This is a genomic window from Streptomyces sp. NPDC052114 (assembly GCF_040680155.1).
Lineage (GTDB): Bacteria > Actinomycetota > Actinomycetes > Streptomycetales > Streptomycetaceae > Streptomyces.
Window position 1 is genome coordinate 1 of the sequence record NZ_JBFAWC010000012.1, and the last position, 112,078, is coordinate 112,078.

General features: G+C 72.6%; 108 protein-coding genes (1 of these 108 cut by a window edge). 74 read left to right on the top strand and 34 right to left on the bottom strand.

Annotated features, from left to right (window positions below):
- Positions 1-118 precede the first annotated feature (118 nt).
- The gene (locus AB0L89_RS25715) at positions 119-1,141 is read right to left on the bottom strand and encodes a LacI family DNA-binding transcriptional regulator (RefSeq protein WP_365145238.1); all 1,023 of its coding nucleotides are present in this window, start codon (positions 1,139-1,141) and stop codon (positions 119-121) included.
- Between the two features lie 129 nt (positions 1,142-1,270).
- Between AB0L89_RS25715 and AB0L89_RS25720 the strand changes: the two genes are divergently transcribed.
- The 12 genes from AB0L89_RS25720 (at position 1,271) to AB0L89_RS25775 (ending at position 13,328) form a co-directional block, all read left to right on the top strand.
- The gene (locus AB0L89_RS25720; protein WP_365145241.1) at positions 1,271-2,530 is read left to right on the top strand and encodes an MFS transporter; all 1,260 of its coding nucleotides are present in this window, start codon (positions 1,271-1,273) and stop codon (positions 2,528-2,530) included.
- Positions 2,531-2,539: 9 nt separating this feature from the next.
- A complete protein-coding gene (gene pafA, locus AB0L89_RS25725) occupies positions 2,540-3,901 on the top strand; it encodes a Pup--protein ligase (protein ID WP_365145244.1) in 1,362 nt (453 codons plus the stop codon).
- A 129-nt stretch (positions 3,902-4,030) separates the two neighbouring features.
- Entirely contained in the window at positions 4,031-5,029 is a 999-nt protein-coding gene (locus tag AB0L89_RS25730; protein ID WP_365145247.1) for an FKBP-type peptidyl-prolyl cis-trans isomerase, read from the top strand.
- A 58-nt stretch (positions 5,030-5,087) separates the two neighbouring features.
- A complete protein-coding gene (locus tag AB0L89_RS25735) occupies positions 5,088-5,462 on the top strand; it encodes an FKBP-type peptidyl-prolyl cis-trans isomerase (RefSeq protein ID WP_365145250.1) in 375 nt (124 codons plus the stop codon).
- 165 nt (positions 5,463-5,627) lie between these two features.
- Positions 5,628-6,605: a WYL domain-containing protein gene (locus tag AB0L89_RS25740; RefSeq protein ID WP_365145253.1), complete on the top strand. Its 978-nt coding sequence runs from the start codon at positions 5,628-5,630 to the stop codon at positions 6,603-6,605.
- 18 nt (positions 6,606-6,623) lie between these two features.
- Entirely contained in the window at positions 6,624-7,601 is a 978-nt protein-coding gene (locus AB0L89_RS25745) for a WYL domain-containing protein (RefSeq protein WP_365145256.1), read from the top strand.
- 11 nt (positions 7,602-7,612) lie between these two features.
- Positions 7,613-7,870: a hypothetical protein gene (locus AB0L89_RS25750; protein WP_055697174.1), complete on the top strand. Its 258-nt coding sequence runs from the start codon at positions 7,613-7,615 to the stop codon at positions 7,868-7,870.
- Positions 7,871-7,879: 9 nt separating this feature from the next.
- Positions 7,880-8,077, top strand: a complete 198-nt coding sequence (locus AB0L89_RS25755; protein ID WP_365145259.1) for a hypothetical protein — start codon at positions 7,880-7,882, stop codon at positions 8,075-8,077.
- Positions 8,078-8,284: 207 nt separating this feature from the next.
- Positions 8,285-8,569 carry a Sec-independent protein translocase subunit TatA gene (tatA, locus tag AB0L89_RS25760; protein WP_365145262.1) on the top strand — a complete coding sequence of 95 codons (285 nt, stop codon included), beginning with the start codon at positions 8,285-8,287 and terminating at the stop codon, positions 8,567-8,569.
- Between the two features lie 89 nt (positions 8,570-8,658).
- Positions 8,659-9,555, top strand: coding sequence for a twin-arginine translocase subunit TatC (gene tatC / locus AB0L89_RS25765; RefSeq protein WP_365145889.1), 897 nt, complete (start codon positions 8,659-8,661; stop codon positions 9,553-9,555).
- A gap of 17 nt (positions 9,556-9,572) precedes the next feature.
- Positions 9,573-10,463: a diacylglycerol kinase gene (locus tag AB0L89_RS25770; protein ID WP_365145265.1), complete on the top strand. Its 891-nt coding sequence runs from the start codon at positions 9,573-9,575 to the stop codon at positions 10,461-10,463.
- A 9-nt stretch (positions 10,464-10,472) separates the two neighbouring features.
- The gene (locus AB0L89_RS25775) at positions 10,473-13,328 is read left to right on the top strand and encodes a DEAD/DEAH box helicase (protein ID WP_365145892.1); all 2,856 of its coding nucleotides are present in this window, start codon (positions 10,473-10,475) and stop codon (positions 13,326-13,328) included.
- A gap of 151 nt (positions 13,329-13,479) precedes the next feature.
- Here AB0L89_RS25775 and AB0L89_RS25780 read toward each other — a convergent pair whose 3' ends face one another.
- On the bottom strand, positions 13,480-14,604 hold the full coding sequence (locus AB0L89_RS25780; protein ID WP_365145268.1) for an LLM class flavin-dependent oxidoreductase: 1,125 nt from the start codon (positions 14,602-14,604) through the stop codon (positions 13,480-13,482).
- A gap of 491 nt (positions 14,605-15,095) precedes the next feature.
- Here AB0L89_RS25780 and AB0L89_RS25785 point away from each other — a divergent pair, with 491 nt between their 5' ends.
- Genes AB0L89_RS25785 through AB0L89_RS25805 form a run of 5 tightly spaced genes read left to right on the top strand, consistent with a single transcriptional unit; the run spans position 15,096 to position 19,688 of the window.
- A complete protein-coding gene (locus tag AB0L89_RS25785; protein ID WP_365145271.1) occupies positions 15,096-16,730 on the top strand; it encodes an ATP-binding protein in 1,635 nt (544 codons plus the stop codon).
- Positions 16,727-17,134 (top strand): roadblock/LC7 domain-containing protein, encoded by a 408-nt coding sequence (locus tag AB0L89_RS25790; protein WP_055556816.1) that lies wholly within the window; start codon positions 16,727-16,729, stop codon positions 17,132-17,134. Before AB0L89_RS25785 ends, AB0L89_RS25790 begins: the two co-directional genes overlap by 4 nt.
- Positions 17,131-17,547: a DUF742 domain-containing protein gene (locus AB0L89_RS25795; RefSeq protein WP_365145275.1), complete on the top strand. Its 417-nt coding sequence runs from the start codon at positions 17,131-17,133 to the stop codon at positions 17,545-17,547. Before AB0L89_RS25790 ends, AB0L89_RS25795 begins: the two co-directional genes overlap by 4 nt.
- Positions 17,528-18,151: an ATP/GTP-binding protein gene (locus AB0L89_RS25800; protein WP_365145278.1), complete on the top strand. Its 624-nt coding sequence runs from the start codon at positions 17,528-17,530 to the stop codon at positions 18,149-18,151. Before AB0L89_RS25795 ends, AB0L89_RS25800 begins: the two co-directional genes overlap by 20 nt.
- A 49-nt stretch (positions 18,152-18,200) precedes the next feature.
- A complete protein-coding gene (locus tag AB0L89_RS25805; protein ID WP_365145895.1) occupies positions 18,201-19,688 on the top strand; it encodes a cytochrome P450 in 1,488 nt (495 codons plus the stop codon).
- A 10-nt stretch (positions 19,689-19,698) separates the two neighbouring features.
- On the opposite strand, the gene AB0L89_RS25810 is transcribed toward AB0L89_RS25805, so the two are convergent.
- Positions 19,699-20,643 (bottom strand): RluA family pseudouridine synthase, encoded by a 945-nt coding sequence (locus tag AB0L89_RS25810; protein WP_365145281.1) that lies wholly within the window; start codon positions 20,641-20,643, stop codon positions 19,699-19,701.
- A gap of 144 nt (positions 20,644-20,787) precedes the next feature.
- Here AB0L89_RS25810 and AB0L89_RS25815 point away from each other — a divergent pair, with 144 nt between their 5' ends.
- Both AB0L89_RS25815 and AB0L89_RS25820 read left to right on the top strand, forming a co-directional pair.
- A complete protein-coding gene (locus AB0L89_RS25815; protein ID WP_365145284.1) occupies positions 20,788-21,387 on the top strand; it encodes a GNAT family N-acetyltransferase in 600 nt (199 codons plus the stop codon).
- A gap of 142 nt (positions 21,388-21,529) precedes the next feature.
- Positions 21,530-21,997, top strand: coding sequence for a hypothetical protein (locus tag AB0L89_RS25820; RefSeq protein WP_365145287.1), 468 nt, complete (start codon positions 21,530-21,532; stop codon positions 21,995-21,997).
- A gap of 73 nt (positions 21,998-22,070) precedes the next feature.
- Here AB0L89_RS25820 and AB0L89_RS25825 read toward each other — a convergent pair whose 3' ends face one another.
- Positions 22,071-22,907 carry a siderophore-interacting protein gene (locus tag AB0L89_RS25825; RefSeq protein WP_365145290.1) on the bottom strand — a complete coding sequence of 279 codons (837 nt, stop codon included), beginning with the start codon at positions 22,905-22,907 and terminating at the stop codon, positions 22,071-22,073.
- 76 nt (positions 22,908-22,983) lie between these two features.
- Positions 22,984-23,889 carry a 5'-3' exonuclease gene (locus AB0L89_RS25830; RefSeq protein WP_365145292.1) on the bottom strand — a complete coding sequence of 302 codons (906 nt, stop codon included), beginning with the start codon at positions 23,887-23,889 and terminating at the stop codon, positions 22,984-22,986.
- A 298-nt stretch (positions 23,890-24,187) separates the two neighbouring features.
- Between AB0L89_RS25830 and AB0L89_RS25835 the strand changes: the two genes are divergently transcribed.
- The 5 genes from AB0L89_RS25835 (at position 24,188) to AB0L89_RS25855 (ending at position 30,538) form a co-directional block, all read left to right on the top strand.
- A complete protein-coding gene (locus tag AB0L89_RS25835) occupies positions 24,188-25,354 on the top strand; it encodes a glycine betaine/L-proline ABC transporter ATP-binding protein (protein ID WP_365145295.1) in 1,167 nt (388 codons plus the stop codon).
- The gene (locus tag AB0L89_RS25840; protein ID WP_365145300.1) at positions 25,347-27,956 is read left to right on the top strand and encodes an ABC transporter permease/substrate binding protein; all 2,610 of its coding nucleotides are present in this window, start codon (positions 25,347-25,349) and stop codon (positions 27,954-27,956) included. Before AB0L89_RS25835 ends, AB0L89_RS25840 begins: the two co-directional genes overlap by 8 nt.
- A 169-nt stretch (positions 27,957-28,125) precedes the next feature.
- On the top strand, positions 28,126-29,115 hold the full coding sequence (locus AB0L89_RS25845) for a hypothetical protein (RefSeq protein WP_365145302.1): 990 nt from the start codon (positions 28,126-28,128) through the stop codon (positions 29,113-29,115).
- A gap of 105 nt (positions 29,116-29,220) precedes the next feature.
- Entirely contained in the window at positions 29,221-29,796 is a 576-nt protein-coding gene (locus tag AB0L89_RS25850; protein WP_365145305.1) for a cupin domain-containing protein, read from the top strand.
- Positions 29,797-29,818: 22 nt separating this feature from the next.
- Positions 29,819-30,538 carry a helical backbone metal receptor gene (locus AB0L89_RS25855; RefSeq protein WP_365145898.1) on the top strand — a complete coding sequence of 240 codons (720 nt, stop codon included), beginning with the start codon at positions 29,819-29,821 and terminating at the stop codon, positions 30,536-30,538.
- On the opposite strand, the gene AB0L89_RS25860 is transcribed toward AB0L89_RS25855, so the two are convergent.
- On the bottom strand, positions 30,507-31,634 hold the full coding sequence (locus AB0L89_RS25860) for a TDT family transporter (protein ID WP_365145308.1): 1,128 nt from the start codon (positions 31,632-31,634) through the stop codon (positions 30,507-30,509). The two genes, AB0L89_RS25855 and AB0L89_RS25860, sit on opposite strands and share 32 nt — an antisense overlap.
- A gap of 70 nt (positions 31,635-31,704) precedes the next feature.
- Here AB0L89_RS25860 and AB0L89_RS25865 point away from each other — a divergent pair, with 70 nt between their 5' ends.
- The 3 genes from AB0L89_RS25865 (at position 31,705) to AB0L89_RS25875 (ending at position 34,281) form a co-directional block, all read left to right on the top strand.
- Entirely contained in the window at positions 31,705-32,646 is a 942-nt protein-coding gene (locus AB0L89_RS25865; protein ID WP_365145311.1) for a LysR family transcriptional regulator, read from the top strand.
- Positions 32,647-32,760: 114 nt separating this feature from the next.
- Positions 32,761-33,225, top strand: coding sequence for a DNA-binding protein (locus AB0L89_RS25870; RefSeq protein WP_365145314.1), 465 nt, complete (start codon positions 32,761-32,763; stop codon positions 33,223-33,225).
- A 90-nt stretch (positions 33,226-33,315) separates the two neighbouring features.
- Entirely contained in the window at positions 33,316-34,281 is a 966-nt protein-coding gene (locus tag AB0L89_RS25875; protein WP_365145317.1) for an aminoglycoside phosphotransferase family protein, read from the top strand.
- On the opposite strand, the gene AB0L89_RS25880 is transcribed toward AB0L89_RS25875, so the two are convergent.
- The 3 genes from AB0L89_RS25880 to AB0L89_RS25890 all read right to left on the bottom strand — a co-directional run bounded on the left by AB0L89_RS25880 (position 34,250) and on the right by AB0L89_RS25890 (position 37,347).
- A complete protein-coding gene (locus tag AB0L89_RS25880; RefSeq protein WP_365145320.1) occupies positions 34,250-34,936 on the bottom strand; it encodes a gamma-glutamyl-gamma-aminobutyrate hydrolase family protein in 687 nt (228 codons plus the stop codon). The two genes, AB0L89_RS25875 and AB0L89_RS25880, sit on opposite strands and share 32 nt — an antisense overlap.
- Positions 34,937-34,959: 23 nt before the next feature.
- Complete coding sequence (gene eat / locus AB0L89_RS25885; RefSeq protein ID WP_365145323.1) at positions 34,960-36,405, bottom strand: ethanolamine permease; 1,446 nt, start codon at positions 36,403-36,405, stop codon at positions 34,960-34,962.
- Positions 36,406-36,597: 192 nt separating this feature from the next.
- Positions 36,598-37,347 carry an FCD domain-containing protein gene (locus AB0L89_RS25890; RefSeq protein WP_365145326.1) on the bottom strand — a complete coding sequence of 250 codons (750 nt, stop codon included), beginning with the start codon at positions 37,345-37,347 and terminating at the stop codon, positions 36,598-36,600.
- A gap of 75 nt (positions 37,348-37,422) precedes the next feature.
- Between AB0L89_RS25890 and AB0L89_RS25895 the strand changes: the two genes are divergently transcribed.
- The 6 genes from AB0L89_RS25895 to AB0L89_RS25920 all read left to right on the top strand — a co-directional run bounded on the left by AB0L89_RS25895 (position 37,423) and on the right by AB0L89_RS25920 (position 44,715).
- Complete coding sequence (locus AB0L89_RS25895) at positions 37,423-38,793, top strand: glutamine synthetase family protein (RefSeq protein ID WP_365145329.1); 1,371 nt, start codon at positions 37,423-37,425, stop codon at positions 38,791-38,793.
- 8 nt (positions 38,794-38,801) lie between these two features.
- Positions 38,802-40,190 carry an aldehyde dehydrogenase family protein gene (locus AB0L89_RS25900; protein WP_365145332.1) on the top strand — a complete coding sequence of 463 codons (1,389 nt, stop codon included), beginning with the start codon at positions 38,802-38,804 and terminating at the stop codon, positions 40,188-40,190.
- 6 nt (positions 40,191-40,196) lie between these two features.
- Complete coding sequence (locus AB0L89_RS25905; RefSeq protein ID WP_365145335.1) at positions 40,197-40,979, top strand: 3-oxoacyl-ACP reductase; 783 nt, start codon at positions 40,197-40,199, stop codon at positions 40,977-40,979.
- 86 nt (positions 40,980-41,065) lie between these two features.
- Entirely contained in the window at positions 41,066-42,388 is a 1,323-nt protein-coding gene (locus tag AB0L89_RS25910; protein ID WP_365145338.1) for a haloacid dehalogenase-like hydrolase, read from the top strand.
- Positions 42,389-42,410: 22 nt separating this feature from the next.
- Positions 42,411-43,733, top strand: a complete 1,323-nt coding sequence (locus AB0L89_RS25915) for a haloacid dehalogenase-like hydrolase (RefSeq protein WP_365145341.1) — start codon at positions 42,411-42,413, stop codon at positions 43,731-43,733.
- Between the two features lie 28 nt (positions 43,734-43,761).
- Positions 43,762-44,715, top strand: a complete 954-nt coding sequence (locus AB0L89_RS25920; protein WP_365145344.1) for a DUF2510 domain-containing protein — start codon at positions 43,762-43,764, stop codon at positions 44,713-44,715.
- 21 nt (positions 44,716-44,736) lie between these two features.
- On the opposite strand, the gene AB0L89_RS25925 is transcribed toward AB0L89_RS25920, so the two are convergent.
- Positions 44,737-45,939 (bottom strand): amino acid deaminase/aldolase, encoded by a 1,203-nt coding sequence (locus tag AB0L89_RS25925; RefSeq protein ID WP_365145347.1) that lies wholly within the window; start codon positions 45,937-45,939, stop codon positions 44,737-44,739.
- Between the two features lie 195 nt (positions 45,940-46,134).
- Here AB0L89_RS25925 and AB0L89_RS25930 point away from each other — a divergent pair, with 195 nt between their 5' ends.
- The 3 genes from AB0L89_RS25930 (at position 46,135) to AB0L89_RS25940 (ending at position 49,859) form a co-directional block, all read left to right on the top strand.
- On the top strand, positions 46,135-47,823 hold the full coding sequence (locus AB0L89_RS25930; protein WP_365145350.1) for a hypothetical protein: 1,689 nt from the start codon (positions 46,135-46,137) through the stop codon (positions 47,821-47,823).
- A 55-nt stretch (positions 47,824-47,878) separates the two neighbouring features.
- On the top strand, positions 47,879-49,054 hold the full coding sequence (gene mycP / locus AB0L89_RS25935) for a type VII secretion-associated serine protease mycosin (RefSeq protein WP_365145352.1): 1,176 nt from the start codon (positions 47,879-47,881) through the stop codon (positions 49,052-49,054).
- A gap of 70 nt (positions 49,055-49,124) precedes the next feature.
- Positions 49,125-49,859, top strand: a complete 735-nt coding sequence (locus AB0L89_RS25940) for an SseB family protein (RefSeq protein ID WP_365145901.1) — start codon at positions 49,125-49,127, stop codon at positions 49,857-49,859.
- Positions 49,860-49,875: 16 nt separating this feature from the next.
- On the opposite strand, the gene AB0L89_RS25945 is transcribed toward AB0L89_RS25940, so the two are convergent.
- A complete protein-coding gene (locus AB0L89_RS25945; RefSeq protein WP_069886161.1) occupies positions 49,876-50,253 on the bottom strand; it encodes a DUF1844 domain-containing protein in 378 nt (125 codons plus the stop codon).
- A gap of 393 nt (positions 50,254-50,646) precedes the next feature.
- Here AB0L89_RS25945 and infC point away from each other — a divergent pair, with 393 nt between their 5' ends.
- The 10 genes from infC (at position 50,647) to AB0L89_RS25995 (ending at position 61,988) form a co-directional block, all read left to right on the top strand.
- A complete protein-coding gene (gene infC, locus AB0L89_RS25950; RefSeq protein ID WP_365145904.1) occupies positions 50,647-51,297 on the top strand; it encodes a translation initiation factor IF-3 in 651 nt (216 codons plus the stop codon).
- A 122-nt stretch (positions 51,298-51,419) separates the two neighbouring features.
- Entirely contained in the window at positions 51,420-51,614 is a 195-nt protein-coding gene (gene rpmI, locus AB0L89_RS25955) for a 50S ribosomal protein L35 (RefSeq protein WP_007829094.1), read from the top strand.
- Between the two features lie 97 nt (positions 51,615-51,711).
- Positions 51,712-52,098 carry a 50S ribosomal protein L20 gene (rplT, locus tag AB0L89_RS25960; protein WP_055699044.1) on the top strand — a complete coding sequence of 129 codons (387 nt, stop codon included), beginning with the start codon at positions 51,712-51,714 and terminating at the stop codon, positions 52,096-52,098.
- Positions 52,099-52,269: 171 nt separating this feature from the next.
- The gene (locus tag AB0L89_RS25965; RefSeq protein WP_365145357.1) at positions 52,270-53,115 is read left to right on the top strand and encodes an RNA methyltransferase; all 846 of its coding nucleotides are present in this window, start codon (positions 52,270-52,272) and stop codon (positions 53,113-53,115) included.
- A gap of 117 nt (positions 53,116-53,232) precedes the next feature.
- Entirely contained in the window at positions 53,233-54,375 is a 1,143-nt protein-coding gene (locus AB0L89_RS25970; RefSeq protein WP_365145360.1) for an ATP-binding protein, read from the top strand.
- Positions 54,376-54,525: 150 nt separating this feature from the next.
- Positions 54,526-55,665 carry a phenylalanine--tRNA ligase subunit alpha gene (gene pheS, locus AB0L89_RS25975; RefSeq protein WP_365145363.1) on the top strand — a complete coding sequence of 380 codons (1,140 nt, stop codon included), beginning with the start codon at positions 54,526-54,528 and terminating at the stop codon, positions 55,663-55,665.
- The gene (pheT, locus tag AB0L89_RS25980; protein ID WP_365145366.1) at positions 55,665-58,193 is read left to right on the top strand and encodes a phenylalanine--tRNA ligase subunit beta; all 2,529 of its coding nucleotides are present in this window, start codon (positions 55,665-55,667) and stop codon (positions 58,191-58,193) included. Before pheS ends, pheT begins: the two co-directional genes overlap by 1 nt.
- Positions 58,194-58,610: 417 nt before the next feature.
- The gene (locus AB0L89_RS25985; RefSeq protein ID WP_365145907.1) at positions 58,611-59,600 is read left to right on the top strand and encodes a PP2C family protein-serine/threonine phosphatase; all 990 of its coding nucleotides are present in this window, start codon (positions 58,611-58,613) and stop codon (positions 59,598-59,600) included.
- Between the two features lie 329 nt (positions 59,601-59,929).
- Complete coding sequence (locus AB0L89_RS25990) at positions 59,930-61,279, top strand: transcriptional regulator (protein ID WP_365145369.1); 1,350 nt, start codon at positions 59,930-59,932, stop codon at positions 61,277-61,279.
- 166 nt (positions 61,280-61,445) lie between these two features.
- A complete protein-coding gene (locus AB0L89_RS25995) occupies positions 61,446-61,988 on the top strand; it encodes an NUDIX hydrolase (protein ID WP_365145372.1) in 543 nt (180 codons plus the stop codon).
- Here AB0L89_RS25995 and AB0L89_RS26000 read toward each other — a convergent pair whose 3' ends face one another.
- Complete coding sequence (locus AB0L89_RS26000) at positions 61,989-62,246, bottom strand: hypothetical protein (protein ID WP_055699052.1); 258 nt, start codon at positions 62,244-62,246, stop codon at positions 61,989-61,991.
- Between the two features lie 182 nt (positions 62,247-62,428).
- Positions 62,429-63,289 carry a 3-hydroxybutyryl-CoA dehydrogenase gene (locus AB0L89_RS26005; protein WP_362327677.1) on the bottom strand — a complete coding sequence of 287 codons (861 nt, stop codon included), beginning with the start codon at positions 63,287-63,289 and terminating at the stop codon, positions 62,429-62,431.
- A gap of 180 nt (positions 63,290-63,469) precedes the next feature.
- Between AB0L89_RS26005 and AB0L89_RS26010 the strand changes: the two genes are divergently transcribed.
- Positions 63,470-64,702 carry a family 10 glycosylhydrolase gene (locus tag AB0L89_RS26010; RefSeq protein ID WP_365145377.1) on the top strand — a complete coding sequence of 411 codons (1,233 nt, stop codon included), beginning with the start codon at positions 63,470-63,472 and terminating at the stop codon, positions 64,700-64,702.
- A gap of 10 nt (positions 64,703-64,712) precedes the next feature.
- Here the strand turns inward: AB0L89_RS26010 and AB0L89_RS26015 are convergent, their stop codons facing one another.
- Positions 64,713-64,916, bottom strand: a complete 204-nt coding sequence (locus tag AB0L89_RS26015) for a DUF1918 domain-containing protein (protein WP_365145380.1) — start codon at positions 64,914-64,916, stop codon at positions 64,713-64,715.
- A gap of 95 nt (positions 64,917-65,011) precedes the next feature.
- The gene (locus tag AB0L89_RS26020) at positions 65,012-65,965 is read right to left on the bottom strand and encodes a DMT family transporter (RefSeq protein WP_365145383.1); all 954 of its coding nucleotides are present in this window, start codon (positions 65,963-65,965) and stop codon (positions 65,012-65,014) included.
- On the opposite strand from AB0L89_RS26020, the gene AB0L89_RS26025 reads away from it, so the two are divergent.
- Positions 65,964-67,400, top strand: coding sequence for a PLP-dependent aminotransferase family protein (locus AB0L89_RS26025; RefSeq protein WP_365145386.1), 1,437 nt, complete (start codon positions 65,964-65,966; stop codon positions 67,398-67,400). The two genes, AB0L89_RS26020 and AB0L89_RS26025, sit on opposite strands and share 2 nt — an antisense overlap.
- Before the next feature lie 50 nt (positions 67,401-67,450).
- Positions 67,451-68,035 carry a histidine phosphatase family protein gene (locus AB0L89_RS26030; RefSeq protein ID WP_365145389.1) on the top strand — a complete coding sequence of 195 codons (585 nt, stop codon included), beginning with the start codon at positions 67,451-67,453 and terminating at the stop codon, positions 68,033-68,035.
- Here AB0L89_RS26030 and AB0L89_RS26035 read toward each other — a convergent pair.
- The 3 genes from AB0L89_RS26035 to AB0L89_RS26045 are packed head-to-tail and all read right to left on the bottom strand — an operon-like array spanning position 68,004 to position 70,113.
- A complete protein-coding gene (locus AB0L89_RS26035; RefSeq protein WP_365145392.1) occupies positions 68,004-68,498 on the bottom strand; it encodes a DUF6314 family protein in 495 nt (164 codons plus the stop codon). The genes AB0L89_RS26030 and AB0L89_RS26035 overlap by 32 nt on opposite strands.
- Positions 68,495-69,064, bottom strand: coding sequence for a GrpB family protein (locus AB0L89_RS26040; protein ID WP_365145395.1), 570 nt, complete (start codon positions 69,062-69,064; stop codon positions 68,495-68,497). Before AB0L89_RS26040 ends, AB0L89_RS26035 begins: the two co-directional genes overlap by 4 nt.
- Positions 69,065-69,123: 59 nt before the next feature.
- Positions 69,124-70,113: an aldo/keto reductase gene (locus tag AB0L89_RS26045; protein ID WP_365145398.1), complete on the bottom strand. Its 990-nt coding sequence runs from the start codon at positions 70,111-70,113 to the stop codon at positions 69,124-69,126.
- A gap of 226 nt (positions 70,114-70,339) precedes the next feature.
- Between AB0L89_RS26045 and AB0L89_RS26050 the strand changes: the two genes are divergently transcribed.
- Together AB0L89_RS26050 and AB0L89_RS26055 are read left to right on the top strand one after the other, a co-directional pair.
- Positions 70,340-71,824: an alpha/beta hydrolase gene (locus AB0L89_RS26050; protein ID WP_365145401.1), complete on the top strand. Its 1,485-nt coding sequence runs from the start codon at positions 70,340-70,342 to the stop codon at positions 71,822-71,824.
- Positions 71,824-73,050, top strand: coding sequence for a serine hydrolase domain-containing protein (locus AB0L89_RS26055; RefSeq protein ID WP_365145404.1), 1,227 nt, complete (start codon positions 71,824-71,826; stop codon positions 73,048-73,050). Before AB0L89_RS26050 ends, AB0L89_RS26055 begins: the two co-directional genes overlap by 1 nt.
- Here AB0L89_RS26055 and AB0L89_RS26060 read toward each other — a convergent pair.
- Positions 72,965-74,422, bottom strand: coding sequence for an MFS transporter (locus AB0L89_RS26060; protein WP_365145909.1), 1,458 nt, complete (start codon positions 74,420-74,422; stop codon positions 72,965-72,967). The genes AB0L89_RS26055 and AB0L89_RS26060 overlap by 86 nt on opposite strands.
- Positions 74,423-74,733: 311 nt before the next feature.
- Positions 74,734-75,342, bottom strand: a complete 609-nt coding sequence (locus AB0L89_RS26065; protein WP_365145407.1) for a TetR/AcrR family transcriptional regulator — start codon at positions 75,340-75,342, stop codon at positions 74,734-74,736.
- A gap of 129 nt (positions 75,343-75,471) precedes the next feature.
- Between AB0L89_RS26065 and AB0L89_RS26070 the strand changes: the two genes are divergently transcribed.
- Positions 75,472-77,691 carry an NADP-dependent isocitrate dehydrogenase gene (locus AB0L89_RS26070; RefSeq protein WP_365145410.1) on the top strand — a complete coding sequence of 740 codons (2,220 nt, stop codon included), beginning with the start codon at positions 75,472-75,474 and terminating at the stop codon, positions 77,689-77,691.
- A gap of 114 nt (positions 77,692-77,805) precedes the next feature.
- Here the strand turns inward: AB0L89_RS26070 and AB0L89_RS26075 are convergent, their stop codons facing one another.
- From AB0L89_RS26075 to AB0L89_RS26085, 3 genes are read right to left on the bottom strand one after another with little or no spacing between them, the layout of a single operon-like run.
- The gene (locus tag AB0L89_RS26075) at positions 77,806-78,621 is read right to left on the bottom strand and encodes an ABC transporter permease (RefSeq protein WP_365145413.1); all 816 of its coding nucleotides are present in this window, start codon (positions 78,619-78,621) and stop codon (positions 77,806-77,808) included.
- Positions 78,618-80,150, bottom strand: a complete 1,533-nt coding sequence (locus AB0L89_RS26080; RefSeq protein ID WP_365145416.1) for an ABC transporter permease subunit — start codon at positions 80,148-80,150, stop codon at positions 78,618-78,620. Before AB0L89_RS26080 ends, AB0L89_RS26075 begins: the two co-directional genes overlap by 4 nt.
- Positions 80,147-81,178, bottom strand: coding sequence for an ATP-binding cassette domain-containing protein (locus AB0L89_RS26085; protein WP_365145419.1), 1,032 nt, complete (start codon positions 81,176-81,178; stop codon positions 80,147-80,149). Before AB0L89_RS26085 ends, AB0L89_RS26080 begins: the two co-directional genes overlap by 4 nt.
- Before the next feature lie 147 nt (positions 81,179-81,325).
- Between AB0L89_RS26085 and AB0L89_RS26090 the strand changes: the two genes are divergently transcribed.
- Together AB0L89_RS26090 and AB0L89_RS26095 are read left to right on the top strand one after the other, a co-directional pair.
- A complete protein-coding gene (locus tag AB0L89_RS26090) occupies positions 81,326-82,549 on the top strand; it encodes a histidine kinase (RefSeq protein WP_365145422.1) in 1,224 nt (407 codons plus the stop codon).
- Positions 82,546-83,250 carry a response regulator transcription factor gene (locus AB0L89_RS26095; RefSeq protein ID WP_365145425.1) on the top strand — a complete coding sequence of 235 codons (705 nt, stop codon included), beginning with the start codon at positions 82,546-82,548 and terminating at the stop codon, positions 83,248-83,250. The genes AB0L89_RS26090 and AB0L89_RS26095 overlap by 4 nt, the downstream gene beginning before the upstream one ends.
- A gap of 28 nt (positions 83,251-83,278) precedes the next feature.
- Here the strand turns inward: AB0L89_RS26095 and AB0L89_RS26100 are convergent, their stop codons facing one another.
- Positions 83,279-83,848, bottom strand: a complete 570-nt coding sequence (locus AB0L89_RS26100; protein ID WP_365145428.1) for a CGNR zinc finger domain-containing protein — start codon at positions 83,846-83,848, stop codon at positions 83,279-83,281.
- Between the two features lie 56 nt (positions 83,849-83,904).
- Here AB0L89_RS26100 and AB0L89_RS26105 point away from each other — a divergent pair, with 56 nt between their 5' ends.
- The 3 genes from AB0L89_RS26105 to AB0L89_RS26115 all read left to right on the top strand — a co-directional run bounded on the left by AB0L89_RS26105 (position 83,905) and on the right by AB0L89_RS26115 (position 86,856).
- Entirely contained in the window at positions 83,905-85,089 is a 1,185-nt protein-coding gene (locus tag AB0L89_RS26105) for an MFS transporter (RefSeq protein ID WP_365145431.1), read from the top strand.
- A 217-nt stretch (positions 85,090-85,306) separates the two neighbouring features.
- Positions 85,307-85,714 (top strand): YciI family protein, encoded by a 408-nt coding sequence (locus tag AB0L89_RS26110; protein WP_365145434.1) that lies wholly within the window; start codon positions 85,307-85,309, stop codon positions 85,712-85,714.
- Positions 85,711-86,856, top strand: coding sequence for a DUF6596 domain-containing protein (locus AB0L89_RS26115; RefSeq protein ID WP_365145437.1), 1,146 nt, complete (start codon positions 85,711-85,713; stop codon positions 86,854-86,856). Before AB0L89_RS26110 ends, AB0L89_RS26115 begins: the two co-directional genes overlap by 4 nt.
- 29 nt (positions 86,857-86,885) lie before the next feature.
- Here the strand turns inward: AB0L89_RS26115 and AB0L89_RS26120 are convergent, their stop codons facing one another.
- Positions 86,886-87,686, bottom strand: coding sequence for a LysR substrate-binding domain-containing protein (locus tag AB0L89_RS26120; protein WP_365145439.1), 801 nt, complete (start codon positions 87,684-87,686; stop codon positions 86,886-86,888).
- 58 nt (positions 87,687-87,744) lie between these two features.
- On the opposite strand from AB0L89_RS26120, the gene AB0L89_RS26125 reads away from it, so the two are divergent.
- Positions 87,745-88,158, top strand: coding sequence for a DUF5997 family protein (locus AB0L89_RS26125; protein WP_365145442.1), 414 nt, complete (start codon positions 87,745-87,747; stop codon positions 88,156-88,158).
- Between the two features lie 93 nt (positions 88,159-88,251).
- Here AB0L89_RS26125 and AB0L89_RS26130 read toward each other — a convergent pair whose 3' ends face one another.
- The 3 genes from AB0L89_RS26130 to AB0L89_RS26140 all read right to left on the bottom strand — a co-directional run bounded on the left by AB0L89_RS26130 (position 88,252) and on the right by AB0L89_RS26140 (position 91,335).
- Complete coding sequence (locus AB0L89_RS26130) at positions 88,252-89,418, bottom strand: SDR family NAD(P)-dependent oxidoreductase (protein WP_365145445.1); 1,167 nt, start codon at positions 89,416-89,418, stop codon at positions 88,252-88,254.
- 160 nt (positions 89,419-89,578) lie between these two features.
- Positions 89,579-90,844, bottom strand: coding sequence for an MFS transporter (locus tag AB0L89_RS26135; RefSeq protein WP_365145448.1), 1,266 nt, complete (start codon positions 90,842-90,844; stop codon positions 89,579-89,581).
- Positions 90,835-91,335: a MarR family transcriptional regulator gene (locus AB0L89_RS26140; protein ID WP_365145451.1), complete on the bottom strand. Its 501-nt coding sequence runs from the start codon at positions 91,333-91,335 to the stop codon at positions 90,835-90,837. The genes AB0L89_RS26135 and AB0L89_RS26140 overlap by 10 nt, the downstream gene beginning before the upstream one ends.
- A 114-nt stretch (positions 91,336-91,449) precedes the next feature.
- On the opposite strand from AB0L89_RS26140, the gene argC reads away from it, so the two are divergent.
- The 5 genes from argC to AB0L89_RS26165 are packed head-to-tail and all read left to right on the top strand — an operon-like array spanning position 91,450 to position 96,316.
- Entirely contained in the window at positions 91,450-92,478 is a 1,029-nt protein-coding gene (gene argC, locus AB0L89_RS26145) for an N-acetyl-gamma-glutamyl-phosphate reductase (protein WP_365145454.1), read from the top strand.
- On the top strand, positions 92,475-93,626 hold the full coding sequence (gene argJ, locus AB0L89_RS26150) for a bifunctional glutamate N-acetyltransferase/amino-acid acetyltransferase ArgJ (RefSeq protein WP_365145457.1): 1,152 nt from the start codon (positions 92,475-92,477) through the stop codon (positions 93,624-93,626). The genes argC and argJ overlap by 4 nt, the downstream gene beginning before the upstream one ends.
- Complete coding sequence (gene argB, locus AB0L89_RS26155; protein ID WP_365145460.1) at positions 93,623-94,561, top strand: acetylglutamate kinase; 939 nt, start codon at positions 93,623-93,625, stop codon at positions 94,559-94,561. Before argJ ends, argB begins: the two co-directional genes overlap by 4 nt.
- On the top strand, positions 94,558-95,763 hold the full coding sequence (locus AB0L89_RS26160; protein WP_365145463.1) for an acetylornithine transaminase: 1,206 nt from the start codon (positions 94,558-94,560) through the stop codon (positions 95,761-95,763). The genes argB and AB0L89_RS26160 overlap by 4 nt, the downstream gene beginning before the upstream one ends.
- A 7-nt stretch (positions 95,764-95,770) precedes the next feature.
- The gene (locus tag AB0L89_RS26165; RefSeq protein WP_362327786.1) at positions 95,771-96,316 is read left to right on the top strand and encodes an arginine repressor; all 546 of its coding nucleotides are present in this window, start codon (positions 95,771-95,773) and stop codon (positions 96,314-96,316) included.
- A 48-nt stretch (positions 96,317-96,364) separates the two neighbouring features.
- Here the strand turns inward: AB0L89_RS26165 and AB0L89_RS26170 are convergent, their stop codons facing one another.
- Together AB0L89_RS26170 and AB0L89_RS26175 are read right to left on the bottom strand one after the other, a co-directional pair.
- Entirely contained in the window at positions 96,365-97,333 is a 969-nt protein-coding gene (locus AB0L89_RS26170) for a bile acid:sodium symporter family protein (protein WP_365145466.1), read from the bottom strand.
- 95 nt (positions 97,334-97,428) lie between these two features.
- Positions 97,429-98,016 carry a pyridoxamine 5'-phosphate oxidase family protein gene (locus tag AB0L89_RS26175; protein WP_365145469.1) on the bottom strand — a complete coding sequence of 196 codons (588 nt, stop codon included), beginning with the start codon at positions 98,014-98,016 and terminating at the stop codon, positions 97,429-97,431.
- Between the two features lie 150 nt (positions 98,017-98,166).
- On the opposite strand from AB0L89_RS26175, the gene AB0L89_RS26180 reads away from it, so the two are divergent.
- The 5 genes from AB0L89_RS26180 (at position 98,167) to AB0L89_RS26200 (ending at position 104,146) form a co-directional block, all read left to right on the top strand.
- A complete protein-coding gene (locus tag AB0L89_RS26180; RefSeq protein ID WP_365145472.1) occupies positions 98,167-99,423 on the top strand; it encodes an argininosuccinate synthase in 1,257 nt (418 codons plus the stop codon).
- On the top strand, positions 99,420-100,850 hold the full coding sequence (argH, locus tag AB0L89_RS26185) for an argininosuccinate lyase (RefSeq protein ID WP_365145475.1): 1,431 nt from the start codon (positions 99,420-99,422) through the stop codon (positions 100,848-100,850). Before AB0L89_RS26180 ends, argH begins: the two co-directional genes overlap by 4 nt.
- 108 nt (positions 100,851-100,958) lie before the next feature.
- Entirely contained in the window at positions 100,959-101,933 is a 975-nt protein-coding gene (locus tag AB0L89_RS26190; RefSeq protein WP_365145478.1) for an aldo/keto reductase, read from the top strand.
- 117 nt (positions 101,934-102,050) lie between these two features.
- Entirely contained in the window at positions 102,051-102,602 is a 552-nt protein-coding gene (locus AB0L89_RS26195; protein ID WP_365145481.1) for a TetR/AcrR family transcriptional regulator, read from the top strand.
- Positions 102,599-104,146 carry an MFS transporter gene (locus tag AB0L89_RS26200; RefSeq protein WP_365145484.1) on the top strand — a complete coding sequence of 516 codons (1,548 nt, stop codon included), beginning with the start codon at positions 102,599-102,601 and terminating at the stop codon, positions 104,144-104,146. The genes AB0L89_RS26195 and AB0L89_RS26200 overlap by 4 nt, the downstream gene beginning before the upstream one ends.
- Positions 104,147-104,169: 23 nt before the next feature.
- On the opposite strand, the gene AB0L89_RS26205 is transcribed toward AB0L89_RS26200, so the two are convergent.
- A complete protein-coding gene (locus tag AB0L89_RS26205) occupies positions 104,170-105,024 on the bottom strand; it encodes a helix-turn-helix transcriptional regulator (protein ID WP_365145487.1) in 855 nt (284 codons plus the stop codon).
- A gap of 139 nt (positions 105,025-105,163) precedes the next feature.
- Between AB0L89_RS26205 and AB0L89_RS26210 the strand changes: the two genes are divergently transcribed.
- Positions 105,164-105,430 (top strand): Atu4866 domain-containing protein, encoded by a 267-nt coding sequence (locus tag AB0L89_RS26210; RefSeq protein ID WP_365145490.1) that lies wholly within the window; start codon positions 105,164-105,166, stop codon positions 105,428-105,430.
- A 338-nt stretch (positions 105,431-105,768) separates the two neighbouring features.
- Here AB0L89_RS26210 and AB0L89_RS26215 read toward each other — a convergent pair whose 3' ends face one another.
- Complete coding sequence (locus tag AB0L89_RS26215; RefSeq protein WP_365145493.1) at positions 105,769-106,389, bottom strand: lysophospholipid acyltransferase family protein; 621 nt, start codon at positions 106,387-106,389, stop codon at positions 105,769-105,771.
- Positions 106,390-106,825: 436 nt separating this feature from the next.
- On the opposite strand from AB0L89_RS26215, the gene AB0L89_RS26220 reads away from it, so the two are divergent.
- The 3 genes from AB0L89_RS26220 (at position 106,826) to AB0L89_RS26230 (ending at position 109,158) form a co-directional block, all read left to right on the top strand.
- The gene (locus AB0L89_RS26220) at positions 106,826-108,007 is read left to right on the top strand and encodes a glycerophosphodiester phosphodiesterase (RefSeq protein WP_365145496.1); all 1,182 of its coding nucleotides are present in this window, start codon (positions 106,826-106,828) and stop codon (positions 108,005-108,007) included.
- Between the two features lie 74 nt (positions 108,008-108,081).
- Positions 108,082-108,609, top strand: coding sequence for a sigma-70 family RNA polymerase sigma factor (locus AB0L89_RS26225; protein ID WP_365145499.1), 528 nt, complete (start codon positions 108,082-108,084; stop codon positions 108,607-108,609).
- A 36-nt stretch (positions 108,610-108,645) separates the two neighbouring features.
- Positions 108,646-109,158, top strand: a complete 513-nt coding sequence (locus tag AB0L89_RS26230; protein WP_365145502.1) for a GNAT family N-acetyltransferase — start codon at positions 108,646-108,648, stop codon at positions 109,156-109,158.
- A 34-nt stretch (positions 109,159-109,192) separates the two neighbouring features.
- Here the strand turns inward: AB0L89_RS26230 and AB0L89_RS26235 are convergent, their stop codons facing one another.
- Both AB0L89_RS26235 and AB0L89_RS26240 read right to left on the bottom strand, forming a co-directional pair.
- Positions 109,193-109,624: a hypothetical protein gene (locus AB0L89_RS26235; protein ID WP_365145505.1), complete on the bottom strand. Its 432-nt coding sequence runs from the start codon at positions 109,622-109,624 to the stop codon at positions 109,193-109,195.
- A gap of 1 nt (position 109,625) precedes the next feature.
- The gene (locus AB0L89_RS26240) at positions 109,626-109,985 is read right to left on the bottom strand and encodes a hypothetical protein (RefSeq protein WP_365145508.1); all 360 of its coding nucleotides are present in this window, start codon (positions 109,983-109,985) and stop codon (positions 109,626-109,628) included.
- Between the two features lie 71 nt (positions 109,986-110,056).
- Between AB0L89_RS26240 and AB0L89_RS26245 the strand changes: the two genes are divergently transcribed.
- Positions 110,057-110,704 (top strand): HAD-IA family hydrolase, encoded by a 648-nt coding sequence (locus tag AB0L89_RS26245; RefSeq protein WP_365145511.1) that lies wholly within the window; start codon positions 110,057-110,059, stop codon positions 110,702-110,704.
- A gap of 411 nt (positions 110,705-111,115) precedes the next feature.
- Positions 111,116-112,078, top strand: partial view of an ATP-binding cassette domain-containing protein gene (locus tag AB0L89_RS26250; protein WP_365145514.1) — the 5' portion only. 120 nt of this gene lie beyond the right edge of the window; the window shows 963 of its 1,083 coding nt (coding positions 1-963); the start codon lies at positions 111,116-111,118; its stop codon lies off the right edge, out of view.

A 112,078-nucleotide genomic window follows, 5' to 3' on the forward strand; every position in this document is an offset into this window, starting at 1 on the left:
GCAGCACCGGTTCACCGTCGTGGTCGCCGAGGGTGTTCACCGTGGGGCCGGGGGACATCTCCGAGTAGGGCACTTTGATGAGCACTCCGGCACAGCGCCTTCGTGTACCGGGGGAGGTTCAGCGCACGGGGCCCGTGGAGCCGCGGACGACGAGCTCGACGGGGAGCGGGGTGGCGTCGGGCTCGCGGCCTTCGAGGACGGCGACCAGTGACTCCATGCCGCGCTCGCCGAAGCGCTCGGCGGGCAGGCGGACGGTGGTCAGCTCGGGTTCCACGGCGGTGGCCAGGATGAGGTCGTCGAAGCCGGTGACGGAGAGGTCCTCGGGGACGCGCAGGCCCAGGCGGCGGGCGGCCTTGCAGACGCCGGCGGAGAGGAAGTCGTCGTCGCAGACGACGGCGGTGGGGCGGGGGCCCGGGGTGGACAGGGCGGCTTCCGCGACCACGCGGGCGCGCTCGACGTTCAGGGGGGCGGCGACGCGGCGCACGGCGGTGTCGGTGCCGCGCAGCGCCTGGGCGAGTGCTTCGGCGCGCAGGTCGAAGGTCCAGGAGTCGACGTCCGCGGCGAGGTGCAGGAAGTCGCGGTGGCCGAGGGCGAGCAGGTGTTCGGTGACCTGGCGCATGCCGTCGGCGAGGTCGAGGTTGACGGTGGCGGCGCCGAGGCTGCCCGCGGGGTCGCTGTCGAGCATGACGAGGGGGAGGTCGTCGCCGCGGATGGTGGCGAGGGCGTCGGAGGCCATGGACGAGGCGAGGACGCCGTCGAGCGAGGCGCGGGCCGAGGCGAAGGGGTCGCGGGCGGGTCCTGTGCCGTCGGGGGAGGGGTAGATGACGACGCCGAAGCCGTGGCGGGCGGCGACGCGGGCGGCCCCGGTGTAGACGTGCGCGAAGAACTCGTTGGTGAGCTCCGGGACGACGAGCAGGGCGGTGCGGGTGCGGCCGAGGCGGAGGTTGCGGGCGGCGAGGTTGGGGCGGTAGCCGAGCTCGCGGGCGGCGGTGCGCACGCGCTCGGCGGTGGGGGCGGCGACCCGGCCGCGCCACTTGTCGCCGAGCACGAGGGAGACGGTGGCCTGTGAGACGCCCGCGGCGCGTGCGACGTCGCGGCTCGTGGGGCGGGTGCCCCCGGAATCAAGCTGTGGTGCCGCCACGGTCGCCTCCTGGTTCGTGCCCGCGTCATGGCTGTGCGGTGGACCGGCGGACAGCGCTCATGGTACGTATGACGCCGAACGTTATACGTAAAACTTCAGCCTCGGCGGTGTGAGGAAGGGCGGCAGGGCATGGCTGCGGGATACGCGGAGATCCTCCGGACGCGCTACGCGATGCGGCTGCTGGCCGGCACGCTGGTGGGCCGGCTGCCGAACGCCACGGCGGCGATCGCGATCGTGCTGTTCATCCGGGCCGAGGGCGGCACGTACAGCCTCGCGGGCGCGCTCGCCGCGGTGTACGGCGTGGCCAACGCCGTGGGGCAGCCGCTGCTGGGGCGTCTGGTCGATCTCCACGGCCAGCCGCGGGTGCAGCTGCCCGCGGCCCTGCTCTCGGCGCTCGGCATGGCCCTCTTCGCCTTCACGGGCCCCGACCGGCTCGCCCTCGCGTACGTCTCGGTGGCCGTCGCGGGGCTCTTCACGCCGCCGCTGGAGGGCGGCCTGCGGGCGCTGTGGCCCAGCGTGCTCGGCAAGGAGGAGCAGGTCCACACGGCGTACGCCATGGACGCCATCGCCCAGGAAGTCATGTTCACCGCGGGACCGTTGCTCGTGACCGGCTGTGTGGCGCTGTGGTCGGAGCAGGCGGCGCTGCTCGTCGTGAACGCCGTCGGCGTGCTGGGGGCGCTCTCCGTGGTGATGTCGCGGCCCTCGCGCGCGTGGCGCTCGGCGCCGCGCGAGGCGCACTGGCTCGGGGCGCTGCGCTCGCCCGGACTCCTCGCGCTCCTCGGCGCCTTCCTGTTCATCGGCATGGCGCTCGGCTCCATCACCGTCGCCGGAGTGTCGTACGCCGACGGGCACGGCGGCGACGCGGTGTACGGCTGGATGATGGCGGCGCTCGGCTTCGGCGCGCTGGTGGGCGGCGCGGTCTACGGGGCGCGGCAGTGGAGCGGTGCGCCGGAGCGGCGCCTGGGGGTCCTGGTGGGGCTCCTGGCGCTCTGCTACTGGCCGTTGATGCTCACGCCGGGCGCGGTGGCCATGACGGCGCTCACGGCGCTGGCAGGGGTCTTCCTGGCGCCCGCGCTCGCGTGCGCGTTCATCGTCGTGGACCGGCACGCGCCGCGGGGCACGGTCACGGAGGCGTTCTCGTGGCTCGTGACGACGTTCACGGTGGGGGCTTCGCTGGGCACCGCCGCCGCGGGACCGGTCGTCGAGCGGGGCGGCACGGAGTGGGGGTTCGCCGTCCCCGGGCTCGCCGGCGCGGCCGCGTTCGTGGTTCTGCTGGCCACGGTGCGGGTACTGGTACCAGTCGGGGATTCGGAAGTCGTTGCGAGTTCATCGGAAAATGATCGAAACGGTGCTGTCGAACCCGGTTTCAGTGCCGGGCATCAGGCGTAATGTTCAGTCATGGACCGCCGCATTTTCGGGCTGGAGAACGAGTACGGCGTCACGTGCACGTTCAGGGGACAGCGCCGCCTGTCGCCTGACGAGGTGGCGCGCTACCTCTTCCGCCGTGTCGTGTCATGGGGCCGCAGCAGCAACGTCTTTCTGCGGAACGGCGCCCGCCTCTATCTTGACGTGGGATCACATCCGGAATACGCAACGCCCGAATGTGACAACGTGACCGAGCTGGTCACCCACGACAAAGCGGGCGAGCGCATTCTGGAAGGCCTGCTCGTCGACGCCGAACGTCGCCTGCACGAGGAGGGAATCGCCGGCGACGTCTATCTATTCAAGAACAACACCGACTCGGCGGGAAACTCCTACGGTTGCCACGAGAACTATCTGGTGGCCCGTCACGGAGAGTTCTCCCGACTCGCGGACATCCTCATTCCGTTCCTCGTCACCCGGCAGCTGCTGTGCGGCGCCGGCAAGGTGCTGCAGACACCGCGCGGCGCCGTCTACTGCGTGAGCCAGCGCGCCGAGCACATCTGGGAAGGGGTGTCCTCCGCGACCACCCGCTCCCGGCCGATCATCAACACCCGCGACGAGCCGCACGCGGACGCCGAGCGCTACCGCAGGCTCCACGTCATCGTCGGCGACTCGAACATGTCCGAGACGACCATGCTCCTGAAGGTCGGCGCCACCGACCTGGTGCTGCGCATGATCGAGGCCGGCACGGTCATGCGCGACCTCACCCTGGAGAACCCGATCCGGGCCATCCGCGAGGTCAGCCACGACATCACCGGCCGGCGCAAGGTGCGCCTGGCCAGCGGCCGCGAGGCCTCGGCCCTCGAAGTGCAGCGCGAGTACTACGAGAAGGCGGTGGACTTCGTCGACCGCCGAGGCATCCGCAGCGGCACCGTCGAGCAGGTCCTTGAGCTCTGGGGCCGCACGCTGGACTCGATCGAGTCCGAGGACCTCGACCGCATCAGCACCGAGATCGACTGGGTCATGAAGTACCAGCTCATCGAGCGGTACCGCGCCAAGAACAACATGACCATGTCGCATCCGCGGGTCGCGCAGATAGACCTCGCGTACCACGACATCCACCGTCGCCGAGGGCTCTACTACCTCCTGGAGAAGAAGGGGCAAGCCGCCCGTATCTGCAACGACTTGAAGATCTTCGAGGGCAAGTCGGTGCCGCCGCAGACCACGCGCGCGAGGCTGCGCGGCGACTTCATCCGGCGCGCCCAGGAACAGCGCCGTGACTTCACGGTCGACTGGGTGCACCTCAAGCTCAACGACCAGGCACAGCGCACCGTGTTGTGCAAGGACCCCTTCCGGTCCGTCGACGACCGGGTGGAGAAGCTCATCGCCGGCATGTGACCCCGGTGAAGTGTGAGGCGTTGCGGGAACGCAACGCGGGCGCCGTGCGTTCCTCGTGCGGCGCCCTTCTCACGCCGTAGAGTTGCGCGCACGCCAACCCACAAGATCGATCGATACGAGGCCCCCACCGTGCGCCGACGCTCACTCCTCCTTGCCGTCCCGGCCGGCCTGCTGACGCTGGCAGGCTGTGGTGACGACAAGGCCGACAAGGCCAAGTCAAAGCCCAGCGACAGCCCGTCCAACTCGGCGTCGGCCCCGCCGACGGCGAAGATCGTGGACGGCCCGCTGCCCGAGATCACCAAGGGCGACAAGTTCGGTCAGAAGCCGACCGTCGCCAAGGGTCCCGGCAAGCCGTCCTCCGACCTGGCGGTCAAGACCCTGATCGAGGGCAAGGGCAAGGAGGTCGTCAAGGGCGACTATCTGCAGGCCAATTACCTCGGCCAGATCTGGGCGACCGCGAAGGTGTTCGACAACTCCTACGACCGGGGCAACCCCACGGTCTTCCCGATCGGCGTCGGCCAGGTCATCCCCGGCTGGGACCAGGCCCTGGTCGGCAAGAAGATCGACAGCCGCGTGGAGCTCGCCATCCCCCCGAAGATGGGGTACGGCGAGGAGGGCAACAAGCAGGCGGGCATCAAGGGCTCGGACACCCTGGTCTTCGTCGTCGACATCGTCGACACCTTCAACGCCAAGAGCTCGGCGAAGGGCAAGGAGGTCGCGCAGTCCAACAAGGACCTGCCCAAGGTCGGCACGAACACCGACGGCAAGGCCCCCTCCATCGACGTCCCCAAGAGCGACGCCCCCAAGAAGCTCGTCGCGAGCTACATCCTGGAGGGCGACGGCGACGAGGTGAAGGAGACCGACGGCCTCCTGTGCCAGTACAAGGGCGTCCTGTGGGCGGACGGCAAGGAGTTCGACTCCTCGTACAAGAGCGGGCAGCTCGCCTCGTTCCAGCTGGCGCAGGTCGTCAAGGGCTGGGCGCAGGGACTGACCGGCAAGAAGGTCGGCAGCCGTGTGCTGATCGTCATCCCCCCGGAGCTGGGGTACGGCGACCAGCCCCCGCAGGGCAGCTCCATCAAGAAGGACTCCACGCTGGTCTTCTCCGTGGACATCCTCGCGAAGATGTGAGCCCGCGGGGATGCAAGACTGTCCGCGCTGACCTTTCGTATCAAGCAGGAGCATTTTCGTGAACATCGACAAGCCTGAGGTCGACTTCCCCGTCGGCGAGCCGCCGGCCGAGCTGCAGATCAAGGAGATCTGGGAGGGGGACGGGGCGGTCGCCAAGGCGGGCGACTTCGTCAAGGTCCACTACGTGGGCGTCGCGTTCAGCACGGGCGAGGAGTTCGACGCCAGCTGGAACCGCGGCAACCCGCTGGAGTTCCAGCTCGGTGCCGGCCAGGTCATCACCGGCTGGGACAAGGGCATCCAGGGCATGAAGGTCGGTGGCCGGCGCGAGCTGACCATCCCGGCGCACCTGGCGTACGGCGACCGCGGCGCCGGTGGCGGCCGCATCGCCCCGGGCGAGACGCTGATCTTCGTCTGCGACCTGATCGCGGTCTGAGCGCGTCCGCGACCTGATCACGGTCCGCGCACGTCTGTGACCTGATCTGCCCGCCAAGGGTCCATGCCTGTCTGGCATGGACCCTTGGCTTTTGCCACGACACCCCGGGGCGGTACGGTCATCGGTCGGAAGCACTGTATGCAGTAAGGCCGAGAAAGGGCGTCGATGGCCATTGCCAAGGCCGAGCGGCTGATGAATCTGGCGCTGTGTCTGCTCGGGACCCGGCGGCCGCTCAGCAAGCGCGAGCTGCGCGATTCCATCGAGGCGTACGTCGAGGCCTTCGGGCCGGGCGGCCGGGCGGCGGGGTCCGACGACTCCTTCAACCGGATGTTCGAGCGCGACAAGGACGATCTGCGCGAGCTCGGCCTGGTCATCGAGACCGTGGAGAACCTCGACGGCGAGGTCGGCTACCTCGCCCGCCGCGACAGCAACCGGCTGCCGCCCATCACGATCGACGCCGAGGAGGCCGCGGCCCTCGGCCTGGCCGCCAAGGTCTGGCAGCAGGCGCGCCTGGCCGGGGCCGCCAGCGGCGCCCTGCAGAAGCTGCGCGCCGCGGGCCTGCCCGAGGACGTCGACCCGTACGAGACGCACGGCGCCCTGGAGCCCCGCATCCCCGCGCACGAGGCGTCCTTCGAGCCGCTGATGCTGGCCTGCCGCGACCGCCGCCCCGTCGTCTTCGACTACCGCAAGGCCACCGCCGCCCGCCCCGAGCAGCGCCACGTGGAGCCCTGGGCGCTGGAGTGCTGGCGCGGACACTGGTATCTCGCGGGCTGGGACCGCGACCGGCGGGCCGAGCGCGTGTTCCGGCTGTCGCGGATCACCGGCAAGGTCCGCGCCCGCGCGGGCAAGTACACCGCCGACGTCCCGGACGTCGTGACCGTCCGCGAGACCGTGGCGGGCTGGGCGGGCGAGATCGCCGACCGCACCGCTCTGATCAGGCTGCGCGCGGGCGCCGGCTACCCGCTGCGGGCCAAGGCCGCCTCGGTGCGGGAGCTGGGCGACGGGTGGGACGAGTTGGAGATTCCGTACGGCCACGGCCTTGACGCCTGGCTGGTGGAGTTCGGGCCCGACGTGGTGGTCGTGGAGCCCGCCGAGCTGCGGGCCGACGTGGTGGACCGGCTGCGTGCCGTGGCCAAGGGCTGAGGGGGAGCGGACAGACCAATGGCCTCGAACGCCATCGACCAGACGCGACGGATGCTGTCGCTGGTGACCTATCTGCGCGAGCGCCCCGGCGCCCACGTCGAGGACGTCGCCCGTGCCTTCGGGATCACCACGGACGAGCTGATCTCCGACCTCGACGTGCTGCCGCTGTGCGGCACCAGCTTCCGCGGCGGCGACCTGCTCGACATCGACACCGACGGCGACCGCATCTGGTGGCACAACCCGGACGACGTCGCCGCCCCGCTGCGGCTCGCCGCCGACGAGGCCACCGCGCTGCTGGTGGCCGCCCGCGCCGTGGCCACGCTCCCCGGCCTCCGGGAGAGCGACCGTCTCGCGCTGCTGCGCGCCACCGCGAAGCTGGAGACCGCGGCGGGCGAGGCGGCGGGCGCCAGCGCCCGGCTCTCGGTGACCTTCGAGTCCGAGGGCGGCGTCTTCGCCGACGTCGACCGGGCCATCTCCGAGCGCCGCAGGCTCTGGATCCGCTACTACTCGCCCGCGCGCGACGAGGTCACCGAGCGCGAGATCGACCCGATCCGCCTGGTGAGCGTCGGCCACACCTATGTCGAGGCGTGGTGCAGGCGCTCCGAGGCGCGGCGCACCTTCCGGCTCGACCGCGTCGCCGAGATCAAGATCCTGGACGAGCCGTCCGCGCCGCCCGAGGTCGAGCTGCGCGACCTGTCCGAGGGCCTGGTGCAGCCCGCCGCCGAGGACCCCGAGGTCGTCGTCGAGGTGGGCCCCGGCGGGCGCTGGGTCGCCGAGTACTACCCCCACGACAGCGCCGAGGAACTGCCCGACGGCGGTCTGCGGATCACCCTGCGCACCCCCGACCCCGCCTCGCTGCGCCGCCTCGCGCTGCGCCTGGGCGGCGACGGGCGGATCGTCTCCCCGGCCCAGCTGGCGGACAGCGCCCGGCAGGCGGCACGGGAGGCCCTCGCGGCGTACGAGAGGGACTACGACAGGCAGGAGCAGGGGCATTGAGCACACCGACCATGTCCGGATTGCCGGGAGTGCCGGCGCAGCGGCCCGCGCCCGTGCTCTTCACGGCCTCCTGCCCCGACTGCCGCGCCCGCTTCGAGCTGTCGGCGGGGGCGCTGCGGCTCGCGATCGGCGCCAGCGCGCGTACGACCTTCTACTCCTTCACCTGCCCCGAGTGCGAGGCCGCGGTGCGCAAACCCGCGGGCGAGCGCATCGTCGAACTCCTCACCGGCGGTGGGGTGCGGACGCTGCGCCTGCACTCGACCGTCTAGGCTCGGCGCATGTTCTGGGCGATGCTCGCGATCGCGGCGGGCTTCTTGGGTCTCGCCGTCCTCGGCGTACTGGCGATCAAGGTCTTCGTGGAGGCGCAGCGGCTGGGCCGGCAGGTGACCGAGACCACACGGCAGATCAACCGGGCCGCGGAGGACCTCGAGAGAGCCGCGGCGGGAGTGGCCCGTGCGGGCCGCGGGTCTCTTTAGCCTCCGCGACCTGTCAACGGCCCGAGGCGTGCGGGTACGCTGCGAATACGGCCCGGATCGAGGCGGGGGCCGTACCCGGAGTATGCGCGGGGATTGCCGCGCGTTTACCCCGGGGGGTTACGATCGCTGCCAGCGCGGAGGTCGGATGTATGTCCGGTCTGCGAGCAAACCAGACTCCTGTCGCCTCGGTGAAGAAGGTATACAGCTATGGGTAGGCTCGGCCCCACCGAGATCATTCTCATCCTCGTCATCGTCGTCCTGCTGTTCGGCGCGAAGAAGCTGCCCGACATGGCGCGCTCGCTGGGCAAGTCGGCCCGCATCCTCAAGAGCGAGGCCAAGGCCATGAAGTCCGAGAGCAAGGACGACGCCGCCGCCCCGGCCGACCCGCCGAGCGACCCCGCCGTCCAGCAGCGCACGATCCAGGCGGCCCCCGGCGACGTGACCAGCTCGCGCCCGGTCACCGAGCCGACCGACCGTACGACGCAGCGCTGATCCAAGGCCGGCGCAGGCCGGTCTGCCGCACGAGATGAGGACGTGGGTTGCTCAAGTCTGCCCGCAAGGAGAAGGACCCCGAGGGGCGGATGCCCCTCGCGGAGCACCTGCGCGAGCTCCGCAACCGGCTCGCGAAGGGCATGGCGGCGATCACGGTCGTGGCGATCGTGGCTGCCTTCTACAGCGAGAAGCTGATGAAGTTCCTCGCTTCTCCGGTACCCCGCTGCCCTGACGGCGGTCTGGAGAGCAAGGGCGGCGAGTGCGCGGTCGTCGCCTACACCGACCTGCTGTCGCCCTTCACCACCACGGTCAAGGTCAGCGTCATGGCGGGCGTCATCATCGCCAGCCCGATCTGGCTGTACCAGCTGTGGGCGTTCATCGCCCCGGGTCTGCACAAGAGCGAGCGCAAGTACACCTACGCCTTCGTGTCCGCCGCCGTGCCGCTGTTCGCGGGCGGCGCCTGGCTCGCGTGGGTGATCATGCCGATCAGCATGCGCGTGCTCCTCGGGATCACGCCGGACGGCTCGGCGAACATCCTGCCGATGGACAAGATCCTCGACTTCACCGTCCGGATGATCCTGGTCTTCGGCGCGGCCTTCGAGCTGCCGCTGCTGCTGATCATGCTGAACCTCACGGGCATGGTGACCGGCAAGCGCATGGCGGGCTGGTGGCGCGGTGTCGTCATGGGCGTGTTCGTCTTCGGCGCGGTGGCCACCCCGACCACCGACCCGTTCGGGATGATCGCCCTGGCGGGCCCGATCGTCGTCCTGTACTTCATCGCCGTCGGCTTCTCGCTCCTGAACGACAAGCGGCGCAGGCGCAACGACCCCGACGCCGAGCTGGACGACGACGAGGCCTCCGACATCGACCTCACGCCCGAGGACATCGACGACGTCGAGACGGTACGACCGCCCCGGGCACTGCCCGAGCAGGCGGGCAGCACACGCACCGACCAACGCGTCAACGGTTTCGACGACGTGACCTGACCTTGTAGGGTCCCGCCGTGACAAGCGAGATCACCCTCTTCGTCAATCCCACCGCGGGCCGCGGCCGGGGCGCTCACGCAGCGCAACCGGCCGCTTCCGCTTTGCGGTCCCGTGGCTTCTCCGTGCGCACCGTCATCGGTGAGGACGCCCCCGACGCGCTGCGACGGGCCCGCGAGGCCGTCGACGGCGGCACCGGGGCACTGATAGCCGTCGGCGGCGACGGCATGGCCAGCCTGGCGCTGCAGGCCGTCGCCGGGACGCGCACCCCGCTCGGGGTGATCGCGGTGGGCACCGGGAACGACTTCGCGCGGGCGCTCGGGCTGCCGGTGCGCGAGCCGGCCGCGGCCGGGGAGATCGTGGCCGAGGCGCTCAAGGGGGCGCGCACCCGCGACGTCGATCTGGGGCGGGTCGGCGACACGTGGTTCGGGACGGTGCTCGCGTCGGGCTTCGACTCGCGGGTCAACGACCGCGGCAACCGCATGCGGTGGCCCACGGGGCGCTTCAAGTACGACCTGGCGATGGTCGCCGAGCTCGCCGCCTTCAGGCCCGTCCCGTACCGCATCACGCTGGACGGCGGCGCCGTCCACGAGGTCGAGGCCACGCTCGTCGCGGTCGGCAACGGCACCTCGTACGGCGGCGGCATGCGGATCTGCGCGGGCGCCGACATGGCGGACGGGCTCTTCGACATCACCGTGGTGGGGGACTGCAGCCGTACGACGCTCCTGAAGGTCTTCCCGCGCGTCTACAAGGGCACCCACCTCGACCATCCGAAGGTCACCGTCCACCGGGCCGCGACGGTGGAGCTGGCCGCGCCCGGGATCACGGGGTACGCGGACGGGGAGCCGATGGGCGCACTGCCGCTGAGGGCGGAGTGCGTGGCGGGGGCGGTGCGCGTGCTCGCACCGTGAGCCGTCGATATTGATCGTCCGTTGTCAGTGGTGCCCGGTAGTCTCGAAAGCACGATGACAGAGGACCTCTCACCGGCCGAGCGGTACGCGGCGGCGCGCAAGCGCGCTGCCGAGCAGGCCACCGCACTCGCGTCCTTCCGCGAGATGTACGAATTCGGCCTCGACCCCTTCCAGATCGAGGCCTGCCAGGCGTTGGAGGCCGGCAAGGGCGTGCTCGTGGCCGCCCCCACCGGCTCGGGCAAGACGATCGTCGGCGAGTTCGCCGTGCACCTCGCCCTGCTCCAGGGCAAGAAGTGCTTCTACACCACGCCGATCAAGGCGCTCTCCAACCAGAAGTACGCCGACCTCGCCAAGCGGTACGGCTCGGACAAGGTCGGCCTGCTGACCGGCGACAACAGCGTCAACTCCGATGCCCCGGTGGTCGTCATGACCACCGAGGTCCTGCGGAACATGCTGTATTCGGGCTCGCAGTCGCTCCTGAACCTCGGCTATGTGGTCATGGACGAGGTGCACTACCTCTCCGACCGCTTCCGCGGCGCCGTCTGGGAGGAAGTGATCATCCACCTCCAGGAGTCGGTCACGCTGGTCTCCCTGTCGGCGACGGTGTCGAACGCCGAGGAGTTCGGCGACTGGCTCGACACGGTCCGCGGCGACACCGAGGTGATCGTCTCCGAGCACCGCCCCGTGCCGCTGTTCCAGCACGTGCTCGCCGGGCGCCGGATGTACGACCTCTTCGAGGAGGGCGAGGGCCACAAGAAGGCGGTCAACCCCGACCTGACGCGCATGGCGCGCATGGAGGCCAGCCGCTCGTACAACCCGCGCGACCGCCGCAAGGGCAAGATGGTCCGCGAGGCCGACCGCGAGCGCGAGCGCCGGCAGAGATCGCGGATCTGGACACCGGGCCGCCCCGAGGTCATCGAGCGGCTCGACGCCGAAGGGCTGCTGCCCGCCATCACGTTCATCTTCAGCCGCGCGGGCTGCGAGTCCGCCGTGCAGCAGTGCCTGTACGCGGGCCTGAGGCTGAACGACGACGAGGCGCGGATGACGGTCCGCCGGATCGTCGAGGAGCGCACGTCCTCGATCCCGGACGAGGACCTCCATGTCCTCGGCTACTACGAATGGTTGGAGGGGTTGGAGCGCGGCATCGCGGCGCACCACGCGGGCATGCTGCCCACCTTCAAGGAAGTCGTCGAGGAGCTGTTCGTGCGCGGCCTGGTCAAGGCCGTCTTCGCCACCGAGACCCTCGCGCTCGGCATCAACATGCCCGCGCGCAGCGTGGTCCTGGAGAAGCTCGTCAAGTGGAACGGCGAGCAGCACGCCGACATCACCCCCGGTGAGTACACCCAGTTGACCGGCCGCGCGGGCCGCCGCGGCATCGACGTCGAGGGCCACGCGGTGGTGCTGTGGCAGCGTGCCATGAGCCCCGAGCACCTCGCCGGTCTCGCCGGCACGCGCACGTATCCGCTGCGCTCCAGCTTCAAGCCGTCGTACAACATGGCGGTGAACCTGGTCGAGCAGTTCGGGCGGCACCGCTCGCGCGAGCTCCTGGAGACGTCCTTCGCGCAGTTCCAGGCCGACAAGTCGGTCGTCGGCATCTCCCGCCAGGTGCAGAAGAACGAGGAGGGCCTGGAGGGCTACAAGGCCTCCATGACCTGCCACTTGGGCGACTTCGAGGAGTACGCCCGGCTGCGGCGCCGGCTCAAGGACCGCGAGACCGAGCTCGCCAAGCAGGGCGCGGCGCAGCGCAGGGCGGCCGCTGCCGCCGCCCTGGAGAAGCTGAAGCCGGGTGACGTCATCCACGTCCCGACGGGGAAGTTCGCGGGCCTCGCGCTCGTCCTCGACCCGGGCCTGCCCGCGGGCCGGGCCAACGGCCACCGCGGCTTCGACCACGTGGACGGCCCGCGGCCGCTGGTGCTCACCGCCGAGCGGCAGGTCAAGCGGCTCGCCGCGATGGACTTCCCGGTGCCCGTCGAGGCGCTGGAGCGGATGCGCATCCCGAAGTCCTTCAACGCCCGCTCGCCGCAGTCCCGCCGCGATCTGGCGTCCGCGCTGCGCACCAAGGCCGGGCACATCGTGCCCGACCGGCACCGCAAGGGGCGTGCGGCGGCGGCCGACGACCAGGAGATCGCCCGGCTCCGCGCGGAGCTGCGCGCCCATCCCTGCCACGGCTGCGACGAGCGCGAGGACCACGCGCGCTGGGCCGAGCGGTACCACCGCCTCAAGCGCGACACCTCGCAGCTGGAGCGCCGCATCGAGGGGCGGACGAACACCATCGCCCGCACCTTCGACCGCATCGTCGCGCTGCTGACCGAGCTCGACTACCTGCGCGGCGACGAGGTGACCGAGCACGGCAAGCGGCTCGCCCGGTTGTACGGCGAGCTGGACCTGCTGGCCAGTGAATGCCTGCGCGCCCGCGTGTGGGAGGGACTGAGCCCGGCCGAACTGGCCGCGTGCGTCTCGGCGTTGGTCTACGAGGCGCGGGTCGGCGACGACGCGCTGGCGCCGAAGCTGCCCTCCGGCGCGGCGAAGGCGGCGCTCGGCGAGATGGTGCGGATCTGGGGCCGCCTCGACGCCCTGGAGGAAGAGTTCAAGATCAATCAGGCGGAGGGCGTGGGCCAGCGCGAGCCGGACCTCGGCTTCGCCTGGGCGGCGTACATGTGGGCCAACGACAAGGGCCTTGACGAGGTGCTGCGCGAGGCGGAGATGCCGGCCGGTGACTTCGTGCGCTGGTGCAAGCAGGTCATCGACGTCCTCGGCCAGATCTCGGCGGCGGCCCCGCGCGAGGGCAGCACGGTCGCGAAGAACGCCCGCAAGGCGGTCGACCAACTGCTGCGGGGCGTCGTGGCGTACAGCTCGGTGGGCTGAGGCCGTCCGGGTCACGGGGCCCGGTGGCGCGACGGACGGGCCCGGCCGGGAAGGCCGGGCCCGTCCGAACGTGCGGGCGCCACTCGGCCGTCCGGACGTCGAACGCGCCGGTGCGGTCCGCCCCTTTCGCGGTCCGCACCGGCGCCGGGTGTCAAGCGCTCAGCGGGGTCTGCGTCGGCCGGGAGGCGGCCTCCGCGTCCCGCTTCGCCACCTCCTCGCGGACGATCGGGATGACGTGGCGGCCGAAGTCGATCGCGTCGTCGAGGAGGTCGTAGCCGCGCGCGGAGAGGATCTCCACGCCCAGGTCGTAGTAGTCGAGGAGCGCCTGCGCGACGGTCTCCGGGGTGCCCACGAGCGCCGTGGAGTTGCCCGCGCCGCCGGTCTCGGCGGCGGTCGGCGTCCACAGGGCGCGGTCGTGCCGGTCGCCGGACGCGGCCACCGCGAGGAGGCGCTGCGAGCCGGAGTTCTCCGGGTTCTTCAGCGGGTGACGGCGCGAGAGCGGGGATCCGGTCTTGCGGGCCTTGATGCGGTCCAGCGTCGCGTACGCCTTCTCCCAGGCCAGTTCCTCGGTCGGCGCGATGATCGGGCGGAAGGCCACCTGGATCCTGGGGACGTCGGTGCGGCCCGCGGCCTTCGCCGCCGCCTTCACCGACTCGATCTGCTCCGCGGTCTGCGCGAGCGGCTCGCCCCACAGGCAGTAGATGTCGGCCTCGGCGCCCCCGGCGGCGTACGCGGCGGGTGAGGATCCCCCGAACGAGACGCGCGGATGCGGCTGTTGGACGGGGAAGGTGTCGCTGACGAAGTCCTTGAAGCGGTAGTGGGTGCCCTCGTGGTCGAAGGGCTCGTGCGAGGTCCACGCCTTCTTGATGATCCGGATGGCCTCGCGGGTGCGGGCGTACCGCTCGTCCTTGGTGAGGAAGTCGCCCTCGCGCTGCTGCTCGTGGTCGTTGCCGCCGGTGATGAAGTGCACCGCGAGCCGGCCGTCGCTGATCCGGTCGAGGGTCGCGAAGGTCTTCGCGGCGAACGTCGGGTACGACACGTTGGGGCGGTGGGCGACCAGGATCTGGAGCCGGTCCGTGCGGGCCGCGATGTAGGCGGCGGCGGGGGAGGGGTCGGGGGAGCCGGAGCCGTAGGCGAACAGGACCCGGTCCCAGCCGTGGTCCTCATGGGCGCGGGCGAGCCGGAGCGTGTAGTCCTTGTCGAAGGACGCGCCCGAACGGGCGGTGACTTCGGAGCCTTCGTTGGTCGCTGCGATGCCGAGGAACTCGACGGGCATGGCAAAGCCTCATCTCTTGCTGCGGTGACATGGCGTGGTCTTCGGTGCCGTCAAGGACGACACGCCGCCGACCACACGCGACCGAAGTCGATGTGGTCGCGGGTGACCAGCCGCAGCTGAGGTCGCATGCGCACGGGAGAACAGGCGTCCATACGAGGCGTCAACCATGCCCGGGGCCGGGGGATTCCCGTGCGGACGGCCGCAATTCCGCTGCCCGGCAGGGCCGTTCGAGGATGTCACTCCATGTGTTCGAATGATCGCCACACGTGTAAATGGGGCGAGTGTATGCCCCTCGGCAAGGGCCGTGCAGGGGGTTGCCGAATATGACTCGGCGATGATTCCGGCGGACTAAGCTCGCCCGGAGCGCGGCGAGTTGCAGTGAGTTGCGATAACTTCGCGCGCTTGTTCCCAAATCTTTCGATAGTTCGGTTTGTGTTCCCCCGTACCTCCCCCACACCCCCTTCCCCAAGACGAGTGTTCAGAGGGCATACATGGTGAGTGTTCAATCGCCTCCCGGTGGCCGAGAAGTCCCTTATGCGCGCGTACTGTTGCTGCCCGCCATGCTCATGGCCGCGGCGACCGGAGCCGCCGTCGCGGCAGTGACGGAACCGGCCCGGACCGCCGTCGGCTGGTGCGGCGCCGTCGCGACCCTCATGGTCGTCGCGGTCGGTGCCGAAGCCGTGCGGCGCGGCCGGACCATCCGGGGACAGCGCGCGCGCCACGCGCAGCAGCTCGCCTTCCTGGAGCGCCGCATCGCATCCCACGACGAGGAGACGGTCCGCCTGGGCCGGGAGATCCTGCCCGACGCGCTCTGGCGGCTGCGGCAGGGCGAATCGCCCGTCGAAGTGGTCCGCAACGTCGTCGACAAGAACGAGGCGTACTGCGAACTGCCCGACGCCCAGCGCGATCTGCTCCGCTCCGTCCTCGACACCCTGGACCGCGAGGAAGCGATGCGCGAGTCCGCGCAGCGCGCCTTCGTCAACATCGCCCGGCGCGTCCAGTCGATCGTGCACCAGCAGGCCGCGGAACTGCGCGACATGGAGGAGTTCCACGGCCGCAACCCCGAGGTCTTCGACGACCTGCTCCGCATCGACCACGGCACCGCGCTGATCGGCCGGCTCGCCGACTCCATCGCGGTGCTCGGCGGCGCCCGTCCCGGCCGCCAGTGGCCCAAGCCCGTACCGCTGTTCAGCGTGCTGCGCGGCGCCATGTCCCGGATCCTGGACTACCCGCGCGTCGAGCTGCACTCGATCGCCAACGTCGCGATCAAGGGCACGTCCGTCGAGCCGCTCATCCACGCCTGCGCCGAGCTCCTCGACAACGCCACGCGGTACTCGCCCCCGCAGACCAAGGTGCACGTCACCGCCGTCGAGGTGCAGACCGGCATCGCCGTCGAGATCGAGGACGGCGGCGTCAGCCTCAGCGAGGAGGCCCGCGCCCGCGCCGAGCGCATGCTGGAGCAGGCCCAGGCCGGCATCGACCTCAACGACCTCGGCGAGACGCCCCGCCTGGGCATGGCCGTCGTCGGCCGCCTCTCGCAGATGTACAACATGCAGGTCTCCCTGCGGCAGTCCGCCTACGGCGGCGTCCGCGCCGTCCTCATCGTGCCGCGCGAGATGATGACCACCGGGCCCGCGCCCGGCCTCGCCCACGGCATCGGCGCCTCCGCCGTGCCGCGCGTGGACAACAGCGGCCGGACCATCGAGGAACCCGCCCGCAACATCCGGCGCAAGAAGCCCCGCGTCGTCACCGCGGGACCGCCGCTGCGCTCGCCGGCCGCCGCGACCATGGAGGACGACGTTCCCGAGGTCACCGAGTGGACCCCCAACGGCCTGCCGCAGCGCCGCAGCCGCGTGAAGATCCCGCTCAGCCAGCGCTACGCCCAGGAGGCAGAGGCCCAGCGGATCGCCGAGGCGCACGCGGCCGCGACCGCGCCGCCCCCCGCGCCGCCCAAGAAGGACGAGGTCGAACCCGGCCTGTGGATCGAGGCGTTCATGAAGGGCGTCAAGGGTGACGGCGAGGACGAGCGGGGCGGCTCCCCGCACGACCCGCCGGGGGCCATCCCGCCCCAGCACGGAACCACCCAGAACAACAACGGCAGCGCCGACGAGAGGGACTGGCAGTGATCCAGCAACGCGCCAACTTCGACTGGATGCTGAAGGAGCTCGCCGACGGAGTGCCGCAGACCCGGCAGATCGTGGTGCTCTCGGCGGACGGTCTGCGCATCGCGCGCTACGGCGGCGATCCGGACGCGGCCGACCGCATCGCCGCGGCCTGCGCGGGGCTGCAGAGCCTCGCCGCGGCCGTGGCCACCGAGATCCCGCACAGCGACGGCGGCATGAAGATGGTCATCATCGAGATCAACGGAGGCTACTTCTACCTGATGGCCGCGGGCGCGGGCGCCTATCTCGCCGTGCTCGCCGACGAGACGGTCGACGCGGGTCTCATCGGCACCCGCATGCGCGATCTCGTCGTACGCATCGGGGCGCATCTGACAAGCCCGCCCCGACGCGACGGGCAGGCCGTATGACTCCTCCGCAAGACTCCTCCCCCCAAGGCCCCCAGCAGGACGAAGCACCGGCCGAGCAGGGCGCGCCTCCCCAGCGGGAGCGCCGCAGCCCCGAGAACCCGGAGCGGCTGTACATCCTGACCGGCGAGGGCTCCGAGCGGGCACCGCTCGACCTCGTGACCCTGATCGTGGCGCAGGGCAAGGCGTCGCCCACCGCGCAGCCGGAGCACTCCGCGGTGCTGCGGCTGTGCACGACGCCGCTCTCCGTCGCCGAACTCTCGGCCTACATGGGACTCCCGTTCAGCGTCGTGACCGTCGTCCTGACGGAGTTGCTCGCGACCGAGCTCGTTCAGGCGCGCGCCCCCATCGTCCGCTCCGCGCTCCCCGACCGATCCCTCCTCGAAGCGGTGATGCATGGACTCCAGAAGCTTTAAGAACACGGACACGATCACCGGCCCCCGCAGCGAGGACGTCCTGCCGCACACGGCCACCGCCGCCGTGAAGGTCGTGATCGTGGGCGGGTTCGGGGTCGGCAAGACGACGATGGTCGGCTCGGTGAGCGAGATCCGCCCGCTGACCACCGAAGAGACCATGACCCAGGCGGGCATCGGCGTCGACGACAACTACGGCTCCGAGTCCAAGACGGCCACCACCGTGGCCATGGACTTCGGCCGCATCAGCATCTCCGAGGAACTGGTCCTCTACCTCTTCGGCACCCCCGGCCAGGAGCGGTTCTGGTTCCTGTGGAACGGCCTGTTCGAAGGCGCCCTCGGCGCGGTCGTCCTCATCGACACCCGCCGCCTGGAGGTCAGCTTCGACGTCATCGGCCGCCTGGAGGAGCGCGGCGTGCCGTTCGTCGTCGCCGTCAACGACTTCCCCGACGCGCCCCCTCACCCGATCGAGACCCTGCGCAGAGCCCTCGACCTGGAGCCGGACGTGCCGATCATGGCGTGCGACGCCCGCCGCAGGGAGTCCAGCCGGGACGTCCTGATGACGCTGATGCGCTACCTCCACTCCCTGACCGTGGCCCGCGTCTGAGACCCCGCAGCCCCCACCCCGCAATCCCTCCCGCGACCCCGGAGCGACGATCGTGACGACTCCCTCCCCCTCCTGGCCCGGCACCGACGACCGGACCGTGCCACCCCCCGGCTGCCCCGCCCACGGCGTCGGCCCCGGCGGCCTGCGCCGCCTCTACGGCCCCGAGGCGGACACCGACCTGGCGGGCCTGTACGAGAAGCTGCGCGCCGAACACGGCCCGGTGGCCCCCGTGCTGATCCACAACGACGTGCGGATCTGGGCCGTCCTCGGCCACAGCGAGAACCTCCACATGGTCCGCACGCCCTCGCAGTTCACCCGCGACTCGCGCCGCTGGCGCGCCGTGCAGGACGGCAGCGCGGGCATGGACCACCCGCTGGCGCCGGTCTTCACCTGGCAGCCGATGTGCAGCTTCGCCGAGGGCGACGAGCACCAGCGGCTGCGCGGCGCGGTCACCGGTGCCATGTCGGGCATCGACCACCGCGGCATCCGCCGCTACATCAACCGCTATACGAACCACCTGCTCAACGACATCTGCCAGGACGGCCGCGCGGACCTGGTCAGCCAGTTCGCCGAGCACCTGCCGATGATGGTGATGTGCCACGTCCTCGGCATGCCCGAGGAGTACAACGAGCGCATGGTGCAGTCCGCCCGCGACATGATCAAGGGCACCGAGACCGCCATCGCCAGCAACGCGTACGTGATGGAGGTCCTCATGGGCCTCGTGGCGCGCCGCCGCGCCAACCCCGAGGAGGACTTCACCAGCAGCCTCCTCGCCCACCCGGCCCAGCTCACCGACGACGAGGTCGGCGCGCATCTGCGCCTCGTGCTCATCGCCTCGTACGAGGCGACCGCCAACCTCATCGCGAACGTGCTGCGCATGGTCCTCACCGACCCGCGCTTCCGCGCCCAGCTCAGCGGCGGCCAGATGACGGTCCCGGAGGCGGTCGAGCAGTCCCTGTGGGACGAGCCGCCGTTCAGCGGCATCGTCGGCTACTTCGCCAAGCAGGACACCGAGCTCGGCGGCCAGCGGATCAGGGCGGGTGACGGTCTGATCCTCGGCATCGCGCCGGGCAACGTCGACCCGGTCGTGCGCCCCGACCTCGCCGCCAACATGCAGGGCAACCGCTCGCACCTCGCGTTCAGCGGCGGCCCGCACGAGTGCCCCGGCCAGGACATCGGCCGCGCCATCGCCGACACCGGCGTCGACGCGCTCCTGATGCGCCTGCCGGACGTCGAACTGGACGTCGACGAGCGGGACTTGCGGTGGACCTCGTCGATCCTGTCGCGGCATCTGGTGGAGCTGCCGGTCAAGTTCGACCCGCGGCCGCCGCAGGACGTCATGGCCCGCCCCTCGGCGCAGCTGCCGACGCCCCGCAGGGACTGGCAGGTGTCCTCGCCCGCGCCTCGCCCGCAGCAGCCCGCCGCCCCGGCGCCGGCCGCGTCGGCGCAGGCCGCGCCCACCCCGGCCCCGGCGGCGGACACCGACCGGCCCAAGGGGGCCTGGCGGCGCTTCCTCACCTGGTGGCGCGGGTACTGACCGGGCGCGGTCAGCGGTCCCATGCGTCGTACGCCGCCCAGGCGCCCAGCGACCGTCCGCTGACGAAGCGGTGCGGGACGCCGGTGACCGGATCCGTGAACTCCAGGACGCGTGCCAGGAGTTGCAGGGGCCGCCGGAAGTCGTCCGGCGGCACGGGTCCGGTCACCACCGGGTAGACCGGATCGCCGAGGATCGGCAGGCCCAACGCGTTCATGTGGACGCGGAGTTGGTGGGTGCGGCCGGTGCGCGGGGTGAGGCGGTAGCGGCCGAGGGCGCCGCGGTGCTCGACGAGTTCGATCACGCTCTCGCTGTTCGGCTCGGCGTCCTCGACCTCGTAGGCCGCGATGATCCCGCGGACCTTCTCGATGTGGCTGCGCACGGTCCGGGGGAGCGGCACGTCAGGGTCGTACGGCGCGACGGCCTCGTACTCCTTGCGCACCCTGCGGTCGCCGAACAGCGTCTGGTACGCGCCGCGTTCCTCGGGGCGCACCGTGAACAGGAGCAGTCCGGCGGTCAGCCGGTCGAGGCGGTGGGCGGCGCCGAGCGTCGGGATGCCGAGCTCCGCGCGCAGCCGGGCGAGGGCGGTCTGGGTGACGTGGCTGCCGCGCGGCATGGTCGCGAGGAAGTGCGGCTTGTCCACGACGACGATGTGGTCGTCGCGGTGGACGACGTCGAGGGCGAACGGCACCGGGACCTCCGGCGCCAGCTCCCGGTGGAACCACACGAAGGCCCCCGGCTCATAGGGTGCGTCCGGCGCCACCGGTGTCCCGTCCGCGCCGACGATCCGGCCCTCCGCCAGCATCGCGTCGATGACCCCGGCCCCGGCCGCGAGCCGCTCCACCAGATGCGCGCGCACGGTCGGCCAGGCCCCGTCGGGCGGCAGCTTGACCCGGACGGGGTCGATGCCGTCGCGCTGGGGGAGCGGGGCGGGCGGGATGCGGGGCTTTCGTCTCATCAGGGGGCCAGCGTACGGGGCGTCGCAGGTCAGGGGCGCGCGTTGGCGGCGTGGGGGGCGCGTCGCGGGGCGAGGCGGCTGCGTGGTCCCGCCCTCCCGGAAAACCACTGCCGCCGCACGTGCCTCCGCTGTCACGATGAGGCCATGCCCTTCAAGATCTCTGACATCGTCGCGCCCGGCACGCTCGCCGGCCGCGAGCAGCCGACGATTCCCGTCCCCGGCGGTCTGGTCGCGCGCCCCTGGGCGGACGGCGACGCGCGTGCCGTGTACGAGGCGTTCCAGGACCCCCTGCTCCAGCGCTGGCACGCGCGCGTGGCCGACTCCGAGAGCGAGGCGCTCGGCTGGATCGAGGACTGGCGGGGGGCCTGGGCAGACGAGCGCGACGCCTACTGGGCGGTGGCCGACGCCGCCACGGACGAGCTGGTCGGCCGGGTCGCCCTGCGCTGCATGGTGCTCGCCGGAGGCCAGGCCGAAGTCGCCTACTGGACCGTGCCGTCGGCCCGCGGCCGGGGCGTCGCCCCGCGTGCCGTCATCGCACTCACGGACTGGGCGTTCGACGAAGTCGGTCTGCACCGGATCGAGTTGACCCACTCGACGGCCAACGAGGCGTCCTGCCGCGTCGCCCTGAAGACCGGCTTCGCCGCGGAGGGCACGATGCGCGGCGCGCTGCTGCACGAGGACGGCTGGCACGACATGCATCTGCACGCGCGGATCAAGGGCGACGGGCCTACCGCGGTCGTATGACCGGCGCGTCGGCTACCGCCGTGGTTTACGGGGACTGCCGCGGTGGTTGATGCCGGGTTCAACCTCGTGCGGGACGCCGTGCGGGACCCGCGCCCCCTACCGTCTGGTGCTGACCGCACACCGTCGTACCAGGGGGAATTCGATGCGTACCGTCCACAAGACCGGGCTGGCCGCCGCCGCGGCGCTCGCCGGGCTCACCGCCGCCGTCGTACCGGGCGCCAGTGCGAGTGCCGCTCCGCCGTCGACGGCGGGGGCGTCGGCCAAGACGGCGGCCGTGCGGGCGGGGGACGTGGCCGCCGCCGCGGGCTGCCCGGTCACGCGCTTCGGTCACGCGGGCAGGTACAAGTGCCACACCCGCGTGATGGACGCCTACTGGGACAGCCGGGCCGGCTACGACGAGACGTTCGTGATCGCGCCCGACCGGACCATCTGGCACATCTGGGGGCGCTCCGGCGGCTGGAAGCGCATGCCGAACGGCGGCAAGGCGGACAACATGGCGGGATATGACACGGCGAACGGCCGCACCGTCGCGGTCTGGGTCGGCAGCACGAAGTGGTGCACCAACTACAAGAACAACAAGTGGAACGCCTGGCACAAGTGCCGGGGCTGAGCCCGGCCCGACGTACGAGAGGAGGCGGCCGCCCCACCGGGGCGCCGCCTCCTCGTACGGGGGCGTGCGACGGTTACGCCGCCTGCTCCTGCTCCGCCTCCACCCGGGCGTTCCACTCGCGCTTGGAGGCCTGCCAGCCGTCCTCGTTGTGGCCGAGGCGCCAGTAGCCGGAGAGGGAAAGACGCTCGCGCGACACCTCGCGCTCCAGGCGCAGATGGCGGCGCAGCTCCTTCACGAAGCCCGCCTCGCCGTGCACGAAGACGTGCGGCTCGCCCGCGGGGAACTCCAGGGAGCGGACGGCCTCGACCAGCAGCTCGCCGACCGGGCGGTCGCCGCGGTGCAGCCAGGTGATCCGCGCGTCCGTCGCGATCTTCTGCTCCTCCTCGGGGCCCTCGACCTCCACGAAGACATGGGCGAGGGCGCCCGCGGGGAGCGCCTCGGCCGCGGCGGCGATCGCCGGCAGGGCGCTCTCGTCGCCGGCCAGCAGATGCCAGGGGGCGTCCGCGTCCGGGGCGTAGGCGCCGCCGGGGCCCTGGAAGCGGATGGTGTCGCCGAGTACGGCGTCGCGGGCCCACGGGCCCGCGAGGCCCTCGTCGCCGTGAATGACGAAGTCGAGGGCCAGCTCGCGGGCCTCGGGGTCCCACCAGCGCACGGTGTAGGTACGCGTCACCGGCCACTGCTCGCGCGGGAACTCCTCGCGGATGCGCTGGATGTCGAACGGCTCGGGGTAGGTGACGCCCTCGGCGTCGAAGAGCAGCTTCACGTAGTGATCGGTGCAGTCGCCCGCGGTGAACGCGGCGAGCCCCGCGCCGCCGAGGACGACGCGCTGCATGTGCGGGGTCAGTCGTTCCGTGCGGACGACCTGTCCGACGTGGGCCTTCGGTGCTTTGCGTGCCGGACGTTCTGCCATGACGGCCGCCTCCCCTGATCCACAAGTACTTAGGTTTACCTAAGCTAACACCTCGGCTCGTGGAGGAGGGGGTGTCTCAGCCGTCGAGCGTGGTGAGCAGCCGGTGCAGCGAGCTGCCGAGGCCCCACCGGGCCGCCAGCTCGTCGAGCGCCGCCGGATCGCGCGGCTCGCGCGGCAGCGCCACGTCCACGTCGGGCAGGGGTACGTCGCCGGCCACGCGCACGACCTTCGGCGCGACCGCCACATAGGCCCGGGACTCGTCGAGCCGCTTGCGCTGCGAGGGGGTCAGCTTCGACTTCGGGTCGTCGACCGCGGCCATGATCCCGGCCAGGTCCCCGAAGGCGTCCAGGAGCTTGGCGGCGGTCTTCTCGCCGATGCCGGGCACGCCGGGCAGGCCGTCGCTCGGGTCGCCGCGCAACAGGGCCAGGTCGACGTAGCCGGAGCCGTCCACGCCGTACTTCTCGCGCAGCCAGGCCTCGTCGGTCATCTGCAGGGTGCCGACGCCCTTGAGGGGGTAGAGCACGCGGATGCCGCGCCCGTCGTCGACCAGCTGGTAGAGGTCGCGGTCGCCGGTGACGATGTCGACCGGGCCCGTGGCGCGGGCCGCGAAGGTGCCGATCACGTCGTCCGCCTCGTACCCCTCGACACCCACGCGCGCGATGCCGAGCGCGTCCAGGACGTCCTCGATCACCGGCACCTGCGGCGAGAGCGTGTCCGGGGTCTCCTCGGCGTCCGGGCCCTCTTCGACCTCCTCGGCGACGCGGTGCGCCTTGTAGGAGGGGATGAGCTCGACCCGCCAGTGCGGGCGCCAGTCCGCGTCCATGCACGCGACCAGGTCGTCCGGGCGGTGGTCCTGGACGAGGCGGGTGATGAAGTCGAGCAGCCCGCGCACGGCGTTCACCGGAGTGCCGTCCGGGGCCTTCACCGACTCCGGGACGCCGAAGTAGGCCCGGTAGTAGAGGGAGGCGGTGTCGAGAAGCATGAGCCGTCGTGTTCGCTGAGTCACATCGCGCATCATGCCGCACGGCACCGACAGCAGGGGGCCCCGGCGGGCCCGGCGCGGGCGCGTTGCGCATCGCGGCACACCGTGCCGAGGAAGCAACAAATGTGAGCTGGAACACTCCTCGGTTTGATCCGTGTAAGCACGGGAAGGCGCGCACCCGGAGCGAACCCGGTCGAGGATTCAACATTTCGACCGGGTAAGTGGGCAGAACCCCACGCCGCTCCACGGCCCGCCGGCGGGGGAGGCGGGCCGTCTTGGTTCGACCCGAGAGGTGTATGTGTCCAGGCTGCAGGCCGAGCACTTGTACAAAGTGTTCGGCAGACGACCCGATGACGCGGTGGAGAAACTCCGCCACGGAGCCGACCGAGAGGAGCTGCGCGCCGACGGCACCACCGCCGCCGTGATCGACGCCTCCTTCGAGGTCGAGCCGGGCCAGATCTTCGTCGTCATGGGTCTCTCCGGATCCGGCAAGTCCACGTTGTTGCGCATGCTCAACGGGTTGTCGGAGCCGACGGCCGGTCACGTCCGCTTCGACGGCCAGGACCTCACCGAGCTGAGCGCCCGGGAGATGCGCGAGGTCCGGTCCAAGAAGATCAGCATGGTGTTCCAGCACTTCGCGCTGTTCCCCCACCGCAGCGTCCTGGAGAACGCCGGCTACGGCCTGGAGGTGCAGGGCGTGCCCCGCGCCGAGCGCGAGAAGCGCGCCACCGAGGCGCTGGAGCTCGCGGGCCTCAAGGGCTGGGAGAAGTCCTGGCCCGACGAGCTGTCCGGCGGCATGCAGCAGCGCGTGGGCCTGGCCCGCGCGCTCGCCACCGACGCCGACCTGCTCCTCATGGACGAGTCGTTCAGCGCGCTCGACCCGCTGATCCGCCGTGACATGCAGGACCAGCTCCTCGTGCTCCAGAAGCGGCTGAAGAAGACCATCGTCTTCATCACCCACGACCTGAACGAGGCCATGCGCCTGGGCGACCAGATCGCCGTCATGCGCGACGGCCGCATCGTCCAGATCGGCACGTCCGAGGACATCCTGGTGACCCCGGCCAACGACTACGTGGCCTCGTTCACGCAGGACGTCGACCGCTCCCGGGTGCTCACCGCGGGCGCGATCATGGCCGACCCGGAGACCGCCTTCGGCACCAAGACCGCCGAGGGCAAGGAGCTGAAGACGGCGAAGGACGTGCTCGCCGCCGCCCCCGCCACGGTCACCGAGGACACCCCGATCATCGAGCTGTTCACGCCCTGCTCCACCAGCGGTGTGGCCGTCGCCGTGACCGACGACGAGGGCGAGCTCATCGGCGTCGTCCCGCGGGCCAGGCTGCTCGCCGTGCTCGGCGAGCCGATGAAGACGGAGACGGTCCAGGAGCCGCGGGACGCGGCCCCCGCCTCCATACCCGCGCAGGACGACGGCGGCAAGAACGTGGGCAAGGTGAGCAGCGGTGCCTAGGATTCCCTTCGGCGACTGGGTCAATGACTCGGTCGAATGGCTCAGAACGCACATGGACTGGCTGTTCGACTTCATCAAGACGATCTTCCAGAACATGTGGGACGGCGTCTACGACGTCCTCTCCGCGCCCGAGCCGCTCCTGATGGCGGGCATCCTCGCCGTCATCGCCTTCTGGCTGCGCGGCCTGCTCGGCGGTGTGCTCTCCTTCGCGGGCTTCGCCTTCATCGTGTCCCTGGAGCTGTGGGACAACGCGATGATGACGCTGTCCCTGGTGCTCGTCTCCACCTTCGTGGCACTGGTCATCGCCGTGCCCGTGGGCATCTGGGCGGCGCGCTCCAAGACGGTCAGCGGCATCGTCCGGCCCGTCCTGGACTTCATGCAGACGCTGCCCGCGATGATCTACCTCATCCCGGCGCTGCTGTTCTTCCGCATGGGTGCCCCCGCGGGCATCGTGGCCACGATCGTCTTCGCGCTCGCCCCCGGCGTACGCATGACGGAGCTCGGCATCCGCCAGGTCGACAAGGACCTGGTCGAGGCCGCCGACGCGTTCGGCACCACGCCCCGCAACACCCTGTTCCGCGTCCAGCTGCCGCTCGCGCTTCCGACGATCATGGCCGGTGTCAACCAGGTCATCATGCTCGGCCTGTCCATGGCGGCGCTGACCGGCATGGTCGGCACCCCGGGCCTGGGCGCCGACGTCAACGCGGCCATCGGCCAGCTCGACGTCGGCTTGGGCGCGGAGGCGGGCGTCTCCATCGTCATCCTCGCCATCTACCTGGACCGCGTCACCAGCGGCCTGGGCAGCCAGGTCTCGCCGCTCGGCCGGCGCGCGCTCGCCAAGGCGCGGGCCATGCAGGGCCTGAAGATCTGGAACTACCGCCCCCGGCCCGTCGTCGCGATGGTCGGCGTCGTCGTCCTCGCGCTCGTCGCGGGCGGCATGGGCATCTTCGGCGGCACCAAGTCCGAGTCCGTGGCCGACGCCAAGAACGTCGGCGACGGCAAGGAACTGAAGATCGGCTACATCCCCTGGGACGAGGGCGTCGCCTCCACCTTCCTCTGGAAGGAGATCCTGGAGCAGCGCGGTTTCAAGGTGACCACCAGCCAGCTGGAGGCCGGTCCGCTGTACACCGCCCTGTCGCAGGGTGACATCGACTTCCAGACCGACTCGTGGCTGCCGACGACGCACGCCTCGTACTGGAAGAAGTACGGCAAGGACCTGGAGGACATGGGCTCCTGGTTCGGTCCCACCTCGCTGGAGCTGACCGTTCCTGCGTACATGAAGGACGTCAACTCCCTCGAGGACCTCAAGGGCAAGGCCGACACCTTCAAGGGCAAGATCACCGGCATCGAGTCGAGCGCCGGAATGATGGGTCTGCTCAAGGACAAGGTCCTCGGCGCGTACGGCCTGGACAAGGAGTACAAGGTCGTCGACGGCTCGACGCCGGCGATGCTGGCCGAGCTGAAGGCCGCGTACGCCAAGAAGGAGCCGATCGTCACCACCCTGTGGTCGCCGCACTGGGCCTACAGCGACTTCGAGCTGAAGAAGCTGAAGGACCCCAAGGGCGCCTGGGGCAAGGGCGACGGCGTGCACACGCTGGCGCGCAAGGGCTTCTCGGGCGAGAACCCCGAGGTCGGCAAGTGGCTCAAGGACTTCAAGATGAGCGAGAAGCAGCTCACGAGTCTCGAGGCCGAGATCAACAAGGCCGGCAAGGGCCAGCAGCAGGACGCCGTGCGCGCCTGGCTGAAGAAGAACCCGGGCGTCGTCGACAAGCTCGCCCCGCTGCCGAAGAACTCCGGCAGCGACGAGAACAAGCGCCCGCTGAAGGCCGCGTACTTCGCGTGGGACGAGAACATCGCCGTCACCAACCTGTGGAAGCGCGTCCTGGAGAAGCGCGGCTACAAGATGGAGCTGACGCCGGCCGACGTGGGCCCGGCCTACACCGGTCTCGCGCAGGGTGACCTCGACCTCAACCTGGACGCCTGGCTGCCCACCGCCCAGAAGACGTACTGGGACAAGAACAAGGCCAACCTCAACGACCTCGGCTCCTGGTACAGCCCGACGTCGCTGGAGGTCGCCGTCCCGTCCTACGTCAAGGACGTCAAGTCGCTCGCCGACCTCAAGGGCAAGGGCGACAAGTTCAAGGGCAAGATCATCGGCATCGAGCCGGGCACCGGCGTGATGCAGGCGCTCAAGGACAAGGTCCTGCCCGGCTACGGCCTGGAGGACGAGTACGAGATCGCCGCGGGCTCGACCCCCGCGATGCTCTCCGAGCTCAAGGCCGCGTACGCCAAGAAGGAGCCGGTCGCGGTCCTGCTCTGGTCGCCGCACTGGGCGTACAACGAGTACGACCTGACCAAGCTGAAGGACCCCAAGGGCGGCTTCGGCAAGGGCGACACGATCCGCACGCTCTCCAGCAAGGACTTCCCCGACCAGTACCCGCAGCTCACGAAGTGGCTCAAGAACTTCAAGATGAGCGAGCAGGAGCTGGCGAGCCTGGAGAACGAGATCAACAAGGCGGGCAAGAACAACGAGCCCAAGGCCGTCGACACCTGGCTGAAGAAGAACCCGGGCTTCGAGGAGAAGATGACCTCCGCGAAGTAGCGCGAAGGAGTCCGACGCGTGCACCACCTCCGAGGGGTGGGCCTCGCCCTTGTGGCGAAGCCCACCCCTCGGGGCGTTCCGGCGGGCAGCCCCGGTCCCTAACCTCGACTGGGCCCCCGCACCTTTCGCGCACCCGACCGTGCGTACACCCGAACGTGAGTCCCCGCCCGTGACCGCAAGGCAGCCCAGGACGGCGCTCTTCGCCGTCGCCACCGCGCTGGCCCTGGCCGCCGCCCTGCTCGTCGCGCAGCTGGCGCGGGCCGACGCCGCCCCCGCCTCCGCGGGCACCGCGCGCCTGGCCGCCCTCGCCACGGACGTGCGGGCCGCCGACGGCCACCGCTACGACGCCCGCGACCACACCGGCCGCACCATGGACGCCGCGCAGATCGAGCAGGCCCAGGACGGCACCTACCTCGCCGTCTACCACACGCTCCTGGCTGACGGCCGCTTCCACGCGGCCGTCGCCACCTCCACCGATCTGCGCCACTGGCAGCGCCGCCACGACTTCGGGCCCGGCACCCACCAGGCCTCCCTCGCGCACGACGGCCGCGGCGGCTACGTCCTCGCCTACGAGAAGGACCCGCGCAACCACATCGCGGTCCGCGCGTACCGGGACCTGCCGGCGCTGCTCGCGGGCCGCGCCCACCGGTCCTTCGACGCCCCGCTCACCCTCTCCCGCTGCGCCGAGGGCACCCCCAGCGTCACCGCCGTGCGCGGCGCCACCATCCACCTCACCGGGCACTACCGCGCGGGCTGCGAGACCGACCGGCAGCTGCGGGCCACCCTCACCGGCTTCCGGCACTGGCACGCCGAGCCCGACCGGCGCCTGGACCGGGCCGTGCACGTCTGGGGCAACGGCGGCAACATCGGCGACCGCTCGCCCGTCGAGCTGGGCGGGCAGCGGGTGGTCCTCGTCGAGGGCCAGGGGCGGCGCGGCGACTTCGGCAGCTGGGGCACGTACGCCTACGACCCCTCGAGTGGCCGCGCGGACCGCCTCGACGTCCGCACCCACGGCGGCAGCCGCGCCTTCGCCAACCCCTCGGCGACGCTCCTGACCGACCCGGCGGGCCAACCCGCCCTGCTCGTCAGTCTGTTCGTACCGGGCGAGGGTTCGGCGCCCGGCGAGGCCGGGCAACTGCTCTACTGGCACAAGCTGTGACCGGCGGTCCGGCCAACGGGGCAAAACCGTTTGGCGAACATGCGTAGGGTGCAGAAAACCCCTCAGGGTTGAGAGTGGGCCGATGCGCTGAAGGGAGCCGAGGCGATGGACGAGCACAAGGAGACCCTCCGGGTGGGCTCGGCCGTACGGCGGCGCCGGCGGCAGCTGGAGCTGACCCTCGCGGTCGTCGCCGAGCGCAGCGGCCTTTCGGTGCCGTTCCTCAGCCAGATCGAGAACGAGCGCGCCCGCCCCAGCATGCGCTCCCTGCAGCGGGTCGCCGACGCCCTGTGCACCACGGACGTGGAGCTGCTCGCCGCCGCCGATCCGGCCCGCACCGTCGAGGTGGTGCGCGCCGACGACGACACCGACCTGGAGGGCTCCACGCCCGCCGCGCGGGTACGGGAACTGGCCCGCGGCCACCACCAGCTGCACGCCCTGGAGTTCATCGGCGACCACGACGAGGGACGCGAATTCCAGCACCGCAACGACGAGTTGATGTACGTCGTCGACGGCGGCGTCGAGATGGAGGCCGAGGGCCGGGCCTACCGCCTGGGGCGCGGCGACAGCCTGTTCCTGACGGGCGGGGTGCGACACCGCTGGCGGGCCACCGTGCCGGACACGCGGGTGCTGGTGGTCGCCGTGGGGGACCACATCGAGGCGGTGGACGAAAGGGGGCGCTGAGGTGTCGCGCGCCCGGGGACCCCTGCGGGTCGTCTCGCTGGTGCCCTCGCTGACCGAGGCGATCGCGGTGAGCGCGCCGGGTGCGCTGGTCGGGGCGACCGACTGGTGCAGCCACCCGGCGGACCTCGACGTGGTGCGGGTGGGCGGCACCAAGAACCCCGACGTGGCGCGCGTCGTCTCCCTCGCGCCGGACCTGGTCGTCGCCAACGAGGAGGAGAACCGCGCGCCGGACCTCGCCGCGCTGCGCGCGGCCGGCGTCGAGGTCCTGGTGACCGAGGTGCGGACGCTGCCGCAGGCGTTCCGCGAGCTGGCACGGGTGCTCGCGGCCTGCGGGGCGGGGCGGCCGGTGTGGCTGGCGCGGGCCGAGGCGGCGTGGCGGGAGCCGCCCCGCTTCGTGGTCCGGCGGCGGGCCGCCGTGCCGATCTGGCGGCGGCCGTGGATGGTCCTGGGCCGTGACACCTTCGCGGGCGACGTCCTGGCCCGCCTCGGCGTCGACAACGCGTACGCCGGACATGCCGAGCGCTATCCGCGCGTGGCCCTGGAGGAGCTGCGGGCGGGGGACCTGGACCTCGTGGTCCTGCCCGACGAGCCGTACCGCTTCACCCGCGACGACGGCCCCGAGGCGTTTCCCGCGGCCCTGCCGAAGGCACTGGTCAGCGGCCGGCACCTGACCTGGTACGGGCCGTCGCTGGCCGAGGCGCCCGCGGTGCTCAGCGAGGCGCTGCGAGCAGCCTGCCGTTGACCACACCGCGCAGGGTGTGGGTGAGGGCGACGGCCCAGGCGCTCACCAGGAGGACGAAGAGGGCGGTCGCGAGCCAGTCGAACGCGGCGAGGCCGGTGTGCTTGCCGAGGCCCTCGGCGCCGGTGACGCAGGTGCCGACGGGGAAGGTGAAGGCCCACCAGGTCATCGCGAAGCCCATGCCCCGGCGCCGGGCGCGCAGCACCATGGCCGCCGCGAGCGCCAGCCACATCAGGGCGAAGCCCATCACGGGCACGCCGTAGAGGACGGCGAAGGCGAGGAAGCCCCGGTCGAGGGGGGCGGGGACGACGCCCGGCGCGAAGTCGGCGAACTTGTTGGCGGCGGTCGTCGACTGGCCGAGCGGGCCGAGCACCAGGAAGAGCGTGGGGGTGAGCGCCAGCGGCAGCGGGCCCGCGGTCACCAGACGGGCGAAGATCACCGGCAGCATCACCAGGGTGGCGAGCAGGCTCAGGCCGAACATCGCGAAACAGGCGTACAGCATCGTCTGCTGCGCCTGGCCCGCGGGCAGGTGGGGGACGAGCAGCGGGCCGACGGCCGCCGACACCATCGGGGCCACGACGGGCAGCAGCCACACGGGCGAGGCCTGGTCGGGGGTGATGCGGTGCCGCACCACCATCAGGTACGGGATGGCGACGGCCGCCGCGAGCCCGATGAGGGTGCCCGCGGTGAACAGTACGGTGTCGAGCGCGACGGCCGCGCTCGTCCCGATCCAGTCCTTGCCGACGATCAGGGTGCCGCCGCCGACCGCGAGCAGCGCCATCGACAGACAGCCGTAGAACGGCGCCACGGTCGGGTCGAGGAGGTGGGTGCGGGCCTGGTCGCGGTGGTGGATCCAGTGCGCGGCGCGGGCGGTGAGCAGGACGGCGAGCATCACCAGGGACAGCGCCCATATGACCGTGCAGGCCGTGCGCAGCCCCATGACGTCGTACGGCAGCGTGGCACCCGCGTTCGCGATGATGGCGGTGCCCATGACGGAGGCGTACCAGTTCGGGCCGAGGTGGCGGACGGCGGGGAGGCGGGTGCCGACGGCCGCGAGGCCGGGGCGGGGGGAGGCTGCGGGATGAGCGGTGCTGACCATGCGTCCACGGTCTTACGTGACGCCCGGCGCCACCAGGGAGCACTTTTCTATGGGGACATAATCTGGCCTTATGAGTTTGTCGACACCCGCGTCCGACGTGCCCCCGGAGGCCTCGCTGGCGCACCGCGTCCCCGACCTCGGGGCGCTGCAACTGCTCCTCGCCGTGGCCCGGCTCGGCAGTCTCGGGCGGGCCGCCCGGGAGCTGGGCATCACCCAGCCCGCCGCGAGCAGCCGGGTGCGCGCCATGGAGCGCCAGCTCGGGGTCGCGCTCGTCGACCGCTCGCCCCGCGGCTCGCGCCTGACGGACGCGGGCGCGCTGGTGACCGACTGGGCGGGGCGGATCGTGGAGGCGGCGGAGGCCTTCGACGCGGGGGCGCAGGCGCTGCGCGACCGCAGGGACTCCCGGCTGCGGGTCGCGGCGAGCATGACGATCGCGGAGTATCTGCTGCCGGGCTGGCTGATCGCCCTGCGGACCCAGCGGCCGGACACGGCGGTGTCGCTTCTCGCGGGGAACTCCGCGGCCGTCGCCTCCCGGCTGCTCGCCGGCGAGGCGGACCTCGGTTTCGTGGAGGGGCTCACCGTGCCGGGCGGGCTCGACGAGGTCGTGATCGCGCACGACCGGCTGGTCGTCGTGACGGCGCCGGGCCACCCGTGGGCACGGCGCCGCAAGCCGCTGGCCGCCGAGGAACTGGCGGCCACCCCGCTGATCCTGCGCGAGGAGGGCTCGGGCACCCGGCAGGTCCTGGAGGCGGCGCTCGGCGGTCTCGCCCGCCCCCTGATCGAGCTGTCGTCGACGACGGCGGTGAAGGCCTCCGCCGTCAGCGGGGCGGGCCCCTCCGTGCTGAGCGAACTCGCGGTGGGCGAGGAGCTGGCGGCGCGGCGGCTGGTGGAGATCCCCGTGGCGGACGTGCGCCTGCGCCGGGAGCTGCGGGCGGTCTGGCCGACGGGCCACCGTCCTGCGGGGCCGGGCCGCGACCTGCTGGCGCTGACGCGCAGCGGCGTGGGGGTGTAGCGGGCGGGGCGGGGCTTCGGGCGGTGTTCGTCAGGCCCCCCGGCCGCCCGATACAAACAAAGTGTTCACAACGAATGGTTGACACCATGACGTGTGTCGCGCCATGCTGCCTGCATGGCCACGAATCCCGAGCAGCAGCAGTCCCCGGCGCCCGACGCCACCGCCGACCCCTTCACCCCGAGCCACCCGGAGCAGGCCCGCGCCCAGCGGGTCTACGCCTCGCTGATGCGGATCGCCGCGCGGCACGGCGCCGACGACGCGCAGCGGGGGCGACAGGTCCACCCCGCCGTCCTCGGCCCGCACGAGGCGGTGCGGCTGGTGTCCTTCCTGCTCAGCGGCGCCGCGAAGCCCGTCGACGGCGAGCCCGAGGTGGACCAGGCCGACATCACCGCGGCGCTCACCCTGCTGCCGCTGGTCCGCGGCGAGCTGGACGAGCTGGAGACCGGGCTGCTCCAGATGGCGCGGGGGCGCGGCATGACCTGGCCGGAGGTCGCCTTCGGCCTCGGCCTCGGCACCCCGCAGGCGGCCCGGCAGCGGTACGAGCGGCTGGCGTCGCGGACGGCGGGCGAGGGGGAGTAGCGGCGGGCGGTGCCCCGCGGGGCACCGCCGGTCGTCGCGGTCCGGGAAAATGCCTGGCGGCGGGAGGCGGGTCCCGCCCACCATGAGGTGATGATCCCCACCGCGCCCCCGGCCACCGGCGTCCGCACCCCCTGGCAGCAGCTCCCCGCCCGCGTGCGGGCCGCGCTGGAGGCCGAGTTGGGCGCGCCCGTGGTCCACGCGGCGACGCAGAGCGGCGGTTTCTCGCCGGGCGTCGCCGCCCGGGTGCGGCTCGACGACGGGCGGCGCGCCTTCGTCAAGGCCGTCAGCTCCGAGGCCAACCCCGGCAGCCCCGGTCTGCACCGCGCCGAGGCCCGGCACTCCGCGGCCCTGCCGGACTCCGTGCCCGCGCCCCGGCTCCTCGCGGCCCACGACGACGGGGTCTGGGTCGCCCTCGCCTTCGAGGACATCGACGGACGCCAGCCCGAAGTGCCGTGGCGCGCGGACGAGTTGGATCTCGTGCTCGACGCGGTGGCGGAGCTTTCGCGCGCCCTGACGCCCGCGCCCGTCGATGCGCGGTCCGTCGTGGAGACGGAGGCGGAGAGCTTCCGTGGGTGGCAGCGGCTCATCGAGGACGGCGACGCGGCGGCGGAGCGGCTCGACCCGTGGGCACGCCGCAACCTCCACGCGCTCGCCGAACTCGCCGCCCGCTGGACCGGGTTCGCGGGCGGGGACACCCTCGCCCACGGCGATCTGCGCGCCGACAACATGCTGATCACCGCCGAGGGGCGGGTCGTCTTCGTCGACTGGCCGCACGTCGTGCGCGCCGCGCCCTGGTTCGACCTGCTCGTCATGCTGCCGTGCGTGCGCGCCCAGGGCGGCCCCGACCCCGAGGACGTGTTCACCGCCCACCCCGTGGGCCGGGACGCGGACCCCGAGGGCGTGACCGCCACCCTCGCCGCCCTCGCGAGCTACTTCGTACGGGGATCCCTGCAGCCCGATCCGCCGGGACTGCCGACCCTGCGCGCCTTCCAGGCCGCCCAGGGCGCGGCCGCCCTCGACTGGCTCAGGACGCGGCTCGGACCAGCGCTGCCATGACGCGCGTGTCCTCGCCCATCTCCGGGTGCCACTGCACGCCGAGGACCCAGCCGGGGCCGGGGAGTTCGACGGCCTCGACGGTGCCGTCCTCCGCGTGCGCCGACACCACCAGGTCCCGGCCCAGGCGGTCCACCGCCTGGTGGTGGTAGGTCGGCACGTCCGTGGACGCGTCCGCCACGATCGAGGCGTAGAGCGTGTCGGGCACCGGCTTCACCGGATGCGTGCCGAAGACGCCGACCTGCTCGGTGTGTCCGTCCAGGTGCTGGACCAGGGTCCCGCCGAGCGCCACGTTCAGCAGCTGCATGCCCCGGCAGATGCCGAGCAGCGGTGTCCCGGACGCCAGCGCGGCCTCGATGAGGGCCAGTTCCCAGGCGTCCCGTTCCCGCGCGGGCGGTCCGGTGCGCTCCTCGCGCACGGCGCCGTACCGCACGGGTTCGACGTCGGGTCCGCCCGCGACGACCACGCCGTCGAGGCGGGCCACGACCTCGGCGGCGTACGACGGATCGTCCGGCGGCAGCATCGAGGCGAGGCCGCCCGCCGCCTGCACCAGGCGCGGATACCCGGCGGGCAGCAGGGCCGCGGGCAGCTCCCACACGCCCCAGCTCGCCCTGGACTCCAGATAGGTGCTGACTCCGATCAGCGGCCTGCCGCTCACTGCGTTCTCCCTCACCGTGGTGATCAGTTGCGTTCCAACTCTGCCTCCGCGGCCGCGAGGGCCGCGAACTCCTCCTCCGGCGCGCGGGCCACCAGGTGCTTGCGGCTGTACAGGCCGAAGTACGCGATGGCCACCACGTACACCGCGAGGGCGATCAGCGCCGCCGTCACGTCCACCAGGAACGTCGCGACCAGCGCGGCGCAGGCGAGGACCAGCGCCACGGACGACGTCAGGATGCCGCCGGGCGTGCGGTAGGGCCGCTCCAGGCCCGGCTCGCGGCGGCGCAGCACGATGTGCGAGAGCGACATCAGGGCGTAGGAGATGGTCGCGCCGAACACCGCGACGTTCAGCATGCGGGCGCCGTCCCCGGTCGCCGCCGCCAGGGCGAAGCCGATGGCGCCGGGCACCAGCAGACCGAGGTAGGGGGCCTTGCGGCTGCTGGTGAGCGACAGGAAGCGGGGGAGGTAGCCGGCCCGCGAGAGCGCGAAGAGCTGGCGCGAGCCCGCGTAGATCAGGGAGAAGAAGGAGGCCACCAGGCCCGCGAGCCCCGCGTAGTTGACGATCCGGCTGAGCGTCGTCGCCTCGCCGTTCGGCTGCAGCGCCTCCACCAGCGGGTTGCCCGCGTCCTGGATCGCGTTCGCGCCGCGCGCGCCGGCCGAGGCGAAGAAGGTCAGCAGGGCGAGGACGACGAGGATCGCCATGGACCAGCGGATCGCGCGCGGCAGCGTGCGGGCCGGCTCCTTGGTCTCCTCGGCGGCCAGCGGCACGCCCTCGACCCCGAGGAAGAACCACATGCCGAACGGGAACGCGGCCCAGATGCCGAGCAGGCCCATCGGGAGCCAGGAGTTGGCGCCGAAGGCGTCCGCGTCCACCGGGATGTCGTTGAGCTTGGCCGCGTCGAAGTCCATGAACGCGCCGACCGCGAAGACCAGCAGTGCCGCCACCGCGATGCCGGTCACGACGAAGCTGAAGCGCAGCGCCTCGCCGACGCCCCAGAGGTGGATGCCGATGAAGACGACGAAGCAGGCGAGGTAGACCGGCCAGCCCGAGGTCAGCCCGAACAGGCCGAGCGACTCGACGTAGTCGCCGATGAAGATGGAGATCGCGGCGGGCGCGAGGATGTACTCGATGAGGATGGCCGTGCCGGTCAGGAAGCCGCCCCAGGGGCCGAGCGCCCGGCGCGCGAAGCCGTAGCCGCCGCCCGCCGTGGGCAGTACGGACGACAGCTCCGCGAGCGAGAAGACCATGCACGCGTACATCACGCCCATGAGCGCCATGGCGATCGCGAGGCCGCCGAAGCCGCCCTCGGCCAGGCCGAAGTTCCAGCCCGAGTAGTCGCCGGAGACGACGTAGGCGACGCCGAGCCCGGTGAGCAGCAGCCAGCCCGCGCTGCCGCGGCGCAGCGTTCTGCGCTCCAAATAGTCGTCCGCCGGTTCGGCGGCGCTCGGCTTGCTGGACTCCACGGTCATGGCACGGCTCCTATGCGGCGGCGCGAGGCTTGCTGGCTCAGAGGCTTGCTGGCTCATTGGAACGGATCCATACCTTTGCGGTGTGGAGTGCGGGAAAGCAAGACCCGTGCGTTACGTGATGGTTAACCGCTCCTCACCGCGCGCCTCACCGGAGCTCTCGTGATACTCCCCGCGCCACCGCTCCCGTACCCCTCACGTCAGGAAGCCCCGCAACAGCGCCGCCGTGCCCGCGCAGTGCTCGCGCATCATCTCCCGCGCGCCGTCCGCGTCCCCGTCGAGCACGGCCTCGACCAGCGCGGTGTGCTGGCGCTGCGAGTGCTCCAGGTTCCGGACCAGGAGCGGGATGCAGTCCAGCAGGTCGTTGACGGTGGCGCGGACCGCCGCGTACTGCGCCGTGAGCGTCGGCGAGCCGGACAGCTCGGCGAGCGTGAGGTGCAGCAGCGTGTCCAGGCGGCGGTACTCCGCGAGCGGCGCGTCGTGGGTCCGCGCGAGCGCCGTGCGCAGCCGGTCCGCCTGCTCCTCCGTCAGTCCGTGCGCCGCGCACAGCCCGGCCGCGCCGACCTCCAGCACCTCGCGGAAGCGCAGCGCGTCCTCGACGTCGACGTCCTTGATGCGCCGGCGCAGCTCGTCCTCGCCGGGCGCCTCGGGGCGCGGCCGCACGAACGTGCCGCCGTAGCGCCCGCGCCGCGACTCGACGAGACCCTGGTCCTGCAGCACCTTCAGGACCTCGCGCAGCGTCACCCGGCTGATGCCGAGCCGGTCGGCCAACTCCCGCTCCGACGGCAGGCGTTCACCGCCGGGCACCAGGCCGAGGCGGACGACCTGGAGGATCTGCTCCAGGGCCTCCTCGAAGCCGTTCCCCGCCCGCACCGGACGCAGCACCGCCGTCAGGCGCTCCTCGCGCGGCGCGGACGCCGCCGTGCCCTCTTCCGTGTGCGACATGCCCGTACCCCCTTCCCAAGCAATGGTTCTCCGCAATACCTTATGGCTCCCGGCTGACCCAAGGAGGCTTTTCCCGTGGCAGACCGCACACCCCCGCTCGCCGTCGAGGAGCTGACGGCCCTCGTCGCGAGCGGCGAGATCGACACTGTCGTCCTGGCCTTCCCCGACATGCAAGGGCGGCTCCAGGGCAAGCGGTTCGCCGCCCGCTTCTTCCTCGACGAGGTCCTCGAACACGGCACGGAGGGCTGCAACTACCTCCTCGCCGTCGACGCGGACATGAACACCGTCGACGGCTACGCGATGTCCTCCTGGGACCGCGGCTACGGCGACTTCGCCATGCACGCCGACCTCTCCACCCTGCGCCGGGTCCCCTGGAACGAGGGCACCGCGATGCTGATCGCGGACCTCGCCTGGAACGACGGCTCGCCCGTCGTCGCCGCGCCCCGGCAGATCCTGCGCCGCCAGCTGGACCGGCTCGCCGAGCTCGGCTACACCGCGCACGTCGGCACGGAGCTGGAGTTCATCGTCTTCAAGGACACCTACGAACAGGCCTGGGACGCCGGATACAAGGAACTCACCCCGGCCAACCAGTACAACATCGACTACTCCGTGCTCGGCACCGGCCGCATCGAGCCGCTGCTGCGCCGCATCCGCAACGACATGGCGGCCGCCGGGCTTGTCGTCGAGTCGGCCAAGGGCGAGTGCAACCCGGGCCAGCACGAGATCGTCTTCCGCTACGACGAGGCGCTCGTCACCTGCGACCAGCACGCCATCTACAAGACCGGCGCCAAGGAGATCGCGTCCCAGGAAGGCGTCTCGCTCACCTTCATGGCGAAGTACAACGAGCGCGAGGGCAACTCCTGCCACATCCACCTCTCGCTCCAGGACGCCGACGGCACCAACGTCATGGCGGGCGCCGCGGACGACCCCGGCGGCATGTCGCCCGTCATGCGGCACTTCCTGGCGGGCCAGCTCGCCGCCCTGCGCGACTTCTCCCTCCTCTACGCGCCCAACATCAACTCCTACAAGCGGTTCCAGCAGGGCTCCTTCGCACCGACCGCCGCCGCCTGGGGCTACGACAACCGCACCTGCGCGCTGCGCGTGGTCGGCCACGGCCGCTCCCTGCGCTTCGAGAACCGGCTGCCCGGCGGCGACGTGAACCCGCACCTCGCGGTCGCCGGACTGGTCGCCGCGGGGCTGTACGGCATCGAGCACCAGCTCGAACTGCCCGACGAGTGCACCGGCAACGCCTACACCGCCGGCCACGAACACGTCCCCACCACCCTGCGCGAGGCCGCCGAGCTCTGGGAGAACAGCCCCATCGCCAAGGCCGCCTTCGGCGACGAGGTGGTCGCGCACTACCGCAACATGGCGCGGGTCGAGCTGGACGCCTTCGACTCCGCGGTGACCGACTGGGAGCTCCGCCGCTCCTTCGAACGCATGTGAGGCCCTTCTTGTCGTACGAGCACGCGCAAGCGACCGAGCACCAGGTACTGAACCCCGCGACCGAAGAGGTCGTCGCGACCGTCCCCGCCACCACCGTCCAGGGCGTGGACGCGGCCGTCGCCCGCGCCGGGGCCGCCCAGGCGAAGTGGGCCGCCGCGGCCCCCGCCGACCGCGCCCGACTGCTGCGCCGCTTCGCCGACCAGGTCGACGAACACCTGGAGGAGCTGGCCCGGCTGGAGGTCCGCGAGGCCGGTCACCTCATCGGCAACGCCCGCTGGGAGGCGGGCAACGCCCGCGACCTCCTGGAGTACGCGGCCGGGGGAGTGGAGCGCCTGAATGGCCGTCAGATCCCGGTCCCCGGCGGCCTGGACGTGACGATCCTCGAACCCCTCGGCGTCGTCGGCGTCATCGCCCCCTGGAACTTCCCCCTGCCGATCGCGGCCTGGGGCACCGCCCCCGCCCTCGCGGCCGGCAACGCGGTCCTCCTCAAGCCCGCCGAGACCACCCCGCTCACCGCGCTCCGCCTCGCCGAACTCGCCCTGGCGGCGGGCCTGCCCGAGGGCCTCTTCCAGGTCCTGCCCGGCGCGGGCGACGTCGCGGGCCACGCGCTGGTCGAGCACCCCGGTGTCGCCAAGATCGTGTTCACCGGCTCCACCCGTGTCGGCAAGCGGATCATGGCCACGTGCGCCGACCGCGTGAAGCGCCTGACCCTCGAACTCGGCGGCAAGAGCCCGAACATCGTCTTCGCCGACGCCGACATCGAGGCGGCGGCCGCCGCCACCCCCATGTCGTACCTCGACAACTCCGGCCAGGACTGCTGCGCCCGCACCCGCGTCCTCGTGCAGCGCTCGGTCTACGACCGGTTCGTCGAGCTCGTGGCGCCGGCGATCGAGTCGGTGGTCGTCGGCGACCCGGGCGACGAGAAGACGCAGATGGGTCCGCTCATCTCCCGGGCGCAGCTGGAGCGCGTGCGGTCCTACGTCCCCTCGGGCGCGGGGATCCACGGGTCGGCGCCGGAAGGCCCCGGATTCTGGTTCCCGCCGACGCTGCTCACCGACGTCGACCCGGACGCGCCCGTCGCCGTCGAGGAGGTCTTCGGGCCGGTCGCCGTCGTGCTGCCCTTCGAGGACGAGGCCGACGCGATCCGGCTGGCCAACGCCACCGAGTACGGCCTGTCCGGCTCGATCTGGACGCGGGACGTGGGCCGGGCGCTGCGCGTCTCGGGCGCCGTCCGGGCCGGGAACCTCTCCGTCAACTCGCACTCCAGCGTGCGCTACTGGACCCCCTTCGGCGGCTACGGCCAGTCCGGGCTCGGCCGTGAGCTCGGCCCGGACGCCCTGACCGCCTTCACGGAAACCAAGAACGTCTTCATCAGCACGGAAAGCACGGAGGCCTGAAGCACCATGACCGACCAGAACATCTGCCGCCGTCTCGTGGGCCGCACCGCCGTCATCACCGGTGCCGGCAGCGGCATCGGCCTCGCCACCGCGCGCCGCCTCGCCTCCGAGGGCGCCCACGTCGTCTGCGGCGACATCGACGAGCGAGCGGGCAAGGCCGCCGCCGAGGAGGTCGGCGGGATCTTCGTGAAGGTCGACGTGACCGACGCCGAGCAGGTCGAGGCGCTCTTCAAGGCGGCCTTCGACACGTACGGCTCCGTCGACATCGCCTTCAACAACGCGGGCATCTCGCCGCCCGACGACGACTCCATCCTGGACACCGGCCTGGAGGCCTGGAAGCGGGTCCAGGAGGTCAACCTCACCTCCGTGTACCTGTGCTGCAAGGCCGCCCTCCCCTACATGCGGCGCCAGGGCAAGGGGTCGATCATCAACACCGCCTCCTTCGTGGCCCGCATGGGCGCGGCGACCTCGCAGATCTCGTACACCGCGTCCAAGGGCGGCGTCCTCGCCATGTCCCGCGAGCTGGGCGTGCAGTTCGCCCGCGAGGGCATCCGCGTCAACGCGCTCTGCCCGGGTCCGGTCAACACCCCGCTGTTGCAGGAGCTGTTCGCCAAGGACCCCGAGCGCGCGGCCCGCCGCCTCGTGCACATCCCCGTGGGCCGCTTCGCCGAGGCCGAGGAGATGGCGGCCGCCGTCGCGTTCCTCGCCAGCGACGACTCCTCGTTCGTGAACGCCACGGACTTCCTCGTCGACGGCGGTCTCACCGGGGCGTACGTCACCCCGCTGTAGCCGCCCCCTCGCCGTTCACCCAGCAGCCACCCACGCGTCAGCCGGGCGTCGCACGACGCCCGGCTGACCTGCGTAAACACTGGAGCGTGTTCGTGAACCTCAAGCGCCGCGCCGCAGCGGCCACCGCAGTCCTCGCCGTCGCCGGAGCCGGTCTCGTCACCGTCCAGGCCACCGCGGAGGCCACCCAGCCCGCACCCCACGCGCGGCCGAAGTCCTGCCCCGACCTGACCGTGTCGAAGGGCTGGTACGGCGAGAACAGGGCGCGGCTCAAGGAGATGATCGACGCCTACGGCCACTGCGGGCCGCAGCGCCACAAGGGCGGCGCCAAACCGGTGGCCACCTTCGACTGGGACAACACCGTCATCAAGAACGACATCGGTGACGCCACCATGTTCTGGCTGCTGCGCAACGGCAAGATACGCACCCCTGAGCGCGGCGACTGGCGCACCACGAGCCGCTATCTGACGGTTCCCGCGGCCAAGGCCCTCGCCAAGGCCTGCCCGGCCACCGGGACCACCCTGCCCACGCACCGCGACACCGCCTGCGCCGACGAGATCCTCTCCGTCTACAGCGAGGGCACCACGACCTCCGGCACGGCCGCCTTCGCGGGCTTCGACCACCGCCGCATGGAACCGCAGTACGCCTGGCTCGCCCAGCTCACCCGCGGCTGGACCACCCACCAGGTCAAGGGCTTCGCGGCCGCGGCACGCAAGGAGAACCTCGCCGCGCCCATCGGCACCGAGCAGCGGGTCGGCACCCACGAGGTCACCGGCTGGGTCCGCTACTACGACCAGCAGCGCGACCTGATCCGCACCCTCAAGAAGGCCGGCTTCGACGTGTACGTCGTCTCCGCCTCGCCCGAGCCGATCGCCGAGGTGTGGGGGAAGAGCGTCGGCGTCGACGCCCGGCACACCATCGGCATCCGCAACGTCACCGCGCACGGCAGGCACACCGCGCACCTCAAGGGCTGCGGCACCGTCCGGGACGGCGAGGACTCGATGATCACGTACATCGACGGCAAGCGCTGCTGGATCAACAAGGAGATCTACGGCGTGCGCGGCGCCGCCGCCGAGAAGGTCCAACCGGCCGCGAAGCGCCAGGTGTTCGCGGCGGGCGACTCCGACACGGACATCTCCTTCCTGCGCGACGCCACCGCCCTCAGGCTCGTCCTGAACCGCAACAAGAACGAGCTGATGTGCCGCGCCTACGAGAACGGCGACGGCCGCTGGCTGGTCAACCCCATGTTCATCGAGCCCAAGGGCAGGAAGGCCGACCCCTACCCGTGCGCCACCACCGGGTACACCGAACGGGACGGCAGGGAGGGCCCGGTGCGCCGTTCGGACGGCTCCGTGATCCCCGACCAGAAGGACACGGTATACGGGGCGTCCCGGGCGTCGTCAGCACCGTAGGACTGATGTACGGTCCACTCACATGCCTAAGAGAAACATTGTGGCGCTGACCCTGGCCACGGCCGCCGCGCTGGCGGCGGCCGTGCCCACGGCTCTCCCCGCGGCCGCCGCCACGGCCGCGCACCCCGCGAACTCCCGCACCGCCGGGGGCGACTGCCCGCAGCTGTCGAAGAAGCTGAGCTGGTACGGCGAGAACCGCGCCAAGCTCCAGCGCACCATCGACGAGCGCGGCACCTGTGCGAACCCGGACCTCGGGCACGGCAGGAGCAAGCGCCCGGTCGCCGCGTTCGACTGGGACAACACCGTCACCAAGAACGACGTGACCGACGCGACCATCGCCTGGTCGCTGCGGCACGACAAGATCCTGCGCCCCAAGAGCTGGAAGTCCACCAGCAAGTGGATGACCGACGACGCCGACCGCGCGCTCACCAAGGCGTGCGGCACGAAGGTCCCCGTCGGCAAGCCGCTGCCCACCTCCACCAACACCGCCTGCGCCGACGAGATCTTCGAGGTCCGCGAGGACGGCAGGACGATGAGCGGCGCCGCCGCCTTCGCGGGGGAGTGGGACCACCGGCACACCGTCCCGCAGTACGCCTGGGTGCCGCAGCTCTTCGCCGGGCACACCGTGCGCGAGCTGGAGTCGTACGCCGCCAAGGCCCGCAAGGAGGCGCTCGCCGCCCCCATCGGCGCCACCCAGACCGTCGGCACGCACGAGATCCCCGGGTACGTCCGCTACTACGACCAGCAGCGCGACCTGATCCGTACGCTCAAGAAGGCCGGCTTCGACGTCTACATCGTCTCGGCGGGCTCCGAGCCGGTCACCGAGGTGTGGGCAGCCGGCAAGGGGGGTGTGGGCATCGACCGCAAGCACACGATCGCCATCCGCTCCGTCCTCGACAAGAAGGGCCGCATCACCACCTGGAACCAGGGCTGCGGCGGTGTCCCCGTGAACAAGGGCGAGGCCATCCCGTACATCGACGGCAAGCGCTGCTGGATCAACCAGGAGATCTACGGGATCAAGGGCAAGGCCGCCTGGGAGAAGCAGGACTTCCGGCACCGCATCGCGCTCGGCGGCGGCGACGCCGACACCGACGTGACGTTCGTCGGCGACGCGACGGGCGCGCACCTCGTCCTGAACCGCAACAAGAGCGAGTTCATGTGCCGCGCGTACGACAACGCCGACGGCCGCTGGGTCGTGAACCCCATGTTCATCGAGCCGCTGCCGCGCAAGAGCGGCACCTACCCGTGCGCGAGCGCCGCGTACAACGAGCACGACGGGAGCAAGGGCCCCGTGCTGCGCGAGGACGGCTCGGTGGTGCCCGACCAGCAGGACTCGGTGTACTGACCCTCGCACCAGGTCCTAGAGTGCCGGGATGAGCATGCCACCGCCGCCCGGCTGGTACCCGGACCCCCACCAGCCCTCCGTGGAGCGCTGGTGGGACGGGACCGCGTGGACCGAGCACCGCCGTACTCCCGAGGCGCCCCAAGCGGCCCCGGCGCAGCAGGGGTTCGGGCCCGCCGACCCGGCGGCGACCACGGTGATGGGCCCGGTGGCGGCCGGCGGCGGACGCGCGAAGGTCATCGCGCTGACCGTCGCCGGAGTGGTCCTCGTCGGCGCGATCGTCACCGGCGCCTTCGCCCTCACCGAGGACGACGGTGCGCCGAAGGGCGGCCCCGCGCCGACCGCGCCCGCCGAGTCCTCCGCGGAGCCGTCCCCCACGGAGAAGAAGTCGCAGACCCCGACCGCCGACGCCGACCCGAGCACCCTCGTCGACGACCTCAACGGCATCACCCTGCCCGTGCCCGACGGCTGGGAGAAGGACGTCGACACCATCGGCGGCGGCGCGACCATCCAGACCCCCGACATCGTCGACTGCCCCGGCGACTCCGGCCTGTGCCGCGAGGGGATCGTCACGTCGGGCACCGTGACGGGCACGGACGAGACGGACCCCAAGGCCCTCGCCCGCGACGACATCAAGGACGCCGCGGACGCCGCGTACGACAATGACGCGCTGGACAGGCAGCCGTACGGCGGCATCACGCGCCACGAGAAGGTCAAGGAGGGCCAGGTCGCGGTCGCGGGCCGCAGCGGCTACTTCGTGCGCTGGCGCGTGCACACAGCCAAGGGTGACGGCGGCTACGTCCAGTCCCTCGCGTTCGCGTCGAGCGTCGGGTCCGAGTCGATGGTCATGGTCCGCTTCACCGTCGGCGCGGGGGACGGGGCGCCGGACGTCTCCGTCATGGACGAGATCACCGACGGGATCCGGTCGGTCGACGACAGCGCGACGGGCGGTGGCGTGGGCAACACCGTGGGCCCCACGCCCTAGCTCCGGACAGCAGGCGCGCCGCTAGAGGAAGGTGTGCCCTTCCCCTCGGTACGTCGGCACGCTCGCCGTCACCTCGTCGCCCGTCACCAGGTGCAGCGTCTCGAACCGCTCGCACAGCTCACCGGCCTTGGCGTGCCGGAACCACACCTTGTCGCCGATCAGCAGGTCGTCCGCCGGGGGGCCGTGCAGCGGCGTCTGCACCTCGCCCGCGCCCTCCTGCGGGTCGTACCGCAGCCCCTCGGGCAGATACGGCTCCGGCGAGCGGTCGGGGCCCGCGACACCGGAGGCGGGATAGCCGCCGCCGAGCACCGTCACGGTGCCCACGCCCGGCCGCCGCACCACGGGCTGCGCGAACAGCGCGGCCGGACGCCCGCTGAACGACGTGTAGTTGTCGAACAGGCGCGGCACGAAGAGCCCCGACCCCGCGGCGATCTCGGTCACCGCCCGCTCGGCCGCGGTGTGCTGCACGCTGCCGGTCCCGCCGCCGTTCACGAACTCCAGGTCCGGTACGACCGCCCGCACCGCGCCGATCGTCTCCGCGCGCCGCGCCGCCAGTTCCCTGCGGGCGGCGCTCTGCATCATCCGGATCGCCCGCGAGCGCGCCGGGTGCCCCTCGACGGCGTCCCCGACCCCGGCCACATGGCCCTCGTACGCCATGACGCCCACGAGCCGGAACCCGGGCCGCCGGGCGATGGCGCGGGCCAGCGAGGCGACCTGCACGGGGGAGTGCAGCGGTGAGCGGAGCGCCCCGACGCGCACGCGCCCGCCGAGCACCTTGAAGGACGTGTCCAGCTCCAGGCAGACCCGCACCTCCTCGCTCCCGCCGTCCCGTGCCTGGTCGATCAGGCGCAGTTGGGCCGGGTCGTCGACCATCACGGTCACCGCGGCGGCGAGCTTCGGGTCGGCGGTCAGCTCGGCGAAGGCGGCGCGGTCCGCCGAGGGGTAGGCGAGCAGCACGTCCGAGAAGCCGGAGCGGGCCAGCCAGATCGACTCGGCGAGCGTGAACGACATGATCCCGGCGAAGCCGTCGCGGGCCAGGACCCGTTCGAGCAGCGCCCGGCAGCGCACGGACTTGCTCGCGACCCGGATCGGCTTGCCCGCGGCCCGGCGCACGAGGTCGTCGGCGTTGGCGTCGAAGGCGTCCAGATCGACGATCGCGACAGGGGCGTCGAGGTGTGCGGTGGCCCGGTCGTAGCGGGCCCGGTCTGCGGAACGGGCTGTCATGGCCGAAGCCTGCCAGACACGATTACCCGAGGGTAGGGGGATGATCCGGGCAGATCGCCCGGGGGCGTGCGCTGAGTTCCCGTGCGACCTGCGTCTGCCCGTAGAGTGACGCGCACGGAGCCCGGCCGAGTGGAGTGCGGGGAGCCTCGCCGAACCGAGCGCTCCGGCCGGCCGAGCGCGAGGAAACGGGGGAGCATGAGCACGGAGGCGCCTCGTAGCCCCATCCCGCCGCGCCCCGCCGCGCCGCCCCGCCCGGCGGCCCCGCCCGCGCCCACGGACCAGGACGAGGCGGCCGCCGAGCCGCCGCCCGCCGCCTCCGCCCGCTTCCCCGACGTACCGCCGCCCGTCGACCGGGACTGGCTGCTCGGCTCCCCGCGCCCGTCGGCCGAGGCGGAGGCCGAGGCCGAGGCCGACCGCGGGACGGCCGCGCGCATAAAGGATCTGCTGGCCCCCTTCGAGAAGGCCCGCGAGGACCGCGCCCCGTCCGACGACGACCCGCAGTCCCCGCCCCCGCCCCCCGCGTCGGCCCGCCTGCCCGACACCCCGCCGACGGCCGCGGGCGACGCCGCCCCGGACACCGTGCCGAGGCCACGCGAGCAGCCCGACACGACGCCCCCGCGCACCGCTTCCGGCGCGTCCGCGGCGGCCGACGGATCGGGTGCCGCGCCGTCCGGTGACGGTGAGGCCGGTACGGTGCCTTCGCTCCCGCGCCCTGTCGTCCCTCCGCTCGCGGCGGCCCCGTGTGCCGCTTCCGGCGCGTCCGCGACGGCCGACGGATCGGGTGCCGCGCCGTCCGGTGACGGCGAGGCCGATACGGTGTCGCCGCCTCCGCGCCCCGCCGTCCCCCCGCAGCCGTCCGCCCCGCCATCGGCGGCGGACGCGGCGCAGACGCCCGAGGAGACCACCGCCCGGCTGCGCCCCGTCACCGACGACACACCGCCGCCGGTCCCCGCGCCCCGCACGTCCGAACCCCCCGGCGCCGCCGAGGAATCGCCGCGCGCGACCGCCGCCCGGCGCGCGGTGGGGGCCGTCGACCTGACGCCCGGACCCGGTGCCGGGCGGCCCTTCGTGTTCTTCGCCCGGCCCGCGATGTACGACGACAGCACCACCCGGCTCCGTCCCGTCGGCGCCTGGGTCCGCCCCCGCGCGGCCGCCGCCGCGGCCTGTGTCGTCATCGGGCTCGGCCTCATCGGCGGCGCGGTGACCGGGAGTTGGCTGACCGGCGAGTCCGCGGCCGGCGGTGCGGGGCGCAGCGCGTACACCGTCACCGGCGACCTCTGGCACAGCGTCCCCGTCGACCGCCTCTTCCCGCCCACCCTCAAGGGCGAGGGCGCGGGCCCCGGTGGCGCCGACCGCTCCTGGACCCGGATCGCCGTCGCCCCGGACAGCGGCTGCAAGGCCGCCTTCGACCCTCTGCTCCAGAAGGCCCTCGCGCCGGCCGGCTGTCTGCGGCTGCTGCGCGCCACGTACACCGACGCCACCCGCAGCCATGTCACCACCGTGGGACTGCTGTTCACCAAGGCGGACGCCGACGCCATGCAGGCGCTGCGGAACCGTTTCACGGAGGAGGGGCTCGACCGGCGCCCCGACCTCATGCCCCGGACGTACGCCGCCAAAGGCACCGCCGCCGCGGACTTCGGGGACGCCCAGCGCGCCTCCTGGACCATCTCCGTGCTCCCGGACGCGCCCGTCGTCGCGTACGCCGTCTCCGGATTCGCCGACGGCCGCACCGTCACCGAACCGGAGCCCGCCACCGAGGCGATGGGGAGCGACACCACCTCGGCGCCCGCCCAGGCCGGCCTCGGCCACGAGGCCAAGGGCATCGCCGACCGCGTCGAGCGGGGCCTGCGCAAGACCATCGCGGCCGCGGAGAAGAAGCGGTGAGGCGCCGCACCGGTGGGCCGGTGACCATCGTGAACACCGTTGCGAAGAAGGCTTCATGAGGATCCGTCAGCCGCTCGTCGCCGTCGTGGCCGCCGCCTCCCTGGCGCTCGCCGCCCCCACCGCGCACGCCAACGACGGCATCCGCGCCCAGCAGTGGGCCCTCGACGCCATGCACACCAGCCAGGCCTGGCAGACCACCAAGGGCAAGGGCATCACCGTCGCCGTCCTGGACACCGGCATAGACGCCGAACACCCCGACCTCGCGGGCAACGTCCTCGAGGGCGAGGACATGGTCGGCTTCGGCGCGCGGCGCGGCGACCGCCCCTGGGCCCGGCACGGCACCGCCATGGCGGGCATCATCGCGGGCCACGGACACGGCGCGGGCCGCGGCGACGGCGTGCTCGGCATCGCGCCCGAGGCGAAGATCCTGCCCGTCCGCGTGATCCTGGAGGACGGCGACCCCGCCCGCAAGAAGGCCCGCAACACCCGGGGCAACGCGCTGGCCGAAGGCATCCGCTGGGCCGCCGACCACGGCGCCGACGTCATCAACCTCTCGCTCGGCGACGACTCCAAGTCCGCCCACCCCGAACCGGCCGAGGACGCCGCCGTGCAGTACGCCCTGAAGAAGGGCGTCGCCGTCGTCGCCTCCGCGGGCAACGGCGGCGAGCGCGGCGACCACGTCTCCTACCCGGCCGCCTACCCCGGCGTGATCGCCGCGACGGCCGTCGACGAGAACGGCGACCGCGCCTCGTTCTCCACCCGCCGCTGGTACGCCACCGTCGCCGCCCCCGGCGACGACATCGTCATCGCCGACCCCGACCACAAGTACTACGAGGGCTGGGGCACCAGCGCCGCCTCCGCCTTCGTCTCCGGTGCCGTCGCCCTGATCCGCGCCGCGCACCCCGGGCTCACCCCCGCCCAGATCAAGCAGCTCCTCCAGGACACCGCCCGCGACGCCCCTGCGGGCGGCCGCGACGACGCCCGCGGCTTCGGTCTGATCGACCCGGCGGCCGCGCTCACCCGCGGTGCCGGGCTGAAGCCGGAAGGCCTGCGCACCGCCGTGTACGACAAGGCGTACTTCGGGCACGGCCCGGACACCGCGGACGGCGACACCGGCCCCGCGGGCTGGGTGGGCCCGGTCGCGGGCGGCCTCGGCGTGGCCCTGCTCGCGGCGGGCGTGTACCTGTGGCGGGGCAGGCCGGTGCGCAGGCGTCCGGGCACGACGTTCTAGGCCCCGCGCGGGCGCGGGCCCGGCCCGTCGGCACGGCAGCGGGCCTCTGTAGGGTCGGACCGTGGCGAACATGGCGAACAAGAACATTCCCGACCCGGGCTTCTCCGACGACGACGGCACGGCCGACCCGCGACTGGCCGCGGCGCTCGCCGCCTGGTCCACGGACCGCACGGCCCACGGGCCGGTCCTCCAGGCCCTCGTCGGGGCCCGGCTCCTCGTCCCCGTCGTCGCCGTGCTCGGCGAGGTGGAGGAGGACGAGAACGGGCTGCGCCGCGAGAAGACCAGCGACATGGCGGTCCCCACCCTCAAGGCCGGCGACCGCAAGGCGCTGCCCGCGTTCACCTCCATCGAGGCCCTCGCGCTGTGGGACCCGGCCGCCCGCCCCGTCGCCGTGCCGCTGCACCAGGCGCTCCAGGCCGCCGCCCACGAGAAGGCCGACACGATCGTCCTCGACCTCGCGGGCCCCGTCCCCTATGAACTGGGCCGCTCCGCCCTGCTCGCCCTTGCCGAGGGCCGGGCCAGCGCCGACCCGCTCGCCGACCCCGCCGTCACCGGGGCGGTGCGCGCGGCCGTCGCCGCCGAGCCCGCCGTGCTCCGCGCCCACCTCGGCCCCGGCCGCGCGGACGGCACCCTCGCCCTGGTCCTCGACCCGGCCGCGGACCCGGCCGACGCGGCGCAGCGCGTGGCGCGGCGGATCGCCGCCGACGAAACACTGAGGGCCCGCCTGGTGCGCGGCCTCGACCTGGCACTGCTGCCGGCCGAGGCGACGCCACCGGGCGAGCCCCTCTACGTACGTACGGCGTGAAGCCGCGAGCCCCGTCTCAGCCGAAGACCGGGCCCGTGTACTTCTCGCCGGGGCCCTGACCCGGCTCGTCCGCCACCAGCGACGCCTCGCGGAACGCCAGCTGCAGCGACTTCAGGCCGTCACGCAGCGGCGCCGCGTGGAAGGAGCTGACCTCCGTGGCGCTCGCGTCGAGCAGGCCGGCCAGCGAGTGGATCAGCTTGCGGGCCTCGTCCAAGTCCTTGTGGCCCTCGCCGCCCTCGGCGAGACCGAGGTTCACGGCGGCGGCGCTCATCAGGTGGACCGCCACCGTCGTGATCACCTCGACCGCGGGGACGTCCGCGATGTCACGGGTCAGGGTGTCGAAGTCGGGGGAGCCGCCGGCGGGGGACTCGGGGGCGGGGGTCGTGTCGCTCATGTCCCACACGATAAGCCGCGCCCCGGCGGCCCTGAGCCGCGGGAGCGGCTGTGCACACTGGTTCGCCCCACCCCCAGGGAGCTGCTAACCTTGTGTAACGACCGGCCGGATACCCGCGTGCCAACGCAAGGATCCGGCCCACAAGTGGAGGCTCCGATCTCCCACCTGGCCGCTCCCCGGAGCGGCGGGTCACCGGTCAGGCGGTCGAAGCCCCCGAGGCTTCGGCCCGCATGATGTGCGCCCCGCGATCACCGCGGAGGTGCTCCGGTAGTACGTGGAGCCCCTTCCTGTGATCGGTCGGGGCATTTTTTGTGCGCCGGCGCGGTTGGTCCAGAAAACAGACGTAACGCGGCTGTCCGCCAGACGGTCGCGTGGTGCTACCGAGGAGGATCCATCAGCGCCGAGCCCCGCATCAACGACCGGATTCGCGTTCCCGAGGTGCGACTTGTCGGTCCCAGCGGCGAGCAGGTCGGGATTGTTCCGCTTGCCAAGGCCCTGGAGCTTGCGCAGGAGTACGACCTTGACTTGGTCGAGGTCGCGGCGAACGCCCGTCCGCCCGTGTGCAAGCTCATGGACTACGGGAAGTTCAAGTACGAGTCGGCCATGAAGGCCCGTGAGGCGCGCAAGAACCAGGCGCACACGGTCATCAAGGAGATGAAGCTCCGGCCGAAGATCGACCCGCACGACTATGACACCAAGAAGGGTCACGTCGTCCGGTTCCTCAAGCAGGGCGACAAGGTCAAGATCACGATCATGTTCCGTGGTCGCGAGCAGTCCCGCCCGGAGCTGGGCTTCCGACTGCTTCAGCGTCTCGCTTCGGACGTCGAGGACCTCGGGTTCATCGAGTCGAACCCGAAGCAGGACGGCCGAAACATGATCATGGTCCTCGGTCCGCACAAGAAGAAGACCGAAGCCATGGCCGAGGCCCGCGAAGCCCAGGCCGCCCGCAAGGCCGAGCGACAGGGCCGCGCCGCGGAGGACTCCGTCGAGGAGCCCGAAGCCGCCGAGGCAGAGGCGCCCACCGAGGCACCTGCCGAGGCCTGATCCGGAAGCGCGCCGTCCAGGCGCGCCCCCGGGTACCAACCGATACATCTGACACTCCCGCCTGCCGGTTCGCAGGGACTGGAACCGGCAGGGAGTGGCACTGACGAGGAGAGAACGGCGCTATGCCGAAGAACAAGTCGCACAGCGGTGCCAGCAAGCGCTTCAAGGTCACCGGCTCCGGCAAGGTGCTCCGTGAGCGCGCCGGCAAGCGCCACCTGCTCGAGCACAAGTCGTCGCGCCTGACGCGTCGCCTCACCGGCAACGCCGAGATGGCCCCGGGCGACGCCAAGAAGATCAAGAAGCTTCTCGGCAAGTGAGCTCGGGTGCCGGACACGGCACCTGACCTCTGACCGGGACCCAATCGATTTCGGGTCGTGTGAGTCCAACCACGGCCCCGCTACAAGGAGTTAACAAGTGGCACGCGTCAAGCGCGCAGTCAACGCGCACAAGAAGCGTCGGGCGATCCTCGAGCAGGCCAGCGGCTACCGCGGCCAGCGGTCGCGCCTGTACCGCAAGGCCAAGGAGCAGGTCACCCACTCCCTGGTCTACAACTACAACGACCGCAAGAAGCGCAAGGGCGACTTCCGTCAGCTGTGGATCCAGCGCATCAACGCCGCTGCCCGCGCCAACGGCATCACCTACAACCGCTTCATCCAGGGTCTGAAGGCCGCCAACATCGAGGTGGACCGCAAGATCCTCGCGGAGCTGGCCGTCAACGACGAGAACGCGTTCGCCGCGCTCGTCGAGGTCGCGCAGAAGGCGCTGCCGTCGGACGTCAACGCGCCGAAGGCCGCTGCCTGAGCCGTGCGTCCCTGAACGCCCCCCGGACCCGCAGGCCACAGTGGCCTGCGGGTCCGAGTGCGTCGGTCGTCTGTCGCCCGCGGGCCGTGGGGGCTTGTCGCGCAGTTCCCCGCGCCCCCTACGGGCCCCTGCCCGCGCCCCCTGCAAGGCGCCGTTCCTAAGGTGAGTTCCATGGTTGCCGCTCCCGAGTCGATCTCTCCCAAGTCGCCCCGCGTCAATGCCGCCCGGCGGCTTGCCAAGCGGAATTTCCGGGGGAAGGAGCGACTGTTTCTCGCCGAGGGGCCGCAGGCCGTGCGGGAGGCCGCCGCGCACGGGCGCACCCTCGTCGAGCTGTTCGCCACCGTGGAGGCCGCCGAGCGCTACGCCGACATCGTGGGGGAGGCCCGCGCGGCCGGGGCCCGGGTGCACCTCGCCGACGAGGACGTCATCGCCGACATCTCGACGACCGTCACCCCGCAGGGCCTCGTGGGCGTCTGCCGGTTCCTCGACGTGCCCTTCGAGGAGATCCTCGCCGCCCGGCCCCGCCTCGTCGCCGTCCTCGCGCACGTCCGCGACCCGGGGAACGCCGGGACCGTGCTGCGCTGCGCCGACGCCGCCGGCGCCGACGCCGTGATCTTCACGGACGCCTCCGTGGACCTCTACAACCCCAAGTCGGTGCGCGCCTCCGTCGGCTCGCACTTCCATCTGCCCGTCGCCGTCGGCGTACCCGTCGAGCAGGCCGTGCGGGGCCTCAAGGACGCGGGCGTCCGGATCCTCGCGGCCGACGGGGCCGGTCAGGACGACCTCGACACGGAGCTCGACAAGGGCACCATGGGCACCGCCACCGCCTGGGTCTTCGGCAACGAGGCCTGGGGACTGCCGGAGGAGACCCGCGCACTCGCCGACGCGGTGGTGCGCGTTCCGATCCACGGCAGAGCCGAGAGCCTCAACCTCGCGACGGCCGCGGCAGTATGCCTCTATGCGTCCGCCCGTGCACAGCGTGCCGCCGGAGGGTGCCGCTCCGTCACATCGAGCTAGTAGTGTGACGGCCTCGGGGGACCTCCCCCACGCTCTCGGTATCGGTCGAGAAGCTCTCGGTATCGCTCGAGCAGGGAGGCACCCCCACCGGCAGTCCGAGAGGTGGGATACGGGGTAATGAGTGTCGGCACGAGCAGAGCACCGGGGGTACAGGACGTGGTCCGTCCTCGCGCGGACCGCCGCGGTCCCGGTGATCTCGGCGACCTCGGACTCGACCCCGACGAGCTGCCCGACGGGCTCGTCGTCGCGGACGAGACCGGCCGGGTCATCTGCTTCAACGCGGCGGCGGCGCGGATCACCGCGGTGCCCGCGGCCGAGGCCATCGGCGCCTCCCTGGAGCGCGCGCTCCCCTTAGAGGACCTCGAGGGCCGCCGCTGGTGGCAGCTGACCGACCCCTACGGCGGCCTCGCCACCCGCGTCGGGCAGCCCGAGCGCAACCTGCTGCTGCCCGGCGGCCGTGAGGTCCTCGTCTCCGCCCGCTATGTGCGCACCACCCGCACCGGTCCCGTGCGCCGTGTCGTCGTCTCGATCCGCGACACCGAGGCCCGCCGCCGCACCGAGCGCAGCCACGCCGAGCTGATCGCCACGGTCGCCCACGAGCTCCGCTCGCCCCTCACCTCCGTCAAGGGCTTCACGGCGACGCTGCTCGCCAAGTGGGAACGGTTCACCGACGACCAGAAGAAGCTGATGCTGGAGACGGTGGACGCCGACGCCAACCGCGTCACCCGGCTGATCGCCGAGCTGCTCGACATCTCCCGGATCGACTCGGGACGCCTGGAGCTGCGCCGCCAGCCCGTCGACATCGGCGCCGCCGTCGGACGGCACGTCCAGGCGCACGTCGCCGCCGGGCAGGACGCGGACCGCTTCCTCGTCCGCACCCAGCGGCCGCTGCCCGATCTCTGGGCGGACCCGGACAAGGTCGACCAGGTGCTCAGCAATCTGCTGGAAAACGCGGTGCGGCACGGCGAGGGAACCGTCACCATCGACGTGGCACCCTTCTCGTCGCCGCGCGAGCGGGGCGGCGCGGAGACCGCCGTGACCGTGAGCGACGAAGGTCCCGGCATTCCGGAGGAATCGATGGGCCGTGTCTTCACCCGCTTCTGGCGGGGCAGCAAGCGCGGCGGGACGGGACTGGGGTTGTACATCGTGAAGGGCATCGTGGAGGCGCACGGCGGGACGATCACCGTCGGCCGCGCACCCGGCGGCGGCGCCCAGTTCCGATTTACGTTGCCCGTGGGGGCCCCGGCGTATCTTCAGTGATCGCGCCGCGAGCAGCCCGCGGGCTCATTCGTTCACCGCACCCCCGTTAGACTCGGTCGTTGGCACTTTGTGTCCCCTGGACCTGGGACAGCTTGTCTCCGAGTTGTTGACGGGGACCCATCCGCCAGCCAATCGGAAGCACGGGAAGAGATGTCGGCACCGAACAAGTCGTACGACCCTGTTGAGGTCGAGGCCCTGAAACCTGAAGAGATCGAGCGCATGCGGGACGAGGCGCTCGCCGCCTTCGCGGCCGCGGACTCCCTCGACACGCTCCAGGAGGCCAAGGTCGCGCACACCGGCGGCACGTCGCCGCTGGCGCTGGCCAACCGCGAGATCGGCGCGCTGCCGCCGCAGGCCAAGGCCGAGGCGGGCAAGCGCGTCGGCATGGCGCGCGGCGCCGTCAGCAAGGCGCTGGCCGCCCGCCAGAGCGAGCTGGAGGCCGAGCGCGACGCCCGCGTCCTGGTCGAGGAGGCAGTGGACGTCACGCTGCCCTACGACCGCACGCCCGCGGGCGCCCGCCACCCGCTGACCACGATGATGGAGCGCGTCGCCGACGTCTTCGTCTCGATGGGCTACGAGGTCGCCGAGGGCCCCGAGGTCGAGGCGGAGTGGTTCAACTTCGACGCCCTGAACTTCACGCCCGACCACCCGGCCCGGCAGATGCAGGACACGTTCTTCGTCGCAGGCCCGCAGGGCGGCAAGGACGCCGTCGGCGACGAGTCCGGCGTCGTGCTGCGCACGCACACCTCGCCCGTGCAGGCCCGCTCGCTCCTGGAGCGCCGCGAGCCGCCCGTCTACATCGTGTGCCCCGGCCGCGTGTACCGCACGGACGAGCTGGACGCGACGCACACCCCGGTCTTCCACCAGATCGAGCTGCTCGCCGTCGACGAGGGTCTGACCATGGCGGACCTCAAGGGCACCCTCGACCACATGGTCCAGGCGCTCTTCGGCCCGGACATGAAGACCCGCCTGCGGCCGAACTACTTCCCGTTCACCGAGCCGTCCGCCGAGATGGACATGGTCTGCTATGTCTGCCGCGGCGAGTCCGTCGGCGACCCCGACCGCCCCTGCCGCACCTGCGGCAGCGAGGGCTGGATCGAGCTCGGCGGCTGCGGCATGGTCAACCCGAAGGTGCTCACCGCCTGCGGCGTCGACCCCCAGAAGTACAGCGGATTCGCCTTCGGGTTCGGCATCGAACGGATGCTGATGTTCCGCCACAACGTCGAAGACATGCGAGACATGGTCGAGGGTGACATCCGGTTCACCCGGCCGTTCGGGATGGAGATCTGATGCGGGTCCCGCTTTCCTGGCTGCGGGAGTACGTCGACCTCCCCGCCACCGAGACCGGCCGTGACGTGCAGGCCAAGCTGATCGAGGTCGGCCTGGAGGTCGAGACCGTCGAGCAGCTCGGCGCCGGCCTCAAGGGCCCGCTCGTCGTGGGCAAGGTCCTCACCATCGAGGAGCTGGAGGGCTTCAAGAAGCCCATCCGCTTCTGCACCGTCGACGTCGGCACGGCCAACGGCACCGGCGAGCCGCAGGAGATCGTCTGCGGCGCCCGGAACTTCGCCGTGGGCGACAAGGTCGTCGTGGTCCTGCCCGGCGCCGTCCTGCCCGGCGACTTCGCCATCGCCGCCCGCAAGACGTACGGCAGGACCTCGCACGGCATGATCTGCTCCGGCGACGAGCTCGGCATGGGCGACGACGGCTCCGGCGGCATCATCGTCCTGCCGCCCGAGCACGAGGCCGGCACCGACGCCATCGGGCTCCTGGAGCTCGTCGACGAGGTCCTGGACATCGCCGTCACGCCCGACCGCGGCTACGCCCTGTCGATGCGCGGCGTCGCCCGCGAGACCGCCACCGCGTACGGCCTGCCGCTGCGCGACCCGGCGCTCCTGGACGTGCCCGCGCCGAACTCGTTCGGTTACCCGGTCAAGATCAGCGACCCGCTGGGCTGCGACCGCTTCACCGCGCGCACCGTCACGGGCCTGCAGCCCGAGGCGCGCTCCCCGATCTGGCTGCAGCGTCGTCTGCAGAAGGTCGGCATGCGCCCGATCTCGCTCGCCGTCGACGTCACCAACTACGTGATGATGGAGCTCGGCCAGCCCCTGCACGCGTACGACCGTTCCCGCATCCAGGGCACGATCGGCGTGCGCCGGGCCGAGCAGGGCGAGAAGTTCACCACCCTCGACGGTGCCAAGCGCGTCCTGGACGCCGAGGACCTGGTCATCACCGACGACCGCGGCCCCATCGGCATCGCGGGCGTCATGGGCGGCGCCAACACCGAGATCGCCGACTCCGAGACCGACCCGGAGACCGGCTCGGTCCACGGCACCACCGAGGTGGTCATCGAGGCCGCGCACTTCGACGCGATCTCGATCGCCCGCACCGCGCGCCGCCACAAGCTGGCCTCCGAGGCGTCCAAGCGCTTCGAGCGCGGCGTCGACCCGCAGGCCGCGGCGGCCGCCGCGCAGCGCACCGTCGACCTGCTCGTGCTCCTCGCGGGCGGCACCGCCGAGGCCGGCGTCACCGAGGTCATCGCGCCGACCGCGCCGCGCACGATCACGATGCCCGCCGACCACCCGGACAAGGTCGCCGGTGTCGACTACGGCCGCGAGACCGTCGTACGCCGCCTCCAGCAGGTCGGCTGCGACGTCTACGGCCAGGACGACCTGACCGTCACCGTCCCGTCGTGGCGCCCCGACCTCGCCGAGCCGAACGACCTCGCCGAAGAGGTCATCCGCCTCGAGGGGTACGAGAACCTGCCCTCGACGCTGCCCAAGCCCCCCGCGGGCCGCGGCCTGACCGAGCGGCAGCGCAACCACCGCCGCGTGGGGCGCGCGCTGGCCGGCGCCGGGTACGTCGAGGCGCTGAACTACCCCTTCATCGGGGAGGGCGTCTTCGACCAGCTGGGTCTCGACAAGGACGACGCGAACCGCCGCGTGGTCAAGCTCGTCAACCCGCTCTCCGACGAGGAGCCCGCGCTCCGTACGACGCTGCTGCCCGGCCTGCTCCACGCGCTGCGCCGCAACGACGGCCGCGGCAGCCACGACCTGGCGCTCTTCGAGACGGGTCTGGTCTTCCACCCGCGTGCGGAGTCGAAGGTCGCGGTGCGTCTGCCCGTCGACCGGCGTCCCACCGACGAGGAGATCGCCTCCCTCACCGAGGCGCTGCCCGTCCAGCCCCGGCACGCCGCCGTCGTCCTCGCGGGCGCCCGCGAGCAGGCCGGCTGGTGGGGCAAGGGCCGCCCGGCGGACTGGGCCGACGCCGTCGAGGCGGCGCGGACCATCGCCCGCGAGGTCGGCGTCGAGCTGATCGTGGACCAGGGCCAGTACGGCCCCTGGCACCCCGGCCGCTGCGCCGAGCTGAAGGTCGTCGTCGACGGCGAGATCGTCTCCGTCGGCCACGCCGGTGAGCTGCACCCGCGCGTCGTCAAGGCGCTGGGCCTGCCCGCGCGCACCTGCGCGATGGAGCTGGACCTGGACGCACTGGAGTCGGCGCGCGACGGCATCGTGCAGGCGCCGCGCATCTCCACCTTCCCGGTGGCCACCCAGGACGTCGCCCTCGTGGTCGACGCCCAGGTGCCCGCCGCGGTGGTCGAGTACTTCCTGCGCGGCGGCGCCGGTGAACTCCTGGAGTCCATCCGGCTGTTCGACGTCTTCGAGGGCGAGCAGATCGGCGCGGGCAAGAAGTCGCTGGCGTACGCGCTGCGCTTCCGCGCGGCCGACCGCACGCTGACCGTCGACGAGGCGTCGGCGGCCCGTGACGCGGCCGTCGCGCTGGCGGCCGAGCACACGGGCGCGGTGCTGCGCGGAGCGTAGTCACCGCCCGTAGTCGACAACAGGCGCACAAGGGGCGCAAAGAGGGGCTTATCCGGACCACCGGATAAGCCCCTCACTCGTTTGAGTGACAAGTAGCGTCACTCTGGTCCGATCGGCCCACTCGGTCGACAGAATCAGTCCGGCCGCAGGGGTTGGGCCTGCTCAACCGCACCGGGCCTTAGGGGGGCCGTCGGCATGATCCGTATCAAGGCTGGGTCTCCCTGCCGCGCGATGCTCCGGGTGAGGGCGCGCGGCGGGCGCCCCCGGCGGGTTCCGGACGGCGCACGCGTCCGGGGCGCCGCACGCGTCACGGGCGTCCGGGGCGTCCGGTGGCGGCTGTCCCGGGTGCTTCCCCGGGTGCGGCGCCGGTGCGAGGGCCCCCGGGTCCGGCGCGCGCTCACGCTGGGGCTGCCCACGGTGTGGGGCGCCTTCGCCATCACCTACAAGCTGGCCTGCCCGCTCGCGCAGCAGGACAGCATGGGCGCGCGGATCGTCAGCAGCGCCGTCTTCTTCGCCGTGGGGACCGGTCTCGTCCTGCATGTGCGGCGGGCGCTGCTGCGGGAGTTGCGGCAGATCCGCGAGGTCGCGGGCGCCGCGCAGAACGTGCTGCTGCGGCCGCTGCCGCCCCGCATCGAGGGACTCGCGCTCGCCGCGGGCCGGCTCTCCGCCTCGCGCGGGGCCTCCGTCGGGGGCGATCTGTACGAGGTGGCGGCCACCGACCACGGCGTCCGCGTCGTCATGGGCGACGTCCGCGGCCATGGCCTGGCCGCCCTCGCGACGGTCGCCGCCGTCCTCGGCAGCTTCCGCGAGGCCGCGCATGACGAAGCCGAACTGCCGCAGGTGCTGCACCGGTTGGAGCGGGCCCTCGGACGGCATCTGCGGGAGCGCTCCCGCGCCGAGCATCCCTCGGGCGGCGGGACCGTGCCGGACAGCCCGCTCGCCGAGGAGTTCGTCACCGTACTGCTCCTGGAGATCAGCCAGGACGGCGACATCTCCGCGCTCAACTGCGGCCATCCCTGGCCCCACTTGCTGAGCGGCCACGCGCGCCCCCTGACGGACGCCGAACCGCTGCCGCCGCTCGGGCCGTTCCCGCTCCCGGCCGACCTGGATGTCCTGGACTGCGGCCGACTGCTGCCCGGCGAGGCGCTGGTGCTGCACACGGACGGCATGGAGGACGCGCGGAACGCCGCGGGGGCGTTCTTCCCGTTGCAGGCCGCGCTCACCGAGGCGGCCCGGATCCAGCCGGTCCCCCCGCAGCACCTCATCCGCGCGGTCTACGGCCGACTCCTGCGCCACGCGGGGCGGTTGCCCGCGGATGACGCGGCGCTGCTCGTGCTGCGCAACGACCGCACGCGGGTGCCGTGCCAGCAGGCGGAGCCGGGCCGGCACGTGCACACCCCCGGCTGAGCCCAGCGGGGAGCCCGAAAGCCCTGGCAGGAGCGCGAGTTCGGAGGGTCATGGAGCCGGCTGGACCCGGAAAGCGGCATGCGCCATCCGCCCCGCCATGGAGTTGTCGGGCAGACGGCGGGACGGACGGCGCCACTGAGGGCCGCCGCACTGTTCGAGGGGGGAGCCGGCGGCCCGGCCGGCCTCCTTAACTGATGAGGCATCTCAGTCAAGCGATTCCACACCCCATGCGGCAGAGCGCACACCCCCCGGACGCGGGCACTCCGTTCACACGGGGTGTGAAGTGCCCTCCACTAGTCTGAACAGCACCGAGCCACCGGAGGGCATCCATGCAGCCCAACACCCTGCTCGACGCGATCCTCGACGAAGCCGGCATCTCCCACGCGGGACTTGCCGCACATGTGAACCAGGCGGGACGGGCCAGAGGCCTCGCGCTGCGCTATGAACACACCGCCGTCTCCCGCTGGTTGAAGGGCCAGCGTCCGCGCGGCCAGGTCCCCGACCTGATCTGCGAGGTGCTCGCGGCCCGGTTGCAGCGGCCCGTCACCCTCGACGACATCGGCCTCGGGCTGCCCGGTGTCCCCGCCCCCCACGCCGGCTCGGCGGTCTCCACGCTCTCCGGCTTCGTGGAGCGGGCCACCGCCCTGTGGCGCTCGGACGAACAGCAGCGCCCGCACCTCCTCGGCGCGCCCGCCGTCACCGGCACGCCCGCCGTGATGCCCGTCTGGGAGTGGGAGAACCCGCCCGAGGACGTCGACGTGTCCCGCGGCGGCCGGCACCCGGTCAGCACGGCCGACATAGAGATGATGCGCGCGGCCCGCGCCCACTACGAGCAGATGTACCGCAAGACCGGTGGCGTGGCGACCCGCACCCGCATCGTCGGCTTCCTCAACGCCGAGGCCGCGCCCCTGCTGCGCGGCAGCTACACCGACGAGCTGGGCCGCCAACTGCACCGCTCCACGGGCGGATTGGTGGCGATAGCGGGCATCTGCGCCTACGACTCCGACGCCCACGGCCTCGCCCAGCGCTACTTCCATCAGGCGCTGCGGCTGGCCAAGGCCAGCGGGGACCGGGGCCTCGGCGCCTATGTGATCGCGCTGCTGGTCAACCAGTCGCTGTTCATGCGCGAGTACCGCCAGGCGGTGGCGTTCGCGGAGGCGGCGCTGCGGGCGGCGGGGCGTGATCTCACCCCGGCCCTCGCGTCCGATCTGTACGCGATGCAGGCCAAGGCGTACGCGCACCTGGGCGACGGCAGGAGCGCCCTGTCCTGCATCCGGCGTGCGGAGGACGCGGCCGACCGGATCCTGCGCGGCCGTGAGCCGGACGAGACCGGCTATGTCCAGCCCGGACTCGTCAACGTACAGGTGGCGGAGGCCCTGTTGAGTCTCGGTGATCTCACCGGCGCCCGCGAGCACGCCGCGGCGGCCGTGGACACCCCGGCGCACGACCGGGGCCGGGTGCACCGGCTCGCCATGCTCAGCCAGATCGAACTGCGCCAGGGCAACACCGACGAGGCCGTGGCCACGGCGGTGGAAATGGCAGAACAGGCACGGGGAATGGAGTCGCAGCGGCTGCGCGACCGGCTGCGCGCGGTGCGCGAACACCTCGTCCGCAGCGACTGCGCGGGCACGGCCGAGGCGGCCGAACTCATCGACGGGGCCCTGCGCGTACCGCTGTGAGATGACCCGTCTCCGGCGCCGCCCGCCCGGCCCGCCGGGCCGTCGCGGCGCCGGACACACCGCTGTTCAGGGCCGTGCATACGCACAGTTCCGCGCCGCACACACGCTGCTCTGATGATTCCGCTGCTGCGATATTGCCATCTACTCGGCGGAAGGTGGCAGAACCGTGCAATGGACGAAACAGAGCGAACAAACTGTGTATGGAAACCGATGGTTCACCGTCAATCTCGCGGACGTCGAACTGCCTGACGGACGGCATCTGGACCACTTCCTCATCAGGCTGCGGCCCGTCGCCGTGGCCACCGTCGTCAACGACGCCAACGAGGTGCTCCTGCTGTGGCGGCACCGCTTCATCACCGACAGCTGGGGCTGGGAACTGGCGGCCGGCGTCGTCGAGGACGGCGAGGACGTCGCGTACGCGGCGGCACGCGAAATGGAGGAGGAGACCGGCTGGCGGCCGGGACCGCTGCGGCACCTGATGAGCGTCGAGCCCTCCAACGGGCTCACCGACGCCCGGCACCACATCTACTGGTCCGACGAAGGCACCTACATCGGTCACCCTGAGGACGACTTCGAGTCGGACCGGCGCGAGTGGGTCCCGCTCAAGCTGGTCCCCGACATGGTGGCCCGTGGAGAGGTCCCGGCCGCCAACATGGCCGCGGCGCTCCTCCTCCTGCACCATCTGCGTCTCGGCCAGGACGCGCGCTAGCTAATGGCCGAGGGCCTGCCAGACCGCCACGGCGAGCGCCGCGACCGCCGCGAGAGCGACGATCGTGGGCAGCGGCCAGCGCGTGTGTTCCAAGGCGGCGACCCGGGTCTCCATGGTCTCCACGTTCTTGGCGGTCTGTTCGTCGTGCTGAGTGAGCAACGCCAGCCGTCCGTCCACGCGGGCCAGGCCCACGTCAAGGCTACGGCGTAACTCTGCGAGTTCTTCCGGGACCACGGCACTCTCGCCGTCGGTGGTCACGAGTCCACTCCTCTCTGTAGTGGCGCGTCCCCCCTTCATCCGCACAGGCAGTCAACTCGCCTGGTGGGCAAGGCGGGAGAGTGTGCGATGGGCATATGCGAGCCCACTGCGCACACGGTGTGTGAACGCCGCGGGCCCGGCACTCGCCAGAGTGCCGGGCCCGTTTTCCGTACGGAGAGTGATCAGGCGTAGGTGTAGAAGCCCGAGCCGGTCTTCCGGCCGAGGCGGCCCGCGTCCACCATGCGCTGGAGCAGCGGGGGAGCGGCGTACAGCGGCTCCTTGTACTCGGCGTACATCGAGTCGGCGACCGAGGCGACCGTGTCCAGGCCGATCAGGTCGGCGAGCTTGAGCGGGCCCATCGGGTGGGCGCAGCCCATCTCCATTCCGTTGTCGATGTCCTCGCGGGACGCGATGCCCGACTCGAACATCCGGATGGCGGAGAGGAGATACGGGATGAGCAGCGCGTTGACCACGAAGCCCGAGCGGTCCTGGGCGCGGATCGCGTGCTTGCCGAGGACCTTCTCGACCATCGCCTGGGCGCGGCTGATGGTGCCCTCGGAGGTGGTCAGCGCGGGGATCAGCTCGACGAGCTGCTGGACCGGCGCCGGGTTGAAGAAGTGGATGCCGATGACCTGGTCGGGACGCGAGGTCGCGACGGCCAGCTTCACCAGCGGGATGGAGGAGGTGTTGGAGGCGAGGATCGCGTCCTGCCGGGTCACCACCTGGTCGAGCACCTGGAAGATCTCGGTCTTGACCTGCTCGTTCTCCACCACGGCCTCGATGACCAGGTCACGGTCGGCGAACTCGCCGAGGTCGGTGGTGAAGCTGAGGCGGGCCAGCGTCTCGTCGCGCTCCTCCTCGGAGATCTTGCCGCGCTCGGCCGCCTTGGAGAGGGAGTTGTACAGCCGTGTGCGGCCGATCTCCAGGGCCTCGCCGGTGGTCTCCGCGACCTTCACGTCCAGTCCGGAGCGGGCGCAGACCTCTGCGATTCCGGCGCCCATCTGGCCACAGCCCACCACTCCGACGCGTGCGATATCGGTCATGGAGTCGGTCACCTCGTGCCTTTCGCTGATCAACGGGGCAGGCAGGCCCCCCGTTGGTTCGGTGCCTGCCTCGGCCGTGAACGTTACTCCGCAATGGGGGGTCCCCGGCGGGCCGGGTCGGGCATGCTGTCCGGAACCGGCAAGGGGTGCCGGGGGACAGCGAGCTCAGGGGGCATGCAGATGAGGCGTATGTCACGCAGAGGTTTCTCGGTGGTGGCCGCGGCGGCGCTCGCGGGCCTGGCGACGGCGGGGGACGCCGCGGCGGCCGACCGGCGTCCGAAGAAGGGCCGCGAGCTGCGCGGCATGTGGCTGGCGAGCGTCGTCAACCGCGACTGGCCGTCCAAGCCGGGGCTCCCGGCCGAGCAGCAGAGAAGCGAGCTGCTCGCCTACTTGGACTCGGCCGTGAACCGCAGACTCAACACGGTGGTCTTCCAGGTGCGGCCCACCGCCGACGCCCTGTGGCCCTCGCCCCACGAACCGTGGTCGGAGTACCTCACGGGCGTGCAGGGCAAGGACCCGGGCTGGGACCCGCTGGGCACCGCCGTGCGCGAGGCGCACCGCAGGGGCCTGGAGCTGCACGCGTGGTTCAACCCGTTCCGGATCGCCAACCACACCGACCCGTCGCGGCTCGTGGCCACGCACCCGGCGCGCGTGCACCCGGACTGGGTCGTGCCGTACGGCGGGAAGCTCTACTACAACCCGGGCCTGCCCGAGGTGCGGCGCTTCGTGCAGGACGCGATGCTCGACGCCGTGCGCCGCTATCCGCTCGACGCGGTGCACTGGGACGACTACTTCTATCCGTATCCCGTCGCGGGCCAGGTCTTCGACGACGACGACGCCTTCGAGCGCTACGGCGGGGGCTTCCCGGACCGGGCCTCCTGGCGGCGCGACAACATCGACCGCCTGGTGCGCGAGATGGCCCGCCGGGTGAAGAAGACCCGGTCGCGCACCCAGTTCGGGATCAGTCCCTTCGCGGTCTGGCGCAACATCGCCACCGACCCGACCGGCTCCGACACCCGGGCCGGGGTGCAGACCTACGACGACCTGTACGCGGACACGCGCGGCTGGGTGAAGAAGGGCTGGATCGACTACATCGTCCCGCAGGTGTACTGGAACATCGGCTTCGCCGCCGCGGACTACGCCAAGCTCGTCCCGTGGTGGAACGACGTCGTGCGCGGCACGAACGTGCGCCTCTACATCGGCGAGGCCCTCTACAAGGCGGGCGACCCGGCGCAGCCCGCCGCCTGGCAGGACCCGGCGGAGCTGTCCCGCCACCTCACGTACGCCAAGGGCTTCCCCGAGGTGCGCGGGCACGTCTACTTCTCGGCGAAGGAGGTCGGCGTCGACAGGATCGGCGCGATGGCACGCGTGGTCGCCGACCACTACCAGGAGCCGGCGAAGCCGCCGCGCTGATCCGGCGCCGCTACTTCGAGTGCTTGGCCGGGCCCTGGTGCCGTACGACGGTGTCGGGGCCCGGTGACATCAGGGTCTCGTGGCCGTCCTCGAAGCGGACGCGGTACGGCGGTCCGCCGTCCGGGCCCAGCACCTCGACGATCCGCGCGATCCGGTCGTGCTGCCCGACGATCCTGCCGTGCACCACCAGCTCGTCGCCTACGGTTGCACGCATCTGGAGTGCCCCCTCGTCCCGCTCTGCGGTCGCGATCCGTGGGCGCAAGTGTACGACGGGTGGCCGGAGTTGGGACCGGTCGGGCGCGGAGCCGGTCAGCCGCGGGCCCGTTGGGTGACCGCGATGCAGACGAGGACGGCGGCCGCGGTCAGCGGAGCGGCCACGGGCAGGTGCTCGCCGAGCAGGAACACCGACCAGACCAGGGTCAGCAGCGGCTGCGCGAGCTGGAGCTGGCTGGCCTTGGGGACGCCGATGGCCGCCATGCCCCGGTACCAGACGACCAGGCCGAGGAACTGCGAGCCGATCGCGGAGTACAGCAGGCCCGCCGTGCTGTGCCCGGTGAGCGCGAAGGACTCGTGCGGCAGGGCGAGCAGCGCGCCCACGACGTTGAACGGCAGGCACAGGATCAGGCCCCAGCCGATCACCTGCCAGCCGGGCATCTCCCGGGCCAGCCGGCCGCCCTCGGTGTAGCCGGCCGCGCAGATCAGGAGCGCGGCGAAGAGGTAGAGGTCGGCGGTGGACAGGGCGCCGCCGCTCTGCTGCACGGTGAACGCGATGACCGCGGCGGCCCCGGCGAGGGCGGCGACCCAGAAGGTGCGCGAGGGGCGCGCCCCGGTGCGCAGCGCCGAGAGGACGGCGGTCGTCAGGGGGAGCAGGCCGACGACCACGGCGGCGTGCGCGGTGGTGGAGGTCTGCAGGGCGAGCGTGGTGAGCAGCGGGAAGCCGACGACGACGCCGGCGCCGACCACCGCGAGCCCCGCCCAGTGGCGGCGGTGCGGGAGCGCGACGCGCAGCGCGAGCAGGCAGCCGCCCGCGATGAGCGCGGCGAGCACGCCGCGCAGGGTCACGAAGCTCCAGGGGCCGATGCCCTCCAGGCCCCAGGCGGTGGCGGGGAAGGTGAGCGAGAAGGCGGTGACGCCGAGGGCGGCCATCAGGGTGCCGGTGCGGCGGGTGCCGGTGTCGGCGGAGCTCTCCACGGCGGTGTCGGCGGAGCCGACGGGCGTGACCGCTATCCGGGTCGAGCGAGTAGCGCTATCCTGTGCTGTCATGCATGACAGTAGCAGTGTGGGCGAATTGGCGAAACGGCTCAGGAGTGAGCTGGACCGCTACTCACCAGGTGGAAAGCTGCCGTCGAGTCGGGCGCTCGTCGAGCGGTTCCGGGTGAGCCCGGTGACCGTGTCGCGGGCCCTGGCGCAGCTGGCCGCCGAGGGCCTGGTCGTCACCCGTCCCGGCGCGGGCGTCTTCCGCGCGGAGCCGCAGGCGCCCGCCGCGCCCGCCGGGGACACCTCGTGGCAGGAGGTGTCGCTCAGCGCCGACGCCGCCGCGGAGCTGGTGCCGCGCGCCGTCGACGCGTCCGGGGTGCTCGTCACGCTCGCCGCGCCGTCGCCGGGCGTCATCGAGTTCAACGGCGGCTATCTCGACCCCGCGCTGCAGCCCGAGCGCGCCATGGCCGCCGCCCTCGCGCGGGCCGGGCGGCGCCCCGGGGCGTGGGGACGGCCCCCGATCGACGGGCTGCCCGAGCTGCGCGAGTGGTTCGCGCGGGGGATCGGCGGAGCGATCACCGCCGCCGAGGTGCTCATCACGGCGGGCGGGCAGAGCGCGCTGACGACGGCGCTGCGGGCGCTCGCCCCGCCCGGCGCGCCGGTCCTGGTCGAGTCCCCGACGTACCCCGGCATGCTCGCCATCGCCCGCGCGGCCGGGCTGCGCCCGGTGCCCGTGCCGGTCGACACCGACGGGGTGCGCCCGCAGCTCCTGGAGGCGGCCTTCCGCGCGACGGGCGCCCGGGTCTTCGTCTGCCAGCCGCTGTTCCAGAACCCGACCGGCGCCGTGCTCAGTGCCGCGCGCCGCCCCGAGGTCCTGCGGATCGCCCGCGAGGCGGGGGCGTTCGTCATCGAGGACGACTTCGTGCGCCGGCTCGTCCACGAGGACGCGGGGCCGCTGCCGCGCCCGCTCTCCTCCGACGACCACGACGGCGTCGTCGTGCACGTCTGCTCGCTCACCAAGGCCACCTCACCGAGCTTCCGGGTCAGCGCGCTCGCGGCGCGCGGTCCCGTCCTGGAGCGGCTGCGCGCCATCCAGGTCGTCGACCACTTCTTCGTGCCCAGGCCGTTGCAGGAGGCCGCTCTCGAACTCGTCGGGTCCCCGGCCTGGCCGCGCCATCTGCGGGCCGTGGCGGGCGAGTTGAGGGCACGCAGGGACGCCATGGCGGCGGCGCTGCGGCTGCGCCTGCCCGAACTCGGCCTCCCGCACATCCCGGCGGGCGGCTACAACCTGTGGCTGCGCCTGCCCGATGGCACGGACGAGTCCGCGCTCGCCGCGGCGGCCCTGCGCGCGGGCGTCGCCGTGGCCCCGGGCCGCCCCTACTTCGCCGCCGAACCCCCCGCCGGACACGTCCGGTTGAGCTTCGCGGCGGTCGCCGGCATCGGTGAGATCACCGAAGGCGTGCGCAGGCTGCGGGAGGCGTGCGACGAGGTCCTTGGCTAGCCGGACCGTGAAGCCTTGACCTGTGGCGTCGCGGGCTTCACGATCTCCGGATGCATGTCAGCGTCACGCTCATCGCCGCCGCCCGCAGCGGCTCGCTGCTCGCGGAGCGGTTCGACGACGACCGGCCGCTCGACCGGGCGGGCTGGGACGACGTGCGGCGTGCCGCGCCCGCGCTGCTGCCCCTCGGCGTGGCCGAGCTGCGCTACTGCTCGCCCTCCCCGCGCAGCCGCGCCACCGGCGACGCCCTCGGCCTCGCGCCGCTGGCCCAGCCCGCCCTGCGCGACTGCGACATGGGGCGCTGGCGCGGTCTGACGCTCGCCGAGGTCACGGCCCACGAGCCGGCCGCGGTCGACGCCTGGCTGAGCGATCCGCGCTCGGCACCGCACGGCGGCGAGTCGCTGCACGGGTTCATCTCGCGTGTCGGCGGCTGGCTCGACACCCGTCCGGTCGGCGACGGCGCCCGCGTCCTCGCGGTGGCCGAGCCCGCCGTGGTGCGGGCCGCGCTCACCTATGGACTGAAGGCGCCCCCGTCGACGTACTGGAACATCGACGTGCGCCCGCTGTCGACCGTCACCCTCACCGGCCACGGCGGCCGGTGGAACCTCAGGCTCGACGCGCCCGGCGGTACTCCGTGACCAGGAGCAGGTCCTTGGCGGGGCCGCCCACCCGCCACCTGCTGCGCCAGTGGTCCGCGTCGGCCACCTCGAAGTCGCCGCGGTAGAGGTCGGCCGCGCAGGGGTGGTCCGTCGTCCAGCGGCCCGTGCGCAGGTCCAGGTCGTGGAAGAAGCGGCCGTCGGCGAACTCCACGCGGACGGTGCCCGGCGCGCCGCCCGGCAGGAAGCGCAGGGTGCGCTCGGCGGGGCGCGCGGTGCCGCGCCAGGTGAAGGTGCCCGACTCGTGGTGGAGGAGCCCGCCCTCGTCCGGGGCGGGCAGCGGGGTGAAGCGCGTCGTGCCGGTGAAGTGCCCCGCGGAGCCGTCGGCGAGGTCGCGGACCGTGCGCTCCACGTGCCAGGTGCCCGCGAGGAGGGCGAGGGCGTCCGGTACGGGACGGCGGGACGGGGCGCCGGGCCCGGCGGGGGCCGCGGGGGAGCCGGTCATCGCGGGGTCCAGCCCGTCTGTACGGCCCACAGCCGCGCCCCTGCCATCAGGGCGTCGGTCGCCGGGGCCTTGATCTGCCCGTACTCCTCCAGGGTGCGGGCGCTCCGCGCGAGCCGCCGCTTGAAGGCGCCCCACGCCTCGCGGGCCCCGCGGTCCGCGCGCAGGTAGTCCCGGAAGAGCAGCGCGTACGTGGCGTTCGAGCGGCCGTGCTCGCGCAGATGCACGTTGCAGCGGCGGGCGCCGGGCGGCGGCGCGAAGACCAGCTTGGGGCCGGAGCGGCCGAAGGAGATCTCGGAGCGGTTCCACGGCTCGGGGCGGCAGCGGAAGCCCAGCGCGGCGAGCAGCGGCACGTCCCTGGCCTCGTCCAGGGAGGTCATCCGCACCTGCACGTCGACGCAGTCCTTGGCCGCGAGCCCCGGGACGGACGTCGAGCCCACGTGGTCGACGGCGACCGCGAGGCCCACGAGCGCCGGGCGCAGCCGCTCGGCGATCCGCTCGAAGTCCCGCGGCCACGTGTCCTGGTAGTCGACCACGCTCACGTCGGTGGCCTCATCGGGGAAGGGCATGCCAGCAGGCTACGTCGGCCGGTGGCCGGCCCCCGTGGCGGCCACCGGCCCCGGACCCGCTAGCCGTTCACGACCGCCATGCTGCGCTCGTCGTAGCGGGTGCCCGCGACCCCGTCGGCCGGGGCCGCCGCGTCGATCGCGGCGAGCTCGTCGGCGGACAGCTCGACGGCGACGGCCCCGAGGTTCTCCGTCAGGTACGTCTCGCGCCGCGTTCCCGGGATCGGCACGACGTCGTCGCCGCGGTGCTGCACCCAGGCGAGCGCGAGCTGCCCCGCGGTGACGCCCTTCTCGGCGGCGAGCGCGTCCAGGGTCCGCACGATGGCGAGGTTGTGCTCCAGGTTGCCGTCGGCGAAGCGCGGCTGGGTGCGCCGCACGTCGTCCTCGGGCAGCCCCTCCAGCGAGGTGTAGCGGCCGGTGAGGAAGCCGCGCCCGAGCGGCGAGAACGGCACGAGACCGATGCCGAGCTCGCGGCAGACCGGCGCGACCTCCGCCTCCAGGTCCCTGGTCCACAGCGACCACTCGCTCTGCAGGGCGGCGATGGGGTGCACGGCGTGCGCCCGGCGGAGCGTCCCGGCACCGGCCTCGGAGAGCCCGAGGTGGCGCACCTTGCCCGCCGCGACCAGCTCGGCCATCGCGCCGACGGTCTCCTCGATGGGCACGGTCCGGTCGACGCGGTGCAGGTAATAGAGGTCGATGTGGTCGACGCCGAGGCGGCGCAGCGAGGCGTCGCAGGCCTCGCGTACGTAGGCGGCGTCGCCGCGGATGCTGATGGGCTCGCCGAGGCGGTTGGCGAAGCCGAACTTCGTGGCGAGGACGGCCTGTTCGCGCCGGGAGCCCGCCAGCGCGCGGCCGATGAGCTCCTCGTTGTGGCCGCTGCCGTAGAAGTCGGCGGTGTCGAGCAGGGTGACGCCGAGGTCGAGGGCGCGGTGGATCGTCGCGACCGACTGCGCGTCGTCCGACGCGCCGTAGCCGTGGCTCATCCCCATGCAGCCGAGGCCCTGCGCCGAGACGGTCAGCGCGCCGAGCCGGCGTGTGGGAAGGCTGGTCATGCGAGTACCTCCTGGAGTGGGGCCGTTGATCGTCGCCGACCCTAGGAGCTGGAGCGGACTCCAGGTCAAGGCGTGTTCCTCCGGCGAACCGGAGCCCGCGTACGGGGGTTGTCCCCAGGGGAGCCGGGCCCGGTGGCCGGATGGTCCGCAGCCCCGCGCGTTCCTAGCGTGGTGATCGACTTCACCGGCCGGACAGCCGGACCGGGCACACGAACCTAGGAGCACGATGCGCGTCGTCCCAGCAGTCACCGCGGGCCTGGGCCTCGTCGGGTTACTCGCGGGCACCGTGGCCGCCGCGAGCCTGCCCGACACCCCCAAGAGCGTTCGCCAGAACGTCAGTTGGGGCCCCTGCTCCGCGGACCAGAAGGAGCTGAACGAGGCGGGCGCGCAGTGCGCGAAGGTGACCGTGCCGCTCGACTACGCCGACCCCGGCGGCCGGACGATCCAGATCGCGATCTCCCGCATCAAGGCGAAGTCGCCGGGCGAGCGGCGCGGCATCCTGCTCTCCAACCCCGGCGGCCCCGGCGGCACCGGGCTGGCCAACACCCTCGCGCTGCGCCCCGCCCTGAAGGACGTGGCCGACCGCTACGACCTCATCGGCTTCGACCCCCGCTTCCTCGGCGAGAGCACCCCGGTCACCTGCGGCAAGGCCCCGCGCCCGACCCCGCCCGCCGAAACCACCACCCCGCGCGCGGACTTCGAGAAGTCGGTGCGCGCCGCCCGCGACACCGCGCGCCGCTGCCGGGAGCACGGCGACAACGCCACGCTCCTGCCGCACGCCTCGACCCGCAACGTCGCCCGCGACATGGACGCCGTCCGGGCCGCGCTCGGCGAGCCCAGGCTCTCGTACTACGGCATCTCGTACGGCGCCGACCTGGGCGCCGTCTACACCCAGCTGTTCCCGCGCCGCGCCGACCGGATCGTCCTGGACTCCTCCACGGACCCCGCGGCCACGCAGTACGAGCTGTTCCAGCGGTCCGGCGCGCCCGCCGAGGCCGCGCTCACCGGTCGCGTGCGGACGGACGTGGAGCGGCTGCTCGCACGCGCCGAGCGCCGCCCGATCCCCGTCGAGGGGCAGCGCCTCGACGCCCCGCTGCTGCGGATCATCCTCAAGCAGCTCGTCCAGCACGAGGAGAACGACCCGCAACTTGCCGAAGTCGTATCGGATCTGAAGAAGGCCGCCGCGGGTGAGGAGTTCGAGCCGGGCCCCGCGCTCACCGGACTCCTCGACCTCCTCGCCTCGCCCGAGCTGGAGAGCAGCATGGTGGGCGGCGCGGTCTTCATGTGCGGCGACGGCGGCTGGCCCGCGGGCGGCTGGCCGAAGGACCCGGCGACGTACTGGCGGAACATGCAGCGCAGCCGGGCCGCCCAGCCGGTCTTCGGGCCGTACGTCAACGGCATGATCGCGCCGTGCGCGTTCTGGGGGAGCGAGCCGCGCGAACCCGGCACGAGGATCGGCAACTCCGTGCCGCTCCTGATGCTCCAGGCCCGCCACGACAACAACGTCCCCTACGAGGGCGCCCTCGCCCTGCACGAGCGGCTCACCGGCTCGCGCCTGCTGACCGCGGACATCCGCTCGCATGGCGTGTACGGGCGCGGCAACGACGGCCTCATGCCCGTCCCCTGCGCCGACCGTGCCGTCAACACCTATCTGCGCGATGGGAAGCTGCCCGCCGGCGACCTCACCTGCGCGAAGCCGAAGGAGCTGTGATGACCGACCTGAGCAGGCGCGCGGGCCTCGTCGCCGCCGCGGCGGCCGTCCTGACGGGAGCCGCCCACGCCGCGTCCCCCGCCTCCGCCGCGTCCCGGGCCCGCACCGCCTCCCGGGCCAACACCGCCGCCCGGCGGGCGCCCGCCCTCCAGCGGGACGTCGACGCCGTCCTCGCCACCGGGGTGAGCGGCGTCCTCGCCGAGGTCCAGGACGCGCACGGCCGTATGCGGGCCCGAGCGGGCGTCGCCGACCTCGCGGCGAAGGACCCGGTGCCCTGGGACGCGTACTACCGCATCGGCAGCGACACCAAGACCTTCACCGCCACCGTCGTCCTCCAGCTCGTGGGCGAGGGGCGGCTGAGGCTCACCGACACCGTCGAGCGGTGGCTGCCCGGCGCGGTCCGCGGCCACGGCAACGACGGCCGCCGGATCACCGTCGCCAACCTGCTGCGCCAGACCAGCGGCCTGAACGACTACCTCTCCCTGGGCGCCGACCCCGGGGACTTCACGCCGGACACCTACCGGCGGGGCCGCTTCCGTACGCAGACGCCCGAGGAACAGCTGACGGCGGCCCTGCGCGAGCCGCCGCGGTGGCTGCCCGACGCGGACGACCCCGCGCAGGAGCGGCGGTGGGAGTACTCCAACACCAACTACGTCGTCGCGGGCCTGGTCGTCGAGGCCGTCACCGGGCACTCCTGGGCCCAGGAGGTCCACGAGCGGATCATCGGGCCGCTCGGCCTGCGCGGCACCTTCACGCCCGGCACGTCGCCGTACGTGCCCCGGCCCACGGCCACCGCGTACACGTACTTCCCCGAGGAGGCCCGGCCCACCGACACGACGCTGGGCTTCGGCGGGGGAGCGGACGGCTGCGTCATCAGCACGGCGCACGACCACGGCGTGTTCCTGCGCGCGCTGCTCGGCGGCCGGCTGCTGCGGCCCGCGCAGCTGGCGGCGATGCGGGAGACCGTGCCCGCCGACGACTGGATCCCGGCGGACGGCGTCCGCTACGGCCTGGGCCTCGCCTGGCGCCCGGTGGCCGGGCGCGACGACGGGATCTGGTTCCACGGCGGGACCAGTCTCGGCTCCGTCTCCGAGTGCGGGGTGACGCCGGACGGCGCCGCCGCCGTCACCAGCGCCGCCTTCACCCTGCGGCTGGGCGGCCCGGCGCAGGAGGCGCAGGCGCGGGCGACGCTGCGGATGGTGGACGCGGCGCTGGCTGCCCGCTGACCCCGGCCGGTCCGGCGTCCGGCCGGGGCTGGGTGCGGCGCGGCAGCCGGGTCGCGAGGGCCGTGCCCAGCGCGGCGAGCACGGCGAGCGCGGTGAGCGTCGGACCCATCGCGGAGAGGAACTCCCCGTCGGACCAGCGGGGTCGATCGCCGTCCGGCCGGGCGCCGGGGGCTGCCAGGGCGGTCATCAGCGTGGTCGCCGCGGCGATGCCCAGGGTCGGGCCCACGTTCATCGCGGTCTGCTGGAGGCCGCCCGCGACCCCGGCGTCGGCCACCGGGGCGTGCCGTACGACGACGGCCGTCGCGGCGACCATCACCGTGCCGAACCCCGCGCCGACGAGCAGGAAGCCACCGCCCGACATCAGGGGGGCCGAGGCCGGACCCGGGCGGGACAGGACCAGGACGCCCGCGGTGAGCAGGACCATCGCCGAGGTGATCGTCCGCCGTGGGCCCCACCGCCGCAGCAGCACCGCCCCGAGCGGTGCGCTCGCCACCATCGCCGCGGCGAGCGGCAGCGCCCGCAGCGCGCTGCCCAGCGGGTCGAGCGCGAGCACGTCCTGGAGGAAGTACGTCGCCACGAACAGCGTCCCGAACATCGCCGCCGAGCCCGCGAGCAGGACCGCGAGGGCGGGGCCGACCGCGGCCGAGCGGACCAGGCGGGGCGGCACCAGGGGGCTCGCCGCGCGCCGCTCGCGCAGGACGAACGCCGCGCACGCCGCCGCCGTCGCGGCGAACCCCGCCACGGGGGCCGTGGGCCCGCTCGCTCCGGGCAGGCCCACGAGCGTGTGCACGAGGCAGGCCAGCGTCACCGCGAGCAGCCCCGCGCCGGGCAGGTCGAGGCCGGGCGAGGGGGCCGGCTTCGCCGGCGCGGGTGCCCGGACCAGCAGGGCCGGCAGGCCGATCGCGAGCGCGGGCACGACGCTCAGGAAGAAGACCGAGCGCCAGCCCAGGTGCGTCGCGAGCGCTCCGCCGAGTACGGGGCCTGCCGCCGCCGACAGGCCGATCGCGCTGGTCCGCAGCGCGATCGGCATCCCGAGCCGGTCCGGCGGGAACGCGGCCCGCAGCATCCCGAGCGTGGCGGGCTGGAGCAGCGCCCCGAAGATCCCCTGGGCGACGCGCAGGGCGATCACCCAGCCGACGTCGGTGGCACAGCCGACGCCCGCCGACGCGGCCGCGAAGCCGAGTGTCCCGACGGCGAAGAGGCGCCGGTGCCCGTACCGGTCGCCGAGCCGCCCCGCGAACACGAGCAGGCTCGCCACGGCGATCAGATAGCCGGTGCTGGTCCACTGGACCTCGGTGAACGAGGCGTCCAGATCACGCTGGAGAGCAGGCTGGACGACGCTCAGCACGGTCCCGTCCAACGCGACGACCATGGCCCCGACGACACTGCAGGCGAGGGTGAGCCGGCGGTGGATCCGGGAGCGGGGCCGCGTCCGGTCGTCCGCGGACGGCTTCGGCGGGTTACCGACCCCGCGCCACGGCTTCGGGCCGCCTGCGGGGTTCCGGTGCGCCGGGGCGTCGGCCGTGCTCTGGTTCTGCGGGCTGTCGGCCGGGTCTTGGTCTTTCGGGTCGTCGGTCACGCCCCGACCCTCCGGACCATCTCCCGGGCCCCGACCCTCCGGCCCCCCGGACAAGCCCTCTGTCTCAGGCCCGCGGCCAGCCCCCCGTATCGCCCGACCCGAAGTCACGCGCCGTCCTCCCGTCCCAGATGTGCCGTCAGCGTCGCTTCCAGCAGGGCCTCCACGTCTTCGGCCCCCGTGGCGAGGCGGAGGCTGCCCCAGCCCCATAGTTGTGCGATGCCGTGCAGGTTCGCCCAGAGTGCGCCCGCGACGGTCCGTGCTCCCGCGTCGGAGGCCGGGCGGGCCTCGGCCACCAGGCCGACCAGGACGTCGAAGAGCGGCAGGCTCGTCTCGCGCAGGCCGAGGCCGTCGCTCTCCAGGAGGTCGTGGCGGAACATCAGCTCGAACATCCCGCGGTGCTCCGCCGCGAAGTCGAGGTAGGCGCGGCTCAGCGCCTTCAGCCGCGTCCGCGCGCTCCCCTCGCCCGCCGCCTCGGCCACCCGCGCCCCCAGGTCCGCGAAGCCCCGCCGCGCGATCGCCGAGAGCAGGGCCACATGCGTGGGGAAGTAGCGCCGGGGTGCCCCGTGCGAGACTCCCGCCCTGCGGGCGATCTCCCGCAGGGTCAGCGCCTGCACGCCCTCGGCGGCGACCAGCTCGACCCCCACGTCGACCAGCCGGGCCCGCAGCCCGGCCTCCGGTTCCGATCGGTCCCTCTGTCGTGCTCCCTCAGTCATAGACACTGTCTACCCCATCGCGTAGACAGTGTCTACGGAGATCGGGACCCCGAGGGCCCTGTCCTTTCGGGGGGAGGTAGGAGATATCTTGATGTCGAGCAATGTTGCAGACGCGGAGCGGAGCACCCGGTGACTGACTCGACCATCATCTACACCCACACTGACGAGGCCCCGGCCCTGGCGACCCATTCGTTCTTGCCGGTGGTCCAGGCGTACGCCTCGACGGCCGGGGTCAGCGTGGAGACCCGTGACATCTCGCTCGCGGGCCGGATCATCGCGAGCTTCCCGGAGCGCCTTGAGGAGAGCCAGCGCATCTCCGACGCCCTCGCCGAGCTCGGCGAGCTGGCCAAGACGCCCGAGGCGAACATCATCAAGCTGCCGAACATCTCGGCCTCGATCCCGCAGCTGAAGGCCGCCGTCGCCGAGCTGCAGGGACAGGGCTACGCGCTCCCCGACTACCCGGACGACCCGAAGACCGACGAGGAGCGCGACATCCGCGCCCGCTACGACAAGGTCAAGGGCAGCGCCGTCAACCCGGTCCTGCGCGAGGGCAACTCCGACCGCCGCGCCCCCGCGTCGGTCAAGAACTACGCCAAGGCCCACCCGCACCGCATGGGTGCCTGGACCGGCGACTCGAAGACGAACGTCGCCACGATGGGCGAGAACGACTTCCGCTCGACGGAGAAGTCCGTCGTGATCGAGAAGGCCGGCGCGCTCCGGATCGAGCTGGTCGGTGACGACGGCTCCACCACCGTCCTGCGCGAGTCCGTACCGGTCGTCGAGGGCGAGGTCGTCGACGCCTCCGTCCTGCGCGTCGCCGCCCTGCGCGAGTTCCTCACCGCCCAGGTCGCCCGCGCCAAGGCCGACGGCGTCCTGTTCTCCGTGCACCTCAAGGCCACGATGATGAAGGTCTCCGACCCGATCGTCTTCGGTCATGTCGTGCGCGCCTTCTTCCCGAAGACCTTCGCGGCCTTCGGCGCCGACCTCGCGGCCGCGGGCCTGACCCCGAACGACGGCCTCGGCGGCATCTACAAGGGCCTGGAGGCCCTGGCGAACGGCGCCGAGATCAAGGCGTCCTTCGAGGCCGAGCTCGCCGAGGGCCCGGAGCTCGCCATGGTCGACTCCGACCGCGGCATCACCAACCTGCACGTCCCCTCGGACGTCATCGTCGACGCCTCCATGCCGGCCATGATCCGTACTTCGGGCCACATGTGGGACAAGGCCGGCGCCGAGGCCGACACCCTCGCCGTCATCCCGGACTCCTCCTACGCGGGCGTCTACCAGGTCGTCATCGACGACTGCCGCGCCAACGGCGCCTACGACCCGTCCACCATGGGCTCGGTCCCGAACGTCGGCCTCATGGCGCAGAAGGCCGAGGAGTACGGCTCCCACGACAAGACCTTCGAGATCCCCACCACCGGCACCGTCCGCCTGGTGGACGCCGAGGGCAACGCCCTCATCGAGCAGGCGGTCTCCGAGGGCGACATCTTCCGCGCCTGCCAGACCAAGGACGCCCCGATCAAGGACTGGGTGAAGCTCGCCGTCACCCGCGCCCGCGCCACCGGCGACCCGGCCGTCTTCTGGCTGGACGAGACCCGCGCGCACGACGCCAACCTGATCGCCAAGGTCAACGCGTACCTGCCGGAGTTCGACACCGAGGGCCTGGACATCAAGATCCTGTCCCCGGTCGAGGCCACCAAGGTGTCCGTGGAGCGCATCCGCGAGGGCCTCAACACGATCTCCGTCACGGGCAACGTCCTGCGTGACTACCTGACCGACCTCTTCCCGATCCTGGAGCTGGGCACCAGCGCCAAGATGCTGTCGGTCGTCCCGCTGATGAACGGCGGCGGCCTCTTCGAGACGGGCGCCGGCGGCTCCGCCCCGAAGCACGTCCAGCAGCTGGTCAAGGAGAACTACCTGCGCTGGGACAGCCTGGGCGAGTTCCTCGCCCTCGCGGTCAGCTTCGAGCACCTCGCCACGAAGACGGGCAACGCGCGCGCCCAGGTGCTCGCCGACACCCTCGACCGCGCCACCGGCACGTTCCTGAACGAGAACAAGTCGCCGTCGCGCCGCCTCGGCGGCATCGACAACCGCGGCAGCCACTTCTACCTCGCCCTGTACTGGGCGCAGGAGCTGGCCAAGCAGACCGACGACGCGCAGCTCGCTGAGGCGTTCTCGGCGCTGGCCAAGACGCTGGCCGAGCAGGAGCAGACCATCGTCGACGAGCTGATCGCGGTGCAGGGCTCCCCGGCCGAGATCGGCGGCTACTACCAGCCGGACGTGGCGAAGGCCTCCGCGGTCATGCGTCCGTCGGCGACGCTCAACCAGGCGCTGTCGATCCTGGGCTGACCGTTCCGGCGCCGGTGTGAAACGCACCGCCGGCACCGTGGGAAGGGCCTCCCGCCACTCGGCGGGAGGCCCTTCTCCGTACTCCGTACGAGGCCGGAGCCCCGGGTTCCCCGCTCACGCGTCCCGCGACCGCAGCACCAGCGCGCCCGCCAGCAGCGCCCCCGCCGCGTACCCGCCGAGCACCCCGATCCCCGCCCACGGCCCGATCGGCAGCCGGTCAAGGCCGACGGTCGACTGGATCGCGAGGCCGGCCGTCGAGGGCGTCAGCTCCTCGGCGCGCTCGCGCCAGTCGGGGTCGGCGAGGAGCCCGGCCAGCACCGGCAGGGCGTAGAAGAGGAAGAGCGCCGAGGTCGCCGCGGCCGCCGTGTCGCGCAGGGCGGCCGCCGTGCCGAGGCCCACCAGGGCGGCCAGCGCCAGATAGAGGACCGAGCCGAGGGCCGCCCGCAGCGTCGGCCCCGCCAGGAGACCCGGTACCGCGAACCCGTCGGCGGACAGCAGCTCCCGCCCGGCGACGAGCGACCCGAACACCCCCGCGCACCCCGCCGCCACCGTCAGCGCGCCCACCACCACGGCCTTGGCGGCCAGCACCCGCACCCGGCCCGGCTCCGCCGTCAGCGTCGTACGGATCGTGCCCGTGCCGTACTCGCCGCTCATCGCGAGGACCGCGAGGACGATGACGGCACCCTGCCCGAGCCACACCCCCGTGAGGCTCAGCCTGACGGTGTCCTCGTGGCAGTCGGCGGGCACCGGGCAGTCGCCGGGGCCGAGGGCCGCGGTGGTGACCGCGCCCGCCGCGACGGTCAGCGCCACCACGGCGAGCAGCAGCCACCAAGTGCTGCGCAGCGTACGGAGTTTGGTCCACTCGGAGTGCAGCGCGCCGAGCCACCGGCCGCCGCCCAGGACGCGTGCCGCGCCGCGCCGCGCCCTCACGCGTCCCGCCTCCGTGTCCGCCACACCGCCGCGCCGAGCACCACGACGGCGTACGCGGCGAGGGTCGCGAGACCGGTCCAGGGTCCCTGCGGATAGCAGCCCTCCTCCGGCAGGCAGACGGTCGCCACCTGGTGGTAGCGCGGCAGGGTGCCCTGGACCGCGAACCCGGCCACCGGAGTGAGGCGTTGGACCAGATGGGCCAGGTCGAGCGGCAGCGTGCTCAGGAGGATCAGCGGCAGCACGAACACCACCACCACGACGGAGATCGCGGCGGCCGTGCTGCGCAGCAGCGCGCCGAGCCCCAGGGCGAGCACCCCGATCAGGGCGAGCACGGCGGCGGTGCCGATGACGGCGCGCAGCATCGGGCCGTCGCCCAGACCGATGTCGCCGAAGAGCGGCGGTGTGTTGTCGCCGCGCAGCTCGGGCGCGCTGACCAGGTACGCGGTGAACGTCGCGACGAGCCCGGCGGCGAACGAGACCGCGCCGATCACCACGGCCTTGGCGACGAGGACCCGGCCGCGCCGCGGGCTGAGGGCGAAGGTCGTACGGATCATGCCCCTGCGGTACTCGGCGGTGATGAAGAGCACCCCGAGCGCGGCGATCAGGACCAGGCCCAACTGGGCGCCGTCCATGGCCATCACGGCCAGGTCGTTGGGCGGCGGGGCCGGGCCGATGTCACCCGATCCGCTGAGCGTGTAGGCGGTGCCGGTCCGCCGCAGCTCGCCGGCCGCGCGGCCGACGTCCCCGCCGATCTCGCTGTGCCGCCAGGCCGCGGGCGTCGCCCGGCCGTCGAGCGTCACCCGGTCGAAGCGCGCGGTGGACCGCGAGGGGCGCTGGTCGATGGACGCGTTGCCGAACTCCCGCTCCCGCGCCTGGACGTCGGGCGAGGTGACGAAGAACCCGGCCGCCACCGCGTCCGTCGAGCGGGCCTTGTCGCCGGGGCCGTCCAGGTCGACCGTGCCGACCTTCCGCCAGTCGTGGCCGTCGGTCGATTCGTACCCGGTGACGAGGGAGCCCGCGCGGGTCAGCCGCAGCCAGCGGGTGTCGCCCGGCGAGGCGCCCGAGCCCGCCACGTCGCGGGTGAACCCGCTCTGGAGGCGCACGCCGTGGCGCGCGGTGAGCATGAGGGCCGCGTAGTCGGCGCCGGGCCGGGCGCTCTCCTTGATCATCACCCCGGCCTTGGCCCACTCGGGCGTCCCGCCGGGGCCCTCGGCGGCGGGCACGGTCACCCGGGCCGTGACGCCGCCGTCGCCGGTCAGCGTGCGGTGCGCGAAGGAGAAGTCGTCCCGCACGGGCTGCCCGTCGGCCCCGGTGGGCCCCGCGGGACCGCCGCCCCGCGCGGTCTCGGAGGTCGAACTGACCGCGGAGAACAGGGAGACCAGCACGGTCACCAGGACCGCGCCGACCAGCGTGAACCCCCAGCGGCGCACCGTGCGCAGCTTGGTCCACTCGGCGCGCAGGAGCCGGGCGAAGCCGTCCCGGCCGCCGCGCGCGGTGCCGCCGTCGCGCAGGGGTGTGAGGGTACTCATCGCGCACCTCCCTCGGGGCCGTGGCCGCCCTCGGGCGCGGTGTCCGCCGCGAACTGCACGGCGTCCCTGGTGAGTTCCATGTACGCCTCCTCCAGCGTCGCCCGGTGCGCGGCGACGCCGGAGAACGCCACGCCCGCCCCGCCGAGCAGCGCCACGACGCGCTCCGCGGCCAGCCGGGAGACGGTGAGCGTGTCCCGGCCGGTCGCCGCGACACCCGCGCCCGCCTCGGTGAGGACCGTCATGGCGCGGGTGCGCTCGCCGGTGCGCACCTCGACGCGGTCGCCGGACGCGGTGGCGAGCAGCTCCCGCACACTCGTGTCGGCGATGACGCGGCCCCGGCCGATGACGATCAAGTGGTCGGCGGTGTCCTCCAGTTCGCCCATCAGATGGCTGGAGACCAGGACCGTCCGCCCCTGTGCGGCCAGTGTCCGCAGGAACCCGCGGATCCACTGGATGCCCTCCGGGTCGAGGCCGTTGACCGGCTCGTCGAACAGCAGCACCGGCGGATCGCCGAGCAGCGCCGCCGCGATGCCGAGCCGCTGCCGCATGCCCAGCGAGTAGCCGCCCGCGCGCCGTCGCGCCGCCCCGCCGATCCCCACCAGCTCCAGCACCTCGTCCACGCGCCGCGCCGCGATGCCGTGCGAGTGCGCCATCCACAGCAGATGGCCGCGCCCGCTCCTGCCCGGGTGCAGGGCGGCCGCGTCGAGCAGCGCGCCGACCTCCAGGAGCGGGGCGCGCAGCGCCTGATAGGGGCGCCCCCCGATCAGCGCCGTCCCCTCGTCGGCGGCGTCCAGGCCGAGGATGATCCGCAGCGTCGTGGACTTGCCCGCGCCGTTCGGCCCGACGAACCCGGTCACCTGACCCGGCGTCACGCGGAAGGAGAGCCCGTCCACGGCGGTGACGGCACCGAACCGCTTGCGCAGCCCGCGCACGTCGATGCCCGCCTGCCGAAGTCCGCCGTGTCCCCTGTGCTCCCCGTGTTCCCCGTGTCCTTCGTGTCCTTCGTGTTCTCCGACGGTCGCTGTCATGCGCCCGCTCCCTCCCCGTCACACCGTGCGTCTCGTACGGAGTGAGGCTAGGGAGGTCCGGGGCGCGGGGCGTCACGCGCCGGAGCGGTCTTCGTATCCCTCACGTGAGGGACTCCACCGCGCCCCGCGCCAGTGACAATGACACCCGTGAAGGCGACAACTTCCTTGTGGCGCGGGCAGGTCGGGGAGCGTCCCGAGGCCCCGGTCGTGGCCGCCGCGCTCCTCGCGCTGGCCGCCGCGGGCGAGGTGCTGCTGCGCGCGGACGGCCGGCTCCCGCTTCCGCTGCCCCTGTCCCTCGCCCTGGCGACGACGGCCCCGGTCGCGGTGCTCGCCGCCCCGGCGGCCGCGGGCCGGAGCGCGGGGGCGGCGATCGCGAGGAGCCGGGCCGTGGGCGCGGCGGCGCTGGTGGCGGGCGCCGCGGGGCTCCTGTCGCTCACGCCGTTCCACGTCCTGACCGCGGCCGGGCTCGGCGCCCTCCTCTACGCCCTCTACCGCGTGGGCCGCCAGGGAACGAAGATCCTCGCCGCGCTGCTGCCGCTGCCCTTCGTGGCGTACGCGATCGGCGCGCCGGAGGGCACCGGCACCGGCGCCCGCTTCCTCGCCGCGCTGATCGCGGCGGCCACCGCCGCGGCGGCCGGAACCGGGCTCGCCCGCAGGGCCAGGGACACCGCGCTCGCCCACACCGCCACCGAGCGGGCCATCGCCGACACGCTGCTCGCACACGCGGCGCGCGGCGAACGGGCGAGGATCGCACGGGAGTTGCACGACGTGGTCGCCCACCACATCTCGATGATCGCCGTCCAGGCCGAGACCGCCCGGCTCACCACACCGCAGCTGCCCGCGGCCGGTGCCGAGCGCTTCCTGGCCATCGGCGACACCGCACGCACCGCCCTGACCGAGATGCGCAGGCTGCTCGGCGTGCTGCGCGAGGACGCGGGCCCGGCGGCCGTGCCCGACCGCCGTCCGCAGCCGGGCATCGAGCAGCTCGGCGAGCTCGTCGACGACGCCAGGGACGCCTCCGGCGGCGCGCTGCGCCTGATCGTCGAGGGACCGATCCGGCCCCTCGACCCGGGCGTCGAGCTCACCGCGTACCGCATCGTCCAGGAAGCCCTCACCAACTCCCGCCGGCACGCGCCGGGCGCCGCCGTCGACGTCGAACTCCGTTACGGGCCTGCCGCGTTGCGCCTGCGTGTGCGCGACAACGGGCCGGGCCCGCACTCCTCGGCGCGGCACGGCGGCGGCCACGGCCTGCTCGGCATGCGCGAGCGCGCCGCCATGGCGGGCGGCGCGCTGCGGGCGGGCCCGGCGCGCGGCGGCGGCTTCCTGATCGAGGCGACCTTCCCCGTCCCGCCACGAGAGCAGGCCGCATGACCGTCCACCCCCGCGACCCCGCCGCGCCCCTGCGGATCGTCATCGCCGACGACCACGAGGTCGTCCGCGTCGGCTACGCCGGACTGCTCGCCACCCAGCCCGACTTCGCCGTCGTCGGCACCGCGCCGGACGGCGCGGAGGCGGTCCGCCTCTGCCGCGAGCTGCGCCCCGACCTGGTCCTGATGGACGTCCGCATGCCGGTGATGGACGGCATCGAGGCGACCGGCCGCCTGGCGGGCACGGACACGCGCGTCCTCATCCTCACCACCTTCGACCTCGACGAGCACGTGTACGACGCGCTGGCCGCGGGGGCGGCGGGCTTCCTGCTCAAGGACGTCACCGCGGAGCACCTCTTCGACGCGGTCCGGGTGGTCGCGGCGGGCGAGGGCCTGCTCGCGCCGACGGTCACGCGGCGCCTCATCGCCGAGTTCGCCCGCCTCAGGCCGGGCAGGACCACCGGGCACGGCCCACGCCTCGACGCCCTCACGCCCCGCGAGACGGAGGTGCTCCGCCTGATGGCGGAGGGCCTCTCCAACCCGGAGATCGCGGCCCGGCTGCACGTCGGCGAGGAGACCGTGAAGACCCATGTGAGCCGGGTGCTCGGCAAGCTGGGGCTGCGGGACCGGACGCAGGCGGTGGTGGCCGCGTACGAGTCGGGTCTGGTGGTGCCGAGGGCGCCGGGCGGTCACCCGGAGGGCTGAACGTCCTTTCGCCTTACCGCCGTTGCTCTCACCCCGCTCCCGAGGCCCTGGCCGCGCGGCGGTGCGCGGCGACCCGCTCGCGGGTGGCGCAGCGCCGGGAGCAGTAGCGGCGGGCGGCGCCGCTGCCCTGGGCGAGATAGACGTTCGAGCAGCCGGCCGAGGCGCAGACGCCGCCGGGGGCGCGCTGGGTGTCCCACACCAGGACGGTCAGCGCCATGCACGACGAGGCGAGGAACCACTCGCCCCAGGGCGCGTCGTCGCTGCCGTCCAGGTGCGGATGCCAGGGGCTCGCGCCGTCGTGCGAGGTGAGCCGGAGCGGTCCCGCGCCGCGCGCCAGCAGGGCGTTGAGGGCGGTGGCCGCGGCGTCCACGTGCGCGGCGGCGAACACCTCGCGCAGCCGTGCGGCGGCGATGCGCATCTCCGCGAGATCGCGGCCGGACACGTCGAGGTCACCGGTCTCGCCGTGCTCGCGCAGCAGGCGGACGACGGTGTCCGGTTCGGTCCCCGGGTCGCCCAGGGCGTTGACGAGGACGGCGGTGCGCCGGGCGACGGCCTGCACGGAGTGCCGGGTCGACCAGTCGTTGCGGTGGGAGGGCACGAGTCGAATGTAACGCACCTGGTCAAACTTTCAGTTACGTACGTAACGTCCTGCTCATGCGAAAGCGTTACGCGATGTGGTCCTGTCTCGGCGGCGCCGCGGCGGCGCGGGCGGGCGACGAGATGGCGGGCCCGGCCCTGCTCCTCGCCGGGCTGGCGGCGACCGGCTCGGCGGCGACGGCGTCGGCGCTCCTGGCGGGCGTGACGGCGTCGGCGGCGGTGGGCGGCCCGGTGCTCGGCGCCCTGCTCGACCGCGCCGCGCGGCCGGGACGGCTCCTCGCGGCGGCGCTCGTGCTGTACGCGGCGGGCCTGGCGGCGATCCTCGCGAGCCTGGGCGCGATACCGCTGCCGGGCACCGTGCTGCTGGCGGTCGCCACGGGCCTGCTCGCGCCGGCCCTCTCGGGCGGCTGGACCGCACAACTCCCGCGCGTGGTCCCACCGGACGCCCTGCCCCGGGCCAACGCGCTCGACGCGATGACCTTCAACCTCTCCGCCCTCCTCGGGCCCGCCCTGGCGGGCACGGTGGCGGCCCTGTTCGCCCCTTCGGCCGCGGTGGCGGCGGCGGCCGGGCTGATCTGCCTGGCGGTGGCGGGGGCCTGGGGGCTCCCGGGGGCGGGGACGGCACGCGGGCGTGGCGGAACGCCGGGGACCAAGGCGTCGACGTCCCTTCTCGCCGAACTCGGTGCCGGGGTGCGGATGATGGCCCGTACTCCCGCGCTCGCCCGCGCGACCACGGCCTCGGTGATCTCCTGCGCGGGGGCGGGCATGCTGACCGCCTGTGCGCCCCTGCTCGGGGAGCGGGCCCTCGGCGGGGCGGGGGAGGGGGCGGTCCTGCTCTCGGGGCTCGCCGTCGCCGCGCTCGCGGCCAACGCGGCGCTGTCCCGGCGCCCGGACCTGCTCACGCCGGACACGGTCATGTGGGGCAGCGCGCTGGTCATGGCCGCGGCCCTCGCCCTCGCGGCGACGTGCCGTCCGGTGCCGGTGATCGCCGCAGTGCTGCTCGCCGGAGCCGGTGAGGGGCCCCAGCTCACCGCCCTGTTCGCGATACGCCACCGGGAGGCGCCGGAGCGCCTGCGCGGCCAGGTCTTCACCACCGGCGCCAGCCTGAAGATCACCGGCTTCGCGGCCGGCGCGGCCGTCGCGGGCCCGCTCGCCGCACGGTCCCTGCCGGGCGCGCTCCTCGCGGCGGCGGCGCTGGAGGTGACGGCGGCGCTGACGTACGCGGTACGGCGCCGGGCCTGACCGCCCGGTGGGCGCTGCTTCTCCTCGCGCTGCCCGGACCGCCGCGCCCTCACGGCAGACGGCCGGGTGTCCCGGAAGGCCCCGCTGAGTCTTCTCCGAAGACCGCCGGAAGAATCCGCCGGAAAAATCTCGCGAAGGGATGTCGAGAACCCGTGTGCGGCTCCGTCCCTGCTGTGGACGCGGCCACAATGGGCCGTACCTCACCAAGGAGACCACCATGGCCAAGTACCTGCTGCTGAAGCACTACCGGGGCGCGCCGGCATCGGTCAACGACGTGCCGATGGACCAGTGGGAGCCGGAGGAGGTCACGGCCCACCTGAAGTACATGAACGACTTCGCCGCCCGGCTGGAGAAGACCGGCGAGTACGTGGACAGCCAGGCGCTCTCCCCGGAGGGCACGTTCGTCCGCTACGACGGCGAGGGGCGGCCGCCGGTCACCGACGGCCCGTTCGCGGAGACCAAGGACCTGATCGCCGGCTGGATGGTGATCGACGTCGAGACCTACGAGCGCGCGCTCGAACTGGCCGGTGAGCTGTCGGCGGCCCCGGGCGCGGGGGGCAGGCCGATCCACGAGTGGCTCGAGGTGCGCCCGTTCTACGGCGTGCGTCCCACGGCCACCGAGTGAACGAGTCCCTGCTCCGGGAGCTGGTGCCCGAGGTGATCGGCGTCCTCGTCCGCCGCGGAGCCGACTTCGCGGCGGCCGAGGACGCCGTCCAGGACGCCCTGGTGGAGGCCGTCCGCGCCCGGCCGGACGACGCCCCGAGGGACCCCAAGGGCTGGCTGGTCACGGTGGCCTGGCGCAAGTTCCTCGACGCCGTCCGCGCCGACTCCTCCCGCCGGCGGCGGGAGGAGCGGGTCGAGGCCGAGCCCCCGCCCGGCCGGGGCGGGGCGGTGGACGACACGCTCCAGCTGTACTTCCTGTGCGCCCACCCCTCCCTGACCCCGGCCTCGGCCGTCGCGCTCACGCTGCGCGCGGTCGGCGGCCTGACCACGCGCCAGATCGCGGCGGCCTACCTCGTGCCGGAGGCCACCATGGCCCAGCGGATCAGCAGGGCCAAGCGGACCGTCTCCGGCGTCCGCTTCGACAGGACCGGCGACGTCGCCACCGTGCTGCGCGTGCTCTACCTCGTCTTCAACGAGGGCTACTCCGGAGACACGGACCTCTCCGCGGAGGCGATCCGGCTCGCCCGCCAGCTGGCGGCCAGGACCCACCACGAGGAGGTCGCAGGACTGCTGGCGCTCATGCTGCTCCACCACGCACGGCGCCCGGCACGGACCGGCCCCGACGGCAGCCTCGTGCCGCTGGCCGAGCAGGACCGCGGCCGCTGGGACACCGCGCTGATCGCCGAGGGCATCGGGATCCTCCAGGCCGCCCTCGCCCGCGACCGCCTGGGCGAGTTCCAGGCGCAAGCGGCCATCGCCGCGCTCCACGCCGACGCCCGGTCCGCGGAGGAGACCGACTGGGTGCAGATCGTCGAGTGGTACGACGAGCTGGTGCGCCTCACCGACAGCCCGGTGGCCCGCCTCAACCGGGCCGTCGCCGTGGGCGAGGCCGACGGCGCGCGGGCCGGCCTGGCCGCCCTCGCGGAGCTGGACCCCTCCCTGCCGCGGCACGCCGCCGTCGCGGCCCACCTCCACGAGCGCGACGGCGATCCGGCGACCGCGGCACGGCTCTACGCCCAGGCCGCCCGGTCGGCGCCGAACATCCCCGAACGCGACCACCTCACACGACAGGCCGCCCGGCTCAACGCACGGCTGCGCGACTGAGCGGCGTCCCGGAGGCGGGGAGCGCGGGACTACGAGCGGCGGCGGGGCTTCCCGCGCTGGCCGGACTTCGCCGACTTGGCGGACTTGGGGCGGGCACCGCCACCCCGCTGCCCCTTGCCGGCCGACCCTCCGGCGGGCTTGCCCGTGGACTTCCCCGCGCCCTTGGCGGGGGACTTCTTGGCGGGGGACTTCGACGTGGCCTGTGCCGCGGGCGCCTGCGCGCGGCCGCGCGAGCTGTTGACCGTCCGGCCCCGGACGATCCCGATGAAGTCCTCCACCAGATCCGTCGTCTCCGCCTCGGGCCACGCCAGGGCGACCCGCGACTCGGGCGCGTCCGTCAGCGGGCGGTAGGTGAGGTCCTTGCGGTGGTGCAGGCGCGCCAGGGACTGGGGGACGACCAGCAGGCCCACGCCCGCCGCGACGAGCTCGACGGCGTCCGCCGTGGTCGCGGGACGCTCGTACGCGGCCTGCCCCGGCCGCTCCTCCCACTCCAGGGTGTCGTCGAGCGGGTGGAAGACGACCTCGTCGGCGATGTCCTCGGGGGACACCTCGTCGACGGCGGCCACCACGTGGTCCTTGGGGATCACGACGACCGTCGTCTCCGTGTAGAGGGGGATCGCGCTCAGATCCGTCCGGTCGATCGGGAGGCGTACGAAACCGGCGTCGGCGCCACCCGCCCGCAGTACGTCGGGAGCCTCGGCGGCGGAGACCTGCAGAAGGGTCAGCGGGACGTCGGGCAGCCGCTCGTTCCAGATCCGCACCCACTTGGTGGGCGTCACCCCCGGGACGTAGGCGAGCCGGAACGAAGGGGTTGTTTCCGAGCCTGTCACCTCGCCAGGCTACCCGTCGTGGTCGGAGGTCGCGCACACGCTCGATACCCTTGACGGCATGACGTCGCACCAAAACGCCCAGACCATGAAGCCCGCGACCGCGGCGAAGAAGCTGGGTGTGTACCTCCAGGCCACCCCCGCAGAGTTCCAGGAGGGTGTCGTCTCGCGCAGCGAGCTGAACGCGCTGCAGGCCGACCCGCCCGAGTGGCTCCAGGAACTGCGCCGCACCGGCCCGCACCCCCGCCCGGTGGTCGCGGCCAAGCTCGGTGTCTCCATCGCGGGCCTCGCGCGCGGCGGGGTCACCGAGCCGCTGACCACGGAGCAGATCGAGGCCCTCAAGCAGGAGCAGCCCGGCTGGCTGCGCCAGGAGCGCGCCACCCAGGCCGAGGTCCGCAAGGAGACCGTACGGATCAAGGAGAAGCAGGCCGAGCAGGCGCAGAAGCGCGAGTCCCGGCAGGACCCGCGCGACTAGCTCCGTCTCCGTCCACCGCCCGGCCCGGGGTCACCCCGCGGCCGGGCGTTCGCGTGTCGGCAGGGGAGCCCGACCGCACCGGCTCCGCGGACATCAGCCCCCGGACGCATCCGCCCGGCCCGCGCGAGGGAGCACGGAGCCGACGGGGTCGACCCCGCACAGGTCCCGGCAGGCGTCCCAGAGCCGGGCCGCGGCGGCGGGGTCGGCGAGGTGGCTCCACACCGGTTCGTGGCGCGGTGCGCCCCGCAGGCCGAAGCGGTGCGGCCCCCACACCTGCCCGCCGCGCACATCCGGGTCGAGCACGGCACGGACCGCGGGCCACGCACCGGCGTGCTTGCCCTGGAGGAGGAGCGCGGCGGGCCAGGCGTACAGCCGCGCACCGGCGGCGCGCACATGGACCGGCGGACGGGACGGGGTGAGGGAGTCCAGGGCGCCGCCGGGGTGGACCACCACGCTTTCCGTGGTGCTCCCCAGCGCCCGCAGACGGCGGTCCAGTTCGAGGCCGAAGTACATCTGGGCCAGCTTGGAACGGCCGTAGGTGCGCTGGGGCCGGTAGTCGTGCCGGGACTGGAGGTCGTCCAGGTCGAGCCGCTCGGACTTCGCCGCGAAGCTGCCGACGGTGACGACGCGGGCCGCGGGAGCGGCCGACAGCAGGGGCATCAGATGGGCGGTCAGCGCGAAGTGGCCGAGATGGTTCGTGCCGAACATCAGCTCGTGTCCTGCCCCGGTCTCGCGGCGCGGCGGGTCGTCGAGCGCGACACCGGCGTTGTGGACCACCGCGTCGAGCCGTGCCACCGGCAGCGATGCCACGGCCGGGCCGAGCGAGGCGAGATCGGCGAGGTCCAGCCGCACGGACCGTACCCGCGCGCCGGGCACACGGGAGCGGATCGATCCCCTGGCGGCCTCGGCCTTCGCCGGGTCCCGGCAGCCCAGGACGACGGTGGCGCCGCTCGCGGACAGCTGCTCCGCGACGAAGTACCCGATGCCCGCGTTGCCCCCGGTCACCAGGAAGACGCGGCCCTCGGCGCGCCGAGGGCGGAGGACGTCCCAGGCGGGGGCGGTGTTCCCCCGGGTGGGAGAGGCGGTGCCGGAGGGGGAGCCGGTGTCCCGGGCGGGCGCGGCCTCCCGGGCGGGGGAGCCGGTTTCCCCGGTGGGAGAGGCGGTGGTGCCCCCGGCGGGCGAAGCGGCGTCCCCGGCCGGGGCGGCGAGGCCCCCGGCAGGGCCGGACGACGTGGACGGCGTGGCGGGAACGGTCGGCATGGGCGACGTGGAGGACATGGACGGCATGGGCGACGCGGACGGCATGGCACAGGCCCCTTCTTCGTGGCGGACGAGCCCCTCGTGGCGGACGAGCCGCTCGTGACGGACGGCGCGGTCACGAGGTCGGCCGCCACCCTTCCAACGCGCGCCGACATCTCACCTACGGACCACCGACAGCCGCGCCCGACGCGCCCGGCGCCACCGACACGCCCGCTCCCCGCAGCTCCTTGGTCGTCATCCCCACCACGGCCACCGCCCCCAGGCACAGCAGCCCGCCGCCGACGAGCGCCACCGCCCCCGACGTGGCGTCCGCGACCAGGCCGCCGCGCAGGTTCCCGATGTCGGGTCCCGCCTGGCCGACGATCTGCTCCACCGCGCCGACGCGGCCGAGGAGTTCCTTGGGCGTGTGCTGCTGCACGACGGTGCTGCGGGAGACGACCGCGACCGTGTCGGCGGCGCCCGCCACGACGAGGAAGGCCAGCCCCGCCCAGGGCGCGGTCGACATGCCGAACAGCGCCAGCGCCGCGCCCCACGCGGCGGATGCGCCCAGCATCACCAGGCCGGGGCGGGGGAGCCGGGTGAACGTACCGGAGAAGAGGGACGCGGCCACGCCGCCGACGGCGACGGCCGTGAGGAAGAGGCCGAGCGTGCGCGGATCGCCGCCGAACCGCTCGGAGTTGACCAGGGGGAACAGGCTGATCGGCATCGACAGCACGGTGGTCGCCAGGTCGGTGACCAGCGCCCCGCGGATGACCGGGGTGCGGCCCAGGAAGGCAAGACCGTCCAGCACCCCGCGCAGTCCGGGCCGCGCGGGCTCGTCCCCGGGCGCCATCGGCGGCAGCCCGAACGCGCCCCAGAGCGCGGCGGTGAAGGCCACGGCGTCGACCGCGTAACAGGCGCCGACGCCCAGGGCGCCCACGGTCAGTCCGCCCAGCGCGGGCCCGAGCAGCATGGCGCCCTGGAAGGAGATCCGGCGCAGCGCGAGACCGGCGGCCAGCTGGTGCGGGGGCAGCAGATGCGGGACGAAGGTGCGGGAGGCGGGGCCGGCGCCCGCGACGAAGCAGGACTGGAGCGCGACCAGCCCCAGCACCCCGGCGGCGGGTACGTGCCCGAGGAAGCCCTGGAGCGCGAGGAGCAGCGAGCACACGGCCTGCCCGCCGGTCATGAGGAGGTAGAACCTCCGGCGGTCGACCCGGTCGACGAGCGATCCGGCGAAGAGCCCGAGGGCGACGAGCGGCACGGCCTGGGCCAGGCCGACGGCGCCCGTCCACAGGGTGCTCCCCGTCATCCCCCAGATCTGGAACATCACGGCGACGAGCGTCATCTGGCCGCCGAGCCCGGACAGGGTCTGGCCGATCCACAGCCGCCGGAACGGCGGTGACGACCGCAGCGGCGCCACGTCGAGCAGCGCCCGCCTCAGTCCCACGCGGGGTCCTCGGCCAGCTTCTCGGCGATCCGCTCGTGGAAGCCCCTGCGTTCGAGGGCGCGCTCGATGTCGGTGACGACCCGGGAGAGCGGATAGGGGATCTCGGCCTCCAGGTCGGCGAGCGCGGCCTCGGTGGCCCGCCACTCCGCCGCCAGCCGCCCGACGACAGCGCGTGACTTGTCGGTGAGCGTCACCTTCCGGGTGCGCGCGTCGTCGCCCACGACGGTCTCGACCCAGCCGTCCCTGCGCATCGCGGCGACCTTCTGGCTGAGCGCCGAGTGCGTGCGCTGCACCGACTCGGCCAGCTCCGCGATGGTCATGGGCCCGCGCGCGTGGAGCCGGAGCAGCTCCATGACGTAACTGGGCCTGAGCCCGTCGATCCGCCGCTCGGCGTAGGCGCGGGCGATGTCGGCGTCCATGGCCGCCTGGAGCAGCCGCAGGGGCCGCCACAGGCTCCGCAGCGACGGGTCGGGTGCGGGGGTGTCGGTCATGCGGCGCATCGTAACAGTGCTTATATAAGTGCTGTTGGTTTTTAGGCGTCACGTGCGGGCATTGCATAAAACTGCGCATCTTTGTATAGTCATGCCATCCAAGAGGAGGGTTCCATGGCGGTACGCGCAGCAGTGGCTGGAGCGAGCGGGTATGCGGGCGGCGAGCTGCTGCGCCTGCTGCTCGTCCACCCCGAGGTGGAGATCGGCGCACTGACCGGCAACGCGAACGCGGGCCAGCGCCTGGGTGCGCTGCAACCGCATCTTCTTCCGCTCGCGGACCGCGTCCTGGAGCCGACCGCCGCGGAGGTGCTCGCCGGTCACGACGTCGTGTTCCTCGCCCTGCCCCACGGGCAGTCGGCCGCCGTCGCCGAGCGGCTCGGCCCGGACGTCCTCGTCGTCGACATGGGCGCCGACTTCCGGCTGAAGGACGCGGCGGACTGGGAGAAGTTCTACGGCAGCCCCCACGCGGGCACCTGGCCCTACGGCCTTCCCGAACTGCCGGGCGCCCGCGCCGCGCTGGAGGGGTCCAAGCGCATCGCGGTGCCCGGTTGCTATCCGACGGCCGTCTCGCTCGCGCTCTTCCCGGCGTACGCGGCGGACCTCGTGGCGGCCGACGCGGTGATCGTCGCCGCGTCCGGCACCTCCGGCGCGGGCAAGGCACCCAAGCCGCACCTGCTGGGCTCCGAGGTCATGGGCAGCATGTCCCCGTACGGAGTCGGCGGCGGGCACCGGCACACGCCCGAGATGATCCAGAACCTGAGCGCCGCCGCGGGCACCCCCGTCTCCGTCTCCTTCACGCCGACCCTGGCCCCGATGCCGCGCGGCATCCTCGCCACGTGCAGCGCGCAGGCGAAGGCCGGCGTCACCGCCGAGGCCGTACGGGCGGCGTACGAGAAGGCCTTCGCCGACGAACCGTTCGTGCACCTGCTCCCCGAGGGACAGTGGCCGAACACCGCCGCCGTGTACGGCTCGAACGCCGTGCACGTCCAGGTCGCGCACGACGCGACCGCCGGGCGCGTGATCGTGATCAGCGCCATCGACAACCTGACCAAGGGCACCGCGGGCGGCGCCCTGCAGAGCATGAACATCGCCCTCGGCCTCGACGAGGCCACCGGGCTCTCTACGATCGGAGTCGCGCCGTGAGTGTGACGGCAGCCAAGGGATTCACGGCCGCGGGCATCGCCGCCGGAATCAAGGAGAACGGCAACCCGGACCTGGCCCTCGTGGTCAACACCGGGCCGCGCCTGGCCGCCGCGGGCGTCTTCACCTCCAACCGCGTCAAGGCCGCCCCCGTCCTGTGGTCGGAGCAGGTCCTCAAGGGCGGTCTCGTCTCCGCGGTCGTCCTCAACTCCGGTGGCGCCAACGCCTGTACGGGACCCAAGGGCTTCCAGGACACGCACGCCACCGCCGAGAAGGCGGCCGACGCGCTGTCCCTGAACGCGGGCGAGGTCGCCGTCGCCTCGACCGGACTCATCGGCGTCACCCTGCCGATGGACAAGCTCCTGCCGGGCGTCGAGAAGGCCGCGGGCGAACTCTCCGCGCACGGCGGCGAGAAGGCCGCCATCGCCATCAAGACCACCGACAGCGTGCACAAGACGTCGGTCGTCACCAAGGACGGCTGGACCGTCGGCGGCATGGCCAAGGGCGCGGGCATGCTCGCTCCCGGCCTCGCCACGATGCTCGTGGTCCTGACGACCGACGCCGACCTCGCGGCGGACGTCCTGGACGAGGCGCTGCGCGACGCGACCCGGCTCACCTTCGACCGCGTCGACTCCGACGGCTGCATGTCCACCAACGACACGGTGCTCCTGCTCGCCTCGGGCGCCTCCGAAGTCACCCCGGAGTACGCCGAGTTCGCCGAGGCCGTCCGCGAGGTCTGCGACGACCTCGGACGGCAGCTGATCGGCGACGCCGAGGGCGCAAGCAAGGACATCAAGGTCGAGGTGGTCAACGCCGCGAGCGAGGCCGACGCCGTCGAGGTCGGCCGGTCCATCGCCCGCAACAACCTCCTCAAGTGCGCCCTGCACGGCGAGGACCCCAACTGGGGCCGGGTGCTCTCCGCGATCGGCACGACGTCCGCCGCCTTCGAACCGAACGAGCTGAACGTCGCCATCAACGGCGTCTGGGTCTGCAGGAACGGCTCCGTGGGCGAGGACCGCGAGCTCGTCGACATGCGCTACCGGGAGGTCGTCATCACCGCCGACCTGGCGGCCGGCACCGAGACCGCGACGATCTGGACCAACGACCTCACCGCGGACTACGTCCACGAGAACAGCGCGTACAGCTCATGAGCAATCCGACCGCGCGCAAGCACACCGCGCTGCCCAAGGCCCAGATCCTCATCGAGGCGCTGCCCTGGCTGACCCGGCACCACGGCAGGACCGTCGTCATCAAGTTCGGCGGCAACGCCATGGTCGACGAGGAGCTGAAGGCCGCCTTCGCCCAGGACGTCGTCTTCCTGCACCACGCGGGCCTCAGGCCCGTCGTGGTGCACGGCGGCGGACCGCAGATCAGCAGGGCCCTCGACCGGCACGGCATCGTCAGCGAGTTCAAGGCGGGCCTGCGCGTCACCACCGAGGAGGCCATGGACGTCGTCCGCATGGTGCTCGCCGGACAGGTGCAGCGCGAGCTCGTCGGCCTGCTCAACCAGCACGGCCCGCTCGCCGTCGGCCTCACCGGCGAGGACGCCCACACCATCACCGCCACCAAGCACCAGCCCCGCATCGAGGGCGAACTGGTCGACATCGGCCGGGTCGGCGAGATCACCGAGATCGACACCGGCGCCATCGAGGCGCTGCTCGCCGACGGCCGCATCCCGGTCGTCTCCTCGATCGCCCGCTCCCAGGACCCTGAAGAAGGGGGCCATGTCTACAACGTCAATGCTGATACGGCGGCTTCGGCACTCGCTGCGGCGCTTGGTGCCGAGACCCTGATGGTCCTGACCGACGTCGAGGGGCTCTACGAGGACTGGCCGAACTCCGACGAGGTCATCAGCCGGCTCACCGCGAAGGAGCTGGAGAAGCTCCTGCCCGAGCTGGCCAGCGGCATGGTCCCCAAGATGGAGGGCTGCCTGCACGCCGTCCGCAACGGCGTACAGACCGCCCGCGTGATCGACGGACGCGTCCAGCACTCGATCCTGCTGGAGATCTTCACCGACGAGGGCATCGGCACGATGGTCGTGCCCGACGACGACAGCACCGGAACCGACACAGAGGGGGAGTCATGAGCAACCAGGAGCTGACCGCGCGCTGGCAGGGCGCGCTCATGGACAACTACGGCACGCCCGCGCTGCCCCTCGTGCGCGGCGCGGGCACCAAGCTGTGGGACGCCGACGGCAAGGAGTACGTCGACTTCGTCGGCGGCATCGCGGTCAACGCCCTCGGCCACGCCCACCCGGCGATCGTCGAGGCCGTGAGCGCGCAGCTCGGCACGCTCGGCCACGTCTCGAACCTCTTCGTCGCCGAACCGCCCGTCGCGCTCGCCGAGAAGCTGCTGCGGCTCTTCGGCCGCGAGGGCCGCGTGTACTTCTGCAACTCCGGCGCGGAGGCCAACGAGGGCGCCGTGAAGCTCGGCCGGCTGACCGGCCGGCCGCACATGGTCGCCACCCAGGGCGGTTTCCACGGCCGGACCATGGGCTCGCTCGCGCTCACCGGACAGCCCGGCAAGCGGGAGCCGTTCCTGCCGCTGCCCGGCGACGTCACGCACGTCCCGTACGGCGACGTCGAGGCGCTGCGCGCCGCCGTGACCACCGAGACCGCGCTGGTGATCATCGAGCCGATCCAGGGCGAGAAGGGCGTCGTCGTGCCGCCCGCGGGCTACCTCAAGGCCGCCCGGGAGATCACCAGGGCCACCGGGACGCTCCTCGTCCTCGACGAGGTGCAGACCGGAATCGGCCGCACCGGCACCTGGTTCGAGCACCTCGCGCACGAGGGCGTCGAGCCGGACGTCGTCACGCTCGCGAAGGGTCTGGGCGGCGGTCTGCCGCTCGGCGCGACCGTCGCGTTCGGTGCCGCCGCCGAGCTCTTCAAGCCCGGCCACCACGGCTCGACGTTCGGCGGGAACCCCGTCGTGTGCGCCGCGGGCCTCGCCGTCATCGAGACGATCGAGACCGAGGGGCTCCTGGAGAACACCAAGCGGGCGGGCGAAAAGCTGCGCGACGGAATCGAGTCACTCGGACACCCGCTCGTCGACCATGTCAGGGGCTCGGGCCTGCTGCTGGGTATCGTGCTCACCGAGCCGCTCGCGCCCCGGGCGCAGCAGGCGGCTCAGGACGCCGGCTTCCTGGTGAACGCGCCCGCCCCCGATGTCGTACGGCTGATGCCGCCGTTGAACGTCCGCGACGACGAGGTGGACGCGTTCCTCCACGCGCTGCCCGGCATCCTGGACAAGGCCGTCGAGGCCGACGGGGACGGACGATCCGGAGAATGAGACGACGATGAGCCAGGCGCAAGGCAACGAGCACGGCGACCACGCGGGTCCCGCCGTGCCGCAGACCCGCACCGCACGCCACCGCCGGATCGTGGACATCCTCAACCGGCAGCCGGTGCGCTCCCAGAGCCAGCTGGCGAAGCTGCTCGCCGACGACGGGCTGACCGTCACCCAGGCGACGCTCTCCCGCGACCTGGACGAGCTGAACGCGGTGAAGATCCGCAACGCCGAGGGCGACCTCATCTACGCGGTGCCGAGCGAGGGCGGGTTCCGCACCCCGCGCGCGCCGCTGGGGGAGTCGGCCAAGGAGGAGCGGATGCGGCGTCTGTCCGCGGAGCTCCTGATCTCCGCGGAGGCCTCGGCGAACCTCGTCGTCCTGCGCACCCCGCCGGGCGCGGCCCAGTTCCTGGCCTCCGCCATCGACCAGGCGGAACTGCACGACATCCTCGGCACGATCGCCGGCGACGACACGCTGATGCTGATCAGCAGGGAGCCGGCGGGGGGCCAGGCGCTGGCGGACCATCTGCTGCGCCTGGCCTCGAACGACCACTGAGGCAACCCGGCGCCTCCGGCGGCAGGGACGGCCCGGCGAAGCCGGTGATCAGTCGCGCGGGCGCCGTGCCATCCACGCCGCCACCAGCGCCCCCGACACGTTGTGCCACACGGAGAAGACCGCCGAGGGCAGCGCGGCCAGGGGGCTGAAGTGGGCCGTGGCCAGGGAGGCCGCGAGGCCCGAGTTCTGCATGCCGACCTCGAAGGCCATGGCCCGCGAGGCCGGCGGGCCGAGCCGGGCCAGCCTGCCCGCGCCGTAACCGAGCGCGAGCCCGAGCCCGTTGTGCAGGAACACCGCGAGGAACACCAGCGCCGCGGCCGACTTGATGGCCGCGGCGCTGCCCGCGACGACGATCGCCACGATGGCGGCGATGGTCAGCGCCGACAGCCAGGGCAGCGCCCCGAGCACCCGGTCGACGTACCGCCCGAAGAGGAACCGCACGACCAGACCCGCGAGGACCGGCAGCAGCACGGTCTTGAGGATGTCCGTCACCATCGAGCCCGCGTCCACCGGCAGGTACTCGCCCGCGAGCAGCAGCGTGAGCGGCGGCGTGATCAGCGGCGCGAGGACGGTCGAGACGGTGGCGACCGAGACGGAGAGCGCCACGTCGCCGCGCGCCAGATAGGTCACGACGTTCGACGCGGTGCCGCTCGGCGCGCAGCCCACCAGGATCACGCCGGCCGCCAGCTGGGGCGAGAGGCCGAGCGCGTGGGCGATCAGCCAGCCGAGCCCCGGCATGATCACGTAGTGCGCGACGAGCCCGAGCGCGACGGCCCAGGGCCGCTTGACCACGCCCTGGAAGTCGAGCGGGGTCATGGTCAGACCCATGCAGAACATCACGACGCCCAGCAGGTACGGGACGTTCGTGCCCCAGCCGTGGAAGGCGTCCGGCACGGCGAGGCCCAGGGCGCCCGCGGCCAGGACGAGGACGGGGAAGACGGTGACGGCGCGGCGGGCCGCCCGGTCGGCGGAGCCCGTGCCGTCGGCCGGGTCGGTGGTCGTCTGTTCGGATCGCACGGCGCGATGCAACGCCCCGGTCCCGCGCGCGTGCAACCCCGTCTCGGTATGTGGTCGCTACACGCAGAGCGCCCGGCGGCCCGTGGGTGCGGGGCTCAGGCGACGCTCGGGGGCAGCGGCAGGGGGAGTCCGGGAAGCCCGTCGATGCTCTGCTCGATGTGGTCCTTCCTGGCGAAGTACGCGCTGAGGGAGTCGTCGTCCTCGCGGGCGAACCGCTTGGCGTGCAGGTCGCGGTCCTCGTCGTACGTCATGAAGGGCACCGCGTAGCCGCAGGAGTCGCGGATGCGGTCGGCCGTCACGACGATGACGGCGCGCAGCCCGTGCGGCGTCGGGTCGATGCCGGGGAAGTGGCCGAGCAGGTCCGTGAAGCGCGGGTCGTCGCGGAAGACGGGCTCGCCGCGGCCGTGCACCCGCACGATGTTGGGCGGGCCCTGGAAGGCGCACCACATCAGCGTGATGCGGCCGTTCTCCCGCAGGTGTGCGACGGTCTCGGCGTTGCTGCCGGCGAAGTCGAGGTAGGCGATGGTCCGTTCGTCGAGGACCACGAAGGAGCCCTTGAGGCCCTTGGGGGAGAGGTTGACCGTGCCGTCGCCGGAGAGGGGCGCGGTCGCCGTGAAGAACATCGGCTGTTCCTCGATGAACGTGCGGAGCCTGCCGTCGATGCGTTCATAAGTCTTTCCCATGGCCCTGGATTATTCGCCAGAGATCCTTCGCCTGTCTAACGACTTGGGATGTCGTCTCGCGGCGTGGCCCTGCGGGGTGACCGGATTGACGAAACATACGGTGGACTGCATACTCATGCATACCGGCGAACGCACCGAGAGGAGACCCCCGTGACCGAGCGCGTCGTACTCGCCTACTCGGGCGGCCTGGACACCTCCGTCGCCATCGGCTGGATCGCCGAGGAGACGGGTGCCGAGGTCGTCGCCGTCGCCGTGGACGTCGGCCAGGGCGGCGAGGACCTGGACGTCATCCGCAAGCGCGCGCTCGCCTGCGGTGCCGTGGCGGCGGAGGTCGCCGACGCCAGGGACGAGTTCGCCGAGGAGTACTGCCTCCCGGCGATCCGGGCCAACGCCCTCTACATGGAACGCTATCCGCTGGTCTCCGCCCTCTCGCGGCCGGTGATCGTCAAGCACCTGGTGGCCGCCGCGAAGAAGCACGGGGCCGACACGGTCGCCCACGGCTGCACCGGCAAGGGCAACGACCAGGTGCGGTTCGAGGCCGGCATCGCCGCTCTCGCCCCCGAGCTGACCTGCATCGCCCCGGTCCGCGACTACGCGATGACCCGGGACAGGGCGATCGCCTTCTGCGAGGCGAAGCGGCTGCCGATCGCCACCACCAGGAAGTCCCCGTTCTCCATCGACCAGAACGTCTTCGGGCGGGCCGTCGAGACGGGCTTCCTGGAGGACATCTGGAACGCGCCGACCGAGGACGTCTACGCGTACACCTCGGACCCCGCCGAGCCGCGCGAGGCCGACGAGGTCGTCGTCTCCTTCCGGGAGGGCGCCCCGGTCGCGATCGACGGCAGGCCCGTCACCGTCCTGCAGGCGATCCAGCAGCTGAACGCACGTGCGGGCGCCCAGGGCATCGGCCGGATCGACATGGTCGAGGACCGGCTCGTGGGCATCAAGTCCCGTGAGGTGTACGAGGCTCCGGGCGCCATCGCCCTGATCGCCGCACACCAGGAGCTGGAGAACGTCACCGTCGAGCGCGAACTGGCCCGCTACAAGCGGCAGGTCGAGCAGCGCTGGGGCGAGCTGGTCTACGACGGCCTGTGGTTCTCCCCGCTCAAGCGGGCCCTGGACGGCTTCATCCAGGAGGCCGGCCGGCACGTCAGCGGCGACATCCGGATGACCCTGCACGGCGGCCGCGCGGTGGTCACCGGCCGCAGGTCCGACCAGTCGCTCTACGACTTCGAGCTCGCCACCTACGACTCGGGCGATACGTTCGACCAGTCCAAGGCGCAGGGCTTCATCGAGATCTTCGGCCTCTCGTCGAGGATCGCGGCCCGGCGCGCCGGGACGTCCTCCGCAGCAACCACCCCTACAGCAGCAGCCTTCAGCAACAGCCTTGAGGAGCACGTGCAGTGAGCAGCAACAACGGCGGTGACGTCCGGCTCTGGGGCGGACGGTTCGCCGACGGGCCCGCCGAGGCCCTGGCCCAGCTGTCCGCGTCGGTCCACTTCGACTGGCGTCTGGCGCCGTACGACATCGCCGGTTCCCGCGCCCACGCGCGCGTGCTCCACAAGGCGGGCCTGCTCACCGAGGACGAGCTGACCCGCATGACCGGCGGGCTCGACCAGTTGGAGGCCGACGTCGCCGACGGCTCGTTCGTCGGCACGATCGCCGACGAGGACGTCCACACGGCGCTGGAGCGCGGCCTCCTGGAGAGGCTCGGCGCCGACCTCGGCGGCAAGCTGCGGGCGGGCCGGTCCCGCAACGACCAGGTGGCGACGCTCTTCAAGATGTACCTGCGCGACCACGCACGGATCATCGGCGGTCTGCTCGCCGAACTCCAGGGCGCGCTCGTGGGGCTGGCGGAGGCCCACCCGGACGTCGCCATGCCGGGGCGCACGCATCTTCAGCACGCCCAGCCGGTGCTCTTCGCGCACCACGTCCTCGCGCACGTCCAGGCGCTCTCCCGGGACGCGGAGCGGCTGCGGCAGTGGGACACGCGCACGGCCGTCTCGCCGTACGGTTCGGGCGCCCTCGCCGGCTCCTCCCTCGGCCTCGACCCCGAGGCGGTCGCGAAGGACCTCGGCTTCGAGCACGGCTCCGCGGCCAACTCCATCGACGGCACGGCCGCCCGTGACTTCGTCGCCGAGTTCAGCTTCATCACCGCGATGATCGGCGTGAACCTCTCCCGGATCGCCGAGGAGGTCATCATCTGGAACACGAAGGAGTTCTCCTTCGTCACCCTGCACGACGCCTTCTCGACCGGCTCGTCGATCATGCCGCAGAAGAAGAACCCGGACATCGCCGAGCTGGCGCGGGGCAAGTCGGGCCGCCTGATCGGCAATCTGACCGGCCTCATGGCCACGCTCAAGGCCCTGCCGCTCGCGTACAACCGCGACCTCCAGGAGGACAAGGAGCCGGTCTTCGACTCCTGCGACCAGCTGGAGATCCTGCTGCCCGCCTTCACCGGCATGATGGCGACGCTCACCGTCCACCGGGAGCGCATGGAGGAACTGGCCCCGGCCGGCTTCTCGCTGGCCACCGACATCGCCGAGTGGCTGGTCAAGCAGGGCGTGCCGTTCCGGGTCGCGCACGAGGTCGCGGGCGAGTGCGTCAAGGTCGCCGAGGCCGAGGGCAAGGAGCTCGACGGCCTCACCGACGAGCAGTTCGCCAAGATCTCCGAGCACCTCACCCCCGAGGTGCGCACGGTCCTGAACGTGCCGGGCGCCCTGGCCTCCCGCAACGGCCGCGGCGGCACCGCGCCCTCGGCCGTCGCCGTCCAGCTCACCGAGGTCAAGGCGGACCTCGCGGTCCAGGAGGAGTGGGCGGCGGCGGGGAAGTGACCGGGTCACTCACCTGACCAGGTCACGTGAGTGACCGAGCCGCGCGGGTGACAACAGGGCATCGCGGGTTACGTTGACGGGGAACCCCCCTACGACGAGGAGCCCGCGATGCCCTTCGCCCGGCTGGCCACCGCCACGACCCCGACCGCGCACATAGGACTGGGCCTCGCGGCCGTCGGCAGGCCCGGCTACATCACGCTGGGCCGCGAGGCCGACCTGCCGCCCTCCCGCAGCGTCGAGGCCCTGCGCGAGCGCACCTTCGAACTCCTCGACGCCGCCTACGCTTCGGGGGTCCGCTACGTCGACGTGGCCCGCTCCTACGGCCGGTCCGAGGAGTTCCTCGCCGACTGGCTGCACGCCAGGCCCGACATCCGTGACGTCGTCGTCGGCAGCAAGTGGGGCTACACGTACACGGCCGCCTGGCGCACCGACGCCGAGGGCCCGCACGAGGTCAAGGACCACAGCGCCGCCGCGTACGCCCGCCAGCGCGCCGAGACCGCCGAGCTGCTCGGCGACCGCCTCGACCTCTACCAGATCCACTCCGTGACGCCCGAGAGCCCGGCGCTCACCGACAAGGAACTCCACGCCCGCCTCGCCGAGCTCGCGGCCGGGGGCGTCACCGTCGGCCTGTCCGTGAGCGGCCCCGAGCAGGCCGCCGCGATCCGCGCCGCCCTCGCCGTGACCGTCGACGGGGAGCCGCTCTTCCGCACCGTCCAGGCGACGTACAACATCCTGGAGACCTCCGCGGGCCCCGCGCTCGCCGAGGCGCACGACGCGGGCCTGACCGTGCTCGTCAAGGAGGGCATGGCCAACGGCCGGCTCGCCGACGCGGACGCGCCCGCCGCGCTGCGCGAGATCGCCGGGGAGACGGGGCTCGGCTGCGACGCGGTGGCGCTCGCCGCGGTGCTGCGCGAGCCGTGGACGGGCGTCGTCCTGTCCGGCGCGGCCACCTCCGTCCAGCTGGTCTCCAACCTGCACGCCGCCGCCGTCGACCTGGACGCCGGGCAGCGGGAGCGCCTCGCGGGCCTGGTGGAGGAGCCGGTGGCGTACTGGCGACGGCGTGCGGAGCTGCCCTGGCACTGAGCGCGGTCGCCCCTGCGCCGCGCGCGGAGCCGTCCTGGAGCGGGCGCGAGACGAGAAGCCCGGACCGCACGGAAAACTCGTGAGACGCCAACGTCTCAAAAGGCTTATGGTTGTCTCATGTCAGTCGATCGCGAACAGGTCCTGCGCAGCGCCGCGGCCCTGCTCACCCGCAAGTCCACATCCACCATGGACGAGGTGGCCCGCGCCGCGGGCATCAGCAGGGCGACCCTCCACCGCCACTTCGCCGGCCGTGACGCCCTCGTGCGCGCCCTCGAAGAGCTCGGCCTCCAGGAGTGCGAGGCCGCCCTCCAGCGGGCCCGGCTCGACGAGGGCAGCGCCTGTGACGCGCTGCGGCGCCTGCTGAAGGAGATCGAGCCCGCCGCGGGCCTCCTCGCGTTCCTCGTCACCGAGAACCAGCTCTTCGAGGGCGAGGAACAGCACGAGGGCTGGTCCCGCATCGACGCCCGCCTGGCCGCGCTCTTCCGGCGCGGCCAGGAGAACGGCGAGTTCCGCATCGACCTGACGCCGGTCTGGCTGACCGAGGCGCTCTACGGCCTCATCGGCTCCGCCGCCTGGGCCGTGCTGGACGGCCGTGTGGCGGCCAAGGACTTCTCGTACATGATCGCCGAGCTGCTGATCGGCGGCGCACAGCGGAGAGTGGAATCATGACCAGCACCCAGCAGCGGACCGCCGACGCGGACGTGCGCGCCCCCGGCCGCTGGCTCGCGCTCGCCGTGCTCGCCCTGGCCGTGCTCCTGGTCGCCGTCGACGCGACCGTGCTCGGCCTGGCGACGCCGTACATCAGCGAGGACCTCAAGCCGTCCGGCACGCAGCTGCTGTGGATCGGCGACGTCTACTCCTTCGTCATCGCCGGTCTGCTCGTCTCCATGGGCAGCCTCGGCGACCGCATCGGCCGCAAGAAGCTCCTGCTCACCGGAGCCGTCGCGTTCGGCGCGGTGTCGATACTCAACGCGTACGCGACGAGCCCGGAGATGATGATCCTGGCCCGCGCGCTGCTCGGTGTCGCCGGTGCGACGCTGATGCCGTCGACGCTGGCGCTGATCCGCAACATCTTCCACGACCCGCGCGAGCGCAGCATCGCGGTCGGCGTCTGGGGCGCCATGGCGTCCGCGGGCGCGGCCGTCGGCCCCGTCGTCGGCGGCTTCCTGCTCGAACACTTCTGGTGGGGCTCGGTCTTCCTCATCAACCTGCCCGTGATGGCCGTGCTCGTACTGGTCGGCATCAAGCTCCTGCCCGAGTCCAAGAACCCGGCACCGGGCCCGTGGGACCTGATCAGCGTCGTGCTGTCGCTCATCGGCATGATCGCCGTCGTGTACTCCATCAAGGAGGCGGCCGCGCACGGGTTGCGCTGGGACGTCGTGGCGTCCGCCGTCGTGGGCGTGGCAGCGCTCACCTGGTTCGTACGCCGCCAACTGACGCTCCCCGCGCCGCTCCTGGACATGCGGCTGTTCCGCAACCGCGGCTTCTCCGGGGCGGTCCTCGCCGACCTGCTGACCGTCCTCGGCCTGTCCGGCCTGGTCTTCTTCCTCTCCCAGTTCCTGCAACTGGTGCAGGGCAGGCGGCCCTTCGAGGCGGGCCTCGCCGAACTGCCCGCCGCGGCGGGCGCGGTGGCGGCCGGACTGGTCGCGGGCATGGTGGCCCGCAGGTTCTCGGTACGGATCGTGGTCGCCGGCGGCCTCGCGGCGGTGGGCCTCTCGCTCGCCGTGCTCACGGCGCTGGACCAGAGCACCGGCTATCCGCTGCTCGGCGCCTCGCTCCTGGTCGTCGGCGTCGGCGCGGGCTTCTCGTTCACCGTGACCGCCGACGTCATCCTCTCCAGCGTGCCCAAGGAACAGGCGGGCGCGGCCTCCGCGGTCTCCGAGACGGCGTACGAACTGGGCGCGGCCCTCGGCATCGCCCTGCTCGGCTCCATCGTCACGGGCGTCTACCGCGACTTCACGGCCCCGCCGGGCACCCCGGCCGACGTGGCGTCGGCGTCCCACGAATCCCTGGGCGGCGCGGTCGAATCGGTCGCGGCCCTGCCCCCGCAGCAGGCGGATGCCCTGCTCTCCTCGGCCCAGACGGCCTTCGTGGAGGGCCTGCGCCTCGCTGCGGGCGTGGGCGCGGCGGTCCTCCTCGCCACGGCGGTGGCGGCCTGGTTCCTCCTGAAGGGCCAGAAACTGGAGGACGGCATCGAGCACATCGAGCACTGAGTACTACGGGGACCCGCGCCCCGTCAGCGGCGCGGGTCCAGCCGGGGGGCGGGCCGGCGCCGGGTGGCGTGGAGGGAACCGAGCAGATCGAGGGACTGGGCACTGGGGCTGCCTGGTGCGGCGTGATAGATGACGAGCTGCTGGCCGGGGGCGTCGCGTACGTCGAAAGCCTGGTAGGTGAGGGTGAGGGGGCCGACGTCCGGGTGGAGGAAGCGTTTGGCGTCCTGGGTCTTGCCGCGCACGGTGTGGGCGTTCCAGAGGCGGGTGAAGTCCGCGCTGTGCTCAGTGAAGGTGCGGACGAGTTCACGCAGCCGTGGGCTGTCCGGGTCGAATCCGGTCGCCTCGCGAAGGTTGGCGACGGTGGCCTGTGCCGCCCGGTCCCAGTCCCTGTGGAAGCCGCGGCCCGCGGCGTCGAGGAAGGTCATGCGGGCCAAGTTGTCCGCCGGCTCGAACGGGGCGTAGAGGGCATCGGCCAGGGCGTTGACGGCGAGGAGGTCCAGGGTCCGGCTCATGACGAACGCCGGAGTGTTCGGGTAGCCGTCCATCAGCTGTCGCAGCGAAGGGCTGACTCGTTCGGCGGCGTGGGCGGAGGGCCGGTCGTTCGGCGTGGCCCCGGCCAGCCGGTACAGGTGCGCGCGTGCGTCCGCGTCGAGGCGCAGCGCGCGGCCGAGTGCGTCGATCACCTGTGGTGAGGGGGTGCGCTCGCGGCCTTGTTCCAGGCGGGCGTAGTAGTCGGCGTTCACTCCGGCCAGGACGGCGACCTCCTCGCGACGCAGTCCGGCGACTCTGCGGGCCCCGTGGCTCGTCATGCCGACGTCCTCCGGCCGCAGTCCGGCGCGGCGTGCGCGCAGGAAGTCTCCCAGGTGGTTGTCGTCCATGTGTGCAGGCTAGGCGGTGGCTCGGTGCGGTGCCTGGGTGTGCTGCACCCAGGCAGCACATGTCCTGGTTGATGGCCGCTGACCTGCGCAGACTCGGTGGAGCGGGAAGAACCGCACCGTTCGAGGAGAGGAGCCCGCCATGGCCGGGAGCGTTGAGGACGACCACGTCGACGTGGTCGGGATGTGGGTGACTGCGGATGGTCACATCCGGCAGGAACTGCTGCCGGACGGCCGCTACGACGAAGCCCGCGGCGAGCGGGCCAGCGCGTACACCGGCCGGTACACGGTGACCGGCAGCCACCTGGACTACGTCGACGACACCGGCTTCACCGCCACGGGCGACATCCGGGACGGAGTGCTCCATCACGAGCACCTCGTGCTCTACCGGGAGCGAAGCCGGTCGTAGCGAAGGCCGGGCCACGGCCGCCCCGGCACCGGGAGGCGAATCCGCCCTCGGCGGACGAAAAGGGCGCGATCCAGCGACGCGTCAGACAGCACGTATCCGGCGACCACGACCCGCAGGCCCTGGTCGTCGGCACTGCCACCGGATGATGTGACCGGAGGGACCCGAGTCGCGCAGCGGCATGTCACCTACTGTGCGGCTGGTGTCCGAGCCAGGACTCCAGGGCCCGTACGGCCCGCAGTCGACGACACCCGAGAGAGATCGGAAGACGAACGCCCGCCCCGGCGCGGGGAAGAGACCCCGGCGCCGGTGCGGGCGCACCGTCATCCAGTTCCGGGCGGCTACGCCGCCTTCGCCTTGGTGGCGTACATGTCCACGTATTCCTGCCCGGACAGCTGCATGACCTCCGTCATCACGGAGTCCGTCACCGCCCGCAGCACATAGCGGTCACGGTCCATCCCGTCGTACCGCGAGAACTCCATCGCCTCGCCGAAGCGGACCGTCACCTTGCCGGGGCGGGGCAGGCCCTTGCCGCCGGGCTGAAGCTTGTCCGTGCCGATCATGGCGAAGGGGACGACGGGCGCGCCGGTCATCAGGGTCAGGCGGGCGATGCCCGTACGCCCCCGGTACAGACGTCCGTCGGGCGACCGCGTGCCCTCGGGGTAGATGCCGAAGACCTTGCCGTCGTCGAGAACGCGCCGCCCGGTCATGAGCGCCGCGACACCGCCGCGCCCGCCGTCGCGGTCCACCGGGATCATGCCGACGCCCGTGAAGAACCACGCCATCAGGCGGCCCTTGAGGCCCTTGCCCGTGACGTACTCGTCCTTGCCGATGAAGAACACCGGACGGTTGGTCACCAGCGGCAGGATCATCGAGTCGATGAACGTCAGGTGGTTTCCGGCCAGAATGACGGGCCCGGTCCCCGGGATGTTCTCGGCGCCTTCTACCCGTGGGCGGAACATCAGGCGCAAGATCGGTCCGAGCACTGCCTTGATGAGCGCTAGACGGGACAACAGGCCCTCCGGTGTCAAGGGGTCGACGACGAGTAAGTGCAGGTGAGGACGATACTCGCGGGGCGCCGCCGATTGCACATCGGGTTCACGTACTCGATACGCAGAGTTGACCTGACTTTGCACGGTGTTGCCCTGCTCGTCCGCCCCTGTGACGACCGTATCCCCGCGGGAACGGTGTGGCCCGAAGTAGTGGTCCTTGTCACGCGGGCGCTTCGCCCTGGGTGACGGCCCTCGTGACGGGCCGCCACTTCCATGGTGCGCCCACTCGCCATGCCGCGTCATCCCGCCGTTCCGCCCGGGGTCTCCCACTCGTCACTCGCGGCCACCTACGATCGGTCCCGCTTTGTCAGGTGCAAGGCGCAGCGTGACATCGGGAGGAGCGCCAATGGCGACGCAGGAGTCGGGTCAGCAGCAGCCGGGGACGAGCCCGGGGCGGCGGGCGGTACTGGGGGCGGCGGTCCTCGGCGCGGGCACGGCCGTGGCGGGGCTGCCCGGCGTGGCGAGAGCCGACGAGCGGCACGGGGGCGGGCACGGCGGGCACGGCGGCTACAAGGACCTGCCGGTGCCCACCGTCGTCGCGCACCGGGGGACCAGCGGCTACCGGCCCGAGCACACGCTCGGTTCGTACCAGCTCGCCCTCGACATGGGCGCGCACGTCATCGAGCAGGACGTCGTGCCCACCAAGGACGGCCATCTCGTATGCCGTCACGAGAACGACATCACCGCGACGACGGACGTCTCGGCGCACCCCGAGTTCGCGTCCCGCAAGACCACCAAGTCCGTGGACGGCACCTCGCTCACCGGCTGGTTCACCGAGGACTTCACGCTCGCCGAGCTGAAGACCCTGCGCGCCAAGGAGCGCATCCCCGGCACCCGCCAGCGCAACACCCTCTACGACGGCCGTTGGGACGTCCCCACCCTCGAAGAGGTCCTGCGCTGGGCGGAGAAGGAGGGGCGCAGGCGCGGCAAGCCGGTCTGGCTGCACATCGAGACCAAGCACCCCACGTACTTCCGCAAGCTGGGCCTCGGCCTGGAGGAGCCGCTCGCCAAGCTGCTGCGCCGCTACGGCCGGCACAAGAAGAACGCGGCGAACTTCCTGCAGTCCTTCGAGCCCAGCAGCATCCAGCGCCTGGCCAAGCTGGTCTCCGCGCCGCGCGTGGTGCTCCTGTCCACCGCGAACTCCCGCCCCTGGGACTTCGTCGAGGCGGGCGACCCGCGCACCGTCGCCGACCTCATCAAGCCCGAGGGGCTGAGGTGGATGGCCGGCTTCGCGCAGGGCATCGGCCCGACCCTGGACCTGGTCATCCCGCGCAAGGCGGACGGCAGCCTCGGCACCCCGACCACCCTGGTCAAGGACGCGCACGCGGCGGGCCTGATCCTGCACCCGTACACGATGCGCAACGAGAACACCTTCCTGCCCGCCAACTTCAGGAAGGGCACCGACCCGAACGCCTACGGCGACGCCTTCGGCGCCTTCAAGGCCTACTTCGAGACGGGCATCGACGGCATCTTCTCGGACAACTGCGACACCGCGCTGCTCGCGGCCGCCGACTTCGTCAACAAGTGAGGTCGTGGCCCCGGTTGGGGTGAGAGACGGCCGCTCCGGCAACCTCGCGCCGGAGCGGCCGCGTCCCGGCGGTCATGACCTACGAGCTCATCCCCACCCTCATCCCCGCGCTCCGGCCGCTGCTCGCCGCCGAGGCGTCGGCCGAGGCGCTCGGCTCCGGTACCGACCCCGGCGACCTCGAACAGGCCGTCTGGCTGCGCCTCCTGGAGCGCCTGGAGGCCGAGGGCCCGCCCGCCGACCCGGCGCGGTGGCTGCGCGGCGCCGTCCGGACCGAGGCCCGCCGCACCCGGCACACGACGCGGCGGGAGGTGGCGTACGCGACCGAGCCCGCCGACGACACCGAGGGCGGCCCCGAACAGCGCGCCCTGACCGCCGACCGGCACCGCACCCTGCACGCCGCCGTGCGCAGGCTGCCCGGCCGCTGCCCCCGCATCATGGCCGCGCTGCTGTCCCCGAAGGACCTCACCTACCGGGAAATCGCAGGGGAGTTGGGAATGTCACAGGGCAGCCTGGGGCCGGAACGTTCCCGTTGCCTGGGATGCCTGCGCAGAATGCTGGCGGCGGAGGTTGCGGCTCCTGAACCCTGGGGAAAGGAGCGATAGACAACCGGTGGACAGGTGAGCGGGAGGCATGCACACATGGGCATGAGCGTGACCATCTCGGAGGCGGCGGGCGACGACACGGACGCCGCCGAGCAGATCCTCAAACTGCAGTACCTCTGCTACCAGAGCGAGGCCGAACTGTACGGCGACTACTCGATCGAGCCGCTGACCCAGTCCCTCGACTCCCTGCGGGCCGAACTGGACACGGGAGTCGTGCTGGTGGCCCGCCTCGGCGACGAGGTGGTGGCCTCCGTGCGCGGCACGGTCGACGCGGACGGCACGGCGCGGATCGGCAAGCTCATCGTCCACCCCCGGATGCAGCGGCACGGTCTGGGCGGCCGGCTCCTCGACGCCATAGAGCGCCGCCTCGGCGCCGCGGGCACGGCCAAGTGCTTCCAGCTCTTCACGGGCCACCGCAGCGAGCAGAACCTCCAGCTCTACCGGAAGCACGGGTACGCCCCCGTGGGCTCCCAGCGGGTGAACGACCGGCTCACGAGGGTCACCCTCGCCAAGGAGGTCGACGCGCGGTCGTTCGTGCCCAGCGCCTAGGAGTCGGCCCCGCGCCTAGGAGGTGGCCTCGCGCCTAGGAGTTGGCCCCGCGCGCCTTCCGGAGCCAGAAGACCGCCGTCACCGGCAGGATCACCGGGATGAAGAGGTAGCCCATCCCGAAGTCCGACCACACCGTGGCGTCGGGGAAGGCGGACGGTTCCACCAGCGTCCAGGTGCCCACGGCGAGTACGCCCACGAGCTCGGCGGCGCAGCACACCAGCGCCGCCCTGCGGGCCGTGTCGCCGCCGCGCACCAGCGAGTACGTGATGAAGCCGTAGACGAGGCCCGCGAGCGCCGACAGCGAGTACGCGAGCGGGGCCTTGTCGAAGTGCTGGGCGATCTGCACGACGGAGCGCGACACGGCGCCGACCACCATCACGCCGTACAGCCACACCAGCAGGATGCCGGGGCCGGTGATCAGCTTCTGCCGGGTGCCCCGGGGCTCGTTCTTCTCGGTCACCGTCACCTCAGCCTCCCCAGATGTCGTAGAGCCGCACTTCGAGCACGGCGAGGACCACACCGCCCGCGGCGACCGTCAGAGAACCCCAGCGCGTCCGCTCCGCCAGGGACATGAAGCCCGCCGCCGGCACGCACGCGAAGGAGCCGAGCAGATAGGCCACGAAGATCGTCGTGCCCTGCTCCGGGTCCTCGCCGCGCGCGAGCAGGACGATGCCGACGATCAGCTGGACCAGGGCGAGGAAGGTCACCACGCCCATGCCGATGAAGTGCCAGTCCTTGGTCGGCTGGTCGCGGTAGGCGGCGAAACCGCACCAGGCGGCGAGGGCGAGCGCGGCCACGGCGGTCGCGATCGTCAGGGCGTCAAGCATGCCCGTGACTTTATTACGGGCCCTTCGACCCGATGCGCGTGCCCCCGGGGTGCCCCGTAGGCTCGGGAACCATGAAGATCCAGGCTGACGCGCTCCTGTTCGACAACGACGGCACCCTCATCTCGTCCATGGAGTCGGTGTACCGCTGCTGGACGCGGTGGGCGCAGGAGTACGGGATCACCGCCGAGGACTTCGCCCGTGTCGAGCTGCACGGCCGCCCCGCCGCCGAGATAGCCGCCGACCTGCTGCCCGCGGAGAAGGTCGCCGGGGCCGTCGCCCGCATCGAGGAGCTGGAGGTCTCCGACGTGGCCGGGGGCGTCGTGCTGCTGCCGGGCACCCGCGCGCTCCTGGAGTCGCTGCCCATGGACCGCTGGGCCGTGGTCACCTCGGCGACGCGCGTCCTGGCCGAGGCCCGGCTCGCCGAGGTCGGGGTCCGCCCCGGCCTGGTGATCGCCGCCGACGACATCACCCGCGGCAAGCCCGACCCGGAGCCCTTCCTGCTCGCCGCCGCCAAGCTGGGCGCCGAGCCCGCGCGCTGCGTGGTCTTCGAGGACGCGCCCGCGGGCCTGGCGGCCGGCCGGGCCGCGGGCATGAGGACCGTGGCGTTGACCACAACCCACACCGCCGACGAGCTGACCGCGGACGTCGTCGTCAAGGACCTCTCCGCCGTGTCCGCGCAGGCCACGGCGGGTGGCGTGGAGATCTCCCTCGCCGACTGAGCCGGCGGTCCCGGCCGTCCACGGCCGTCCAAGGCCGTCCCATCACTGTCCGCATAGCGGACAGTGATGGTGGACAGCCACCTCACGCGTGTTTTACTTGCTCCATGACCACGACGAGCAGCCGCACCCTTGCGACCGAGGCGATGACGACGCCCGGTGCTCGTTGTATGTGTCGAATGTGCGCCTTCTGAGGGCCCCCGCACCACCGAAGAGCCTCGCGCCCCGAAGCGAAGCCCGCTGTGCCGCGCCCCCGCGTGACGTACGGAAAGTACATCGCCGCAGGGAGCGAGCCTGCCCCGCGCACACGTCCTCCGGTTCCTATCGCCACCGCGAGAACCGTGCCGCGTTCCGAACGAATGCCCCGTGCCCGGCGACACCCGCGCCGCGCACTCGACAGTGACGGAATCCCCTGTGATCACCACTTCCGGCCTCACCAAGGTCTACCGCTCACGCGGTCGTGAAGTAACCGCCCTCGACGGAGTCGACCTGCACGTCCGCGAGGGCGAGGTGTACGGCGTCATCGGCCAGTCCGGCGCCGGCAAGTCCTCCCTGATCCGCTGCGTCAACCTCCTCGAGCGCCCCACCTCCGGCACCGTGACCGTCGACGGACAGGACCTCACCGCCCTCGCCGGCCGCGGCTCGCGCGCGGGCAAGGAGCTGCGGCAGGCGCGCAGCCGCATCGGCATGGTCTTCCAGCACTTCAACCTGCTGTCCTCGCGGACCGTGCAGGACAACATCGAACTGCCCCTGGAGATCCTCGGGCTCTCCGGACAGCAGCGCTCCCGCAAGGCCCTCGAACTCCTCGACCTGGTCGGCCTCGCCGACAAGGCCAGGAGCTACCCGAGCCAGCTCTCCGGCGGCCAGAAGCAGCGCGTCGGCATCGCCCGCGCCCTGGCCGGCGACCCGAAGGTGCTCCTCTCCGACGAGGCGACCAGCGCCCTCGACCCGGAGACCACCCGCTCCATCCTCCGGCTCCTGCGCGACCTCAACCAGCAGCTCGGCCTGACCGTCCTCCTCATCACGCACGAGATGGACGTCGTCAAGAGCGTCTGCGACTCCGCCGCCCTGATGGAGCGCGGACAGATCGTCGAGTCCGGCACCGTCAGCGAGCTGCTCGCCACCCCCGGCTCCGAGCTCGCCGCCGCGCTCTTCCCGGTCAGCGGCGAGGCCACCGGTGCCGACCGCACCGTCGTCGACGTGACCTTCCACGGCGAGGCCGCCACCCAGCCGGTCATCTCCCAGCTGTCGCGCACGTACAACATCGACATCTCGATCCTCGGCGCCGCGATGGACACCGTCGCGGGCAAGCAGGTCGGCCGCATGCGCATCGAGCTGCCCGGCCGCTTCGAGGAGAACGTCGTACCGATCGGCTTC

Excerpts from the sequence above, each read along its gene's own strand:
- AB0L89_RS26110 (WP_365145434.1), top strand. The coding sequence starts at position 85,307 with ATGGCCAAGTACCTGCTGCTGAAGCACTACCGGGGCGCGCCGGCATCG.
- tatC (WP_365145889.1), top strand. The coding sequence starts at position 8,659 with ATGCCCCTCGCGGAGCACCTGCGCGAGCTCCGCAACCGGCTCGCGAAG.
- argC (WP_365145454.1), top strand. The coding sequence starts at position 91,450 with ATGGCGGTACGCGCAGCAGTGGCTGGAGCGAGCGGGTATGCGGGCGGC.
- AB0L89_RS25800 (WP_365145278.1), top strand. The coding sequence starts at position 17,528 with ATGGACTCCAGAAGCTTTAAGAACACGGACACGATCACCGGCCCCCGC.
- AB0L89_RS26165 (WP_362327786.1), top strand. The coding sequence starts at position 95,771 with ATGAGCCAGGCGCAAGGCAACGAGCACGGCGACCACGCGGGTCCCGCC.
- AB0L89_RS26195 (WP_365145481.1), top strand. The coding sequence starts at position 102,051 with ATGTCAGTCGATCGCGAACAGGTCCTGCGCAGCGCCGCGGCCCTGCTC.
- AB0L89_RS26085 (WP_365145419.1), bottom strand. The coding sequence starts at position 81,178 with ATGACAGCGACCGTCGGAGAACACGAAGGACACGAAGGACACGGGGAA.
- AB0L89_RS26010 (WP_365145377.1), top strand. The coding sequence starts at position 63,470 with ATGAGGCGTATGTCACGCAGAGGTTTCTCGGTGGTGGCCGCGGCGGCG.
- AB0L89_RS25780 (WP_365145268.1), bottom strand. The coding sequence starts at position 14,604 with ATGCCCGTCGAGTTCCTCGGCATCGCAGCGACCAACGAAGGCTCCGAA.
- AB0L89_RS26175 (WP_365145469.1), bottom strand. The coding sequence starts at position 98,016 with ATGGGAAAGACTTATGAACGCATCGACGGCAGGCTCCGCACGTTCATC.
- AB0L89_RS26205 (WP_365145487.1), bottom strand. The coding sequence starts at position 105,024 with ATGGACGACAACCACCTGGGAGACTTCCTGCGCGCACGCCGCGCCGGA.
- argB (WP_365145460.1), top strand. The coding sequence starts at position 93,623 with ATGAGCAATCCGACCGCGCGCAAGCACACCGCGCTGCCCAAGGCCCAG.
- AB0L89_RS26005 (WP_362327677.1), bottom strand. The coding sequence starts at position 63,289 with ATGACCGATATCGCACGCGTCGGAGTGGTGGGCTGTGGCCAGATGGGC.
- AB0L89_RS25970 (WP_365145360.1), top strand. The coding sequence starts at position 53,233 with ATGAGTGTCGGCACGAGCAGAGCACCGGGGGTACAGGACGTGGTCCGT.
- AB0L89_RS26210 (WP_365145490.1), top strand. The coding sequence starts at position 105,164 with ATGGCCGGGAGCGTTGAGGACGACCACGTCGACGTGGTCGGGATGTGG.
- AB0L89_RS26080 (WP_365145416.1), bottom strand. The coding sequence starts at position 80,150 with ATGAGTACCCTCACACCCCTGCGCGACGGCGGCACCGCGCGCGGCGGC.
- AB0L89_RS25755 (WP_365145259.1), top strand. The coding sequence starts at position 7,880 with ATGTTCTGGGCGATGCTCGCGATCGCGGCGGGCTTCTTGGGTCTCGCC.
- AB0L89_RS26225 (WP_365145499.1), top strand. The coding sequence starts at position 108,082 with ATGACCTACGAGCTCATCCCCACCCTCATCCCCGCGCTCCGGCCGCTG.
- AB0L89_RS26215 (WP_365145493.1), bottom strand. The coding sequence starts at position 106,389 with ATGTTCCGCCCACGGGTAGAAGGCGCCGAGAACATCCCGGGGACCGGG.
- AB0L89_RS26055 (WP_365145404.1), top strand. The coding sequence starts at position 71,824 with ATGACCGACCTGAGCAGGCGCGCGGGCCTCGTCGCCGCCGCGGCGGCC.
- AB0L89_RS26050 (WP_365145401.1), top strand. The coding sequence starts at position 70,340 with ATGCGCGTCGTCCCAGCAGTCACCGCGGGCCTGGGCCTCGTCGGGTTA.
- AB0L89_RS26030 (WP_365145389.1), top strand. The coding sequence starts at position 67,451 with ATGCATGTCAGCGTCACGCTCATCGCCGCCGCCCGCAGCGGCTCGCTG.
- AB0L89_RS25740 (WP_365145253.1), top strand. The coding sequence starts at position 5,628 with ATGGCCATTGCCAAGGCCGAGCGGCTGATGAATCTGGCGCTGTGTCTG.
- AB0L89_RS25815 (WP_365145284.1), top strand. The coding sequence starts at position 20,788 with ATGCCCTTCAAGATCTCTGACATCGTCGCGCCCGGCACGCTCGCCGGC.
- AB0L89_RS25945 (WP_069886161.1), bottom strand. The coding sequence starts at position 50,253 with ATGAGCGACACGACCCCCGCCCCCGAGTCCCCCGCCGGCGGCTCCCCC.
- AB0L89_RS25830 (WP_365145292.1), bottom strand. The coding sequence starts at position 23,889 with ATGCTTCTCGACACCGCCTCCCTCTACTACCGGGCCTACTTCGGCGTC.
- AB0L89_RS26160 (WP_365145463.1), top strand. The coding sequence starts at position 94,558 with ATGAGCAACCAGGAGCTGACCGCGCGCTGGCAGGGCGCGCTCATGGAC.
- AB0L89_RS26025 (WP_365145386.1), top strand. The coding sequence starts at position 65,964 with ATGCATGACAGTAGCAGTGTGGGCGAATTGGCGAAACGGCTCAGGAGT.
- AB0L89_RS26130 (WP_365145445.1), bottom strand. The coding sequence starts at position 89,418 with ATGCCGACCGTTCCCGCCACGCCGTCCACGTCGTCCGGCCCTGCCGGG.
- AB0L89_RS25850 (WP_365145305.1), top strand. The coding sequence starts at position 29,221 with ATGGACGAGCACAAGGAGACCCTCCGGGTGGGCTCGGCCGTACGGCGG.
- rpmI (WP_007829094.1), top strand. The coding sequence starts at position 51,420 with ATGCCGAAGAACAAGTCGCACAGCGGTGCCAGCAAGCGCTTCAAGGTC.
- AB0L89_RS25720 (WP_365145241.1), top strand. The coding sequence starts at position 1,271 with ATGGCTGCGGGATACGCGGAGATCCTCCGGACGCGCTACGCGATGCGG.
- mycP (WP_365145352.1), top strand. The coding sequence starts at position 47,879 with ATGAGGATCCGTCAGCCGCTCGTCGCCGTCGTGGCCGCCGCCTCCCTG.
- AB0L89_RS26045 (WP_365145398.1), bottom strand. The coding sequence starts at position 70,113 with ATGACCAGCCTTCCCACACGCCGGCTCGGCGCGCTGACCGTCTCGGCG.
- AB0L89_RS25860 (WP_365145308.1), bottom strand. The coding sequence starts at position 31,634 with ATGGTCAGCACCGCTCATCCCGCAGCCTCCCCCCGCCCCGGCCTCGCG.
- eat (WP_365145323.1), bottom strand. The coding sequence starts at position 36,405 with ATGACCGTGGAGTCCAGCAAGCCGAGCGCCGCCGAACCGGCGGACGAC.
- AB0L89_RS25870 (WP_365145314.1), top strand. The coding sequence starts at position 32,761 with ATGGCCACGAATCCCGAGCAGCAGCAGTCCCCGGCGCCCGACGCCACC.
- AB0L89_RS25745 (WP_365145256.1), top strand. The coding sequence starts at position 6,624 with ATGGCCTCGAACGCCATCGACCAGACGCGACGGATGCTGTCGCTGGTG.
- AB0L89_RS25865 (WP_365145311.1), top strand. The coding sequence starts at position 31,705 with ATGAGTTTGTCGACACCCGCGTCCGACGTGCCCCCGGAGGCCTCGCTG.
- AB0L89_RS25810 (WP_365145281.1), bottom strand. The coding sequence starts at position 20,643 with ATGAGACGAAAGCCCCGCATCCCGCCCGCCCCGCTCCCCCAGCGCGAC.
- AB0L89_RS26190 (WP_365145478.1), top strand. The coding sequence starts at position 100,959 with ATGCCCTTCGCCCGGCTGGCCACCGCCACGACCCCGACCGCGCACATA.
- AB0L89_RS26245 (WP_365145511.1), top strand. The coding sequence starts at position 110,057 with ATGAAGATCCAGGCTGACGCGCTCCTGTTCGACAACGACGGCACCCTC.
- AB0L89_RS26220 (WP_365145496.1), top strand. The coding sequence starts at position 106,826 with ATGGCGACGCAGGAGTCGGGTCAGCAGCAGCCGGGGACGAGCCCGGGG.
- AB0L89_RS25825 (WP_365145290.1), bottom strand. The coding sequence starts at position 22,907 with ATGGCAGAACGTCCGGCACGCAAAGCACCGAAGGCCCACGTCGGACAG.
- AB0L89_RS25915 (WP_365145341.1), top strand. The coding sequence starts at position 42,411 with ATGCCTAAGAGAAACATTGTGGCGCTGACCCTGGCCACGGCCGCCGCG.
- AB0L89_RS26240 (WP_365145508.1), bottom strand. The coding sequence starts at position 109,985 with ATGCTTGACGCCCTGACGATCGCGACCGCCGTGGCCGCGCTCGCCCTC.
- AB0L89_RS25925 (WP_365145347.1), bottom strand. The coding sequence starts at position 45,939 with ATGACAGCCCGTTCCGCAGACCGGGCCCGCTACGACCGGGCCACCGCA.
- AB0L89_RS26095 (WP_365145425.1), top strand. The coding sequence starts at position 82,546 with ATGACCGTCCACCCCCGCGACCCCGCCGCGCCCCTGCGGATCGTCATC.
- pafA (WP_365145244.1), top strand. The coding sequence starts at position 2,540 with ATGGACCGCCGCATTTTCGGGCTGGAGAACGAGTACGGCGTCACGTGC.
- AB0L89_RS25875 (WP_365145317.1), top strand. The coding sequence starts at position 33,316 with ATGATCCCCACCGCGCCCCCGGCCACCGGCGTCCGCACCCCCTGGCAG.
- pheS (WP_365145363.1), top strand. The coding sequence starts at position 54,526 with ATGTCGGCACCGAACAAGTCGTACGACCCTGTTGAGGTCGAGGCCCTG.
- AB0L89_RS25890 (WP_365145326.1), bottom strand. The coding sequence starts at position 37,347 with ATGTCGCACACGGAAGAGGGCACGGCGGCGTCCGCGCCGCGCGAGGAG.
- tatA (WP_365145262.1), top strand. The coding sequence starts at position 8,285 with ATGGGTAGGCTCGGCCCCACCGAGATCATTCTCATCCTCGTCATCGTC.
- AB0L89_RS26015 (WP_365145380.1), bottom strand. The coding sequence starts at position 64,916 with ATGCGTGCAACCGTAGGCGACGAGCTGGTGGTGCACGGCAGGATCGTC.
- AB0L89_RS25785 (WP_365145271.1), top strand. The coding sequence starts at position 15,096 with ATGGTGAGTGTTCAATCGCCTCCCGGTGGCCGAGAAGTCCCTTATGCG.
- AB0L89_RS25795 (WP_365145275.1), top strand. The coding sequence starts at position 17,131 with ATGACTCCTCCGCAAGACTCCTCCCCCCAAGGCCCCCAGCAGGACGAA.
- AB0L89_RS26060 (WP_365145909.1), bottom strand. The coding sequence starts at position 74,422 with ATGGTCGTCGCGTTGGACGGGACCGTGCTGAGCGTCGTCCAGCCTGCT.
- pheT (WP_365145366.1), top strand. The coding sequence starts at position 55,665 with ATGCGGGTCCCGCTTTCCTGGCTGCGGGAGTACGTCGACCTCCCCGCC.
- AB0L89_RS26065 (WP_365145407.1), bottom strand. The coding sequence starts at position 75,342 with ATGACTGAGGGAGCACGACAGAGGGACCGATCGGAACCGGAGGCCGGG.
- AB0L89_RS25750 (WP_055697174.1), top strand. The coding sequence starts at position 7,613 with ATGTCCGGATTGCCGGGAGTGCCGGCGCAGCGGCCCGCGCCCGTGCTC.
- AB0L89_RS26230 (WP_365145502.1), top strand. The coding sequence starts at position 108,646 with ATGGGCATGAGCGTGACCATCTCGGAGGCGGCGGGCGACGACACGGAC.
- AB0L89_RS26020 (WP_365145383.1), bottom strand. The coding sequence starts at position 65,965 with ATGACAGCACAGGATAGCGCTACTCGCTCGACCCGGATAGCGGTCACG.
- AB0L89_RS25820 (WP_365145287.1), top strand. The coding sequence starts at position 21,530 with ATGCGTACCGTCCACAAGACCGGGCTGGCCGCCGCCGCGGCGCTCGCC.
- AB0L89_RS26105 (WP_365145431.1), top strand. The coding sequence starts at position 83,905 with ATGCGAAAGCGTTACGCGATGTGGTCCTGTCTCGGCGGCGCCGCGGCG.
- AB0L89_RS25990 (WP_365145369.1), top strand. The coding sequence starts at position 59,930 with ATGCAGCCCAACACCCTGCTCGACGCGATCCTCGACGAAGCCGGCATC.
- AB0L89_RS25940 (WP_365145901.1), top strand. The coding sequence starts at position 49,125 with ATGGCGAACAAGAACATTCCCGACCCGGGCTTCTCCGACGACGACGGC.
- AB0L89_RS25965 (WP_365145357.1), top strand. The coding sequence starts at position 52,270 with ATGGTTGCCGCTCCCGAGTCGATCTCTCCCAAGTCGCCCCGCGTCAAT.
- AB0L89_RS25920 (WP_365145344.1), top strand. The coding sequence starts at position 43,762 with ATGAGCATGCCACCGCCGCCCGGCTGGTACCCGGACCCCCACCAGCCC.
- AB0L89_RS26125 (WP_365145442.1), top strand. The coding sequence starts at position 87,745 with ATGACGTCGCACCAAAACGCCCAGACCATGAAGCCCGCGACCGCGGCG.
- AB0L89_RS25905 (WP_365145335.1), top strand. The coding sequence starts at position 40,197 with ATGACCGACCAGAACATCTGCCGCCGTCTCGTGGGCCGCACCGCCGTC.
- AB0L89_RS25930 (WP_365145350.1), top strand. The coding sequence starts at position 46,135 with ATGAGCACGGAGGCGCCTCGTAGCCCCATCCCGCCGCGCCCCGCCGCG.
- AB0L89_RS26200 (WP_365145484.1), top strand. The coding sequence starts at position 102,599 with ATGACCAGCACCCAGCAGCGGACCGCCGACGCGGACGTGCGCGCCCCC.
- AB0L89_RS26035 (WP_365145392.1), bottom strand. The coding sequence starts at position 68,498 with ATGACCGGCTCCCCCGCGGCCCCCGCCGGGCCCGGCGCCCCGTCCCGC.
- AB0L89_RS26140 (WP_365145451.1), bottom strand. The coding sequence starts at position 91,335 with ATGACCGACACCCCCGCACCCGACCCGTCGCTGCGGAGCCTGTGGCGG.
- AB0L89_RS26040 (WP_365145395.1), bottom strand. The coding sequence starts at position 69,064 with ATGCCCTTCCCCGATGAGGCCACCGACGTGAGCGTGGTCGACTACCAG.